Source organism: Stenotrophomonas pavanii (assembly GCF_900101175.1).
Taxonomy (GTDB): domain Bacteria; phylum Pseudomonadota; class Gammaproteobacteria; order Xanthomonadales; family Xanthomonadaceae; genus Stenotrophomonas; species Stenotrophomonas pavanii.
Map to the genome: position 1 here is coordinate 167,906 of NZ_FNFQ01000001.1, position 111,512 is coordinate 279,417.

A 111,512-nucleotide genomic window follows, 5' to 3' on the forward strand; every position below is an offset into this window, starting at 1 on the left:
CGGGCCGACCCGCGAGATCAGCATGTGCGCCACGGCGGTGCGCAGGGTGTCGACCAGGGCCTGGCCGGCCGCCGGCACCTGCAGCGAGACCACGCCCAGCTTCTGCCGCCACTGTTCGGCCACCTGCGCCTGGGCCTTGGCCACGTCCAGCGACTGCGGCGCCCAGCTCCCGGTCTGCGGCAGTACCACTGCCACTTCGCGGCTCTGGCCGGGTTCCAGCTTGATCGTATACAGCAGCGCACCGGACGCCATGCCGGTACTGTCCTTCACCGCCGTGCTGGCCGGGTATTTCCCGGAGGCCAGGTGCATCGCGTCGAGCTTGCCATCGAACGTGCTGGCGAAGCGGGCATCGGGCACCTGCAGTGGATAGATGCGCGGCTCGCCGTTGATGCGCACCAGCTGCTCGCCCACGTCCAGCGCATCGATGCGGCTGAAGCCGCCCACCGTGTTGAGGAACTGGGTCGGCGGGTTGACCTGCCAGGGGCGGATCGCCAGCGCGAGCGTGTATTCGTGGGCGACCTTGTCCGGATTGCTCAAGCGGTAGCGTCCGATCAACTGCGCGCGCTCCGGCGTGCCCTGCACGAAGCTGGTCACCGCCAGGCCGGCCTTCTCGTGCACCCAATCGACGTTGGCGATCGGAAGATAGTGGTCCTGCAGCGACTGGGTGATGGCAACCTTGGACCAGTCCAGCAGCTTGCCGTCGAGGCGGATGAACGGCTCGATGCTGAAGCTGCCCTTGGCCGGTTCCAGGGCACCGTCCTCGCTGATCAGGGCCTGTTCCTGTCCACCGTCCAGGCCCAGCAGGGTCCAGTACGGCTGTTCGCCCACGTAGGCGCGCGGCAACGAACCGCGTGGCAGGTCGGCCGCCACCGAGGACAGGAACGCGTTCGGCGTGGCGGCAAAGGCCAGCGGCTTGAGCGTGATGTCACGGATGCCGTAACGCCAGTTCGGGCCATCGAGCAGATCGAAGCGCACGTACCGCGCATCGGTGTCCGGCAATGCCAGCCAGTCGCGGCCACCGGCAGCGCCGGTCACCTCGCGCACGGTGCGCCAGTCGCGGCCATCCTCGGAGGTCCGCACGGTGTAGCGACTGGCTTCCAGATTCGGCAGCCAGTCGATCACTGCACCGCCGATCTCGCGGCTCTTGTGCAGGTCCAGGCTGATGGTCTGCTGCTTGACCCCGCCGCTGATCCAGAACGTATCGCTCTTGCCGTCGATCATGCGGTCCTGCAACGCGGTGGCGGTATCGGCGATCACCGACGGCGCCAGCGCCGAATCATCCTGCGCTGGCAGGCCCTGCAGGGTCAGCCTGTCGAAGCACACCGTGCCGCGCCCGCCGACCTTGCTGTAGATCGTGAACTCGACCGCAGCGCTGCGCGCCATCTCCTTTTCGGGCGAGGGCCCCCACGCCTTGTCGATCTGGCGACGGCGGTATTCGACTGGCGACCATGCCTTGGGGAAACGGTAGCCCGGGCGGTTGACCCACCAGACATTGTCGCCGCTGGCGTCGATCAGCTTGAACTGCAGGTCGTTGGTCGGCGAGTCACCGCGCAGCTGGAAGCCGAAGCGGTAGTTGACCGGGTACTCGATGTTCAGCGCACGGCGGATGCCGACGTAGCCGGACACGTTGTGGAAATCGTAGTCCAGGCACAGGGCACGGCCGCCACCGGCACCACTGACCGGCCGCAGCGATCCGCTGACCTGGTCGGACAGCACCAGTTTCCAGGCGCCGATGTCGTCGAAGTCGTCCAGCACCTTCGGTGCCGGCAGCACCGGAGGTGCGGCGATCGCCAGGGAGGTCCACAACAGGCCCAGTCCAACGGCGATCACGCGCTTCATCCCTTGACGCTCCCCAGCAACAGACCTTGGATGTAGTACCGCTGCAGCACCAGGAACAGCGCCAGCACCGGAACCACGGTAACCACCGCGCCCGCCATCATCATTTCCACGTCCATGATGTGCTCGCGCGAGAGGGTGGCCAGCGCCACCGGCAAAGTGTAGTGCTCCTGGTCGGTCAACACGATCAGCGGCCACATGAAATCGTTCCATGCGCCCATGAAGGTGAAGATGGCCAGCGTCACCAGCACCGGCTTGAGCATCGGCAGCACGATCTGGAAGAAGATGCGCAGCTCCCCTGCCCCGTCGATGCGCGCCGCTTCAAGCAGCTCGTCCGGAATCGAACGCGCGTACTGGCGCACCAGGAAAATGCCGAACACGCTGGCCAGCGCCGGCACGATCACGCCGCCGAAGCTGTTGACCAGGCCGAGCTGCTTCATCAGCAGGAACAGCGGCAGCATCGCCACCTGCGCCGGAATCACCAGCGCCGCCATCAGCACCTGGAACAGGCGCTCGCGACCGACGAAGTTGAGCTTGGCGAAGGCATAGCCCGCCATGGTGTTGAGCAGCAGCGAACCCACGGTGATGCCCAGCGACACCAGCAGGCTGTTGGCGAAGTTGCCCCCCATGCCGGTGCGCGCGAACAGCTCATGGTAGTTGTGCGTGGTGATGCTCGAAGGCAGCAGTGGCGGCGGGAAATGGCTGGCCTCGCCCTGCGGCATGAACGAGACCGAGACCATCCACAGCAGCGGTGCCAGGCTGACCAGGGCCAGCACCAGCAACGCACCATTGATCATCCACGGGTACCAGCGCGACTGGCCGATTTCACGACTCATACCAACTGCCTCTTGCGGCCGAAACGCAGCATCACGGTGGTCACCGCCAGGATGATCAGGAACAGCAGGAACGCCACCGCGGAGGCGCGTCCCAGGTTCCACCACTTGAAGCCTTCCTCGAACATGAAATACAGCACGCTGACGGTGCTCTGCAGCGGGTCGCCGCGGGTCATGACATACGGCTCGGCGAACAGCTGGAAGTAGCCCGACACGGTGATCACCCCGACCACCAGCAGCACCGGGCCGAGCATCGGCAGGGTGATGTGCAGGAACTGCTTCCAGCGCGAGGCGCCGTCGATGCGCGCGGCCTCGTACAGGTCATGCGGAATCGCCTGCAGGCCGGCCAGGAAGATCACCATGTTGTAGCCGAAGTTCTTCCACACCGCGAACAGCATGATGGTCGGCATGGCCCAGTTGGGATCACCCAGCCAGTCGATCGGACTGATGCCCAGGTGGCCCAGGCCATAGTTCACCAGGCCGTAGCTGGTGTGGAACAGGTAGCGCCAGATCACCGCCACCGCCACCAGCGTGGTCACCACCGGCGCGAACAGGGCCGTGCGGAACAGGGCCTTGAAGCGGGCGGCCGGCGCATTGAGCAGCATCGCCGCGCCCAGCGACACGCCGATCGACAATGGCACCCCGATCAGCACGAAGTAGGTGGTGTTCCACAGCGACTTCCAGAACATCGGCGTCTGCAGCAGGTCGATGTAGTTGCCCAGGCCGACGAAGCGCAGGTTGCTGCTGTCGGCCAGCGCGTACAGGTCGAAGTCGGTCACGCTCAGCGCGAGCGCCGAGGCGACCGGCAGGCCGAAGAACACGCCCAGCACGATCAGCGAGGGGCCAGCGAAGATCCAGCCGGCCAGCGAAGTACGTTTCATTGCGGGCTCCCGGCGGCCACGGCGCTGCTCGAGTGCGGCGGCGGCGCGCGCTCCTGCAGGCGTTGTTGTTCATGCATCCAGCGGCGCTTGGCCAGCACCTTGTCCACGCGCTGGTCCAGTTCTTCGACGGCCTTGTCCTGCGGCAGGCCACCGCGCACCACCTTCTCGGTGACGATGCGCATTTCCTGCACGATGCGCTCCCATTCGAGCACCTTCGGCGTCGGCTTGACCCGCTCCAGCTGATCACGGAACGCGGCAGCCAGCGGATCGCTGGCCAGCGACGGTGTGTTCCAGGCACTGCGACGCGGCGGCAGGTCGCCGATGATTGAATGGAAGCGCGCCTGGATCTGCGGGCGCGACAGGAATTCGATCAGCTTCCAGGACGCTTCCTTCTGCTGCGATTTGCGGAAGATCACCAGGCTGGTGCCGCCGGCGATGCCCGCGCCCGGACCGTCCGGCCCCGGCAGCGCGGCAGTGCCCCACTGGCCTTCCAGTTCCTTCGGCTGCAGCTTCTTGAACTCGCGGATGTTCCAGGGGCCGGAGATGTAGAACACGTTGAAGCCGCGGAAGAACTCATCCCAGACGTTGGAGATCTGCGTCTCGGACATCTTCGGCGCCCAGCCCTGCTCGAACATGTTGGCGTAGAAGGCCAGCGTGCGGCGGAATCCCGGGCTGGCGAAATTGCCGCGGGTATCGTCGTCGCGCAGCAGTGGATCCGGCTGCTGCAGGGCCAGCGACAGCTGCTGCTCGAACTCGTTGATCGGCATCAGCACCGCATAGCGGTTGGGCCCCTGCATGCGCTTGATCGCTGCCATCTGCTCCTCCCACTCCGCCCACGTGCGCGGCGGGTGGTCGTAGCCGGCCTTGGCCAGCAGGTCCTTGCGGTAGTAGATCAGGCGCGTGTCGACATACCACGGTACGCCCACCAGCTCGCCGTGGATCACGTTGGTGTCCCAGATGCCCTGGAAGTAGTCCTTCGGGTCGACCACGGCCGAGTGCTGCACGAACGGCTGCAGCGGGGTCAGTGCATCCAGCTCGGCGAACTCCGGCACCCAGGTGTTGCCGAGCTGGCACACATCCGGCAGGCCATCGGCCGCGAATGCGGTCAGCAGTTTCTCGTGCGCGGCCGTCCATGGGATGTTCTGCACATCCACCTTGATGCCGGGGTTTTCAGCCTCGAATTCGTGGATCAGCTCGCTGACCACCTCTGCTTCGCGACCCATCGCCCAGAAGCGTACGGTGGTGGTGCCCGTCTCGGGACGGGCGCAGCCGGCCACCGCCAGCGCGGCCAGGGCAGGCAGCGCCCAGCGGCGCAGGCGGTCGGTCCAGTTCGGCATCAGGTTACTTGCCCTGGCCTGTGGTGCGGTTGGCATTGTTCTTCTGTTCCTGCGCGGCAGCCGCGCGTGATTCGGCGATACCCACCGCGCGTGCTGCCGCGGCCTTCTCATCCTTCTGCAGTTCCAGGGGCTGGAACGACCCTTCCGGCGCCAGCCAGCCGCCACTGAACCCGGCCCGCTCCAGGCCCTTGCGGATGTACGGGTTCTTCTTCATCACTTCCCACACGAAATCATCGCGGTAGTTGGCGATCATGGTCAGGATCGGGCCCTGGTCGATGGCGATGTAATCGCTGGCGACCCAGCCACGATCCGGGATGACGCGGCCGGTCTTGATCGGGATGTCGTAGTTGAAACTGGGGTTGAACGAATCCAGGAAGCCGTAGCTGGAATAGATGTAGTCGCCGTAGCGCTTGTGCATCTCCAGCGTCGCCGGAATCACCTGCTCGGGTGCGAACACCACCGATGCGATCGCGGCGGTGGGGGCGATGGTGCCGTCATCGAAGTTCTCGCGCAGGCCGGCGCCGCGCGAGGAGTAATGGCGGAACTGGCGCTGCTCGCCGCGGTACTCCTGCGTGGTGTTCTGCGGGCCATCACTGGCGGTCAGGCCCCAGACGTTCTCGCCATAGTCCTTCCACTGCATCGGGTTGGCGATGGCGTATTCGCGCTGGGCCAGCGCGGCCGAGCGGCTATTGAGGAAATAGGTGCTGCCGCGCTCGCGCATGTACGCGTCCTGGATGTCGCGGAAGTCGATCCAGACGTGGCTGTACTGGTGGCCGAACAGCGGGCCGAAGGACAGGTATTCCTGGCCCTGGTAGACACCCCAGTCGTTGTCGTAGGTGCGCGTCCACACCGTCCACGCGTCCGGGCTGACCGGATGCGTGGGCGAACCCAGGGCGAGGATGTAGACCATCATCGCCTCGTTGTAGCCCATCCAGTCGTGGTCGATGAAACCGCTCTCCGGGAACCACCCCATCGAGATCAGCGGCGCACGCTGCTGCAGCCACGGCCAGTCGACCTTCTTGTACAAGGTATCGGCGATCTGGCGGATTTCCTTCTCGCGCGGATCGTCACCGTCGTAGTACGACTGCGCGAACAGCACGCCCATCATCAGCAGTGCGGTATCCACCGAGGACAGTTCGACCCAGCTGTCGTAGCGACGGCCTTCCTGCATGTCCAGGAAGTGGTAGTAGAAGCCCTTGTAGCCCGCCTTGCCGGTGCGCTGCGGGCCCATCGGCACGTCGCGGAAGAATTTCAGGGTGGTCAGCGTGCGGTCGATCGCCTGGTTGCGGCTGACCCAGCCGTTCTCGATGCCGATCGGATAGGCGGTCAGCGCGAAGCCGACCGAGGCGATGCTGGCGAACGGCCGCGATGGGTAGCGGTCCGGGGTCAGCCCGTTGACCTCGTTGGTGGTGTCCCAGAAGAACTGGAAGGTGCGGCGCTCGATGTCATCGAACAGCGGCGGCAGCTCCGGCTTCATCGGCCGCGGCGGTGCGTCGGCCTCGATCAGGATCACCGGCGGGCGGGGCTTGGCAGGTTCCTGCTGGGCCGGCTGGCAGGCGGCCACGGCCAGGCTCAGCGCTGCGGCGGACAACAGATGGCGTGCCTGCATGGCGCGGTTCCTCCGGTGGTCTGATCGATGGGAAAGCATACCGTCCAATGATCTGAAATCGTTTACAAGGTGTGTGCTTAAAAAACCACGAAAAACGTGGCCTGACACCGCGATCATTGCCCACGCCGCTGCCCCCTGGCCGGCAGCGGCGTGGGCAATGGACCGGCACAAGGCCGGCCATTGCCGTAGTCCATGCAGGTGATGCCGCCGCCGGAGCGGCGGCATCGGAGACCTGCATCAGGCGGCACCGCTTAGAAGCGGAAGCCCACCTCCGCCTTGACCTGGCGCGGCGTACCGACGATGTCGCCGGTCTCGTTGTAGCTGGCGGTCAGCTTGCCGTTCTTGTAGTAGTTGTAGTTCGAGAAGTTGTCGAAGTTGAACACGTTGATGATGTCGATGCGTGCGTACAACTCGGTATCGCCCGGCATCTTGAACGTCTTGGTGGCCTGCAGGTCAACCGAACGGTAGCCGAAGATCTTGCCACCGATCAGGAACTTGCCGTTGCCGCCCGGGAACGCGGCGGCCGGCGTCGGCAGGGCGTAGCCATTGGCCTGCGGCACGCCGTACCAGTCATTCACCGCCGTCGGGGTGGCCAGCGTCAGCTTGCCGCCGAAGGTGATGCCCCAGAAGCCGTCGTAGGAGCCGGTGACCACCAGGCGGTGGCGCGGCGCACCGTTGGACTTGATGAACGGATACTCGCCGATGGTGCCGCGATCGAACGAGTAATGCTCATCGATGTTGCGGTTATGGCGGGCGGTGGTCCAGGTGTAGGCGATCGAGGTGCCCCAGCCGCTTTCCTTGGTGTACGGCTTCTGCGCCGACAGCAGGACCTGGGTGGTGCGGGTCTTGATGCCCTGCTGGCCGATGATCAGGCTGCCGAAGCCCGGCACGTTGCAGCTCCACGCCTGGCCCAGGCCCGGCTCGGTGCCACCGCACAGGCGCGGGTCGTCGAAGAACTGGCCGGTCGGGTAACGGTTGCCCAGGGTGAAGGCGAAGCCGTCATAGGTCAGCGTGCGCGCGATGGTGGCGTCGGTCAGCCAGTCGCCGATCTGGTTGCTCATGCCCAGGCTGAACTGATCCGCGTAAGGCACCTTCAGGTTGTTGTTGAGCAGGTCGACTTCCAGGCCGGCATTGCTGGTCGCGCCGACCAGTGCCTGCAGGTTGCCGATGCCGTTGAGCAGGTTCGGGTTCCAGTCGTAGCAGGCGGCGTTGCCCTGGAAGCACTGGCCGGTGGCCGGGTTGCGGAAGTAGATGGTCGGCTGCGGCAGGGCCAGCTTGGTCACTTCCAACTGCAGGTAGTCGAACAGGTCGCGGTCGTAGGAACGGCCGGCGCCACCGTGGATCACGTGCTGCTCGTCGGCATTGATGTCATACGAGAAGCCCAGGCGCGGCTGCCAGGCGTCCTTGAACGCCTTGCGGTTGTGGCCGTTGCTGATGTAGTCGTTGATGTCCAGGCCGCTCAGTGCCAGCGTATCGGCATAGGACTGCCCGGCCGGTGCGCGCGGATCCTGCGCGAACAGCGCATTGACCACTTCCGGCGGCGTGACGAAGTCCAGGTAGGACGGGTTCTTCTCGTAATCCCAACGCAGGCCAAGGTTCAGCTGCAGGTGGTCGTTGACCTGCCAGTCGTCCTGGATGAACAGGCCGATCTGCTTGGCCTTGGAACGTACCTCGCCGGACACGCCGGACACGCCGGTCACCGGCTTCACGAACTGGGCCTTGTACGGAATGCTGTCCGGGAAGGCCGCATTGCCCACGGTGTAGTAGAACTGCGGATTGATCTGCGCCGCGTCCGAGGCGTACAGATCGATCTCCTTGTACTTGGCACCCATCTTGATGGTGTGGTCGCCCGCCCACTGGATACCGTCCAGGGTCAGGTTGTCCTCGATCGACCAGCCCTTCTGGCCCTTCACCTGCGAGGCGAATGCCGATGCGCCGCCGATGGAGACGATGGCACGCTCATCGGTGCCGTCCGGGCCGGTGTAGTTGATGCCGTTGCCCAGGCTCAGCGGCTTGGGATTGTTGAACGAATCCTCGTGGGTGAGCATCAGTTCGTTGTAGTAGCGCTCACCGCTATGGTTCCAGCGCAGCGCGTAGCGGCGATCGGTGTTCTTCGTTTCCTTGCCGTGCATCGGCGCGGTCTGGTCGGCGAACTCCTGCTGGGTCTCGTCACGGTCCTGGAAGGTCAGCTCCAGGCGATCGTTGTCGGTCGGCTCGACGTCGATCTTGGCAAAGATCAGGTCCTGCTGGAACGGCTGGCTGGCCGGGCCGAGTCCGGCGCGGGCCTCGGCCGGCAACAGCCCGGCCAGGCCGGTCACCGAGCCCTGCGGAGCAATGGTCACCGGCAGGTCGAAGCGCTTGGCCTCATAGGTCACGAAGAAGTGGGCCTTGTCCTGCACGATCGGGCCGCCCAGCGCGAAGCCGTATTCCTTTTCGGCCGAGGCTTCCTTGCTGGCACCGGCCTGGCGCTCGGACGGCGTGCGTGCGCGCATGTCTTCATCGGTGTAGCGGTAGAACGCCTCGCCCTTGAACTCATTGGTGCCGGACTTGGTCGCAGCCGTCACCGCGGCGCTCGACACCTGGCCGTACTCGGCCTTGTAGTTGCCGCTGATGACCTTGTATTCGCCGATGGCCAGCTGCGGGAACGGGTTGCCGGCGCTGCCGGACTGGCCGGCCACGCCGCCGCCCTTGACGTAGCTCTTCTGGCCCACGCCGTCGATGTACACGTTGGTGCCGTCGGCATTGGTGGCGCCGCCGCGCAGCGAGGTGTTGCCCTTGGCATCACGGGTGAAGATCATGCCCGGCACCGCGTCGGCGAACTCCAGAAAGTTGCGCGACACCTGCGGGGTGGTCTGGATCTGCTGCAGGCTGACGGTCTTGCCGACTTCGGAGGTGCGCACTTCCTGCAGCAGGGTCGGCGCAACAACGTTGACGGTGTCCAGGTTGGTGGCTGCGGTCGAACCCGGGGTGCTGCTGGCGGCACCGGCGAAGTTCAGCGTCGCGGTCGAGGCCACGGTGACGGTGACCTTCTGCGACTGGCCGTTGGCGACCACGTCATAGGTACCCGGGTCCAGGCCCATCAGCGAGTAGCTGCCGTCGGCGCGGATGGTGCCACGGCGGACGGTACCGGTGGCCACGTTGGTGGCGGTCACTTCGGTGCCTGCCTGGGCGCCGGCAACCTGGCCGCGCAGGCTGGCGTTGGCCGACTGCGCCATGACGTTGGGGGCGGCAGCCAGCATCAGGCAGCTGACCAGTGCGGTGCTCAGCAGCCGGCGCGCCGGCATGCGGAAGGTGGTATGCATCATCAACTCAATCTCCGGGTGGCGGTAACCGCTTGCGCGGTCCCTACGATCAGTCAAAAAAAAGAAGGAACGCCTCTGGCTTCAACGGCCGGATGGCGGAGTGGTGGAATCGCGAACTATCAAGCGGGGAACCAGGGTCTGCTTGTCCCCTGTCCCATCCGTGGAGGTGCCGTCCATCAACTGCATCAGACGCATCATGGCCCGGTCGCCGAGCTCGGCGATGCTGACCTGCATGGTGGTCAGCGACGGGTGGACGAAACGCGCCAGTGGAATGTCATCGAAACCTGCCAGGGCAACATCGGCCGGCACACGGACCCCTGCCTGCGTGAACGCATACAGGCAGCCCAGGGCCATCATGTCGTTGGCAGCGAACACGGCATCGGGCAGCGCTCCGGCTGCCAGCAACTCCTGACCGGCGCGATGGCCGGAAGCTTCGTCGAAATCACCGGGCAGCTCGATGCCCTCGGCGCCACTGCCGAATGCCACCAGCGCGTCACGGAAGCCGCGCAGGCGCTCGCGCGCGTCGAAGTTGAGGTCCGGACCAGAAATGAAGGCAATGCGGCGGTGGCCGGCATCCAGCAGGTGGCGGGTCATGGCCATGGCGCCGGCGTGGTCGTCGATGCTCAGCACCGGGTGGTCCTGCCCGGGCAGGTAGGTGTTGATCAACACCGTGGGCAACGACTGCGGCAGGTTGTCGGTCAGGAAGCCCGGGCTCTCGGCATAGGGCGAGAGCACCAGCAGGCCGTCCACGCGGCCGCGCATGGCGCGCAGGGCAGCGCCCTGCTGTTCCTGGTCGCCGTGGTAGCTGGACACCAGCAGGTGCTGGCGGCGGTTGCGGGCCACGCCGTCGATGCCGCGCATCAGCTCGGAGAAGAATTCGCCGTACAGGTCCGGCAGCACCACGCCCACCGTATTGGTGCGGCGGCTGCTCAGGCTGCGGGCGGCGGCGTGCGGGGTGTAACGCAGCCGTGCGGCGACCTCCAGCACAAGCTGGCGGACCGGTTCGGCGACATTTTCATGCCCGTTCAGCGCGCGGGAAACCGTGGCCACGGAGACCCGGGCTTCGCGTGCGACGTCTTTGATTGTGATAGCTGCCTTGTTCACGAAGCCGCCCTCCACGGCTTGGACCTACCAGCATTGGCGCGGAATGTAAGCGTTTCCATCTGGGCTTGTAAACAGTCCGTTAGGCGAATGTCCCGAAATGGACATGAAAATCTGTCCGTGGCGCGGCCCGCAGGGACCGGCCATGACAGTGCGGGACAAGGGCTCAGCCCTGTTCTGACGGGGTCTGTGCGCGGATGGACAGCGCGTGGATATCGGTGTCCATCATCGACCCCAGCGCGGCATAGACCGCGCGATGCCGGGCCAGCGGCCCCAGTCCGGCGAACCGCTCACTCACCACATGGACGTTGAAATGGCCGCGCCCGTCGCGGGCACCGGCATGGCCGGCGTGGCGATGGCTGTCGTCCTCGATCTCAAGGACGCTCGGGGCCAGTGCCTGTTGCAGCGCGTCACGGATCCGCTCGATCCGTTCCGTGCTCACGGCAGGACCTTGCGGAACGGCCGCACCTGCACGCGGGTGTAGACGCCTGCGGCGACGTACGGGTCGCCATCGGCCCAGGCCTGTGCCTGTGGCAGCGACTCGAACTGCGCAATCACCACCGAACCACTGAACCCGGCCGGGCCCGGGTCTTCACTGTCCACCGCCGGGCACGGCCCGGCCAGCAGCAGGCGTCCCTCGTCGCGCAGCGCGTGCAGCCGCGCCAGATGTTCCGGCCGCGCCTGCAGCCGCTGCGCCAGCACATCCTGGCCGTCATACCCTTCGATCACATACCACACCGGCATTTCCTCGCGTGCGTTGTCGGTGCGCCGATTCTAGCCAATGCCGGCCCGCTCCCGGCCCCGGCTGGACACTGGCGCGGCAAAGGCTTACCCTAGTGTCCATTGCACGTGGCTGGATGCAGCAGCCCGTCGGTTTTTGCGGCCAACGCAGCCCCCGACGATCGTCCCGCTGCTTCAAACCGGACCACCCGGCCGGGCCACGTAGACGACCTCCCCGTAGTTCCGTCGCTGCCGTCTCCTGCGGCGCGTCCTGCTGTTTGATATGTGTGGAATCGCGCCGATCCCGGCGTGTCTGGTGCCCTGGGGCTCCGTGGCGTTGGCCCGGCGAACCCGGTGCCGCGACTGGTCCGTTGCAATCCTGATGTCCATTAGATGACTTCCGAACTCGCGCTCGACGCGAACCCGCCAACCCGGCCGCCCGCCCCCCAGCAGCAGGAAATGCCGCTGGCCGTGGTGCATGGGCAACCGGTCCTGCAGATCCCGCAGGACCTGTACATCCCGCCGGACGCGCTGGAAGTCATCCTGGATGCCTTCGAAGGCCCGCTGGACCTGCTGCTGTACCTGATCCGCCGCCAGAACCTGGATGTGCTGGACATTCCCGTCGCCGAAATCACCCGGCAGTACGTGGAATACATCACCGTGATGCGCGAGCTGCGCTTCGAGCTGGCTGCCGAGTACCTGGTGATGGCCGCGATCCTGGCCGAGGTGAAGTCGCGCATGCTGCTGCCGCGCCCGGTCAGCGAGGAAGGCGATGAAGCCGACCCGCGCGCCGAGCTGGTGCGCCGGCTGCAGGAGTACGAACGCTTCAAGCAGGCCGCCGAGGACATCGACGCCCTGCCCCGCCAGGACCGCGACACCACGGTGGCGCACGCCTTCATGCCCGAGCGCGCCACGGTGAAGCTGCCGCCGCCGGTGGACCTGAAGGAAATGCTGCTGGCCCTGCACGACGTGCTCAAGCGCGCCGAGCTGTTCAGCGGCCACGCCATCAAGCGCGAGGCACTGAGCGTGCGGCAACGCATGGGCGAGGTACTCGGCCGCCTGGAAGACGGCAAGTTCTATCGCTTTGAAGGGCTGTTCACGGCCGAAGAAGGCAAGCTGGGCGTGCTGGTCACGTTCCTGGCGGTGCTGGAGCTGGCCAAGGAACAGCTGCTGGACATCGTCCAGGAAGAACCGCTGGCGCCGATCTACGTCAAGTCGCTGGCGGCCGGCAACACCAACGCCCCGCTGCAGTTCAGCAGCGAGTTCGACGACAACGACGCCGCCAATGCCAATGAGTGAGCGCTGACTGCCGATGGATCAATCGCTGATCGACCGCATTGTCGAGGGTGCCCTGCTGGCTTCCAGCCAGCCGCTCACCCTGGCCCAGCTGAAGGACCTGTTCCCGGAGGAGGAGCCGGCGCCGCCGGGTAGCATCGAACGTGCGCTGGAACGGCTGCGCGAGGCCTGCGAAGGACGCGGCGTGGAACTGGTCGAGGTCGCTTCGGGCTTCCGCTACCAGGTCACCAGCGAAGTGCATGGCTGGATCAGCCGGCGGTGGACCGAACGCAAGACCCGCTACACCCGTGCCACCCTGGAAACCCTGGCGCTGATCGCCTACCGGCAGCCGATCACCCGCGGCGAGATCGAACAGGTGCGCGGCGTGGCGGTCAGCAGCAACATCATCCAGGCACTGGAAGAACGCGAATGGATCCGCGTGGTCGGCCACCGCGACGTGCCCGGCAAGCCGGCACTGTTCGGCACCACCAAGGGCTTCCTGGACTACTTCGGGCTGAAGCGGCTGGACGAACTGCCGCCGCTGTCGGAACTGAAGGACCTGGGCGAGCTGGAACCGCAACTGGCGCTGGACCGCGATGCTCCGGCCGTTGCCGGCGCCGACGGTCCGGACGTCTCGGCCGACGGCGCTGCCGCCAACGACGACGCCGGCCTGGCCGGCAGTGACACCCCCGATTCCGCCGATGCAGCGCCTGCGTCGGCCACCGATGAGCAAGCACCTTCGCCCCTCGATGATGGGCACCCCGATTCCGCGCCGGGCGAGCGCGCGGTGCCCCTGAACGAACGCGAAGACAACGCCGTCGCGATGACGACCGTGGCTGTTGACCAAGCCGATTCCGAACCAGAGGCCGACCTCGAAATCGTCGGCCGGAGCAAAACTGATGAGTGACACCCCCCGTAACAAGCTCTCGCTGAAGCGCGAAGCCACCTCCGAACAGTTCAAGCTGGAAGAGCGCCTGCACAAGGTGCTGGCCCAGGCCGGCCTTGGCTCGCGCCGCGCGCTGGAACAGCGCATCGCCGAAGGCCTGGTCAAGGTCAACGGTGAAGTCGCGCAGACCGGCATGTCGGTCAAGAGCGGCGACAGGATCGAACTGGACGGTCGCGGCTTCGTCGCCACCGCGCTGGCCGAACCGTCGCGCGTACTGGTCTACAACAAGCCCGAAGGCGAAGTGACCACCCGCGAAGATCCCGAAGGCCGCCCGACCGTGTTCGAATCGCTGCCGCCGCTGAAGGGCGCGCGCTGGATCGCGATCGGCCGCCTGGACATCAACACCACCGGCCTGCTGCTGGCCACCACCGACGGTGAGCTGGCCAACGCCATGATGCACCCGTCGTTCGAGGTCGAGCGCGAGTACGTGGTGCGCGTGCGTGCACCGGAAGGCGAGGAAAAGGTCTCCGACGCGATCGTCGACCGCCTCAGCCGTGGCGTCGCGCTGGAGGACGGCCCGGCCAAGTTCGACGAGATCGAACGCATCGGCGGCACCGATTCGCACGACTGGTTCCGCGTCGTGGTGAAGGAAGGCCGCAACCGCGAAGTGCGCCGCCTGTGGGAATCGCAGGGCTGCCAGGTCAGCCGCCTGAAGCGCACCCGCTACGGCAAGGTCAGCCTGCCGCGCGAACTGGCCCGTGGCCATTCGGTGGAATTGAGCACCCCGCAGGTTGAAGCCCTGCGCGCGCAGCTGAAGCTGGAAGAAGGCGCACCGTCGGCGCTGACGCTGCAGCCGGTGATCGGCCAGCGCCGCGCCGCCAAGACCACCGTGCGCGTGCGCGAAGGGGGCCGCGGCAACGCCTACGTCAACGGCCACAACACCGCTGACGAAGGTCGCGAGCTGCGCCGTTTCGACAACGTCCGCGAAGATCGCGGCCGTGGCCGCGGTGGCAAGGGCGGTGGCTTCAAGGGTGGCCTGACGGTCAGCGGTGAAGCGGCGGCCAAGCAGTCGCAGAAGCCGTTCAAGCAGCGCGCCCCGAAGAACGATCGCTCGCTGCCGGAAGGCAACCCGGCCGCGTTCCGCACCTGGTACGTGCCGGATGGCGTGAGCACCGGCCCGAGCGGCCATCGCAACGCCGGTCCGGGCGCGCGTGGCCCGGGTGCCCGTGGTCCGGGTGCTGGCGGCCAGGGCCGTCCGTACGGCAAGCCGAAGGGCCCGGGTGCTGGCGCCGGTGGCGGCCAGGGCCGTGGCGGTTTCGGTGGCGAAGGCCGTGGTGGCGCAGGCGGCCAGGGCCGGCCGGCCGGTGCGGGCAACCGCTCGCAGGGCCAGGGCAACAAGCATCCGTATGGCCATCCGGGCAACGCTCCAAGCTTCCCGTCCGACCACGCCACGCCGGGCTTCAACCCGTACGGCAGCCCGAAGCCGGCGCAGGGCGCCCGTCCGGGCGGTCGTGGTCCGGGTGGTGGCAACCGTGGGCCGGGCGGCAATCGCGGCCCCGGCGGACCGGGTGGCAACCGTGGCCCGGGTGGCCCCGGTGGCAACCGCGGTCCCGGCGGCCCGCGCCGCAGCGGCCCGCGCGGCGGCTGATCGTTGGCCACGCTGACATGAAAAACCCCGGCTCCGGCCGGGGTTTTTCTTTACCTGGCAGGTCGCCCCCCGGGTGGACCCACGCCATGGGCGGACGCAAAGCGAGAACTAGGAATTCTTTGAAAACGAGCTGTTTGTGTCACGCGTCGCTGCATGACGCGCGAGGCCTAACTATCGTGCCTGTGTCATCCACACTACACACAGGAGCCGCAATGGCTTGGCACACCTCCGAATCCGTCCTGGGGCTGGGCACTGCCACCAACCGGTGGTGGAACACCATTTATGGGCCTGCCGACAAGGTTGAGGTTTCAGGCATCTATCGATGCCTGGGCTGCAAGCGCGAGGTCACCTGCAACAGGAACGATCCCTTCCCGCCCCAACCCAAGCACGTGCATACCCCGCAACAAGGCCCGATCCGTTGGAAGCTCAACGTACGCACCAACACCGAAGGCACCTGACAGCACCTTCGGCAAGAAAAAGGGGACGGAGGGGATTAAGTCGCTTTCGCCCCTTTGAGGCAAAAGCGACTTAATCCCCTCCGTCCCCTTTTTTGTTGTCAGCGCCGGCTGATGGTGAAGGCGGCGCCGTCCACGCCCAGGTCCCAGCCCTTGCCGGTGCCAGACAGGGCCAGCGAGATGTCGCCCTTGGTCATCACCTGCGCATTGCTGGATTTCACCGCGCCGGCATGCGCACCGACCGAGGCGTAGGTGCCCAGCAGCTCGTTGACGCTCACCGCGCCGGTGAAGCTGCCACGGCCATTGGTGATCTTCGACTTGCCCACGGTCAGGCCGCCGCCCTTCACTTCAATGCGCACCGGCAGGCTGGCGCCATTGCTGCAGCTGACGGTGCCGTTGCCCGACGCGGTCTTGTAGATCAACGACCAGCCGGACAGGTTGTAGCGCAGCTGGCAATCGAGGTTGCCGGCGGCGTGCGCGGCCGGGGCCAGCGTGGCAGCGGACAGGGCCAGCAGCAGGGCGAAGGGCTTGTTCATGGCGGGACTTCCAGTTCGATCGACTGCCGGCGAATCTAGCAGCGCGCACGTGCACGTTGGATGCAGGCGCGCGCGCTGCGTGGCAGGCATTCAGCCGCCGTCGTGCCGTGTCAGGCCTGCTCATCCAGGTGGAAGGCATCGGCATCGAGCATCGCCGGGAAACGCGCGCGGTGGGCGGCCAGCGCCTCAGCCGAGATGGTGGTGGTGACCACCTGTTCGCGCTCGCGGATCTCCACCTGCGGCTGGCCGAGGAAGTCGATCACCGCGCTGTCGCCGGCGTAGTGCAGCTGGTTGCCGTCCACGCCGACGCGGTTCACCGCCGCCACGAAGCACAGGTTCTCGATCGCGCGCGCGCGCAGCAGGGTCTTCCACGCATAGGCGCGCGCCGACGGCCAGTTTGCGACGAAGATCTGCAGGTCGAAATCCAGCTGCTGCGGGCGTTCGACGTTGTAGCGGTTGCGGCAGAACACCGGAAAGCGCAGGTCGTAGCAGACCTGCGGATTGATCCGCCACCCCTTCCACTCCACGCTCAGGCGTTCGCGGCCAGCAGCATAGCGCTCATGCTCGCCGCCGTAGCGGAACAGGTGGCGCTTGTCGTAGTACTGCAGCTCGCCCTCGGGCGTGGCAAACAGCAGGCGGTTGTACACGCCCTCGCCGTCGCGCAGCTGCACGCTGCCGATCACCGCCGCGTCCAGCGCCTTCGCTTGTTCGCGCACCCAGGCCACGGTTGGGCCATCCATGCCTTCGGCCTGGGCGATGGCGTCATTGGAGAAGCCACTGGTGAAGGTCTCCGGCAGGATCACCAGGTCGGTGGTGCCGGCCAGCGGTGCGAGCAGCGCGCCGTAGTAGGCGCGGTTGCCGGCCGGATCGTGCCAGCGGGTGTCACCCTGGACGAGGGAAATGCGCAGGTCATTCATGTCCACGCCTCCGCTCACAGCAGCCGCAGGCGTTCGATCGCCGCGTCCATGGTCGCTTCGTTCTTGGCAAAGCACAGGCGCACCAGGCGCTGGCCGGCCGGCGGAGTCTCGTAGAACGGCGACAGCGGAATGGCGGTGACGCCCTTCTCGATGGTCAACCACTTCACGAACTCATGGTCGGGCAGGTCGCTGATGGCCGAGTAGTCCACCAGTTGGAAGTAGCCACCCGGCACCGGCAGCGCCTTCAGGCGCGTACCGGCCAGCTGCTCGCGGAAACGGTCGCGCTTGGCCTGGTAGAACGCGCCCAGTTCCAGGTGGTGTTCGGGTTCGTCGCGGATCATCGCGGCGAAGCCGTACTGGGCCGGGCCGAAGCTGGTGAACGTGTTGTACTGGTGCACCTTGCGGAATTCAGCGGTCAGCAACGGCGGCGCCACGGCGTAGCCGATCTTCCAGCCAGTGCAGTGGTAGGTCTTGCCGAAGCTGGAGATGACGAAGGTGCGCTCGCGCAGTTCCGGATAGCGCAGCGCCGACTCATGGCGGCGACCGTCGTAGATGATGTGCTCGTACACCTCATCGGAGATCAGGTAGATCTGCGTGCCGCGCAGCAGCGCGGCCAGCGCCTGCATGTCAGCCTCGTCCAGCATCGCACCGGACGGGTTGTGCGGGGTATTGACCATCAGCATGCGGGTGCGCGGGGTGATCGCCGCGCGCACGCGGTCCCAGTCCACGGCGAAGGTCTGCGGGTCCAGCGGCACGTGCACGGCGGTGGCCCCGGCCAGCTCGATCGCCGGCTCGTAGCAGTCATAGGCCGGGTCGAGCACGATGACTTCCTCGCCGGCACGCACCACGGCGTGGATGGCGTTGAAGATGGCCTCGGTGGCGCCGCTGGTGACGGTGATTTCGGTGTCCGGGTCGATGGTGGCGCCGTACAGGTCCAGCGACTTCTGCGCGATGGCCTGGCGCAGCGGCGCGACGCCGGTCATCGGCGGATACTGGTTGAGGCCGGCCGCCATCGCCTTGGCGGTCTCGTCGATCAGGCGCTGCGGCGCGGAAAAGTCCGGGAACCCCTGGCCCAGGTTGACCGCGCCGTGTTCGGCGGCGAGCTGGGACATCACGGTGAAGATCGTGGTACCGACCTTGGGCAGCTTGGTGGTGGGTTGCATCGGCCTGGACTGTGGGGGAACAAGGGATCCGAGTTTACGCAATCCGCGCGCCGGTAGTGCCGGCCGCCGGCCGGCGCCTCGGCACACGCGGCTGGCACCCCGGGAAATTGCCGGCCAGCGGCCGGCACTACCATCGGCATTCACCGCTACAATTGCCGCCGCACTCCGGCATGAAGACCCCTGCCCCTTGAACACCCCTGCATTGCTGGCCGCCAGCGGCCTGAGCTTCTCCCGCAATGACGAGCCGGTGTTCGGCCCGCTGGAGTTCCATGTGGACGCCGGCGAGGCCCTGCTGGTGCAGGGCGGCAATGGCGCCGGCAAGACCACCCTGCTGCGCGTGCTGGCCGGCCTGGCCCGGCCCGGTGCCGGCCAGGTACGGATCGACGGCAAGCCGGCCAGCAATGCCGAGCGTGCGCGCTACGTGGCCTACCTCAGCCATCTGCCGGCGCTGAAGCCGGACCTCGGGACGCTGGAGAACCTGCACTTCCTGTGCGGCCTGCATGGCCGGCGTGCCCGGCAGATGCCCGGCAACGCACTGGCGATCGTCGGCCTGGCCGGCTACGAGGACACCCTGGTGCGGCACCTGTCGGCCGGGCAGAAGCGGCGGCTGGCACTGGCGCGCATCTGGCTGTCGCCAGCGCCGCTGTGGCTGCTCGACGAGCCCTATGCCAACCTCGACCTGGAGGGCATCACCCTGGTCAACCGGATGATTTCGGCGCACCTGCGCGCCGGTGGCGCTGCGCTGGTCACCACCCACGGCGCCTATGCCGCACCGCCGGTGCGCACCCGCCAGCTCGACCTCGGCGGTGCCGCATGATCGCGCCGGGCACCGAACCGGGCCTGTGGCAGACCGCAGGCGCCCTGCTCAAGCGCGACCTGCGCCTGCTCTGGCGCCGCCGCGGCGACGCGCTGCAACCGCTGCTGTTCGCGGTGCTGGTAGTGGTGCTGTTCGCCCTGGCCCAGGGCCGCGAACCACAGCTGCTGGCCGCCACCGCCGGTGCAGTGCTGTGGCTGGCCGTGTTGCTGGCCGGACAGCTGTCGCTGGATTCGCTGTTCCGTTCCGACGCCGAAGACGGCTCGCTGGAACAATGGCTGCTGGCGCCGGTGCCGCTGGCCTGGCTGGTGCTGGTGCGCGTGCTGCTGCACTGGGCCACCACCGCGCTGCCGCTGATCGTGGTCAGCCCGCTGCTGGCCGAAATGCTGCATCTGCCGCATGACCAGCTGCCGATGTTGCTGGCATCGTTGCTGCTGGGAACGCCGTTGCTGAGCCTGATCGGGGGCGTGGTCGCCGCGCTGACCGTCGGCATCCGACGCTCTGGTATTCTCGTGGCGCTGCTGTCGTTGCCGTTGTACGTGCCGGTGCTGGTGTTCGGCGCGGGCAGCCTGGCGGCAGCCGGGCGCGGGCAGGATCCGGTCGGTGCGCTGCTGATGCTGGGCGCTGGCCTGCTGGTCGCGCTGGTGCTGGCGCCGCTGGCCACTGCCGCTGCAATACGCATTTCTCTGAGTTGACCGAGCTGAGAGCCAATCCACCCCTGCTGGATAGCCGCCACGCATGAATCCGATTGTCCGCTGGTTCCACCAACTCGGTTCGCCTCCCACGTTCGATCGTTTCGCTGCCCGCTGGTCGCGGGTGTTCTACCTGGTTGCGGTACCGGTGCTGCTGGTCGGCATGTGGCAGGCGCTGCTGGTGGTGCCGCCGGAAGCCAAGCAGCTGGACAGCTTCCGCATCCTCTACATCCACGTGCCCAGCGCCTGGATGAGCCTGTTCGTGTTCGCGCTGATGGCGCTGTATGCGGCCATCGCGCTGATCTGGCGGATCAAGGTCTGCGAGATCCTGGCCATGGCCTGCGCGCCGATGGGCGCCGGCTTCACCCTGATCACCCTGTTGACCGGCAGCATCTGGGGCAAGGGCACCTGGGGCACCTGGTGGGACTGGGACCCGCGCATGACCAGCGAGCTGGTGCTGCTGTTCCTGTACCTGGGCGTGATCGGCCTGTACCACGCCATCGAGGACCGCCGCAGCGCCGCGCGCGCGGCCGGCCTGCTGGCCATCGTCGGTGTCAGCCTGCTGCCGGTGATCCGCTACTCGGTGGACTGGTGGGGCGGCCTGCACCAGCGCCAGTCGATCAGCGTGTTCGGTGAATCGGCCATCAGCAGCGCGATGATCGCGCCGCTGTGGTGGATGGTGATCGGCACCAAGTTCTGGTTCGCCGGTTCGGTGCTGGCCAAGGCCCGCGCCGACAATCTCGACCGCGAGGCCGGCAAGGCCTGGGTCGGTGGCCGCGTCGATGCCCAACGCCCGGCCGGGGAGGCACAGCCATGACCCACCTGCCCTATGTGATCGGCGCCTACGCCGTGTTCGTACTGGTGCTCGGCGCCGATGCCATCGGTTCGTGGCTGCGCCTGCGCGTTGCGCGCCGGCTGGCACTGGCCCGCCAGCAGCGCCACCAGACCCGCGCCGGGAGGCCGGACGCAGCGACGCCGCTGTCGACGGAGCTGGAACGATGACCCCGGTACAGCGTCGCCGCCTGGTGTGGGTGCTGCTGGCCCTGCTCGCCTCCGGCCTGGCCACCGCACTGGTGGCGATGGCACTGGAGCGCAACATCGCCTACCTGTACACGCCTTCGGAAGTGCTGCGCGGCGATGTCGATGCACAGTCGCGCTTCCGCCTCGGTGGCATGGTGGTGAAAGGTTCCTTCAACCGACCGGTCGGCTCGCTGGAGGCACGCTTCGAGGTGACCGACGGCGACGCGCAGCTGGCAGTGACCACGTCGCGGATCCTGCCGGACATGTTCGCCGAAGGCACGGCGGTGGTCGCCAGCGGCCGCCTGCAGGATGGCACCTTCGTCGCCGACGAAGTGCTGGCCAAGCACGATGAGAAGTACGTGCCGAAGGAAGTGGCCGACAAGATGGGCGACGCCCATCGCAAGCACGACGTGCCGGTGACGGCACCCGAGGTGCGCTGAGTGCTGCCCGAACTGGGTCAGATCCTGCTGTTGTGCGCATTGCTGGCCTCGCTGCTGCAGGCCGGCCTGCCGCTGGCCGGTGCGCATCGCAACAATGCGGCCTGGATGGCGGTGGCACGGCCGGCCGCCGTCGCGCAGCTGCTGCTGCTCGCCGGCGCGTTCGCGGTACTGACCGCCGCGTTCGTGCAGCAGGATTTCTCGGTGCGCTACGTGGCCGAGAACTCCAATTCGCTGCTGCCGATGATGTACCGCTATTCGGCGGTCTGGGGCGCGCACGAAGGCTCGCTGCTGATGTGGGCGCTGGTGCTGGCGCTGTGGACCGGCGCGGTGGCGCTGTTCTCGCGCCAGCTGCCCACGCCGGTGCTGGCGCGCGTGCTGGCGGTGATGGGCGTGGTCAGCGTCGGTTTCCTTGCCTTCCTGATCTTCACCTCCAATCCGTTCCTGCGCCTGAACCCGGCACCGCTGGAAGGCCGCGATCTCAACCCGCTGCTGCAGGACCCGGGGCTGATCATCCACCCGCCGATGCTGTACATCGGCTACGTGGGCTTCGCGGTGCCGTTTGCATTCGCGGTGGCGGCACTGCTGGAAGGCCGTGTCGACGCACGCTGGCTGCGCTGGACGCGGCCGTGGACGAACGTCGCGTGGGGCTTCCTGACCCTGGGCATCGCACTGGGCAGCTGGTGGGCCTACTACGAGCTGGGCTGGGGCGGCTGGTGGTTCTGGGATCCGGTGGAAAATGCCAGCTTCATGCCGTGGCTGGTCGGTGCGGCACTGATCCACTCACAGGCCGTCACCGAAAAGCGCGGCACTTTCGGCAGCTGGACCCTGCTGCTGGCGATCGCCGCCTTCGCGCTGTCACTGCTGGGCACCTTCCTGGTGCGCTCGGGCGTGCTGACCAGCGTGCATTCGTTCGCCGCCGATCCGTCGCGCGGCCTGTTCATCCTGGTGTTCCTGTCGGTGCTGGTCGGCGGCAGCCTGTTGCTGTACGCGCTGCGTGCCAGCCAGCTGAGCGTGGATGCCGATGACCCACGCCGCGGCTTCACCGCCGTCTCGCGCGAGACCCTGCTGCTGGCCAACAACCTGCTGCTGGCCACCGCCTGCGCGATGGTGCTGCTCGGCACGCTGTACCCGCTGCTGGCCGACGCGCTGTCGCTGGGCAAGATCTCGGTCGGCCCGCCCTACTTCGGCAGCCTGTTCCTGCTGCTGATGGCGCCGATGATCCTGCTGCTGCCGTTCGGCCCGCTGGTGAAATGGCAGCGTGACCAGCCCTCGCGCGCCTTTGCGCTGCTGGCACCGTGGCTGGGCCTGGCACTGCTGCTGGGCGCGCTGGCCTGGTGGCGGGCGCCACAGAACGGCTGGAAGGCCGGCATCGGCGTGGCCGCAGCGGCCTGGGTTGCACTCGGCACCGCACGTTTCGTCTGGCAACGACTGCGCGGCAATGGCCGCTTCACCGCCGAAATGCTCGGCATGATCGTCGCCCACGTCGGCATCGCCGTGTTCCTGGCTGGCGCGCTGCTGGTGGAGGCGCTGAACGTGCAGCGCGAAGTTGCATTGGCACCGGGCCAGCAGCTGGTGGTCGGCCGCCACGAAGTCCGCTTCGAAGGCGTGGACCATCGCGAAGGCCCGAACTTCATCGCCGACCGTGGCCATCTGCGCGTCTACCGCGACGGCCGCGAGCTGGCCCTGCTGCACCCGGAGAAGCGCCAGTACGCCAGCGGCGGCCAGGTGATGACCGAGGCCGGCATCGATGCACGCTTCGACGGCGATGTCTACGTGGCATTGGGCGAGCCGCTGGGCAACAATGCATGGGCGGTCCGGGTCCACATCAAGCCGTTCGTGCGCTGGATCTGGCTGGGCGCGCTGTTGATGGCCCTGGGCGGATTCATCACCGCCGCCGACCGCCGTTTCCGTCGTCCGTAGGAGTTTCCATGTCCGAGTCCCCCGCCCCTCGCCCCTCCCGCCCGCTGCCGCCGGTAGCCATCGTGATCGGCGTGCTGTTCTTCTTCGGCCTGCTCGGGCTGATGATCTATGGGGTGATGAAATCGGGCGACCCGCAGCGCGACATACTGCCGTCGCCGCTGATCGACAAGCCGGCACCGGCGTTCGCGCTGCCGGTGCTGCACGATCCGGAGATGATCGTGCACAGCGACGACCTGCGCGGTGCGCCGTACCTGCTGAATGTGTGGGGAAGCTGGTGCGCGGCCTGCCGCGAGGAACACCCGGTGCTGACCCGCTTTGCCGAGAGCAAGCGCGTGCGCGTGATCGGCTACAACTGGAAGGATGATCCGAAGGACGCGCTGCACTGGCTGGAACAGCTCGGCAACCCGTTCATGGTCGTGCTCAGCGACGTGGAAGGCCGCACCGCGATCGACTGGGGCGTGACCGCCGCGCCGGAAACCTTCCTGGTCGACGGCAGCGGCATCGTGCGCTGGAAATACAGTGGTGCGATGACCCAGCGCGTGGTCGACGAAAAACTGATCCCGGCACTGCAGAAGATCGAGAAAGCGCAGGGCAGTGCCGGCAACACCCTGCATACGGCGCCCTGAACCCATGCGCTGGCTGCTGGCGTTGCTGCTTCTGATGCTGCCGCTGGCCGCGCTGGCCCAGCAGCCACTGCACGACCCGCAGCCGCTGCAGTTCCGCGACGGCGCCGAAGAACGCCGCTTCCACGACCTGGCCGCGCAGCTGCGCTGCGTGCAGTGCCAGAACCAGTCACTGGCCGACTCCAACGCGCAGATCGCCCAGGACCTGCGCCGGGAGGTGCTGCAATTGATGCAGCAGGGCCACGACGACGCACAGATCAAGCAGTTCCTGGTCGCCCGCTATGGCGACTTCGTGCTCTATCAACCGCCCCTGCAGCCGGGTACCTGGCTGCTGTGGGGCGGCCCCTTGCTGGTGCTCGGCGCCGGCGCGCTGGTGGTGCTGCGCATCGTCCGCCGCCGTGGCCGGGACGTCACGGCCGCACCGGCCGGCAGCACCGATGAAGGAGACGGATGGTGAGTGCCTGGCTACCGCTCGTGGCCGGTCTGGTGGCAGCGCTGACGGCCGCGCTGGTGCTGTGGCCACTGCGCGGCCAGGGTCGCCGTGGTTTCGCGCTGGGCGTACTCGCACTGGGCGTGGCCGGCGCCTGCCTGTACCTGCTGGTCGGTGACCCGCGTGCCGCGCAGGTGCCGCCGACGGCCTCGGTGGCGACGCTGCGCGATGGCGTGCAGGCCCTGCAGGATGCGCTGAAGCATGACCCGCAGCGGGCCGATGGCTGGGCCCTGCTGGGCCGTTCGCAGGCCGAACTCGGCAACGTGGCCGCCGCAGCGGATGCCTTCGCACGCGCCGCCGCACTCGCCCCGGAAGATCCGGGCGTGCTGGTGGAAGCCGCACAGGCGCGCGCGCAGGCCGATGCCGGCAAGCAGTTCGATGACACCGCGATGGCCTGGCTGCAGCAGGCGCGTGCACAGGCACCCGATGCCGAACGTGCCAGCTGGCTGCTCGGCATCGCCCTGCGCCAGCGCGGAAAGAACGCCGAGGCCGCTGACGTGTGGAGCGACCTGCTGCCCCGGCTCGAACCGGGCGCCGCGCAGGCGCTGCAGGCGCAGATCGCCATCGCCCGCGAGGCCGCCGGCCAGGCGCCCGATACCGGCGCGGCGCCGCCGGCGCTGCTGCAGGTGCGCGTGCAGCTGCCTGCGCTGAAAAGCACTGAGTGGCCCGCCAGTACCCGGGTGTTCGTCATGGCCCGCGCCGTGGGTGGACCGCCGATGCCGGTGGCCGCACGCAAGCTGCCGCTGGCCGGTTTTCCGGACCCGGTCGGTCTGACTGATGCCGACAGTCCGATGCCGACCGCGCCGCTGTCGGCCCATCGCGAAGTGGAAGTGCTGGCGCGCATCTCGCGCTCCGGCAGCGCCAACCGCAGCGAGGGCGACCTGCAGAGCGTGCCGGTGAAGGTGAGCCTGCCCCACGACGGTGTTGTGGAGCTGCGCTTCCCGTAACGCGCCGCGGTAGTGCCGGCCGCTGGCCGGCAACCTCATGAATCGTGATGCGCCTGCGAGGTTGCCGGCCAGCGGCCGGCACTACCTGCATCGCCGATGGAAACCAGCGTGTCGCCAGCTCCACATGCCGCCCCGCTAGAATGCCTGCATGACCGAATTCATCCCGCCCGGCACCCGCTTCCACGCCCTGCCCTCACCCTTTCCGTTCAAGCGCGGCGGCGCCCTGCACGGCGCACGCGTGGCCTACGAAACCTGGGGCACCCTGGCGGCCGACGCCAGCAATGCGATCCTGATCGTGACCGGTCTGTCGCCGGACGCGCATGCGGCGGCCAACGAGGCCAACCCCGCACCCGGCTGGTGGGAAGCGATGGTAGGCCCCGGCAAACCGATCGACACCCATCGCTGGTTCGTGGTGTGCGTGAATTCGCTGGGCAGCTGCAAGGGCTCGACCGGCCCCGCCTCGCTGGATCCGGCCAGCGGTGAGCCCTATCGCCTGGACTTCCCCGAGCTGTCGATCGAAGACGGCGCGCGCGCCGCCATCGAGGTGGTGCGGGCACTGGGCATCACGCAACTGGCGTGCGTGATCGGCAATTCGATGGGCGGCATGACCGCGCTGGCCATCCTGATGCTGCATCCGGGCATCGCGCGCAGCCACATCAACATTTCCGGCAGTGCGCAGGCGCTGCCATTCTCGATCGCGATCCGTTCGCTGCAGCGCGAGGCGATCCGCCTGGATCCACGCTGGAACGGCGGCCACTACGACGATGCCGAGTACCCGGAGTCCGGCATGCGCATGGCGCGCAAGCTGGGCGTGATCACCTACCGCTCGGCGCTGGAGTGGGATGGCCGCTTCGGCCGCGTGCGGCTGGATTCGGACCAGACCGATGATGATCCGTTCGGCCTGGAGTTCCAGGTGGAAAGCTACCTGGAAGGCCATGCACGACGCTTCGTGCGTTTCTTCGACCCCAACTGCTACCTGTACCTGAGCCGCTCGATGGACTGGTTCGACCTGGCCGAGTATGCCGACGGCGACGTGCTGGCCGGGCTGGCGAAGATCCGCGTGGAGAAGGCGCTGGCGATCGGCGCCAACACCGACATCCTGTTCCCGGTACAGCAGCAGCAACAGGTTGCCGATGGCCTGCGGGCCGGCGGTGCCGATGCGCACTTCATCGGCCTGGAATCGCCGCAGGGCCACGACGCCTTCCTCGTCGACTTCGAACGTTTCGGCCCGGCCGTGCGCGGCTTCCTCGACGCGCTGTAAGTGGCCTGGCGGCGCAACCTCGCGCTGGCCGCGTTCGGCGCGCTGGCCGCATTGATGGTCAGCGGTGTGCTGCCGCTGTGGCTGGGTGGCTGGTGCCTGTTGGCCAGTGCGGTGTCGTTCGGCCTGTATGGCCACGACAAGCGCGCCGCGCAGCGCAAACAGTGGCGGATTCCCGAGCGCACCCTGCAGCTGCTGGCCTTTGCCGGCGGTTGGCCGGGGGCGCTGCTTGGCCAGGCGCTGTTCCGCCACAAGCACCGCAAGGCTGCGTTCCAGTGGGTGTTCTGGCTCTGCGTGCTGGCCAACGTGGCCTCGATCGCGGTGATGCTGCGCGAGCTGTCGCGGTAACCACCCGCTGAGGTAGTGCCGGCCGCTGGCCGGCAATTCCGTATCCGTATCAAGTGCCACGAGGTTGCCGGCCAGCGGCCGGCACGACCGTTCACGCTTCGCGCACCAGGACCCCATCACGCAACCGGTACTGCGCGTCGACCACGCCGTCGGGCAGATCGTCGTGGGTGATCATCACCAGGCTGCGCCCGTCCAGCAGGCCGGAAAGGTCCTGCAGCAGCGCGCGCGCCGTATCCACGTCGAGGCCCTCGGTCGGTTCGTCCAGCAGCAGGATCGGCGCAGCGCGCAGCAGCGCGCGCGCCAGCGCCAGCCGCCGTGCCTGGCCGGCCGACATCGTCGCGCCGTTCTCGCCCACCCACGCCTGCAGGCCACCGTTGCGCTCGGCCCATTCCCCCAGGCGCACGCGGCGCAGCACTGCCCACAATGCGGCGTCACTGGCCTCGGGATCACCCAGCCGCAGGTTCTCGGCCACGCTGCCGGCAAACACCGGCGCGTTCTGTGGCAGCCACGCAAGCTGTCGGTGCCACTCGGCCTGGGCCACGTCGCGCAGGTCGCGGCCACCATAGGTGATTCGCCCGTGCTGCGGGTCCCACAGCCGCAGCAGCAGGCTGGACAGCGTGGTCTTGCCGCTGCCGCTGTCGCCGCGGATGGCGATGCGTTCCCCCGGTGCCAGGGTCAACTGCAGGCCGGACAACACCGGCCGCGCGGCACCCGGCCACTGGAAATGCACGTCATCCCAGTGCACGCGCGCCGCCTGCGGCACCGGCTGCGGTACCTGGGGATCCTCCACCGCCGGGGGCTGCCCGACGATGGCCTGCAGGCGATCAGCGGCGATGCGCCCGGACTGCAGCGACTGCCAGGCCAGGCCCATGCCGGCCCACAATTCAATCAGCGCCACCGTCAGGAACACGAGGCCCGCAGCCATCTCCGCTGCAATGCGCTGCTGTTCGGCTGCGTGCAGGGCCAGCGCCAGCATCGCCACCAGGCCCAGTCCGGCAACCAGGCCGTGCAGGGTCGAGGCCGCGATCAGGCGCCAGCGGCGGCGGCGATCACGCGAGGCCAGCTGCTTGGCCGCCACGCGCACCTTCAATTGCCACGCTGCATTGGCGTGCAGCGCGGCCAGGTCGCCGGCGCCTTCCAGCCCTTCAAAGGCCGCGGTCCGCAATGCGGCGCGATGCGCGGCGCGGTCGGCCTCTTCATCGTCACGCCCCCGCACGCCCAGCCATGGCACGCCGAAGGCGATCAGCACCGCCAGCACCGCCAGCAGCAGCGCCGCCGACGGCAGGATCAGCGCCGCCGATGCCACCGCGACCAGCGACAGCGCCGCCAATGCCAGCAGTGGCCCGATCGCACGCACCAGCAGGCCGTCCACTTCGCCGATGTCGCCCAGCAGCCGGGCCAGCAGCTCGCCGGTGCGGGTAGCACCCAGCCGCGCCGGTGCCAGTGGCAGCGCGCGGCGGAAGAACCACACGCGCAGATCGCGGGCGATGCGCAGGGTGGCATCGTGGCCGATCAGCTTTTCGAAGTAGCGCGACACGATGCGCGCCATGGTCAGGCCGCGGATGCCCGCCGACGGCGAGAAGAAATTGAAGCCCTGGCCGAGGCCGGCCGCACCGGCCAGCGCGGCCGCAGTGAGGAACCCACCGGACAGGCCCAGCAGAGCGGTGCCGGCCAGCATCGTGGTCCACAGCAGCAGGACGGTCAGCAGCAGGCGCGGGCGATGGCGCAGGAACACCGCGCGAAGCGTATCGGGTGAACGGCTCATGCGCGCACCGCCTGTGCTGGTTCCAGCAGACGCCCTTCCGGCAACAGCAGGCAGCGGTCGGCCCAGGCGATCACGGCCGGGCTGTGGGTGGCAACCACCACGCTGCGGCCACGCGCATAGGCCGCCAGGCTGCGCAGCAACGCGGCTTCGGTGTCGGCATCCAGGAACGCGGTGGGCTCGTCCAGCAGCAGCACCTGCGGGTCCCGCAGCAACAGCCGGGCCAGGCCGATACGGCGCGCCTCGCCACCGGACAGGCCGAAGCCGCGCTCGCCGATCACCGTGTCCAGCCCCTGCGGCAGGCGCTGGGCAAACTGCACTACCTGCGCGGCCTCGGCGACCGCGCGCAGGCGCGCCTCGCTGGCACCGGGATCGGCCAGGCGCAGGTTGTCGGCGATGCTGCCGTGGAACAGGTACGGCCGCTGGCTGGCATAGGCCACCTGTACGCCCGGCCGCACCTGCAGCTTGCCGGCACGGGGTGGCAACCACCCGGCCAGCGCCTCCAGCAACGTGCTCTTGCCGGAACCGCTGGGACCGACCAGCGCCAGGCGCTGGCCCGGTTCCAACAGCACGTCCAGATCCCGCAGCACATCCTGCGGCGCCCCCAGCGGGCGCAGTACCAGCCCTTGCGCCTGCAGCGGCGGCAACGCGGCCTCGGCCGGCTCCACCGCGAGCGGCACAGCCTCGCTTTCGATCAGGCCCTGCTCGTCCGGCAGCGACTGCAGCAGGCGTTCCACTTCGGCGGCGGCGGCCAGTGCATTGGCGCGGTCGTGGTAGTGCGCGGCCAGCCGGCGCAGCGGCGCGTAGAACTCCGGCGCCAGCAACAGGCAGAACAGGCCCGCGCCCAGTGTCGGCACCGCTGTGTGCAGCGACATCATGCCCAAGTAGCTCAGGCCCAGGTACAGCGCCACCATCGCCACGCTCACCGAGGCGAAGAACTCCAGCACCGTAGACGACAGGAAGGCGATGCGCAGCACCTTCAGGGTGCGCACGCGCACGCCTTCGGCGGCGGCCTCCACGCCGGCCAGTTCGGCGTCACCGCGACCATACAGGCGCAGCAGGCCCAGGCCTTTGATGCGATCGGCGAAATGGCCACTCATCCGCGCCAGCTCCCCCAACTGGGCGCGGCCAGCGGCTTCGGCGCCCCACCCCACCAGCATCATGAAGAACGGCACCAGCGGCGCGGTGAACAGCAGGATCAGCGCCACCACCCAGTCAACCCAGGCGACTGCGGCCAGGATCAGCAGCGGCACCACCACCACTTCGGTGCGCACCGGCAGGAACCCGCTGTAATAGCTCTCGATCGCATCACCGTGATGCAGCATCAGTTCGCCCAGTTCGCCGGTGCGGCGCTGGCGCAGCCACAGTGGTCCATGGCCGAGCAGGCGCGCGAACACGCGCTCACGCAGGGCCAGCCGCGCGGCATCGGCCACATCGCCGGCGGCCGCCTGGGTGGCGCTGCCCAGCAGCGTGCGCAGCACCAGGATCACCGCCAGCCCTGCCAGCACCGGCAGCCCCGAGGCCAGCGGCGCGCGCTCCACCAGCACCTGCTGCACCAGCCAGGCGATGGCAGCCGCCTGGCCGATCAACAGGGCGCCGGACAGGCTGATGCACATCGCCGCCAGGCGCTGGCGGCCGCGCGCGGGCCGTGCCAGATCGGCCAGCCATGCACTGCGGGCGCGCCGCTGGCGGGTCGTTTCGGCGTCCTGGGACAGGCCGTCAGGGGTCGGTTCGGCGGCGCTCAAGGGGTCTTCACGGCAAACAGGGGAGACACGGCATTGTAGGCGCAGGCAACCGCCCACCCCTGCGGCCGGCGGTCGCAGTCTTCATCAGGTTGGCATACGATCAACCGGGGCACCTGTTCATACATTGATCTGGATCAAGGCTGTTTGAAGTAGTCGGTCACATCATTCACGTCGTAGACCACCCTTCCCGCCACCTGCAACGGCACTATCCAACGAGGTAGCCAGGCCATGATTGATCAGACAGTCGTAGAACTGTCGCGGCTGCAATTCGCGCTGACCGCGATGTACCACTTCCTATTCGTACCGCTCACCCTCGGCCTGTCCTTCATGGTGGCCATCATGGAGAGCGTGTACGTGATGACCGGCAAGGAGATCTGGCGCAGGATGACCCTGTTCTGGGGCGTCCTGTTCGGCATCAACTTCGCCATGGGCGTCGCCACCGGCATCGTCATGGAATTCCAGTTCGGCATGAACTGGTCGTACTACAGCCACTACGTGGGTGACATCTTCGGTGCGCCGCTGGCCATCGAAGGCCTGATGGCCTTCTTCCTGGAAGCCACCTTCGTCGGCCTGTTCTTCTTCGGCTGGAACCGCCTGACCAAGGTCAAGCACCTGATGGTGACCTGGCTGATGGCGCTGGGTACCAACCTGTCGGCGATCTGGATCCTGGTCGCCAACGGCTGGATGCAGAACCCGACCGGTGCGGTGTTCAACCCGGAAACCATGCGCATGGAAGTGGTCGACTTCATGGCGGTGGTGTTCAACCCGGTGGCGCAGGCCAAGTTCGTGCACACCGTCAGCGCCGGCTACGTGACCGGTGCGGTGTTCGTGATGGCGATCAGCGCCCTGTTCCTGCTGCGCAACAAGCACAAGGACCTGGCCCGTCGTTCGTTCGCGGTGGCCGCAGCGTTCGGCCTGCTGTCGTCGCTGTCTGTGGTGGTGCTGGGTGACGAGAGCGGCTACGCCGCCAGCGAACACCAGAAGATGAAGCTGGCCGCGATCGAAGCGATGTGGGAGACCGAGCGTGCGCCGGCCGACTTCACCGCCTTCGGCATTCCCAACCAGACCACCCACCAGAACGATTACGCGGTGAAGATCCCCTACCTGATGGGCCTGATCGCCACCCGTTCGTTGAACCAGCCGATCCCGGGCATCCTGGAGCTGGTCGAGCGCGCCGAACACCGCGTGCGTGGTGGCCAGCTGGCCTACGGTGCGCTGGAACGCCTGCGTTCCAACAAGAACGACCTCGAAGCGCGCGAGATGTTCGACCGCCACTGGCAGGACCTGGGCCACGGCCTGCTGCTCAAGCGCTACCGCGATGACATCCTCAACGCCACCCCGCAGGAGATCTCGCAGGCGGCGATGGACACCGTGCCGCGCGTGATGCCGCTGTTCTGGACCTTCCGCGTGATGGCCGGCCTGGGCTTCTACCTGATCGCCTTCTTCGCGCTGGCGTTCTACTACTCGTGCCGCAACAACTTCCAGGACAAGCGCTGGTTCCTCAAGCTGGCCCTGTGGACGCTGCCGGCACCGTGGATCGCGATCGAGTGCGGCTGGTTCGTCGCCGAATACGGCCGCCAGCCGTGGGCGGTCGATGGCGTGCTGCCGACCTTCTATGCGGCATCGGGCCTGGCCCTGCATGAAATCGTGCTGACCCTGGCCGGCTTCACCGCGATCTACACCGCACTGATCGTGGTCGAGATCAAGCTGATGCTCAAGGCGATCCGCAAGGGTCCGGACGAACTGCTGCCGTCGCTGCAGTCGCCCCAGCCGCATGCTTCCCACAATGCCTCGGCGCCCGCCGCCGGCCAGGCCTGAGGCAGGAGAACCAAGATGGACTTCATTCTTCTGGACTACACCACGCTGCGCGTGATCTGGTGGCTGCTGCTCGGCATCCTGCTGATCGGTTTTGCCGTGATGGACGGCTTCGACCTGGGCGTGGGCACCCTGCTGCCCTTCGTCGCCCGCAACGATGCCGAACGCCGCCGGGTGATCAACACCATCGGCCCGGTCTGGGAAGGCAACCAGGTGTGGCTGATCCTGGGCGGCGGTGCGATCTTCGCCGCCTGGCCGCCGCTGTATGCGGTCAGCTTCTCGGGCTTCTACCTGGCGATGTTCGTGATCCTGTTCGCGCTGATCCTGCGCCCGGTCGGCTTCAAGTTCCGCAGCAAGATGCCGAGCGAGCGCTGGCGCAACACCTGGGACTGGGCGCTGTTCATCGGCGGCTTCATCCCGGCGCTGATCATGGGCGTGGCGGTGGGCAACGTGGTGCTGGGCGTGCCGTTCCACTTCGATGACAGCATGCGCATCTTCTACACCGGCTCGTTCTTCGGCCTGTTGATGCCCTTCGCGCTGCTGGCCGGCCTGCTCAGCGTGTCGATGCTGGTCGCCCACGGTGCCGCCATGCTGGTGCTGAAGACCGATGGCCCGGTGGCCGAGCGTGCCGCCCGCTTCGGCAGCATCGCGGCGATCATCGCCTTCGTGCTGTTCGCGGTGGGCGGCGCCTGGGTGGCCTTCGGCCTGCCGGGTTACCAGATCACCTCGCAGGTGGTTACCGATGGCGCCACCAATCCGTTGCTGAAGACCGCCGAACTCGGCGCCGCCGGTGGCTGGATGCGCAACTACAGCGCGATGCCGGCCACGATCCTGGCCCCGCTGCTCGGCCTGGCCGGCCTGCTGGCCAGTGCGGCGCTGCTGCGGGCCCGTCGCGGCGGACTGGCGTTCATCGCTTCGGGTGCGGCCATCGCCGGCATCATCCTGACCGTCGGTTTCGCCATCTTCCCGTTCCTGCTGCCGTCCTCGAGCCAGCCCACCTCCAGCCTGACCGTGTGGGATGCCTCGTCCAGCCACCTGACCCTGTGGATCATGCTGCTGGCCACGGCGGTGTTCCTGCCGATCATCCTCGCCTACACCACCTGGGTGTACCGCGTGCTGAAGGGCAAGACCACCACCGAAGAGATGGGCAACAACCCGAACGCCTACTGATTGCCGGTGTGCCGGCCGACCGCCGGCACACCCTTGAACTAAGGAGATTGACCATGTGGTACTTCGCCTGGATTCTCGGTGCCGGTCTCGCCTCGACGGTGGCCATCCTCAACGGCATGTGGTTCGAAGCCCGCGAGCAGAACCGCATCGAGAAGGAAAATCGTCGCTGAGCTGTAAAAAAACCTTGCCGCCCTGGCCTTCACACGGTATCTTAGGCGGCTCCTTCGGGGTGTAGCTCAGTCTGGTAGAGCGCTACGTTCGGGACGTAGAGGTCGCAGGTTCGAATCCTGTCTCCCCGACCACTTCGGTGGTCGCATTGAAGCCTGGTGAAGTCATCCAGGCTTTTTTGTTCCCTGAAGTGACACCGCTTCGGCAGTGTGAAGGAACAGCATTTACCCCTTGCCGCCACCGGGGTGAATCGCTAGAATAGGCGGCTCCCTTCGGGGTGTAGCTCAGTCTGGTAGAGCGCTACGTTCGGGACGTAGAGGTCGCAGGTTCGAATCCTGTCTCCCCGACCACTTTGGTGGTCACCAAGAAGCCTGGAAGACGTCACTGTCCTCCGGGTTTTTTTTGTATCAGCCGCCAGGCCGCCCGCATGACGGGACCTTGCCGGAGCGCGCACGTACAATGGCCGCGCTGCCGGCTTGCCTGCAGCCACTCCCCCACCTGCCGCTTCGGCGTAGACCGATGCCGGCGCTGCATGCCATTGCCCGGGCATGCGACACCTGCAAGGACCACCGATGAGTTCCTCCCCTTCCGATTCGCCGTCGCTGCTGCACGGGCGCGTGCTGGCTTTCGCCGCCATCCTGCTGGCCGCGATCAACCTGCGCACGGCAGTCACCTCGATCACGCCACTGCTGGACGTGCTCGGCCAGCAGTTCGGCTTCGGCACCACCATGACCGGCGTGCTGGGCATGCTGCCGACCGCCTCGTTCGCGCTGTTCGGCGTGGCCACGCCGGCGCTGGCGCGGCGCCTGGGCCTGGAACGCACCACGCTGCTGGCGATGGTGATGGCGATGGCCGGCCTGCTGCTGCGCTCCAGCGCCGGCAACGTCGACACGCTGCTGCTCGGTTCGGTCGTGGCGCTGGCCGGCATGGGCATCGGCAACGTGGTGGTCCCGCCGCTGGTGAAGCGCTACTTCGCCAACAAGGTCGGCACCATGAGCACCCTGTACATCAGCGTGCTGCAGCTGGGCACGATGCTGCCGGCATTGCTGGCGGTGCCGGTGGCCAATGCGGCCGGCTGGCGGGTCTCGCTGGGCATGTGGGCGCTGCTGGCGCTCGCCGCTGCACTGCCATGGCTGCTGCTGGCCAGGCGCGCACCGGCGCCGCAGGCCGACGCCACCGATCCGGCCGCGCAGCCGCACGGCAGGGTCTGGCGCACGTCACTGGGCTGGAGCATGACGCTGATGTTCGGCATGACCTCGCTGATGACCTATTCGATGTTCACCTGGCTGCCGCGCATCGTGGTCGAAGCCGGCGGCACGCCCGCGTTCGGTGGCGTGATGGTGGCGGTGTTCTCCGCGTTGGGGCTGCTGCCGTCGCTGGTCATCCCGTCGATGGCGGTGCGCATGCAGAACCCGTTCCCGCTGGTGCTGATCGGCTATTCCTCGTTCGTGATCGCGTTCGCCGGCCTGCTGCTGGCACCGATGAAGGCACCGCTGCTGTGGGCCTGCCTGCTCGGCGTGGGTCCGTCCACCTTCCCCCTGGCACTGACCCTGATCAACCTGCGCACCCGCACCCCGACCGGTTCGGCCGCGCTGTCCGGCTTCATGCAGGGCGTGGGCTACAGCTTTAGCTGCCTGGGCCCGTTCCTGGTCGGCTGGCTGCACACCGTCAGCACGGGCTGGACCCTCCCGTTCAGCTTCCTGTTCGGCTGCGCCACGCTGATGCTGTGCGCCTCGTGGGTGGCCTGCAAGCCGCGCAAACTGGAAGATCTCTGGTAACCGGCCGGGGCCGCCAGACGGCCCCAGCTACCGCTCGTCAGCCACCCGGGGAATTTTGACGCCGGGCTGACAATTCCGGGCGGATAGTGCCCACGAATGCCCATCCTTGCCGCGTGCCGGCATCGGGCATGGGGGCGGCACCGCCGCCCAGGCCACCACTCGGTGTGCGGGGGACTCTCGTTTCAGACAAGACATTGCAGGTCGCTGTCCGGGTTGTATCCGTCTTCGCTGGGCGGGAATGCACGAAGGGAGTGACGCGGGCCACGGCCACGCCAAACGCTGGCATGTGATGTGCGTCACATTTTTCAGGTTGTCTGGTTTGGAAGCCAAGGGGGTCCCCAATGGTTGTCCACCGTCGGCTGGCGCTCTGCGTCGGCCTTGCCTGTACCGCGCTGGCCTGGGCCAGCAGCGCTGCTCCACCGAGCGGCCGCGAGGCGGCCCTGGCCGAGATCGGCCACTACCGCGACCAGGCCCGCTGGCTGGATGCCCTGGGCGCGATCGAGCGCGCCAGCCAGCAACAGCCCGATGACGACCTGCTGTTCAAGCTGCGCGTATTGACGCTGGGCGACATCGGCAACGCCTGGCGCGCGTGGGAGCTGTACCAGCAGCGCCCGCAACTGTTCGATGCCGCCCAGAAGCAGCGCCTGGAAGGTGACTACCTGGCCAAGCTGGTGGTCTGGAGCCTGGCCTACAGCAGCAGCGAGGACAGCCGCCTGCAAGAGGCCGAATCGACCCTGGCCCGCATGCAGCGCTACCTCGGCGGCGAAGGCACCCCACCCTCGCAGGCACCACTGCGCATCCGCATGGACCGGCTGATCCTGCTCAACCGGCTGGGCCGCCATGCGCAGGTGCGCGAGGAAGCACGGGCGCTGCAGGCCGAAGGCCACACCCTGCCCGACTACGTGCTGCCCGCCGTCGGCGATTCGCTGATGGGCACCCTGCACCCGGAGGAAGCCATTCCGGTACTGCAGGCGGCGGTGGCAGGCGACCCGACGCGCGATGCCTCGCATTCGGAGCTGGCCTATGCCTATCTGGAAAGCGAACAGCAGGAAAAGGCCATCGACCTGTTGCAGGCATGGCGCGACAAGGAACCGGCGTGGCGCTGGAGCAACGGCAAGGCACCGTACGCGAACTGGTCGCGCTACGAGGCCGATCTCAACCTGGCGATGGTGCGCGCCTACAGCGGTGACCTGCGCACCGCGCAGCACGACCTGGAATCGATGGTCGACATCGCACCGGGCAACGGCGGCCTGCAGAGTGCGCTGGGCAGCGTCTACATGATGCGCGGCTGGCCACGCCGGGCGCTGCAGCGGCAGCAGATGGCACACGCGCTCGACCCGCGAGACATCGAACCGCGGCTGGGCATGGAAGAGGCCTATGTCGCCCTGCAGCGCGACGACCTGGCGCGGCCGCTGCACGATGACCTGGTCGCGCGCTACCCCACCCAACCGGCGGTCGAACGCATGGACCAGGCCTGGCGCGCGCATCGCGGCTGGCAGCTGAAGGCCTGGACCGACATCGGCCGCAGCTCCGGGGGCGGTGGCACCTCGCCACTGGGCAACAACGACCGCCACTACGGCGTGGAAGTGGAGACACCGCTCCTTGATGACCGCTGGCGGTTGTTCGCCCTGGCCGACCGGCGCTCGACCGACTTCCAGGACCAGCGCATCGATCCGCTGTGGCTGGGTGCGGGCGTGCGTTACCGCTTCGGGCGACTGGATGCGGAAGCGGCGGTGCTGCGCGCCAACGACCACATCGGCGACACCGGCCTGCGGGTCGGCGTCGGCTGGCAGTTCAACGATTCCTGGCACGCCGGCCTGGTGGTCGCACGCAATGACCCGGAGGCCTCGATGCAGGCGCGCGCGGCCGGCATCACCGCCGACAGCGTGAGCGCACAGGTGGACTACCGGCGCAGCGAGCTCACCCACTGGACGTTCGGCGCGAGCCGCTTCCGCTATGACGACGGCAACCATCGCGAGCTGTTTGGCACCAGTGTCCAACAGCGCCTGCTGACCCGCCCGCGCTGGCTGATCGATGGCCTGGCCAGCGCCTACACCAGTCGCGGCAGCCGCGACGATGCGCCCTACTTCAACCCGAAGCGCGACCGCATGGTCGAGATCGGGCTGCGCATCGACCAGCAGCTGTGGCGGCACTACGAGCGCCACTTCCGGCATCGCCTGACCGTCTCGCTGGGCGACTACTGGCAGGACGGTTTCGGCAGTGCACTGGTACCGACGGTGTCCTACATGCACGAGTGGCAGCTGGGTCCCGGCCGCGTGTTCGAGTATGGCGTGCGCTGGTCACGGCCGGTCTACGACGGCCACCGCGAGCGCCACATCGGCTTCGAAGCCGCATTGCGCTGGGGAGACTGACATGGCCCGCATCCTGCGACTGATCGTGCTCCTGCTGCTGGCCATTGCGCCATCGGCCCCGGCGCAGCAGGCCCTGGATCTCGATGCGATCGACAACGGCCTGCTGATCCTCAGCTACCACGACATCCGCGACCAGGTCGCCGCCAAGGGCGATGCCGACAGCTACGCGGTGAGCACGCAGAACTTCGCCGCGCACCTGGACTGGCTGGGCGCACACGGCTACCACCCGGTTTCGCTGTCGCAGCTGATCGAGGCCTCGCAGGGCCGCGCCACGCTGCCTCCCAAGCCGGTGCTGCTGACCTTCGACGATGGCCTGCGCAGCGTCTACGACAAGGCCTTCCCGCTGCTGCAGGCCTACCGCTACCCGGCGCTGGTGGCGGTGATCACCGACTATGTGGACATGGCACCGGGCCGCACCATCGACTACGGCTACCGCCGGTTCGGCCACGATGACTTCGTGACCTGGGCGCAGCTGAAGCAGATGCACGACAGTGGCCTGATCGAAGTGGCCAGCCACACCGATGACCTGCACCACGGCGTGCTTGCCAATCCGCAGGGAAACTCCACGCCCGCCGTGGTCACCCGCGTCTACACCCCGGCCACGCGCAGCTACGAGAGCGAGACGCAGTATGAGCAGCGCCTGCGCACTGATCTTTCGCGCAGCGTGCAGCGCATCCAGCAGCACCTGGGCGTGCGCCCGCGCGCCATCGTCTGGCCATATGCCGCGTACAACCAGTTGAGCAACGACATTGCCGAGCAGCTGGGCATGCCGGTCTCGTTCGACCTGGAAGGCCGCAGCACGCCGGTGGCCAGCGACCTGCACGGGCTGGCACGGTTGCTGGTGAGCAACAACCCGACCGTGGAGGGCCTGGCCTACGAACTGCGCCGTGACGTCGCGCTCGACGGCATCCGCGCCCTGCAGGTCGACCTGGATGATGTCTACGACGCGGATCCGGCGCAGCAGGCACGCAACCTCGACGCGCTGGTCGAGCGGGTCAAGCGCATCGCGCCCACCCACGTCTACCTGCAGGCCTTCGCCGACCCGGACGGCAACAACACGGCCGACGCACTGTACTTTCCCAACCGGCACATGCCGATGCGCGCGGACCTGTTCAGCCGTGTTGCCTGGCAGCTCAAATCGCGCGCGGGCGTGAAGGTCTACGCATGGCTGCCGGTGCTCGGCTTCGAACTGCCCGACCCGGCGCAGCGCAAGGCGCTGGCGATCCGCAACGGCGATGCCGACGGCATGTACCGGCTGGACTTCACCAACCCGAAGGCACGCCAGATCATGCTCGACATCTACGAAGATCTGGCGGTCAATTCCTATTTCGAGGGGCTGCTGTTCCATGACGATGGCTACCTGCGCGACACCGAGCTGCCCGCGCTGGCCGCCGGTGCCGACGGCAGCGCGCGTACCCAAGCCCTGATCGACTTCACCCTGGCCCTGCGCAACAGCGCGCAGCGCTGGCGGCCGAAACTGGCAACGGTGCGCAACCTGTATGCCGAGCCGGTACTTCGCCCGCAGAGCGAAGCCTGGTTCGCGCAGCGCCTGGACCTGTTCAACCGGGCCTACGACCAGACCGCGCTGATGGCGATGCCCTGGATGGAAGGCAGCAAGCAGCCGGAACGCTGGCTCGACCAGCTGCTGGCTGCGGTACGCGCGCACGACCCGCAGCTGCAGCACACGCTGTTCGAACTGCAGACCGTCGATTGGCGCAGCGGGCAGCCGATTCCCGCCGAACGCCTGCGTGCGCAGATCCGCCAGCTGCAGGCGCAGGGCGTCCACCACTTCGCCTGGTACCCGGACGACTTCATCGGTGACCAGCCTTCCACCCACGATGCCCGCGCGGCGATGTCCGCCGGCAACTTCCCGTACCCGGAGAAGTGACGTGGACATGCATCCGCTGCTGCAGGTTCTGTTCCAGTTCGCCTTCTACTACCCGATGGTGATGGCGTTCTTCTGGATGTCCGGCGGCCTGTACTACTACTTCCGGCGTGAACGCCACTCGCGCCCGCGCAACGATCCCCCGTTGATGATCGCTCCCCCCTTCGCCACCCTGCTGGTGCCCTGCCACAACGAAGCGGAGAACCTGGACGACACGCTTGCCGCGGCGCTGGCGCAGCGCTACCCCGCCGACTATGAGGTGATCGCCATCGACGATGGCAGCAGCGATGACACCGGCGCGCGGCTGGACGCCCTGGCAGCGAAGCACCCGCGGCTGCGCGTGCTGCACCTGGACCGCAACCTGGGCAAGGCCAATGCGCTGCGCATGGGCGCGCTGGCCGCGCGCTCGGAATACCTGGTCTGCATCGATGGCGATGCCATGCTGGAGGAACATGCGCTGCACTGGATGGTCTGGCATCTGGTCAGCGGCAACCGGGTCGGTGCAGTCACCGGCAACCCGCGCATCCGCAACCGCTCCACCCTGCTTGGCCGCCTGCAGGTCGCCGAGTTCTCCTCCATCATCGGCATGATCAAGCGCGCACAGCGCGTCTATGGCCGCATCTTCACCCTCTCCGGGGTGATCGCCGGCTTCCGCCGTACCGCCCTGCACCAGGTGGGCTGGTGGTCGGATGACATGGTGACCGAGGACATCGACATCAGCTGGCGCCTGCAGCGCGCGCACTGGGACATCCGCTACGAGCCCAATGCGCTGTGCTTCATCCTGATGCCGGAAACACTCAAAGGCCTGTGGCGGCAGCGGCTGCGCTGGGCGCAGGGCGGCGTGGAGGTGATGCTGCGCCACGCCCGCTCGCTGCTGCACTGGAAAGAGCGGCGCATGTGGGGCGTGCTGCTGGAGTACGTGCTGAGCGTGATCTGGGCCTACACCATGCTGTTCATCGTGCTGCTGTGGGCGCTGGGCAAGTTCATCGAGCTGCCACCGCAGCTGCACATCGCCAGCCTGCTGCCGGAGTGGCATGGCGTGATCCTGGCGATGGTCTGCCTGCTGCAGTTCGCCAGCAGCCTGATCATCGACCGGCGCTACGAGACACAGATTGGACGCAACTACTTCTGGGTCATCTGGTACCCGATGGCGTACTGGCTGATCAGCCTTTCCACCACCCTGGTGGCGCTGCCGAAGACGCTGCTGCGCCGTCGCAGCAGGCGCGCCACCTGGACCAGCCCTGACCGGGGGATCCGATGAACGCGCACCACCCGTCCAACCGCTTCGACTCGCGGATGATCCGCAAGCCGCATCGCCAGCCACGCTTCCAGCGCACCGCCTGGGGATTTGTCACCCTGGCGTTCTGGGGCTTCTACTTCTACCTGTGGGCGCCACTGGTGACCCTGCTGTCGTGGTTGATCGGCGGCCAGCTGGCCTGGCGGCAGCTGTACGAACGACAGGGCCAGTTCGACCCGTACGTGCTGGTCGCGCTGCCATTGCTGCTGCTGTGCGCCAGCGTACTGCTGATCACCTGGGCCGAGTACAACCGCGCCCGCTTCCGTGGCCGCGAACGTCGCCAGCCAAGGCCACTGGCCAGCCTCAACGAAGTCGCGGCCGATCTGGGGGCCAGCGCAGGACTGGCCGAACGGCTGATGGGCTGCAAGGCCGCCACCCTGCACATGGATGACCACGCACGGCCGGTCGGCATCCGCCGCGAGGTGGTGTAGCCGACGACCTGGCAGCTGCCGACTTTGGTCGGCGCTTGGGCCTGGTGGGTGCCGGCCTTGGTCGGCACCGGGGTCTACCGCGAAGAGCATCCACGCAGGGCGTGGATCTACTTGCGCGTCTGCCCTTCACCGCGCACGACAAATCGTTCGACGGTGAGTGCTTCCAGGCCCATCGGGCCATACGCATGCAGGCGCGTGGTGGAGATGCCGATCTCGCTGCCCAGGCCCAGCTGGCCACCATCGGAGAAGCGCGACGAAGCGTTGACCATCACCACCGCCGAGCGCAGCGCGTTGACGAAGCGCTCGGCATGGCTGGCGTCTTCGGTCGCGATCACTTCGGTGTGGTCGGAGGTATAGGTGCGGATGTGCGCGATGGCCGCCTCGAGATCATCGACCACGCGCACCGCCAGCACCAGATCGAGGAATTCGGCGGCATAGTCCTCTTCGGTGGCCGCCGTGCTGCCCGGCAGCAGCGGCTGCGCGTTCGTGTCGGCGCGCAGCTCCACGCCACGCTCACCGAGCGCCTGCGCCACGCGCGGCAAGAACGCTTCGGCCACATCACGATGCACCAGCAGGGTCTCCAGCGAGTTGCAGGCCGACGGACGGCTGCACTTGCCGTCCACCAGAAGGTCGATGGCTTTGCCGAGGTCGGCGCTGGCATCCACGAACAGGTGGCAGACACCCTTGTAGTGCTTGATCACCGGCACCCGTGCATGTGCGGCAACGAAGCGGATCAGGCCTTCGCCGCCGCGCGGGATCGCCAGATCGATCAACTCGTGCAACTGCAGCAGTTCCAGCATCGCTTCGCGGCGCAGGTCGGTCAGCACGGTCACTGCCGCCGCCGGCACACCGTTGGCGTTCAGGGCACCGGCCAGCGCCTGGGCGATGGCGGTGTTGGAATGGATCGCCTCGGAGCCCCCGCGCAGGATCACGCCGTTGCCCGCCTTCAGGCACAACGCCGCGGCTTCGGCGGTGACGTTCGGACGGGCCTCGTAGATCATCGCGATCACGCCCAGCGGCACGCGCACCTTCTGCACGCGGATGCCGTTGGGACGTACGTCATCGCGGGTCACCTGGCCGACCGGGTCAGGCAGCGCGGCCACCTCGCGCACCGCCTCGGCCATCGCGAACAGCCGCGGCGGGTCCAGTGCGAGGCGGTCGAGCATGGCACTGCCAACGCCCTTGTCGCGCGCGGCGGCGAGGTCGCGTGCGTTGCCGGCCAGGATCAGTCCGGCATTCACTTCCAGGGCCTGCGCCATCGCCAGCAGCAGCGTGCGTCGCGCCGCACTGTCCAGGCCGGCAACGATCTGCGCTGCATCACGGCAGGCGCGCGCCTGGGCTTCGATTTCGCTCATCGGGGTGTCCTTCAAACCGGTCATGGCAGCACCAGGTCGTCACGATGGACGACGCTACCACCGTAGTTGTAGCCGAGCACGGCCTGGATGTCGCGCGAATGATGGCCGGCGATGCGGCGCACGTCGTCGGCCGCGTACTGGCTGACCCCGCGGGCCACGCAGACGCGGCCCTGCGGCGCGTTCCAGCACACCTGCACCATGTCGCCGCGCCGGAATGCCCCCTCGGCAGCGGTGATGCCACCGGGCAGCAGCGAGGCCCCCTTCTCGCGCATCGCCTGTGCCGCACCGGCATCGACGACGATCGCGCCATCAGCCAACGGCGCGTGCCGCAGCCAGTGCTTGCGGGCGGCCTCACGGCTGCGTGCGGCATGGATGCGGGTACCGAACAGGCGGTCCTGTGCCAGCGCGCGCACCACATCAGCGCTGCGGCCGTTGAACAGATAGGTCTCGATGCCGAGGCGGCCCGCCTTCGCCGCCGCCTCCAGCTTGGTGCGCATGCCGCCGGTGCCAGCCCGCGAACCGGCACCGCCGGCCATCGCCAGCACCGGGTCGCTCAGTTCCGGCACATCATGCAGCGGCCGCGCGTCGGGCACCGTGCGCGGATCGGCGCTGTACAGGCCATCGATGTCGGTGGCGATGAACAGCGCATCGGCATCGACCAGCGCCGCCACGGTGGCCGCCAGGTTGTCGTTGTCGCCGAGCTTGAGCTCGTCCACCGACACGGTGTCGTTCTCGTTGACCACCGGCAACGCCCCCAGCCGCAGCAGTTCGCTCAGCGTGGCGCGCGCATTGAGGTAGCGGCGGCGGTTGCGCAGGTCGTCGTGGGTCAGCAGCAGCTGCGCCACGGGGCGCTCGAAGAAGCGCTGCCAGAGCCCGATCAGCTGGGCCTGGCCGAGCGCGGCCAAGGCCTGACGCGCCGCCATCGCCGCACCCGGTTCATCGGCCCGTGGCAGGATCGCGCGCCCTGCGGCGACCGCACCGGACGACACGATCACCACCTCGCGCCCGGCCGCTACATTGGCCGAGACGAACTGCGCCAGGCCCAGCGCATGGCGCGGCGACAGGCCGCCACCATCGGCCGCCAGCAGGCTGCTGCCGACCTTCAGCACCGCGCGCCGCCACGGCGGCAGCGCCTGTTGCGGGAAGGGCGAAGCGACGTTGGCAGCGTGCAGGGTCATTGGTCAGGCTCTCAGCGGATGTTCCATTCGTGCACGGTCAGGTCGGAGGCCTGCATCGTCACCAGCGGGTCGGTGGCGACGATGGCCTGCGCCTGCGCCAGGCTGTCCACGTTGCACAGCACGTAGGCGCCACCGCTGCCATCGGCGAAGCCGCCGGTCAGCTGCAGCTTGCCCTGTGCCTGCAACGCATCGAGGAAATCGCGGTGCGGTTGCACCGCCGCGGCATTGAAGTCCGGACGGCGCATCGCCAGCACCAGGTAGACGGTGCCCGCCATCAGGCCAGCGCCTGCCAGCGTGCGTGCAGTTGCTCCAGGCGCAGGTCGGCCGCCGAGCCGGGCGACACGCGCGCAGCCAGGCTGCCTTCCGGCGTGCGCCCCTGCCCTGCCCTGTCGGCACCTGCCGCTGCCGCCTTGTAGGCCTCGCGGAACGGCACACCGGCCACGGCTGCTTCCACCGCCACGTCGGTGGCGTACATGCCCGAGTCGATCGCTGCGCGCAGCCTGTCGTCGCGCCATTCCAGGTTGGCCAGCAATGCCGGCAGCAGCTCCAGCGCGGCCAGGCCGCGGCCGAAGCCATGGAAGATGGCGCCCTTGGACGATTGCAGGTCGCGGTGATAACCCGAGGGCAGCGACAGCAGCTGCTCGATCTCGGTGCGCGCGGCAGCAACGCTGGCGTGGGTGGCGCGCATCAGCTCGATCACGTCCGGATTGCGCTTGTTGGGCATGATCGAACTGCCGGTGGTGTACTGCGCCGGCAGCGCGACGAAGCCGAACTCGGCGCTGGTGAACAGCGACAGGTCCCAGGCGATGCGGCGCAGGTCCAGCGTGGCGCCACCGAGGGCTTCCAGCGCTGCCAGCTCGAACTTGCCGCGCGACAGCTGCGCATAGATCGGCGAGATCTGCATGCGCGCGAAGCCGAGCGCCGCCGTGGTGTGCTCGCGGTCCAGCGGCAGGTTCACGCCGTAGCCGGCAGCGGTACCCAGCGGATTGGCGTCGACCAGCGCATGGGTGTCGCGGGCGCGGATGGCGTTGTCGATGAAGGCCTCGGCCCAGCCGGCCCACCACATGCCCGCCGAGGACACCACGGCGCGCTGGATGTGGGTGTAACCGGGAATCGGCAGGGCCTTCTCGGCCTGCGCACGGTCGAGCGCGACCTTGGCCACTTCCGCGCTGAGCTGCGCCACGCGCTGCAGCTTCTCCTTCAGCCACAGACGGGTGGCCACCAGGATCTGGTCGTTGCGGCTGCGACCGGTGTGGATCTTGCGGCCGGCATCGCCGAGACGCTCGGTCAGCCGTGCTTCGATCGCCGAGTGGCCATCTTCGTACTGCGTATCCAGCATGAAGCGGCCCTCACGGAAGTCCTGCGCCAGCACGTCCAGTTCGCGCAGCAGGCCGGCCAGCTCATCGGCGCTGAGGATGCCGATGTGCTGCAGGCCCTGCGCATGCGCGGCGCTGGCGGCAATGTCGTGCAGGAAGAACTCGCGGTCGAGGATCACGTCGTCGCCGGCGAGGAAGGTCTGAATCTGGGCGTCGACGGCGACGCCGGGCTTCTGCCAAAGAAGGTCTGCCATGGGGGCTCCGGAAGGCGTGTTCAGTGCGGGATCGACGTCAGTTCGTCGATGCCCAGCGCGAGGTTGAGGTTCTGCATGGCCTGGGTGGCCGCGCCCTTGAGCAGGTTGTCCAGGGTCGCCACCACCACCACCCGCTTGCCGCCCGGGGCCAGGGTGAAGCCACCGACCTGGGCACCGTGGCGGCCGGCGATGCGGCTGACCCACGGCGCTTCATCCACCACGTCGATCAGGGGTTCACCGGCATAGGCCTGCTGGAAGCGCTCGACGATCTGTTCGCGGGTCTGCACGCGGTTCAGCCACAGGTTGGCGGTCAGCGTGATGCCCCGGAAGTGCGGCGCGACGTGCGGCATGAATTCCACGGCCACGCCCAGCTGCACCGACACCTCGCGCTCGTGCACGTGGTTGGTCAGCGCATACGGCATCAGGTTGTCGGCCAGCAGTTCGACGTTGTTCTTGTCCGACGGCGTGGTGCCGGCGCCGGAGTAGCCGGACACACCGAAGCACTGCGGCGGGCCGGCCAGCAGGTCCAGCAGCGGATGCACCGCCAGCTGCATCGCCGTGGCATAGCAGCCCGGGTTGCTGATGTGCTTCTGGCCGGTGTAGCGGCCGCGGGTCAGCTCCGGCAGGCCGTAGTACCAGCCGTTGTCGAAACGGTAGTCGGCCGAGAGATCGACGATGACGGTATCCGGCTTCGCTGCGTCCAGCGCGGCCACGAACGGCGCGGCCAGGCCGTTGGGCAGGGCCAGGATCACCGCGTCCACACCCTTGGCCGCCACCGCGTCGGCGTCCAGGTTCTCGTACTGCAGGTGCCCCTGGAATTCCGGATGGTGGTCGGACAGGCGCTGTCCGGCGCGCTCGCGCGAAGAGACGAAGGCAAGTTGCAGCCGCGGGTGGGCGGCCACCAGCTTGATCAGCTCGGCGCCGGTATGGCCGCGGGCACCGACGATGCCAAGGGTAAAGGTCGAATCGTTCATGCGTGGCTGTCCAGGCGGTACTGCAGGTGGCGCTTCACGCCCTGCCATTCCGCGTCGATGATGGAGAAGATGACGGTGTCGCGCGGCGTGCCGTCGGCGTGCCGCTTGTGGTTGCGCAGCACGCCATCCTGCTTGGCGCCGAGGCGGGCGATGGCGGTGCGCGAGGTGAGATTGAACCAGCTGGTTTCCAGCACCACGCTGATGCAGCCCATCACCTCGAACGCATGCTGCAGCAGCAACAGCTTGGCTTCGGTGTTGGCACCGGTGCGCTGCACGCGCGGCGTGTACCACGTGTAGCCGAGGCTGAGCCTGGGCACGCTGGCGTCCATGTCGTAGAAGCGCGTGCTGCCGATGATGGCGCCGGCCGCATCGCGGATCACGAACGGCAGCACCTTGCCTTCGCTCTGTGCCCGCAGCGCCGCCTGCACATAGGGCTCGACCTGCTGCGGCGACGGCACCTGGGTGTACCAGAGCTGGTCAAGGCCACTGCCTTCGAGCGCATCGCGCAGGCCCGGTACGTGTGCAGGCTGCAGCGCCTGCAGCGTCACGTGCTGGCCGCGCAGGGTGGGAACCGCGTTCCAGGCGTCAGGAGGGCTCATCGCTCACCCCAGCAGGCTCGGCGCGCGCTGGGCGCAGTGGTCGACATAGGTCTTGATGCGGTCGATGCCATCGGCACCGAACCAGAACACCTTCCAGTGATCCTGCTTGTAGCAGCCATCGGATTCGGCGTAGTAGAAATGATTGATCGGATTGCCATGGCGCGAACGCCAGAACAGCTGCGGGGTTTCCTCCAGCATCACGTTCCAGACCGCACGGCCCAGGCCTTCGCCCTGCGCATCGTCGAGCACGGCGAACTTGTCCAGGTACACGCCCTCGGCCTCGTCAGTGAGGATCACGGCGGTGCGGTAGTTCTCGCTGACATAGGCACGGAGCAGCCGGGTCTTCTCGAAGTAGTCCGGCACCAGGGTGCGGCCGAAGCTGGACTCGATCAGGCCCTTCAGGCGCGGCAGGTCCAGTTCGTCCCAGGCGGTGGCGCGCAGCACCTTCTCGCCCTTGCGCACCAGCGTGCCCGAGCCCTTGTGGGTGAACAGTTCCTTGGCCAGGTCGGCCGGCCGGGTGATCGATACCGACGATTCCAGCGGCAGGCGATCAAGCAGATCCTTGATCTGCTCGATCTTCACCTTCATGCCGCCATGAATCCATGGCTGCGCAATCAGGTGGTCGTACTCGGTGGACAGGTTGATCGAGTCGATCACGTTGCCCTGCTCGTCCAGCAGGCCACCGGTGCCGGTCAGGAAGATGATCTTGTACGGCTGCAGTTCCTGCACCAGTTCATTGGCGGCGAAGTCGGCGTTGACGTTGAGGATCTGCCCGCCCGCGGTTTCGCCCAGGCTGGTGATGACCGGGATCGAGCCGGCGCGCAGGCTGGCCTCGATCGGGGCCAGGTTGACCTTCTTCACCTCGCCGACCAGGCCGTAGGTGTCCACGTCCAGGTACTCGGCCTCGAACACGCCACCGGTGATCGAGGTGGCACGCGCACCGTTCTGCTGCAGCGCTTCGACCAGGCGCAGGTTGGACTGCTGGAACACCCGGCGCACGATCGCCAGCGCTTCCGGCGAGGTCACGCGCAGGCCGTTGACCGTCTGCTTCTCGATGCCGGCGGCCGACAGCTCGGCGTCCAGCTGCGGGCCGGCGCCGTGCAGCACGATCGGGGTCAGCCCGACTTCCTGCAGGAACGACAGCGAGGAGGTCAGCGCGTCGAGGTCGTCGCGCAGCACTGCGCCGCCGACCTTGACCACGGCGAAGCGCTTGGCATCCAGCTGCGAGAAGCGCTTGAGGTACTGGCTGATCTCCTTCGCGCTGGCCATGCTGGAGAGCAGGCGCACGATGGTCTGGCGGGTCTGGCGGTGAGGCTGGAGGGCAGGAGACATTTCGGTTTCGTCACAGGCGGCGGTCGCCGCGTTGCAGGTCCACCCGGCCGGGGCCGGGCGGCGTTGTAGGGTCGATCAGGCGCCGGCGGCAATGATCCGGTGCACGGCGTGGGTATAGCGCTGCAGCTGGTCCAGCGTCACGAACTCGTCGGCGGTGTGGGCCTGGGCGATGTCGCCCGGGCCGAACACCAGCGTGGTGTAGCCAGCGGCCGAGAACAGCGACGCCTCGGTCCAGAAATCAACGGCATTGCCGATCGGCAGCTCCAGCGCATCGGCCACGTCACGCGCCAGCAGGCGGCGGTTCTCGGCTTCGGCGATGTCACCGGCCGGCAGGCTCGGGCCGCGGAAGGTCTCGGTGAACACGGCAGCGTCCGGTTCGGCGAATCCGGCGAAGGTCGCCAGCAGGCCATCGATGTCCATCGACGGCAGCGGGCGGAACCCGAACCGCACTTCGGCAGCCGGCGCGATCATATTGGCCTTGATCCCGCCTTCGACGCGGCCGATGTTGAAACGCAGGCCGGTCAGCCCACCGAAGCGCGCCGAGGCCAGCGATTCCACATGGTCCAGCGCGCGGTTGCCCCAGCGCATGGCCTGGTGCAGCGCGCTGGCGGCCGCATCCTGCTTGCCCGAGGCGTGCCCGGCACGGCCGGCGAACTGCATCAGCACCGAACTGATGCCACGGTGCGCGAGCACCGCTTCGCTCATCGTCGGTTCGGCCACCAGTACCGCTTCATACGGCAGGCCACGGGCCAGGAACGCGGCGATGCAGCGCGGATCGTTGGCTTCCTCGTCGCTGGAGAACAGGAACGCGGCATCACCGTCGCTGGCATTTGCCGCGGCCACCAGCGCCGCGGCCGCGCCCTTGATGTCGCACACGCCGAGGCCGACCACGCGGTCATCCAGCCGGCGCATCACGTGCGGGTCGGCACTCCAGTGCGGCGAATCGGGCACGGTATCCAGATGCACGTTGAACAGGTACTTCGGCGTACCACGCACGGCGTACAGGCTGACCGCACCGGCGCCATGGTCGATCACCTCGACATTGAAGCCGGGCAGGTTCGCGCGCAGGTAATCGAAGATGCCACCGGTGGTGATCGCACGCGGCGGGTTGCGGGTGTCGAAGGACACCAGGGCCTGCAGGTGATCGAGCGTCTGGTCAAGCATGTGTCTGAATATCCGTAGGGTTCGAAATCGGTAGTGCCGGCCGCTGGCCGGCTCCGCAATGATCCAGCCGTGCCACGAGCCGGCCAGCGGCCGGCACTACCTTCCATTGACGTTGCGAGGCGCCGGCCAGCGGCCGGCACTACCTTCCATTGACGTTGCGAGGCGCCGGCCAGCGGCCGGCCCCCCGTCACAGGTCAACCGCGATTGACCTGCGCATAGACAGTGGAACTCATGCCGAACAGCTTGATGAAACCTTCAGCCTCCTCCACGCCCCAGTCGGCCGACTGCGCGTAGGTGGCGCCCTTGGTGTTGAGCAGGTGCGGCGACTTCACGGCCACCGCATCGACGCGGCCACCACGGGTTTCCAGCACCACTTCACCGTTGACCTTGGCCTGCGAGGACTTCAAGAAGGCTTCGATATCGGTCTTCAGCGGGTCGTGGTAGAAGCCTTCGTACACCAGCTCCACCCACTTGCGCGCCACGTCCGGCTTGAAGCGGTTCTGCTGCTTGGTCAGCACCGCATCTTCCAGCGCGCGGTGTGCGGCCAGCAGCGAGACCAGGCCCGGGGCCTCAAACACGATGCGGCCCTTCAGGCCGATCACGGTGTCGCCGGTGTAGACGCCGCGACCCACGCCGTACGGGGCGAACAGCTTGTTGAGCTGGGCCAGGATCTGGTCGCCCGGCAGCGCCTTGCCATCCAGTTCGACGGCTTCGCCCTCAACGAACTTCAGGGTGACGGTCAGCGCCTGTTCCGGCCACTCGCTGCGCGGTGCGCACCAGCCGCGCGCGCCCTCGCCCGGGGCTTCCCACCGGTCGATCTCGCCGCCGGACATGGTCAGGCCCAGCAGGTTCTCGTTGATGGTGTAGGCCTGCTGCTTGGCGCGCACGCCGAAGCCACGCTCTTCCAGGTACTTCTGCTCGTAGGCGCGGGTCTGGGTGTGTTCCTTCTGGATCTCGCGGATCGGCGCGATGATCTGGTAATCGCCCAGTGCCTTCACGGCCAGGTCGAAGCGGACCTGGTCGTTGCCCATGCCGGTGCAGCCGTGGGCGATGATGTGGGTACCCAGTTCGGCGGCACGGTTCAGCGCGGCATCGACGATCAGGTAGCGGTCCGAGACCAGCAGCGGGTACTGGCCCTGGTAGCCTTCGCCGGCCCACACGAACGGCTTGACGAAGCCTTCCCAGATGGCCGGGCCACCGTTGACGGTGACGTGGCTGGCCACGCCCAGTTCGGCGGCGCGCTTTTCGATGAAGTCGCGCTCCTCATCATCCACGCCGCCGGTGTCGGCGAACACAGTGTGCACGTTGTAGCCACGCTCCTGCAGGTACGGCACGCAGAAGCTGGTATCCAGGCCGCCGGAGAAGGCGAGAACGACGTCTTTGTTGCTCATGGGGGTCAGGTCCACTTGGGGGATGAGAATTCGGTAGAGCCGACCATTGGTCGGCCGAAATGTTGGATGCGCCGCTGCGGGAGCAGCCGACCAGCGGTCGGCCCTAGCCCTTGTGCGATCTAGCGCCCGGCAACCGCCGCCATGATCGCCTTCTGCACGTGCAGGCGGTTCTCGGCTTCGTTGATGGCGATGCACTGCGGCGAATCCATCACCGCGTCGGTGGCCTTCACGTTGCGGCGCAGCGGCAGGCAGTGGCTGAACACACCGTTGTTGGTCAGCGCCATCTTCCGTTCGTCGACGATGAAGTGCTTGAACTGGTCACGGATCGGCTTCTCCGGTTCCCAGTTGCCGAAGAACGGCAGCGCGCCCCAGCTCTTGGCGTAGACCACGTCGGCGCCGGCGTAGGCGCTGTCGATGTCATGGCTGATCTTCAGCGAACCGCCGCTCTCGGCCACGTTCTGCTCGGCCCAGCCCATGTAGCGCTCGTCGAGGATGTAGTCGGCCGTCGGGCACAGCAGGGTCACGTCCATGCCCATGCGGGTGGCGATGGTCAGCGCCGAGTTGGCCACGGCGGTGTTGAGCGGCTTGGGGTGGTAGGTCCAGGTCAGCACGTACTTCTTGCCACGCAGGTCCTGGGTGCCGAAGTGCTCCTGCAGCGCCATGATGTGGGCCAGCTCCTGGCACGGGTGGGTGATGGTCTCCATGTTGATGACCGGCACCGGCGAATACCTGGCGAAGCTGTTGAGGACGATGTCCTGGCGGTCGTACGCCCAGTCCTGGAATTTCGGGAACGCACGCACGGCGATGATGTCGCAGTAACGGCCCAGCACCTTGGCCACTTCCGCAATGTGCTCCTCGGTATCGCCGTCCATCACCGTGCCGAGGTTGAACTCGATCGGCCACGCATCCTTGCCCGGCTGCAGCACCACCGCATGGGCGCCGAGCTGGAACGCGCCCAGTTCGAAACTGGTGCGGGTGCGCATGGACGGGTTGAAGAACACCAGCGCGATCGACTTGCCCTTGAGCTGGTCGCCGAGCTTGTTGCGCTTGAACAGCGCCGCCTGGGTCAACAGCGCATCAAGATCGCTGCGGCTCCAGTCCTGGGTGTTCAGGAAGTGCTTGGGGGACATCATCTTTCCTTGCGTGGCGGCGCCGGGTTCGACGCGGTGGAAGGGAAAACAGGAAGCAAAGGTGGAGCGAAAAGGTTGCAGTTGCAGCTTTCAGAACGCGGAAACGAAAAAACCCAGCCGGCGGGCTGGGTTTTTTTCGGACGAACAGCAAAAAGCTCCGGTTACCCAGCGAGAATGTGGGGTTCCGGTCGACGCGCACGCGAGGTCATGCCCGACGCCTGTCGGGCTGCGCTGCTGTCGTGCTGGAAGTCGGTGAGCTTCATGGCCGGCTATCTTTGCATGCGACCGGGGCCGGCGCAAGGGGCCCGGGTCGCAGAATCAGGGATTGCTGGCCGTGCCCTGCTCAGGGCCGACCCACGGGGTGATCGACACCCGGATCTTGAGCCGGTTGCCGGGGTCTTCCGGCAGCCGCGAGCGGTACTTGGTGCCCTTGTAGACGTAATCCACGTCATAGGCGATGGGGCGGCGGAACTCACGTCCCACCGGCACGATGCGGCAGTCGCGGGTCAGCATCGGCCCGTTGCTGGCCGGGGCCGGGGCGGGCGTCTCGGCAGCGGGGTCCTCGGAAACCTCGTCATCGCTGCGCTTGAACATCGAGCGCACCGAGTCCCAGAAGCGGCTGATCCGGCCCTTGTCCTCGACCGGTTCCTCGCCGGTCACGTTGACCGGGGCCAGAGTACGGGTCGACACCGGCTCGCAATGCTCCTCGGTGCGGGTCGCGCGCAGGGTCTGGAACACCGGCTCGACATTCAGCACCTGGGCGTAGTCGAACTTCACGTTCTCCACGATCACCACCCGGTTGCGGGGCTCGGCCTCCTGCGCCAGCACCACGGCGGGCAGCGCCGACAGGCAGGCCAGGGTCAGCAACGCGGTGGGTTTCATTGGCGACGGGAGCAAGGACACGGCAATAGTGTAGGCAGTGGCGAGCGCAAGGGGCTGAACATTACCCGTCCACGCCGCTCCTGCCCACCCCACCCTGGAACAACCGGCGTCCACCGGTGGCAACCGGTGCCCCCAAAGGGGCGCGACACGTTCTAAAATCACAGGCTTGTCCCCCAGTCACAGCCCCATGACCCTGCGCCTGCACAACAACCTGACTCGCCAGCTCGAACCGTTCACCCCGCTCGACCCGGCCTGTCCGACCCTGTATGTGTGCGGCCCGACGGTCTACAACTACGTGCACATCGGCAACGCCCGTGGCCCGGTGGTGTTCGGGGTGCTGGCCGACCTGCTGCGGCGCCGTTTCGGCGCACTGCGCTACGCCCGCAACATCACCGACGTGGACGACAAGATCAACACCGCCGCGCGCGAGCAGGGGGTGCCGATCAGCACCATCACCGACCGCTTCGCCGCCGCCTACCGTGAAGACATGGCCGCGCTGGGCGTGGTGCCGCCGGACATCGAGCCGGAAGTGACCGCGCACATGCCGCAGATCATCGCCATGATCGAGCAGCTGATCGCCAATGGGCATGCCTATGCCGCCGAGGGCCACGTGCTGTTCGCGGTGGCCAGCTTCGACGGCTACGGCAAGCTTTCGCGCCGCGACCCGGACGAAATGCTGGCCGGTGCCCGCGTCGACGTGGCACCGTACAAGCGTGACCCGGGCGATTTCGTGCTGTGGAAGCCGTCCAGCGACGACCTGCCCGGTTGGGAATCGCCGTGGGGCCGGGGCCGTCCGGGCTGGCATATCGAATGCTCGGCGATGGCCGCCGCCCACCTGGGCGAGACCATCGACATCCACGCCGGCGGCGTCGACCTGCAGTTCCCGCACCATGAGAACGAGATCGCGCAGAGCGAATGCGCCCACGGCGGCAGGATCTTCGCCCGCTTCTGGCTGCACAACGGCATGCTCAACTTCGGCGGCGCCAAGATGAGCAAGTCGCTGGGCAACATCGAGCGCGTGCACGACCTGGTGCGCCAGCATCCGCCGGAAGCGCTGCGCCTGGCCCTGCTGTCGGCCCACTACCGGCAGCCGCTGGACTGGTCCGATGCGCTGATCGAGCAGTCGGTGCGCACCCTGGACCGCCTGTACGGCACCCTGCGCGAGCTGGCCGCGGTCGAGGCCAGCGCCGTGATTCCGGCTACGGTCGAGGCCACCCTGGATGATGACCTCAACACGCCGCAGGCGCTGGCCGAAGTGGCGCGCATCGCCGCCGATGCGCGCCGGGCCACCGACCCGGCCGAGCAGGCACGCCTGAAGGGTGAGCTGCTCGGTGCCGGCCTGGCGCTGGGACTGCTGCAGGCCGATCCGGCACAGTGGTTCGGCACCACCGCCAGCGATGACGGCGACGATGCCCGCATCCAGGGCCTGATCGATGCGCGTGCCGCCGCCAAGAAGGCGCGCGACTTCGCCCGTTCCGACGCCATCCGCGACCAGCTGGCCGCCGAAGGCATCGTGCTGGAAGACACCCCGCAGGGCGTGCGCTGGTCGCGCAAGCGCGGCTGACGACCCGCCCTGCCCCGTGGCCGGTCCGCCGGCCACGCCCCACCGTAGAGACTGTTGTGACCGACTCCCCGTTCCCGCTTGAACCCACCGCCGCCGAGGCCCAGGCCGCCATCGCCGAGGAATTCGGCTTCTTCGGCGACTGGTCCGAGCGCTACCAGTACCTGATCGACCTCGGCCGCAAGCTGCCGCCCTTCCCCGAAGACTGGAAGACCGAACAGCATCGCCTGCTCGGCTGCCAGTCGATGGTCTGGATCGTGCCCGAAGGCAACGCGCAGTCGCTGCGCTTCCATGCCATCAGTGATTCGGCGATTGTCTCCGGCCTGATCTTCCTGGCCCTGCGCGTGTACTCCGGGCGCTCGGCGCAGGAGATCCTGGACACCGAGCCGAGCTACATCCAGGACATCGGCCTGGCCCGCCACCTCTCGCCCACCCGCAGCAACGGCGTGGCGGCGATGCTGGCCTTCATCCGCGAGACCGCGCAGGCCCAGCTGCAGCGCGACCCGTCGTGAGCGAACCTGCCACGGCCGAAGACACCGCGCTGGGCCTGCTGTCCCGGCCCGGCTTCGCCAGGCTGCTGGCGTACCGCATCTTTGCGATGCTGTCCTACCAGGTGGTCGCAGTCACCGTTGGCTGGCACATCTACGAAGTCACCCGCAATCCGTTCTCGCTGGGCCTGATCGGCCTGGCCGAGGTCGTGCCGTTCTTCTGCGTGGCGCCGTTCGCCGGTTACCTGGTGGACCACCTGCCGCGGCGCCGCCTGGGCATGGTCGCCTGCTGCGGATTGATCGCCACCGCCCTGGTGCTGACCAGCGTGGCCATGGGCTGGCTGCCGATTGCCGGCGTGTGGCCGATCTATGCGGCCATCGCACTGACCGGCATGGTCCGCGCCTTCCTGTCGCCGATCTACAACGCCCTGTTCGCGCGCGTTCTGGCCCGTGACCAGTTCGCCCGTGGCGCCGGCCTGGGCGCGGTGGTGTTCCAGGCCGGCATGATCGCCGGCCCGGCACTGGGCGGCGTGCTGGTCGGCTTCGGTGGCAAGGGCCTGTCCTACGCGGTGGCCACCGCCTTCGCGCTGGTGGCGATGGCCTGCCTGGCCACGCTGAAGGTGGAAGAACCGGTGCATGCCGGCCCGGCCGCCCCGATCTTCAAGAGCATCGCCGAAGGCGCGCGCTTCGTGGTCGGCAACCGGATCATGGTCGGCGCAATGGCGCTGGACATGTTCTCGGTGCTGCTGGGTGGCGTGGTGGCGATGCTGCCGGCGTTCCTGCACGAGATCCTGCACCACGGCCCGGAAGGCCTGGGCATCCTGCGCGCCATGCCGGCGCTGGGCTCGGTGTGCGTCGGCCTGTGGCTGGCGCGCCACCCGCTGCACCGCAATGCCGGCCGCGTGCTGTTGTTCGCGGTGGCCGGGTTCGGCCTGTGCGTGATCGGCTTCGGGCTGTCGCAGCACTTCTGGCTGTCGGCGCTGATCCTGCTTTTCTACGGCGCCTTCGATGGCGTTTCGGTGGTGATCCGCTCGACCATCCTGCAGCTGGCCACGCCGGAAGAGATGCGCGGTCGCGTATCGTCGATCAACGGCATCTTCATCAGTTCGTCCAACGAGCTGGGCGCGTTCTATGCCGGCACGATGGCAAAACTGCTCGGCCTGGTGCCGGCCGTGGTGCTGGGTGGGTTTGCGGTGCTGAGCGTGGCCGGGATCACCGCGTGGAAGAACCCGACGCTGCGGAAACTGAATCTTCGCGACCTGCAGTGACGCTGCGAACAGCGGATTCGGCGGCGCCGGGCGTCTGGCTGGGGCCGTTGCTCTCCGTCGATGATTCGGCTTGTCACCTTCTTTTCGCGAAAAGAAGGTAACCAAAGAAACGCTCCACCATCCGCGAGCCGGTGCTGCGTACCGGTGCCCTGTGCTCCTCGGTGAATCAGGGGACGGCGCGGAGAGCCAGCCGACCAGCAGTCGGCTCTACAGGATAGAGCGGCCTCTTCGCCCCTGATTCCCCTGCGGTGCTCGGCTCCCTACAAGGCCGACCCAACAAGGGTCACCACTGCCCGTGCCAGCCACGGTCGCGTACCAACGATCCGCCAACAAAAAACCCGGCCAAGGCCGGGTTTTCTGCATGACCAGACAACGATCAGGATTCAGTCGCCCTGCTGCTTCTGCAGGTGCTCCCAACGCTCCTGGGCGTCGATGGTGCGCTCGGCGGTCAGGCGCGCTTCCAGGCGCTCCAGGCCGATTTCTTCGCCGGTGTCGACGCAGTAACCGTAGTCGCCGGCTTCCAGGCGCTTCAGGGTGCTGTCGATCTTGCCGATCAGCTTGCGGTAGCGGTCGCGGGTACGCAGTTCCAGCGAGTTCTCGGTCTCGCGGGTCGCGCGCTCGGCTTCGTCACCGATGTCACGCACTTCCTCGCGCAGGTTCTCGATGGTCTGCTTGGACTCCTCCACCAGGTCCGCGCGCCAGTTCTGCAGGCGCTGGCGGAAGTATTCCTGCTGCAGCGGGCTCATGTATTCCTCTTCCGAGGACGGCTTGTAGCCAGCCGGGAGGATCGGGCGGCCGGTGGCCTCGTCGGTCTTGTATTCGACCACCTTGTACTTGCTGCGCGGGGCCGGTGCTGCCGAGCGGGCGGCGACGGCCACGGCAACCTTGCCGACAGGGCGCGACACGGTCTTCGGGGCGGAATCGGATTTCACGGCGGATTTGGCAGGCGATTTCGAAACGGGCACGGGATTCTTGGATTGCGGGGCCTTCGCAGCGGCAGGGGCGGCGGCCGGGGCCGGCTTGGAAGCCGGTTGGGCTGCTGCCACTGCCACGGTCTTGGCCGGGACAGGCTTGGCCGGAGCCGCCTTGGCGGCAGGCTTCGGTGCGGACTTCACTACAGGGGCCGGCGTCGGCTTTGCGGCCGGCGCGGCGACATTCTTGGCAACCTTCTTTGCAGCAGCGGGCGTGGCGACCGGCTTGGCCGCTGGCACCTTCTTCGCCGCCGGCTTGGCGACCGGCTTGGCTGCCGCCTTCTTCACCGTCGCCTTCGGCGCCGGCTTGGCGGCTGCTTTGCTGGCCACCGGCTTGGCGGCGGCCTTCTTTGCCGGCGCGGCCTTGCTGGTGGCCTTCTTCACCACCGGCGCCTTCTTGCCGGCAGCAGGCTTGGCCTTGGCGGGCGCGGCAGCGGCCTTCTTTGCCACCGGCTTGGTTGCCTTGGCCGGCGCTTTCTTTGCGGTGGCCTTCCTGGCCGCCGGTTGCGAGGACGCTGCCTTGCTGACCGGCTTGCTGGCCGGCTTCTTGGCAACGGGCTTTGCCGCCAACTTCTTCACAACAGGCTTGGCGGTTTTCTTGGCGGCCGTTGCGGCCTTCTTTGCAGTTTTTTTAGCAGCCACGAAACGCTCTTCCTTGGATTTCCCGGGGCCCGGGAAAGCGGGCCTTTATAGCCTACCCGACCCGCAGCAGCAACCTTGGCACCCTGCTCCATTCAGTCCTGGAGCCAAGGCGCCCTGGAGGGCAGTCCGACGAACACGGACCGCCTTGCGCGGTACGGAACCTGGCCAGCACCCGACGGTGCTGGTACCGGTCGCAGGCCATCGGCGACATGCGACCAACGGCCCATCCTGCACAAATGCGGCCTTCATGCCAACTGGCATAAGATGACTGGGTGATCTCGCGCCTGCTCATCGCCCTGCTGCGCTTCTACAAGCGCTTCATCAGCCCCATGCTGGGGCCGCGCTGCCGTTTCGTGCCGAGCTGTTCTGAATACGCGATGGACGCCATCTCGCGGCACGGGCCGCTGCGCGGCAGTTGGCTGGCTGCGCGCCGGCTGGGCCGCTGCCATCCGTTCCATCCCGGCGGCTTCGATCCCGTGCCCGAGTCCCCCAACGCCCCCTCTTGCCGTTGCACAGGAAAACACTGACATGTCCTCCACCCTCATCACCAACGCCCGCATGGTCAACGAAGGCCGCACCTTCGATGGTGACCTGCGCATCGAGAACGGCCGCATCGCGCAGATCGGCAGCGGGCTCGCGCCGCGCGACGGCGAGCAGGTGGTGGACGCGGCCGGACGCTGGCTGCTGCCCGGCATGATCGATGACCAGGTGCACTTCCGCGAACCGGGCCTGACCCACAAGGGCGACATCGCCAGCGAGTCGGCGGCGGCCGTGGCCGGTGGCCTGACCAGCTTCATGGACATGCCCAACACCAACCCGCCGACGCTGGATTCGACCATCCTGGAAGCCAAGTACGAACTCGCACGCGGCCGTGCCTGGGCCAACTATGGCTTCTACCACGGCGCCAGCAATGACAACCTGGAGGCGATCCGCGCGCTGGACCCGAAGAAGGCCCCGGGCGTCAAGGTGTTCATGGGCGCGTCCACCGGCAACATGCTGGTCGACAATCCGGAAACGCTGGACGCGATCTTCCGCGAATGCCCGACCCCGATCATCACGCACTGCGAAGACACGCCGATGATCGATGCCAACCTGAAGGCCTTCCAGGAGAAGTACGGCGACGCGCTGACCCCGGACATGCACCCGGACATCCGCTCGCGCGAGGCCTGCATCAAGTCGACCCGCCTGGCGATGTCGCTGGCACGCAAGCACGGCACCCGCCTGCACGTGCTGCACATTTCCACCGCCGACGAGCTGGCGCTGTTCGAGAAGGGCCCGCTGATCCGTGCCGACGGCAGCCGCAAGCAGATCACCGCCGAAACCTGCGTGCACTTCCTGCATTTCGCGCGCCCGGACTATGCGACCAAGGGCAACCTGATCAAGTGCAACCCGGCGATCAAGGAAGTGTCCGACCGCGAGGCGATCACCGCTGCGCTGGCCGACGACGTGCTGGACGTGCTGGCCACCGACCATGCGCCGCACACCTGGGAAGAGAAGCAGAAGCCCTACGCGCAGGCGCCCTCCGGCCTGCCGCTGGTGCAATATGCGCTGGTGGCCGCGCTGGAGCGCGTGCACGAAGGCAAGCTGACCCGCGAGCAGGTGGTGCAGAAGTTCGCGCATGCCCCGGCGCAGCTGTTCGATGTGGAGGAGCGCGGTTTCCTGCGCGAGGGCTACTTCGCCGACCTGGTGCTGGTCGAGGACGTGCCGTTCACGGTCAAGCGCGAGGACGTGCTGTCCAAGTGCGGCTGGTCGCCGTTTGAAGGCACCACCTTCCGTTCGCGCATCGCCTCCACCTGGGTCAACGGCCAGCTGGTGTGGGACGGCAGCAAACTGGTGGGCGAGCCGGCCGGCCAGCGCATGACCTACGACCGCTGATGCGTTCGGCACTTCTGATCGGGGCGCTGCTGGCGACGCCCCTGTTTTCCGTACCCACGCTGCACGCGCAGGATGGCATCGGCCGCCTGATCGACAGCCGCGTGGTGTTCCCGGCCAGTGCGTCGCAGGGCGCGCTGGTGATCGGCAAGGTTCCCGCCGGCAGCCGCGTGCAGTACGCCGGCCGACAGCTGCGGGTGAGCGGTTATGGCAGCGTGGTGTTCGGCATCGGCCGCGACGAGAAGGGTCCGCTGCGCGTGCAGGTGCAACGGCCCGACGGTGGCAGCGAGACCGCGACCATCGCGGTGACGCCGCGCGACTGGCCGACCGAGCGGGTCAACGGCGTGCCACCGAAGACGGTCAATCCGCCGCCGGCGATCGCCGAGCGGATCAAGCGCGAACAGGCGCAGGTGACCGCCGCACGTTCGCGCGACGACGACCGCACCGACTTCACCCAGACCTTCATCTGGCCGGTACAGGGCCGCATCAGCGGCCGCTTCGGCAATGCGCGGGTGTACAACGGCCAGCCCGGCGCCGGTCACTCCGGCATGGACATCGCGGTGCCGACCGGCACCCCGGTGAAGGCGCCGGCTGCCGGCATCGTCACCTTCGCCGGCCCGGACCTGTACCTGACCGGTGGCACGCTGCTGCTTGATCACGGCTTCGGGGTCAGTTCCAACTTCCTGCACCTGTCGCGCATCGACGTGAAGGTCGGCGACCGCGTGGAACAAGGCCAGGTGATCGCCGCGGTCGGCGCCACCGGACGCGCCACCGGGCCGCACCTGCACTGGGGCATGAACTGGTTCGATACCCGTATCGACCCCTTGCTGGTGCTGGAACGCAAATAACGGTAGTGCCGGCCGCTGGCCGGCAACCTCATCCTCTTCGGCGCCCTGCTGGATGCCGGCCAGCGGCCGGCACTACCCGGTACGTTGGATCAACCGCGCGCCGCCCACCACACGCGCAGCAGGGTGCGCACCGGGGTGGCTTCGATCGGCTTGCCCGCGGCCTGCGCCGCCAGGCGTGCACGCGCCAGGCTGGACCACACGCGGCGCGCGCGCGGGCCGGGCACGCGGGTGCCCCACCCCTTCAACAGGTGCTGCGCCCAGCGCTGCGCGGCCGTACTGGAATCTTCATCCAGCAGGCTGCGCGGCACACCGGCCACGCCGGCATCCTGCAGGCGCTGGGCCAGGGTCTGCAGCTGCACCGCACGACCGGCACCGGTGCGCGGCTTGTCCGCGAACAGCGCCACTTCCACCGCAGCCACGGCGTCAGCGTAATGGGCCAGCGCGCGCTCGGCACCGGCCACGTCCAATGCAACGGTGCGCGCCTCGACCAGATCCGGCAGCGCCTCGGCCAGCTGCGCCCACGGCGCACGCACCGGCTCCAGCAGGCGGCCCAGCGGGTGGCGCGAACGGTGTGCCGCCCAGCTGCGCAGTTCCTCGCCCCACCACGCCAGCTTGGCGTCGGCCGGCAGCGGATCGCCGCTGGTGTTGAGCATGTCGTCGAACTCCTGCAGCAGCGCAAACCACGCCACTGCCAGCTCGCGTTGTGATTCGGCCACGAACGGGGCGGCCACCGACCATTCCGGCCAGCGGCTGCGCCACTTGTCGAGGAAACTGTCCAGCGCGGTACTGCTCACTACGGGGTTCCTTACGGCTGGGCCGGGGCTGCCGGCCGGGTCGGCCAGAGACTGGCCAGTTGCAGAAGTTCGGCGTTCTCGACCAGCACGTCGGCCTGCCACGCCAGCGGGTCGTCACTGTGCAGGCGGTAGCCCCACAGCGCCGCCACCGACGGCATCGCGGCCGCGCGTGCGGCGATGATGTCACGCTCGTCGTCCCCCACGTAGACGCAGTCCTCGGCGGCAACGGCAATCGCCTGCGCGGCGTGCAGCAGCGGCAGCGGATGCGGCTTGCGCTCGGCCAGGCTGTCACCGCCCACCAGCACGGCGCAACGCTGCTGCCAGCCGTGCTGCGGCAGGACCAGGCGTGCCAGGTACTCGGGCTTGTTGGTGACGATGCCCCACACCGTGCCGGCGTCATCCAGCGCGGCGAGCATGCCGGCCACGCCATCGAACAGCACCGCGTGCTGGCCGATCAGCGCTTCGTAGCGCTGCAGGAATTCCGGGATCAGCGCATCGCGCGCGGCGGCATCCAGGTCCGGGAAGGCGGCCCCGACCATCGCACGCGAGCCCTTGGAGACCACCGGGCGCAGCACCGCCGGATCGACCGGTGCACGGCCGCGTTCGGCCAGCATCGCGTTGCAGGTGGCGACGAAATCCGGTGCGCTGTCCAGCAGGGTGCCGTCCAGGTCGAACAGCACCGCGCGCGGAAAGCCGGCGGCGGTCATGCCGGCTTGACCGCGTAGGCCAGGTAGTTGATGTCGGTGCGGCTGCTCAGGCGGGCATGGTTGCGCCACGGCTCGTAGGCCATGCCGCTGACGTCCACCAGCTGCAGGTCGGCTTCGCGCAGCCAGCGCGCCAGCTCGGCCGGCTTGATGAATTCCTGGTAGTGGTGGGTGCCCTTGGGCAGCAGCCGGGCCACGTACTCGGCGCCGACGATCGCCACCGCGAACGCGGCGGCGGTGCGGTTGATGGTCGACAGGAACAGATGCCCGCCCGGCTTCAGCAGGCGCTTGCAGGCCTCGATGATCGCGCCGGGATCGGGCACGTGCTCGAGCATTTCCATGCAGGTCACCACGTCGAAGCTGGCGGGCTGCTCGGCGGCCAGATCCTCGGCCGCCTGCACGCGGTAATCGACCTGGGCGCCGCTTTCCAGCGCATGCAGTCGCGCGACCTTGACCAGTTCCGGGGCCAGGTCGATGGCCGTGACGTCGGCACCGGCCTGGGCCAGCGCTTCACTCAGCAGGCCACCACCGCAGCCGATGTCGAGCACGCGCGCGCCACGCAGCGGCACGCGGTCGGCCACGTACTGCAGGCGCACCGGGTTCAACGCATGCAGCGGCTTCTGCGGGCCGTCGGCATCCCACCAGCGGTTGCCCAGTGCGGCGAACTTGTCCAGCTCGGCCTGATCGAAATTGGAGGAAGCGTGGGGGGCAGTCATGGGGGATGTCCTTGCGGCGCCAGGGATCAGGCGCGGATATGGCGGATGCGCTCGCGCCACTGGCGCGCGTTGGCGATGATGCCCGGCAGGTCCATGCCGACCAGTTCGCGCTGCACCAGCTTCGGCTTGCCGGCAATCCAGACGTCGCTGACCTGCTGGCGGCCGGTGGCGTACACCAGCTGCGACAGCACGTTGTGCAGCGGCTGGGTTTCCAGCGCAGACAGGTCGACGCAGACCAGGTCGGCCTGCTTGCCGACTTCGATCGAACCGATGCGGTCACCGAAGCCCAGCGCGCGGGCACCGCCCAGCGTGGACGCGCGCAGCGTGGTCGCCGCGTCCAGCGCGGTGGCGTCGTCGGCCACGGCCTTGGCCAGGATCGCCGCAGTGCGGTTCTCGCTGAACATGTCCAGGTCGTTGTTGCTGGCGCAGCCATCGGTGCCGATCGCCAGGTTCACGCCGGCGCGCTGCAGGGCACAGGCCGGGCAGAAACCGGACGCCAGCTTCAGGTTCGATTCCGGGCAATGCACCACGCTGACGCCACGCTCGGCGCACAGGTGGATTTCCGCATCGGTCAGCTGGGTCATGTGCACCGCGATCAGGCGGTCGTTGACCAGGCCGAGCCGATCCAGCCGCGCCAGCGGGCGCTGGCCGTGCAGCTTGATCGAATCGTTGATTTCCTGTGCGGTCTCGTGGGTGTGCAGGTGCACCTGCATGTCGAGCTGGTCGGACAGCATCCGCACCCGCTCGAAGTTGGCATCGTTGACCGTGTACGGCGCATGCGGCGCGAACGCGGTGCCGATCAGCGGATCGGTGCGCCACTGGTCGTGCAGTTCGCCGGCCTTGGCGAAGTACTCGTCGTCGGTCTTGGCCCAGGCGGTGGGGAAATCGATGATGACCGCACCGACCAGCGCGCGGAACCCGTGCTTCTTGTAGACCGCGGCCTGCACGTCGCCGAAGAAGTAGTTCTCGTTGGCGCAGGTGGTGCCACCGCGCAGCATCTCGGCGATGGCCAGGGTGGTGCCGTCGGCGACGAACTCAGGACCGATCACGGCCGCTTCCACCGGCCAGATGTGCTGCTGCAGCCAGGTCATCAGCGGCAGGTCGTCGGCGACGCCGCGCAGCAGGGTCATCGGGTTGTGCGTGTGTGCGTTGACCAGGCCCGGCATCAGCGCGGCCTCGGGGCGGCTGACCACCTGCGCAGCGCGGAAGCGTGCGCGTGCTTCCGCACGCGGCAGGATGGCGACGATCTCGCTGCCACGCACGGCAACGGCGTGGTCTTCCAGCACCACCGCATGCGGCTCGATCGGAACGACATAACCGGCTTCGATGAGCAGGTCGCAGGCTTCGGGGAGGTGCGGGCTATCGCTCATGCGGGCTCACTGGCTGGGGGGCGGCGAGGTACTTCTGGGGACACGCCCCTGAGTCAGGGGCTGCCGCGAAGCGGCGGGGTCTGGAGACTCGTGAAGCGGGGCCCATGATCTGCCGAAGCAGATCACGGGAGCGCCAGCGCGAATGCGATGGCGCGTACCCGGCCAGCGGCCGGCACTACCGTAAGGTCGGCCCGTGGCCGGAACCTTACTTGACGCGTGCGGAGTATTCGCCCGAACGGGTATCGACGCGGATCACTTCGTCCTGGTTGACGAACAGCGGCACGCGCACCACGGCGCCGGTTTCCAGGGTCGCCGGCTTGCCGCCGCCGCCCGAGGTGTCGCCACGGACGCCCGGATCGGTTTCGGTGATCTTCAGCTCGACGAAGTTCGGCGGCTGCACGAAGATCGGCTCGCCATTCCACAGGGTGACCACGCAGGACTCTTCGCCCTTCAGCCACTTCTCGGCCCCGCCCATGCCGGCCTTGGTGGCCTGGACCTGCTCGAAGGATTCCGGGTCCATGAAGTGCCAGTATTCGCCGTCGCTGTACATGAAGTTCATGTCGGTATCGACGACGTCGGCTGCATCCAGCGAGTCGGTCGACTTCATGGTGACTTCCTGGGTACGGCCGTCCTTGATCAGGCGGTACTTCACGCGGGTGAAGGCCTGGCCCTTGCCCGGCTTGACGTATTCGGTGTCGATGATGACGGCCGGTTGGTTGTTGACCAGGATCTTCATCCCGTTCTTGACGTCGTTCATGCCGTAGCTGGCCATGCGTAAACTCCTGTGTGGCAAAAACGCCGCGGGTGCGGCGAGCCGTTAGAATGGAAAGCCCACCGGATGCCGGTGGGCGACTGTTTTTCTGCCCCCATGATAACCGCAGGCCCCCTCTCCATGCAGCTTTCCGCCTTCCCCCGGCCCCAGTCGCCCGGTGCGCCCGCGCGCTGGCAGCAGCTCTGGCGCCAGGCGCTGCGCGACCCGCACGCCCTGCTGGCCCGGCTGCAGCTGGACCCGGCGGCACTGGGCGTCTCCGAAGCGGCCATGGCCCAGTTCGCGCTGCGCGTTCCGGAAGGCTTCGTGGCCCGCATGCGCCCCGGCGACGCGGCCGATCCGCTGCTGCGCCAGGTGCTGCCGATCGACGAGGAAATGCGTCCGGCGCCCGGATTCAGCTTCGATGCGGTGGGCGATGGTGCAGCCAGGAAGGCCACCGGCGTCATCCAGAAGTACCGCGGCCGTGCCCTGCTGGTCGCCACCGGCAGCTGCGCGATCAACTGCCGCTACTGCTTCCGCCGCCATTTCGACTATGCCGCGGAGAACGCCGCCAAGGGCGGTTGGCAGGAAGCGGTGGCCGCCATCGCAGGCGATCCGGACATCGACGAGGTGATCCTGTCTGGCGGCGACCCGCTGTCGCTGGCCACGCACAAGCTGGTCGAGCTGACCGACGCCCTGCGCGCCATCCCGCATATCCGCCGCCTGCGCATCCACACCCGGCTGCCGATCGTGCTGCCGGAACGCGTGGACGATGAACTGGCCTCCTGGCTGGGCAGCCTGCCGTGGCCGCTGGCGATCGTGGTGCATGCCAACCACGCCAATGAATTCGATGCCAGCGTGGACGCGGCGATGGCCCGCCTGCGCGGCCTGGGTGCCCAGCTGCTGAACCAGGCGGTGTTGCTGCGCGGGGTCAATGACAGCGTGCAGGCCCTGCAGGACCTGAGCGAGCGCAGCTTCGCCGCCGGCGTGCTGCCGTACTACCTGCACCAGCTGGACAGGGTCGAAGGCGTGGCCCACTTCGAAGTGGACGATGCCCGGGCCAAGGCGCTGATTGCCGGCCTGACCGCACGCCTGTCCGGTTACCTGATTCCCAAGCTGGTGCGCGAACTGCCCGGCGATCCGAGCAAGCGCCCGGTGTAATTCCGCAGGGGGTCAGATCCCTTTTCCTGCGGAAAAGGGATCTGACCCCGACACAACAACCGTCGGTCAGAGGCCCGATTCGATCATCCGCACCACTTCGGTGGCGGTCACCGGGTGGCTGAGCCAGTAGCCCTGGCCGAGGTCGCAACCGCGCTGCGCCAGCAGTTCGTACTGCGCCTGCTGCTCGATGCCCTCGGCCACCACGGTGATGCCCAGCGCGTGGGCCATGGCGATGATCGCCGTGGTCAGGGCCAGGTCGTCGGGATCGCGCTGCATGTCGGCCACGAAACTCTTGTCGATCTTCACGCCGTCAACGGGAACCTGGCGCAGGTGACTGAGCCCGGAGAAGCCGGTGCCGAAATCGTCCAGCCAGACCTTCACGCCGGTGCGGTGCAGCTTGTCCAGCAGCTGCGCTGCGACCATCTCGTCACCGATCACCGCGGTTTCGGTCAGCTCCAGATGCAGGCGCGACGCCGGCAGCCCGGACTCATGCAGGCATTGCGCGACCAGTGCCGGCAGTTCACCGCCGCGCAGCTGGCGTGGCGACACGTTCACCGAGACGAACAGGTCGTCGCCGGCCGCGCCACGCGGCCACTGCGCGGCCTCCATGCACGCCGCGCGCAGCACCTTCGGGCCGATGATCTCGATCAACCCGCTCTGCTCGGCCACTTCGATGAACACCGACGGCGGAATCGTGCCCAGGGTCGGATGCTGCCAGCGCAGCAGCACCTCCACACCGACCATCCGCCGGTCGCGCATGCGGAAGATCGGCTGGTAGGCCAGGCGCAGCTCGCCGCGCTCCCAGGCCCCGCGCAGCTCCTGCTCCATGTGCACGCGGCGCTCGACCGCATGGTCCATCGCCCGGCTGTAGTAGCGATAGCAGTTCTTGCCGGCCATCTTCGCCTGGTACATGGCGATGTCGCCGTTCTTCAGCAGCGTGGTGGCATCGGCCGCGTCGTCCGGGAACAGGGTCACGCCGATCGAGGTCCCCAGGAACAGCTCCCTGCCCTGCACCACCAGCGGTTTGCCCAGCTCGCGCACCAGCACCTCGGCCAGCAGGCGCGCGTTCGCGGCCACGTCGCCCTCGCCGACCAGGATCACGAACTCGTCGCCGCCGAAGCGCGCCAGCAGTGCCTCATCGCCGCCGGCTTCGGTCACCGCGCGACCGATGCGCTGCGCGAACTGCAGCAGGGCTTCGTCACCGGCCTCATGGCCGAGGGTGTCATTGACGCGCTTGAAATCATCGATATCGGCAAACAGCAGGCCCAGCCGATGATTGGACGCGCGCGCCGCCATCAGGCGATGGTCCAGCGCCTCGCGGAACGCCAACCGGTTGGTCAGCCCGGTCAGCGCGTCGGTATAGGCCATGCGCCGCACCTCGCGGTCATGCCGGGCGATGGCGTCGCGCATGCGGGCAAAACCACGCACCAGCTCGCCGACCTCGTCATTGCGGGTGTTCTCGGCCAGCGGCGCCTGGTAGTCGCCCGCCTCGATGCGGCGCGCCGCCGCGGCCAGGTCCCGGATCGGCGCGACCAGGGTACGCTGCACGTACACGATCACCGCCACCCCGATCACCACCAGCAGGCCCAGCATCAGCAGCAGCCAGCCCAGGTGGCGGCTGCCGACCTGCTGCAGGCGTTCGCCGAGGGTGGCATTGGCCGCCTGCTCGCGCTGCTGCACCTCGTCCAGCGCCATGCCGACCCGCACGCCACCGATGCGCTGGTTGCCGACCATGATCGGCATGGTGTTGTCCAGCACCTTGGGCGACTCCTGCACCACCAGCGCCTGCGCCCCTGCGGCCTTCGGGGCCAGCGGGTCGGTCATCGGCTGGCCGAAGCCGGAGACTTCGATCGAGCCGTCATGCACCAGCCGCCCACGCTCGTCAAACACCAGCACATAGCGCACGACCGGCTGCCGTGCCGTGCCGCGCACCAGCGCACCGACCTGGTCCAGGTCGCGGTAGTACAGCGGATTGGCCAGTGCATCGGACAGCTCGCGCGCCATGGCCTCGCCACGGCTGCGCACGCTGCGGTCGAACAGTTCATGGATGACGCCGCCGCTGAGGTTGCGCACCTCGCCCTGCATCGCCGCCTGCCGCCCCAGCAGCACCGCCAGGATCGCCACCACCACGACCATCGCCCCGCCCATCGCGAGCAGGAACCGGGCCTGCATTCCCGAGCCGAGCCACTTCATTCCACTTCCATCCGCACGCGCGTCAATCCTTGTTTCAATTCATCCAGCCGCTGCTGCGCATGCGCATCGACGCGGTGGAAACCCGAAGTGCCGAAAAACCGATGCAACGCCCCCTGCGCCTGCGGGTCGCTGGCCGCCTGCAGCAGGACATCCCGCAGCCGCTCACGCACCGCCGGATCGAGGTCGGCGCGGACCATCTCCACCGCCCGCGGGTAGGGTTCGGTGCGCAGCAGCTCGCGGAAGTCGCGCCGGAATGCCGCTGGCACCCGTCGCTCGTCGTTCCAGTCCACGCTGCTCACCGCCCCTGCCTCGACCATGCCCTTGTGCACGAACGTGGCGATGTTCAACTCGCTCCGCGCGAACACGTACCCCACACTGTCCCGGCCCGGCACGTCCCACACGCCGGCCAGGATCTGCGGCGCCAGCCCCTGCTGCAGCAGCGTCATCACCGGCACCAGGTAGGCGCTGGTCGACGCTGTGTTCTGCAGCGCCAGGCGATGCCCGCGCAGCCCCTGGAGCTGCTGGATCGGACTGTCGCGGCGCACGAAGAACACCGTCTGGTACTGGCGCACGCCATTGCGCTCGGTCAGCAGCAGCGGCCGTGCGCCACTGCGCTGGCCCAGCGCCACTGCCGTGCCCGACGTTTCCGTGACCCAGTCGACCCGGCCCCGCCGCAGATAGCTGGCCATCTGCTGTGGATCGCGTGCCATCAGGATCCGTCCTTCGGTGATGCCGACGTCATGCATGCGTGCCACCACATAGTCCAGCAAGGGCTGCAGCTGCTCGTAATGCGCCTGCGGATCATCACTGATCCGGCCCAGCACCAGCACCGGATCCGGTGCTGCATGCACCGTCCCGGCCAGCAGGATCATCACCAGGCTCAGCAGTCCCCTCTGCACTGCCCTTCGCAGACCCGACACAGGCTTCATCCCCCCTGGGTATCCGGACAGACTACCCGAAAAAATGAGAACGTCGTCAGCTGTCCTTGTTGCCCGCCTGCGCCAGTCGCGCCATGCGCTGGGTGTCGGCGAGGATGCCGCGCAACAGGCGCACTTCCTGCTCGCTCGGCTCGCTGCGCAGGAACAGCCGGCGCAGCTTGCGCATCGCCGATTCCGGGGCCCGGCCCTTGTGGAAATCGATCTCGTCCAGCGTGTCGCCAAGCTGGGCGAAGAAGCTCTCCATCTGCTCGTGGCTGGCCGCCTGTTCGCGGAAGCCCGGTTCGGCCCCGGCCGCCGGCTGCGCGCCCAGCAGCTGCATGCGCGTTTCGTAGGCCAGCACCTGCACCGCGGCCGCCAGATTGAGCGAGCTGAACGCCGGGTCGGAGGGGATATGCACCGCCGCGTGGCAGAGCTGCAGCTCTTCGTTGGTCAGCCCGGTGCGCTCTCGGCCGAACACCAGCGCCACCTCGGCCCCCTCGCCCGCCTTGGTTACCGCCCGGGCGGCGGCATCGGCCGGCAGGTACTCCTCCAGCTGCACGCGGCGGGCACGGGCGGTACAGCCCAGCACCAGGCGGCAATCGGCCACGGCCTCGGCCAGGGTGGCCACCACCGGGGCGTCGCCGAGCACGTCCTCGGCACCGGCCGAGCGGCGGAAGGCCTCCTCGTCCAGCGGTTTTTCGGGGGCAACCAGGACCAGGCGGGCCAGGCCCATGGTCTTCAGCGCACGGGCGGCGGCGCCCATGTTGCCGGGGTGCTGGGTACCGACCAGGACGAATCGGAGGCGGGTGGCGGCGGGAAACTGGGACATGAACAGGGAAAAGGTCGAGCTGGACGATGACCAATGGTAAACTGTGCGGCCGGCCACTGCGCCGGACCCGCTCTTTTCCCCCGCCAGTCCATCTCTTCTGCCTTTCCGGGAGCCCACGCCATGCAGAAACCCGCCGTCACCGTCATGGTCAAGGCCGCCCGCCTCGCCGGCAACGTCCTGTTGCGCAACATCAACAAGCTCGAGGCACTGAACGTGGTGCAGAAGGGCCGGATGGACTACGCCAGCGAAGTGGATGCGGACGCGGAAAAGGTGATCGTCAAGGAACTCAAGCGCGCCTACCCGGACTACGGCATCTTCGGTGAGGAAGGTGGCGTGCAGGGCGAGCGCCGCCAGATGTGGGTCATCGACCCGCTGGACGGCACCAGCAACTACCTGCGCGGCGTGCCGCACTACTGCGTGTCGATCGCGCTGGTCGAGAACGGCGAGCCGACCGACGCGGTCATCTTCGACCCGCTGCGCAATGAACTGTTCACTGCCAGCCGCGGCGCCGGTGCCGTGCTCAACGACCGCCGCATCCGCGTGGCCGAGCGCAAGGACCTGGAAGGCACCATGATCCACACCGGCTTCGCCCCGCGCGAGCGCAGCCGCGCCAGTGCCCAGCTGAAGGCGGTCGACGCCCTGCTGGTGCACGGCGAGGACATCCGCCGCACCGGCTCGGCGGCGCTGGACCTGGCCTACGTGGCCTGCGGCCGCGCCGACGCCTACTTCGAAGCCGGCGTGAAGGCCTGGGACATCGCTGCCGGCCTGCTGCTGGTCCGCGAGGCGGGCGGCAAGGTCTGCGACTTCAAGGGCGCGACCCTGGGCCGCATGGACAACCGTGGTCCGGAGACCCACCAGATCGTGGCCGGCAACCTGAAGGTGGCCGAGTCGCTGCAGAAGGTGCTGGTGAACACTGGCTACGCGGCGGAGTTCGACGCGAAGTTCTGAGATTCCGTGTAAAGCGGTTCATGGAGACGGCACCTGCGAGGGTGCCGTTTTCGTTTGCGCGGACGGAGAGTCGTTTCCGCGACCGCGGAGGGGTGTCACTTTCTTTGCGCGCAAAGAAAGTAACCAAAGAAACGCTCCGCCAGCCGCGAGCCGTCGCTACGCGACGGTTCCCTGTGCTTCTCGGAGAATCAGGGGACGGCGCCGAACTCGCTGCGCTCAAACACCGGCGCCTCTTCGCCCCTGATTCCCCTGCGATGCTCGGCTCGCTCAAGGCGGACTGGAAGGTCAAGATCAACAGCAAGCGCATCCACGCATGGCGCGGATCTACTGGGGGCAGCTTTTGCCTTTGACGTTGGGTCCGCCTTGAGCGAGCCGAGCACCGCAGGTCCGGCGAGGGCGAAGAGGTGCGGGTGTCTGAGCGCAGCGAGTTCCCGCACCGTCCCTCGACGGACCGAGGAGCGCAGGGTACCGGCGTGCGCAGCACGTCGGCTCGCGCCCCGGCGGCGTGTTTCTTTGGTTACTTTCTTTGCACGAGCAAAGAAAGTGACACCCCTCCGCGGTCGCGGAAATGACTCTCGCCGGGTCGTACCCGGCGCCACCCATGCGTGGGCGCGCAAACAAGAACGCCCGGCACGGAGCCGGGCGTCTCTCACTCCTCTGCAAGCCGAGGCTTATGCCACCGTCGACGCCCGCAGCGCGGCAATGCGCTCTTCCAGCGGCGGATGGCTCATGAACAGCTTCTTGGCCGTCGAACCGGAAATGCCGAAGGCGGCGATCTGGGTCGGCAGCGTGCTCTGGCCGTGGTTGAGCTGCAGGCGCTCCAGCGCGGCGATCATCTTCTGGCGGCCGGCCAGCGAGGCACCGCCAGCATCGGCGCGGAACTCGCGGTGGCGCGAGAACCACATCGAGATCATGGTGGCGAACAGGCCGAACACCATCTCCAGCACGAACACGATGATGTAGTAGGCGAAGCCACGGCCGCCGCCTTCGCGGTTGCCCGACAGCGCGCTGTCGATGATGCCGCCGACCACGCGGGCCAGCACGATCACGAAGGTGTTCAACACGCCCTGCAGCAGCGCCATGGTGATCATGTCGCCGTTGGCGACGTGGGCGATCTCGTGGCCCAGGACCGCTTCGGCCTCGTCCTCGCTCATGTTGTGCAGCAGGCCGGTGGACACCGCCACCAGCGCGTTGTTGCGGTTGGCGCCGGTGGCGAAGGCGTTGATCTCCGGGCCGTCATAGACCGCCACTTCCGGCATGCCGATGCCGGCCGCCTTGGCCTGGCGCTCGACGGTGGCCAGCAGCCAGCGTTCGGTCGGGTTGCGCGGTTCGGTGATCACCACCGCGCCGGTGGAGCGCTTGGCCATCCACTTGGACAGCAGCAGCGAGATGAAGGAGCCACCGAAGCCGAAGATCGCGGCCATCACCAACAGGCCGCTCATCTGGCTTGGATTGACCCCGAGCAACGACATCACGATGCTGGCGAGAATCAGGACCGCGAAGTTGGTCGCCAGGAACAGGGCAATGCGGGTAAACATGGGAAAATCCGGCTCGGAAGGGGTCGATACCGGTCAATTTGCGGCGTGGTCAGCTTGAATTCAAGCGCCAACCTGACCGACGATTCAGCCAGCATGACCTCCCCCATTCCCTGCGGTCGTTTCGCGCCCTCGCCGACCGGCCTGCTCCACCCCGGATCCCTGCTCGCCGCCTTCGGCAGCTGGCTGCTCGCGCGCCATCATGGCGGCCTGTGGCGGCTGCGCATCGAAGACGTCGATCCGCCGCGCACCGTGCCCGGGGCCGCCGCGTCACAACTGCAGGCGCTGGCCGCGTTCGGCCTCGCCCACGACGGCCCGGTCCTGTGGCAGAGCGCGCGTGGCGAGGCCTACCAGGCTGCGCTGGACGTACTGCTGGCCAGCGATCTGGCCTTCATCTGCCACTGCAGCCGCAGCGAGCTGGCCGCCAACGGCGGCATCCATCACCGCTGCGTTGCGCGGCAACCGCGACCGGACCCTGCCGTCCGCTTCCGCGTGCCCCCGGGCAGCGTCGTGCACTTCGATGATGGCCTGCGTGGCCCGCAGCGACAGGACGTGCATGCCGAAGTCGGCGATTTCGTGCTGCGCCGCGCCGACGGTTGCTGGGCCTACCAGTTGGCCGTGGTGGTCGATGACGCCGCGCAGGGCGTGAACGAAGTGGTGCGCGGCGCCGACCTGCTCGACTCCACCGCGCGGCAGATCCTGTTGCAGCAGGCATTGGGGCTGGCGGTGCCGCGCTACTGGCACCTGCCGCTGCTGCTCGATGCCACCGGCCACAAACTGTCCAAGTCGCTGGCATCGCTGCCGGTGGACAGCACACAGCCGGTGCCGGTACTGCGCGCGCTCTGGCAGCTGCTGGGCCAGGCACCGGACGCACTGCAGCATGCGCACGACCTGGACACGCTGCTGGCCACGGCCCAACGGCGTTTCGACCCGGCGCGGCTGCCGCGCACCGACATCCTGATGGGAACGGGCCTGCCGCCGGCCGGCGCACTTTCCGCGCCGATGTTGCAGAATCCCCCTTCCCCCACCTGATACCCGGACAGCACTCCATGACATCTCGCGTCGCACTGGTCACCGGCGGAACCGGCGGCATCGGTACCGCCATCTGCCAACGCCTGGCCGACCAGGGCCACCGGGTCGCCACCAACTACCGCGACGAGGCCAAGGCCCGCGCCTGGCAGCAGGCGATGACCGAGCGCGGCTACCACGTGGCGATCTTCCCGGGCGATGTCTCCGATCCGGACAGTGCCGAAGCGCTGGTGCGCGCGGTCGAGGCCGAGCTGGGCCCGGTCGAGATCCTGGTCAACAACGCTGGCATCACCCGCGATACCACGTTCCACCGCATGCGCGCGGATCAGTGGCACGATGTGATCAACACCAACCTCAACTCGGTGTTCAACGTCACCCGTCCGGTCATCGAGGGCATGCGCCGCCGCGGCTGGGGCCGGGTCATCCAGATCAGCTCGATCAACGGCCTGAAAGGCCAGTACGGCCAGGCCAACTACGCGGCGGCCAAGGCCGGCATGCACGGCTTCACCATCTCGCTTGCCCGCGAGAACGCCGGCTTCGGCATCACCGTCAACACCATTTCGCCCGGCTACGTGGCCACCGACATGGTGATGGCGGTTCCGGAGGACGTGCGCGCCAAGATCATCGCCGACATCCCGACCGGGCGCCTCGGCAAGCCCGAGGAAATCGCCTATGGCGTGTCCTTCCTGGTGGCCGACGAAGCCTCGTGGATCACCGGCAGCAACCTGGACATCAACGGCGGCCACCACATGGGCTGGTAAGCCGCGCAGGGGGCCTGGCGGCCACTGCTGCCGGCCCCTGCCACAGGCCATGCTGCGCAGCACGCAAACCCTTGCTGCGCAACATGATCGAGCCTGAAAGCCAAGCCTGGCGGGGGCTGGGGCGGTTGCAACGGCTGCTGCACTGCGCCATGCTGCGCACCTACTGTGACGAGTGACCGCTTCAATGGCTGCGACCCGCATCATCAAGAAGTATCCGAACCGCCGTCTCTACGACACCGAGATCTCCAGCTACATCACCATCGAGGACGTGCGCCAGCTGATCCTGGACGGCGAGGACTTCGAAGTCCGCGACGCCAAGAGCGGCGACGACCTCACCCGTTCGGTCCTGCTGCAGATCATCGCCGACCAGGAGCAGGACGGCGAACCGATGCTGTCCACCCAGCTGCTGAGCCAGCTGATCCGCTTCTATGGCGATTCCCTGCAGGGCTTCATGGGCAACTACCTGGAGCGCAGCATGCAGGTCTTCCTCGACCAGCAGCAGCAGTTCCGCCAGCAGATGGGCAACCTGCTGGGCCAGACCCCGTGGGCGATGATGAACCAGCTGACCGAGCGCAACCTGGAACTGTGGCAGGAATTCCAGCGCAGCATGGGCAGCGGCTTCGGCGGCCCGCGCCCGGGCGGCACCGGAACGGGAACCGGCAACAAGCCCGGCGAACCGGGCACCGGCACCGGCGGCAAGACCCGCCGCTGAGCTGCAGCACCGGCGGGAACGAAAACGGCGCGCCCCTGGCGCGCCGTTTTGCTTGGAACCATGCCAACGATGCGTCAGCGTTTCGCCCTGCATGCGGTACACACCCGCTCGACCTTGTAGCCCTTCGCCTTCAGCTCCTCGACCACGCCATCACTGCCCAGCAGGTGCAGCGTGCCGACCACCACCAGCGTACCGCCCTGCCCGGCCTGCAGGTACGGCTGCAGCTTGGGTATCCAGGCATCATTGCGCCCGGTGTTGATGCGCTGGTACAGCTGCGGATACTGCTGGCGCATTTCGGCGGCCATCTTGGTCCACAGCAGGCGCTCGTCGCCGCGGCGCCATGCATCATGCAGCAGCCGCGCCTGCTCATCGGCCTTGCCGGCCTGGTCCAGCGCTTCGGCCAGCATCTGCCGCTGCTCCTGCACGGTCATCCCGTCGAGCATGCCGATCTGGGTATCGATGTCCTCCAGGCCCGCCGTCTTGCGGCCCGTCTTCTGCGCACGCTCCATGAAGTGGCGGTCCAGGCCCAGCGCCGGGTCCAGGCCCAGCTTCTGCATCTGCCCGACCGAAATGCTCAGGCCGACGAACCAGGGCTTCATGCCCTGCATCTGCGCCAGCGGCAACTGGTTCTGCGCAGCGAAGGCCTGCAGCTTCTGCCAGGTCGCCGCATCCAGATCACGCTTGAGCTCGCTGCCATCGGTGCGGGTCGCGGCCTGCACCATGCGGCTGGCCAGCTGTGGCGACTGCATGTCTTCCGGCGACAGCTCGAACACCACCCGCTGCGAGGCCTCGAATGCCTGTTCGACATCGGGCGACAGCGGGTAGTCCTGCGGTTTAAGCAGGTGGAACGACCCCAGCAGGTACACGCGGGCATCGCCCGGGCCGGTGACTTTCCACAACAGCGGCACGGGCGGCTTGGCCGCCGTTGCGGTCGCGGCCGCCGCGGGGGCGGCCTGGGCATCGCGGGCGGCGGCCAGGGGTGCGACCGCGCAGGCCGCCAGCAGCAGCGCGGCACGGAACAGGTGGTTGATCGGCATCGTCAGCCTTCTCCTTCAGGCAGGTGGTACGCCTTTTCGCCCGCTTCCACGCGCAGGTCCAGCCGGTTCTCCGGCGGTGCCAGCGGACAGGTGGCGTAGGCGGTGAACGCGCACGGCGGGTTGTAGGCATGGTTGAAATCGATGCGCAGCGTGCCGTCGGCGGCAGGTGCATCGGTATCCAGGTAGCGACCGGCCGGATAACTGCCGTGGCCGCTGGTGCGGTCGGCGAAGATCAGGAACAGCGGCTGCCCGGGCGCACCGATGGCTTCCAGGCGCCAGCTGCGACCATCGCGCTCGAACTCGACCGCACCAGCGTTGGGCATCTCGGTGGTCAAGCCGGTGATGTCGACGATGGGGATCGTCTTGCCCGGCGGATGCGCGATGAAGCGCGCCTGCACCTGCCAGTCCGCCCCGCCCGGCCAATACTGCAGGCCGGCAAAATCACGGCGCGCCGCCGCATCGGCGTGCTTGACCCGCAGCGCATCACGCGGCCCGCGACGGATGATGCTGAGCTGGCCCTTGCCGCCATCGAACGCCAGCAGTGTCGGCTGCGCGTCCTTGTCGGTGTCGACGCGGATGCGGCCGCGCACCGGCTGGCCCTCATGGCTGACGTCGACGCCGGTCTCTGGCGTGAACCACCACTGCGTGCCCTCGCGGCGCAGCAGGCCCAGCTTGTCCGGTCCGACCGCCAGGCGGATGCCATTGGTCGCACCGCTGCCGACGAAGTGCGACGTGTTCTGCAGCCAGTGCAGGCCCACCAGCGCCGTCCAGCCATCGGGCCGGGTCAGGTCCTGGTAGCGCGCCACGCGCCATTGCTGCTGCGCGGCCGCGTAGGCCGGATCTTCAGTGACCGCTGGCGCCGCCGGCGGCGCCGGGCTGCAGGCGGCCAACATCCAGGCGGCCAGCAGGCCCGCCATTCCCCGATAACGCATCGATGCTCCCCTCAACGTCCGCGCAGGAACCAGCGGTCGATCTCCGCCAGCGAAAAACGGGCCCAGGTGGGCCGGCCGTGGTTGCACTGGCCGGACCGCTCGGTGATCTCCATGTCGCGCAGCAGCGCGTTCATTTCCGGCACGGTCAGGCGCCGGTTGGCGCGCACCGCGCCATGGCAGGCCATGGTCGACAGCAGTTCGTCGCGGGCACTGGCCACGCGGCGGCTCTGCCCATGCTCTCGCAGGTCGGTCAGCACGTCGCGCAGCAGCCCTTCCGGTTCGGCATGCGCCAGCAGCGCCGGAATGCTGCGCACATGCAGCGAACCGGGGCCGGCACGCGTCACCTCGAAGCCGAGCGCCGCCAGGGTTTCGGCTTCGCTTTCGGCGGTATCCGCCTCGCGCTCGCCCACCGCCAGGGTGATCGGCACCAGCAGCGGCTGCGACTGCAGGCCGATGCCATCGTGCGCGTTCTTCAGGCGCTCGTAGCCGATGCGTTCGTGGGCCGCATGCATGTCGACCACGATCAGGCCTTCGGCGTTCTCGGCCAGGATGTAGATGCCGTGCAGCTGCGCGATCGCATAGCCCAGCGGCGGCACGCCCGCGTCGGCGCTGGTCACCGGCAACCCGTTCTCGCTCGGCATCGGCGGCAGTGCCACTGCACGTTCGGCGCCTGCCGGCGTGGCATACAGCGCCGCATAGGAAGCCGGCGCGTCGGCCACCTGCAGGCCCAGCGGCTGCTGCGGTCGCCATCCGGAAAAGCCACCACCGCCTCCACCGGAGCCAGCCCCGGGTGCCGGGCCGCGCACCAGCCCGAAAGCGGAGGCGCCCGATGCGGTGGGCACGGCCGTGGCATCCACCGGCTGCGCAGCACCGGCACCGATCTCCTGCGCCGACATGCCCGCGCGGGTATCGGCCAGTGCATCCTTCAACGTGCGATAGACGAAGTCATGGACCAGCCGCGAATCGCGGAAGCGCACCTCGTGCTTGGCCGGATGCACGTTGACATCGACGCGGGTCGGGTCCAGCTCGAGGAACAGCACATACGCCGGCTGGCGGCCGTGGTACAGCACGTCGCCGTAGGCCATCTTCACCGCGTGGGCCACGCTACGGTCACGCACCGAACGGCCGTTGACATACAGGTACTGCTGGTCGGCGCTGGCGCGCGAATAGTGCGGCTGCGCGATCCAGCCGTGCAGGCGCAGGCCGGCGCCGCTGTGGTCCACGCGCACCGCCTGGTTGGCGAAATCCTCGCCCAGCGTTTCGGCAAGGCGCGCGTCGGAATACAGATCGCCCGGCTTGTAGCGGCGCGAGGCCTTGCCGTTGTGCGACACGCGCAGTTCGACATCCGGCCGCGCCAGCGCCAGCGACCGCAGCCATTCTTCGATATGGCCCAGTTCGGTGCGCTCGGCGCGCAGGAACTTGCGCCGCGCCGGCACGTTGTAGAACAGCTCGCGCACTTCCACGGTGGTGCCCGGCGCATGCGCGCGGGGCGTCACCTCGCCGATCTTGCCGCCTTCGATCTGCAGCGCCGAGCCGTGCTCGTCGTGCGCGCGGCGCGAGCACAGGGTGAAGCGGCTGACCGACGCGATCGACGGCAGCGCTTCACCCCGGAAGCCGAGCGTGGCCACCGATTCGAGATCGTCCAGGTCGGCGATCTTGCTGGTGGCGTGCCGCGACACCGCCAGCGGCAGTTGTTCTGGCGCGATGCCGCTGCCGTTGTCGCGGATGCGGATCAGGCGCACGCCGCCCTCTTCAAGATCGATATCAACGCGGCTGGCGCCCGCGTCGATCGCGTTCTCGACCAGCTCCTTGACCACCGACGCGGGCCGTTCGACCACTTCGCCAGCGGCGATCTGGTTGATCAGGATGTCCGGCAACGGCCGGATCGGACGCGGACCGGGCGCACTCATGGGTGGTGATGGGCAGCAGACTTCATGGGTCGATGATAGCGGAGGCTGCGCACGTAGAGTCGACTGCTCTTCGCCGGGCACCGCCCCCGCGCTGCGCGCGTAGTCGACTGACAGTCGACGCTACAGAAAGCGGTAACCCGCCTTCGGCGGGTTACTTGCTGCCGCCGGCCATGGTGCCGGCCGCGTCGATCTCGGCCTGGGCGCGGGCGGCATACAGCGTACCCGGCGGCGGCTGGCGGCTGAAGAAGGTGTGCACGCCATCCAGCACCGCGCCCGCGACCTTGCGCTGGTAGGCCGGGTCCATCAGGCGGCGCTCTTCATCCGGATTGGAGATGAACGCGGTTTCCACCAGCATCGCCGGCATGTCCGACGTGCGCAGCACGGCGAAGTTGGCGCGCTCGATGTTCGGCTTGTGGTTGTTGCCGATCCGCTTCAGGCCACCCAGCACATGACCGGCCGCGTCTTCCGACGCCTTCATGTAGCCGCTCTGCGCCAGATCCAGCAGCACGTTGGCCAGGGTGCCCTCGGTCTGCTGCAGGCGCACGCCGCCGACCAGGTCGGCCGCGTTTTCCTTGTCGGCCAGCCAGCGGGCGCGCTGCGAAGACGCACCCTTGGTCGACAGCACGTAGACCGACGAGCCGGTGGCGGATCGATTCTCGGCCGCATCGGCGTGGATCGAGATGAAGATGTCGGCCTTGTTGGCGCGCGCCTTCTGCGCACGCATCGGCAGCGGGATGAACACGTCGCTGTCGCGCGTCAGGTAAGCCTTCAGGCCCGGCGTGGCGTTGACCTGCCGGGCCAGTTCGCGCGCCACCGCCAGGGTGACGTCTTTCTCACGCTTGCCGGTCGGGCCGATCGCGCCCGGGTCCTGGCCACCGTGACCGGGATCGATCGCCACCACCAGGTGGCGCATGCCCGGCTGCATGCGGATGCGCGAGGCATCGCTGGGCATGGCCGGACGCGGCGGCTCGACCGGCGTCGGCGTCGGCGCCGGTGCCGGAACCGTGGACGGCGGCGTGGTTACCACCGCAGCGGTGCGCTGGCCAGCGAGGATCGCGGCCGGGGACGACGAAGGGCTGCTGCTGGCCGTGACCCCGGCCGCAGCGACCTGGGCCGGCGCGGTGGACGGCGCCGGCGTCGGCGCGGCCGGTGCGGCGGCCGTGGCGCTGGCCTGCTGCTGGACCTGCGCGGTCAGCAGGGCGGTGGCACGTGCAGCATCGGTACGCGACGAAGCGTTGGCAACCGGGCTGGACGCGGCCGGAGCGGGTGCGGGCGCAGCCCCCGCAGCAGGCGCCTGCGAGTGCACGGCCGGCGTTGCCGCCGGGCGGCTGGCGGCCACGGCCGGGCCATCACCCGGCCATTCGATCACCAGCTTGGATTCATTGCCCTCGCGCTGCATCTGCGGGCGGAACGGGGCCACCGATTCGGCGAGGTCGAAGACGACACGGAACGTCCCCGGAACCGGCTGCCCGGTACGCACCGCCGTGACCACGCCTTGCGCGGCCGGCATCTTCAGGTTGCGTATCGCGCTGGAGTCGGGGAAATCGACCACCAGGCGGTTCGGGCTGGCCAGCGACAGGGTCTTGTAGCCGCCACTGCCCACCAGCGAGATCTCCGCGCGGGTGCCGGTGGCGCCGGTATTCAGCAGCACCTGGCGGACTTCGCCCGCCCACGCACTGACGCTCGCCAGACCCAGTCCGACGGCGGCACAGATGGCGATGAGACGGTTCCCCGGGCGCATGGCTCAGGATTCAATCACCGCGCTGAACGGAATGCAACACCTTTTTCCTTAATAATCCGTAACCTGCCGATGTTTGTTCTCGTCAGCCGACAGAAATGGCCTGCAAGTCACCACCGCTGGGCAGCCGCGTGAGCCATTCACGACCCACGTCGCTGGCTCCAGTGAGACGGACGCGACGCCCCGTTCCTTCGATCTCCAGCGCCACCACCAGGTCGGTTGGCGGCAGCGCACCGGCGCCCCGCTCGGGCCATTCGACCAGCCACAGCACCGCGCTGCCTTCGTCCAGGCCGAGGAAATCCAGCTCACCGGCCTGGCCGATGCGGTACAGGTCCAGGTGCCAGGCCTCACCACCGGTGGCCAGCGGATAGCGCTCGACCAGGGTGTAGGTGGGGCTGCGGATGGCGCCCTGCACGCCCAGCGCGCGCAGCAGCGCGCGGGCCGTGGTGGACTTGCCGGCCCCCAGGTCGCCGCGCAGTTCGACCAGCGCCTGCGGCGGGCGGGTCGCCGCCAGCCACTGCCCGAGCAGTTCGGTGGCATCGCTGTCGGCAAGGAAGAAATCGGTCATGGCGAGAGTTCCGGGTTGGCCAGTCGCCGCAGCGGCGCCAGCAGGTCAGTAGGAAGCAGGCCACGCGCACCGTCAGCGGCAGCCCTGTCGCCGGCCAGTGCGTGCAGCAAGGCACCCGCAGCAGCCGCATCGAACGCTGCCAGGCCCTGGGCGCGCAGGCTGGCGATGATGCCGGTGAGCAGGTCGCCCATGCCACCGACGGCCATGCCGGGGTTGCCGGCGGCAATCAACCGTGGCCTCTGGCCAGGCGCCGCCACGATGCTGCCGGCCCCCTTCAGCACGACCACCGCGTGGAAGCGCTCGGCGAGCGCCTGCGCTGCGGTATAGCGGTCGGACTGGACGTCGGCGGTGCTGCAACCGAGCAGCCGCGCGGCCTCCCCCGGGTGCGGCGTGAGAATGGCAGCGGGCAAGGCGCGCGGGTCCTGTGCCAGCAGGTTCAGGGCGTCGGCATCGAGCACCAGGGGGCGGGGGCTGGCCAGCACGCGCGCAAACAGGGCGCGTGCCCATTCGTCCTGGCCCAGCCCGGGTCCGATCGCCACCACCTTCGCCTTGTCCAGCAAGGCCGGCAGTGCATCGCTGTCTTCCAGCGCATGGGTCATCGCTTCGGGCAGCCGCGCCAGCAGCGGCCCCACGTGGTCGCGGCGGGTCCCCAGGCTCAACAGCCCCGCACCTGCGCGCAACGCGGCTTCAGCCGCCATCGCGATGGCGCCGCCGCTGCCATGGTTGCCGCCCACGCACAGCACGTGCCCGGATTCGCCCTTGTGGGTATTGGCACGGCGCGGCGGCAACAGGGCCGGCAGGCGCGCCTGCGTCCAGTGCTCTGCAGCGGGTGCCACGCCCTGCCAGGCGGCGGCAGGCACCTGCAACGGCGCCAGGTGCTTCTGCCCGCAATGATCCAGCGCGTCACCGGTGTACAGCCCGCGATGCGCCACGATGAACTGCAGGGTCAACGCCGCACGTACCGCCACGCCCGGCACCGCCCCCCGGTCGGCGTCGACGCCGCTGGGGACATCCAGCGCCAGCACCGGCGCCGCCTGCGTAGTGAGCGCGACAATCAGCGCTTGCGCCGAACCCTCTGGCGCGCGATCGAAGCCCAGCCCGAACAGGGCATCGACCCAGATATCGGCCTGCGGCAGCGCACCGTCGAAATCGATGACCGAGCCGCCTGCGGCGCTGAAGTCCGATGCTGCACGTTGTGCCAGCGCAGTCGATGGCGGCCTGCCCGGCAGGGCGACCACCCTCACCTCGCGCCCGGCCTGCAGCGCGTGGCGGGCCAGCACAAGGCCGTCGCCGCCATTGTTGCCCGCACCGACCACCACGCCGATCCGCTGCGCCTGCGGCCAGTGCTGCAACAGGCACTGCCAAGCGGCCTGGCCGGCCTGTGACATCAGGTCCCAGCCGCCTTCGGCGGCCAGCGCCGAGGCCTGCGCATCGAGCGCACGCGCGGCAGCGGAATCGAACAGATCGGCAAGGTTGGCCATGCAGGGATTTTATACTGGTGCACATGTCCCCCGCCCCCGCCCCCGTCGATCCGGCCCAGGCCGTGCAGCGCATCCGCGCACTGGCCCGCGCGCATGGTTTCCAGCGCTGCGGCATCGCCGGCATCGAGTTGGGCGAGGATGAAGCGCACCTGGCCGACTGGCTGGGCCAGGGCCTGTACGGCACGATGGACTGGATGGCGCGCCACGGCACCCTGCGCGCACGCCCCGCCGAACTGTTGCCCGGCACCGTGCGGGTGATCTCGGTGGGCATGGACTACAGCCACAAGGACGACACCGAGGCCTGGGCGACGCTGGCCGACCCGGGCCGCGCCTACGTGGCGCGTTACGCGCTGGGCCGCGACTACCACAAGCTGATGCGCAACCGCCTGCAGAAGCTGGCGACGCAGATCAACGACGAAGTGGCGCCACTGGGCTACCGCGTGTTCGTCGATTCGGCCCCCGTGCTGGAGCGCGCACTGGCCCGCAACGCCGGTCTCGGCTGGATCGGCAAACACACCTGCCTGATCGACCGCCATGGCGGTTCCTGGTTCTTCATCGGCGAGATCTACATCGACATCCCGCTGCCGATCGACACGCCGGCCACCGCGCACTGCGGCACCTGCACGCGCTGCATCGATGTCTGCCCCACCCAGGCCATCACCGGCCCGCAGCGGCTGGACGCGCGGCGCTGCATTTCCTACCTGACCATCGAACACGACGGTGCCATTCCCGAAGACATGCGGCCGTTGATCGGCAACCGCATCTACGGCTGCGACGACTGCCAGCTGGTGTGCCCCTGGAACAAGTTCGCCAAGCGCACCGACGAAGCCGATTTCCGCGCGCGCAACAACCTCGATAGCGCGCGGCTGGACCAGCTGTTCGCCTGGGACGAAGGCGAATTCCTGCGCCGCACCGAAGGCAGCCCGATCCGGCGCAGCGGCCATGAGCGCTGGCTGCGCAACATCGCCGTGGCGCTGGGCAATGCACCGTCCTCGGCCGAAGCGCTGGCCGCATTGCACACCCGCGCCGATGATCCCTCGCCGCTGGTGCGCGAACACGTGCAATGGGCGCTGGACCAGCACACGGTGCGCTGACGTGCGATCCTGAAGCCCCGGTCCACCTGCAGCACGCCGTTCCCATGCAGCCACGCAACAACGACATCTTCACCCCCAGCCAGCTCAACACCCTGGCGCGCGACCTGCTGGAAGGCAGCTTCCCGGCGATCTGGGTCGAGGCCGAACTGGGCAGCGTGGCGCGTCCTGCCTCCGGGCATCTGTATTTCACCCTGAAGGACGCGCGTGCGCAGCTGCGCGCGGCAATGTTCCGGATGAAGGCGCAGTACCTGAAGTTCGTGCCGCGCGAAGGCATGCGCGTGCTGGTGCGCGGCAAGGTGACCCTGTACGACGCGCGTGGCGAGTACCAGATGGTGCTGGACCACATGGAGGAAGCCGGCGAAGGTGCGCTGCGCCGCGCGTTCGAAGAGCTGAAGGCACGCCTGGAAGCCGAAGGCCTGTTCGACCCGGCACGCAAGCGCCCGCTGCCGGCGCACGTGCAGCGCCTGGCCGTGATCACCTCGCCCACCGGCGCCGCCGTGCGCGACGTGCTGAGCGTGCTCGGCCGCCGTTTCCCGCTGTTGGAGGTCGACCTGCTGCCGACCCTGGTGCAGGGCAGCAGCGCCGCGGCGCAGATCACCCGGCTGTTGCAGACTGCCGACGCCAGTGGCCGCTATGACGTGATCCTGTTGACCCGCGGCGGCGGTTCGCTGGAAGACCTGTGGGCGTTCAATGACGAAGCCCTGGCCCGTGCGATCGCCGCCAGCCGCACGCCGGTGGTATCGGCGGTGGGCCACGAAACCGACTTCAGCCTCAGCGACTTCGCCGCCGACCTGCGCGCACCGACGCCATCGGTGGCGGCCGAGCTGCTGGTCCCGGACCAGCGCGAACTGGCGCTGCGCCTGCGCCGCACGGCCGCGCGCATGGTGCAGCTGCAACGGCATGCGATGCAGCAGGCCATGCAGCGCGCCGATCGCGCCCTGCTGCGCCTGAATGCCCAGAGCCCGCAGGCGCGGCTGGATCTGCTGCGCCGCCGCCAGCTGGATCTGGGACGGCGCCTGCATGCCGCGTTCAACCAGCAGCAGGAGCGCCGTGCCGCGCGCCTGCGTCACGCGTCTGCGGTACTGCGTGGGCATCATCCGCAGCGCCAGCTGGACGCGATGCAGCGTCGCCTGGCCGCCCTGCGTGGGCGGCCGCAGGCGGCCCTGCAGCGGCGGCTGGAACGTGACGCGCTGCGCCTGCGCGGGCTGGCCCGCTCGCTCGAAGCGGTCAGCCCGCTGGCCACCGTGGCCCGCGGCTACAGCATCCTGACCCGCAACGACGATGGCACGCTGGTACGCCAGGTCGATCAGGTGCGGCCCGGTGACGCACTGCAGGCCCGCGTCGGCGACGGCGTGATCGACGTGCAGGTCAAGTAGAGGGGGTTCGGCAGGGCTGCGCCCTGCACCCGCGGTGGTGCCGGCGCTGGCCGGCAGCCTCAACAGCAACAGCCAAAGCGGCTCTGGATTGCTGATGGCTTGGCGGGACGGTCGGTAGATCCACGCCATGCGTGGATGAAATCTGTCAGATCGCGAATCAATTCGGGGTCAGAGCCGCTTTCCCAGGGAAAACGGCTCTGACCCCAGGAGCATTTCCGACAGACCGCAGCACACTGTCGAAACCCGCTTCTGCTGTTGCTGTTGCCGGCCAGCGGCCGGCACTACCTAGCGCGGGGACAACACACCCTACTTTGCCTGCTCGCAGAACTTCTGCCGGTACTCGAGCGCCTTCGGCATCAGCGCCTGCAGGTTCTGGATGCGGGTGCCCGGATTGGGATGGGTGGAGGCGAACTCCGGCGGCGACTGGCCACCACTGGCCTGGCCCATGCGCTGCCACAGCGGCACCGCCTCGCGGGGATCGAAGCACGCCGCTGCGGCCAGCATCAGCCCCACTTCGTCGGCCTGCGTCTCGTGGCTGCGCGCATAGGGCAGCAGGTAGCCGTAGCCCATCGCCGACATCATCATCTGTTGCTGCTGCGCATCCATGCCGCTGGCGGCGCCGGCCACCTGGCCGATCTGGGTCAGCTTCTGCTGCGCCATGCGCTGCGCACCGTGACGCAGCAGCGCGTGGGCGATCTCGTGGCCCATCACCACCGCCATCGCGTCGCGCGTGCGCGCCACCGGCACCAGCCCGGTATAGACCGCCATCTTGCCGCCGGGCAGGCAGAACGCATTGGCCTGTTCGGATGGAATCACGTTGACCTCCCACTGGAAGTCACGTGCGAAATGCGCCGGCTCGACGCCGTGCTCCTGCGCCAGTGCGGTCTCCACCACATCGACCTTGGCGATCAGGCGCTGGGCGATGTCGCGCACATCGCGCGCGATCGGCGCGTTGGGGTCCATCGGCGGCTCCTCCGAGAGGATCTGCTGGTACGCCTGCAAGCCCAGCGCAGTCTCCTGGCGGGCGTCCAGGCTGCTGTCGATCATCACCTTCTCGCCGGTGTAGGGATCGACCGTGCGGTTGGAGAACCAGTAGAACACCGCATAGCCGGCCGCCAGCAGCAGCACCCACCAGCGGATGTTGCCGAACAGGCCGCGACGCTGCGGGCCTTGCGGCGAGCGGGAAAAGGGATCATTGCGCATCAGGGGTCGTCCAGCAGGCCCCGCCGGCCGGCGGGCACGGCGCAATCTTAGTGCGCGGGCGCCAGCAGCGGGTGAAGCCCGGTGCCGCTCAGATGCCCCGCACCAGGCGGAAACCGATGCGCGCGCTGGTGGTGTCCGAATCCTGGGACTGCCGCCACGCCGCACGGGTCTGCTCGGGCGCGTTGGCCCAGTTGCCGCCCCGGATCACCCGCGACCGGCAGCCCGGGTTGAACCAGGCGACACCATCGGACGGCGCACGCCGGTAGCTGGCATGCCAGCAGTCGGCCACCCACTCGCTGAGATTGCCGGCCATGTCGTGCAGGCCGAAGGCATTGGCCTGGAAACTGGCCACCGGCGCGGGCCCCCACCAGCCGTCGCCATAGCCGACGAAGGCGTTGTGCCAGTGCCGCCCCGAGGGCGAGACATCCTTGCTGCCGGTGAAGTTGCCAGCGCCGGGCGGCGGCGTGCCGGCGTCGCCCCATGGATAGCGGCCACTGCTGCCGGCGCGCAGCGCATACTCGAATTCGGCTTCGCTGGGCAGCCGGTAGCTGCGGCCGGTCTGCTCGGACAGCCACGCCGCGTAGTTTTCGGCATCACGTACGCTCACATGCATCACAGGCGAGTTTCCCAATGCGCGGCCACCGTCATAGTCCGAACGCCAGTCCACCCCGCTGCGACGGATGAAGTTGCCGCTGCGTTCGTCATAGACCACCGAATGGCCGCGCCGGGTCGCGCGCGGGCGCGCATTGGACGCCTTCACGTAGCGCTCGAAATCACTGACCGTGATCTCGGTGATCGCCATCGCAAAGCCACGATCGAAGCGCACGTAATGCGAGGGCCGCTCGGCATCGCTCGCGCCCGGCTCGGTATCGCCCGCGCCCATCTGGAAGCCACCGTGCGGCACCACCACCATCTGCGGCCCGCGCCCGCCATCGCGCATGGCGTCGCTGAACACCTGCCCGGGGCGGAAGCTGCCGTAATGGGTCGCCAGGTCGATGCGTTCGCGCAGCTGGGCCACCACCGCATCACCTGGCAGGGCGATGCGCAGGGCCTCGGCCAGCTTCTCGCGCGCCGGCTTCAGGCCCTGCGGCGTCGCCAGGTCGCGCAGGCCATCGTCGCGCAGCTGCAGCAGCGCCGCCGCGCGGATCTGTTCGATGCGCTCGAACGCGTCGGCGATGGTCGGTGACGAATCGCGGACCTTGCTGGCCTCGGCCAACCACGTCCCCGCGCTGGCGAAATCGCGCACGCGCGCCGCCTCCTCGGCACGGCGGATCAGGCCACTCTCGGCCGCCGCCAGGCCCTGCCGTGCCCGGCTGTTGTGTTCATCCAGCGCCAACGCCTCGCGGAAGTTGCCGATCGCACCGTCACCGTCCTCGCCGATGCGCCCCGAACGCAGGTCCTCCTCGCCGGCGCGGTTGTAGGCGACCACGCGCTGTGCGCGCTCAACCCGGGCCTGCAGCGCACGCACCTGCTCGTCCTTCGGCGCCAGGGTCAGCAGCACCAGCGCCTGGCGGCTGGCCTCGGCCAGCGCTTCACGCTGCTTCAGCGGCCGCACCAGCAGCGCATCGGCCTGCTTTTGCAGCCGCTGGCGGGCACGTTGCAGGCCCAGCCGGGCCTGGCGGTCGTCCGGATCTTCCTGCTGGACCGCCAGCCACAACGGAATGGCGGCATCGGCGTCCTCGTAAAGGTGGTCCTTGGCAAACGCCTGTTCGGCCGCACGCCGCAGCTGGGAAAGACTGCGGCCCTGCCGGTCCACCCGGGGAGGCGTCCAATGCTGCACATCCTCGGCGGCATCCTCACCGGCAATGGTGACGCTGCCCTGCCCGTTCCCCGGGGTCGCGTCCGCCTGCGGACCTTCCTGCTGCCGCGCGTCTTTGCCAGCCACCGGCCCCGGCTCCGGGGTCGCCGAGGGCGATGGCGTGCAGCCGGCCAGGACCACGGCCAGGGCGGTGCACAGCACGGACGACAGCGGAAAACGCAAGCAGGGTCTCCTTCGGCACGGATGCGCACCGACGTTAGGCTATTCTCCCCTGCCTGAGCAAACCCGAGTAGTAGGCCCTGACCCGTGGCAACCTGGATCACCACCCCCGCCGAGCTGGATGCGTATTTCCAGCAGCGCCCGGCCCGCATCGGCCTGGATACCGAATTCATCCGTGAACGCACCTTCTGGCCGCAGTTGGCACTGGTGCAGATGGCGGTCGGGCAGGACATCCTGCTGATCGACCCGCTGATTCCCGGCATGACCGAGGCGCTGGTGCCCTGGCTGGCCGATGAATCGATCATCAAGGTGATGCACAGCGCCAGCGAAGACCTGGTCGCCTTCAAGTGGGCGTGCGGCGTGTTGCCGCGACCGTTGTTCGACACCCAGATCGGCGCTGCGCTGGCCGGCATCGGGGGCGGCATGGGCTACCAGAAGCTGGTGGCGGAAATCACCGGCGTGGCGCTGGCCAAGGGCGAAACCCGCTCGGACTGGATGCGCCGTCCGCTCTCGGAATCGCAGTTGCAGTACGCCGCCGACGATGTCGAGCACCTGTTCGCGCTGCACGACGCCATCGACGCCAAGCTGCAGGCGCTGGGCCGCCAGCAGTGGCTGTACGACGACGGCGAGCGCCTGCTGGCCAGCGTCGCCAACGACGAGGACCGCTGGCCACACCTGGCGATGCGCTCAGCGCAGTTCCTCGATGCCGCTGCGCAGCGCCGCCTGCTGCGCCTGCTGCGCTGGCGTGACGTGCAGGCACGCAGCAGCGACCGACCGCGCAGCTGGATCCTGGACAACGAACTGGCCGCCACGCTGGCACGCACGCCACCGGCCGATGCCGCTGCGCTGGCCGCGCTGTTCGAACAGTTCCCGAAAGCGCCGCGCAAGCTGGCGGGCGCCGTGTGGCAGGCGCTGGACACGCCGCTGGCCGATGAGGCCGAGGCTCCGCTGGCGCTGCCGGCCAACGACAGCAACAAGCAGGCATTGAAGAAGCTGCAGGACGCCGTTGCCGAGCGCAGCCGCGAGCTGGGCCTGCCGGATGGCGTGCTGGCCTCGCGCAAGCATCTGGAAAGCTACCTGGAGCGCCGCCAATGGCCGGCCGCGTTGGCCGGCTGGCGCCAGCAGGAGCTGGAAGCGCAGCTGCATGCGCTGCTGCCGGCACGCTGAAGCAGCGGGCGCGGCGCCGGATTGCATTCCCGCCGCCGTCGAACGCAACAAAATGGGCGGCCCGGATCACCGGGCCGCCCTGCGCACTCCAGCAGTGCGAGGGTGGGACCGCCCACCCTCGCGGCAACGCCTTACCAGTTCATGTTCAACGAGACACCGACGGTGCGCGGTTCGTTGTAGACCGCGGCCATGTAGTTCTCGATCACACCCTTGAGGTTCTTCTCATTGGTGATGTTGCGCGCGAACAGCGCCACTTCGTAGGCACCATAGTTGCCCGAATAGCCGATCTTCAGGCCACCCTCGAAGTCACCCTTGGAGTTGAACTCCTTGCTGTCGTACAGCACGAAGCTGGTGTATCCCTGCTTGTTCCAGTCGGTGGACACGAACAGGGTGCCTGCGTCGCTGACCGGGACGTCATAGCGGGCGGCCAGGTTGACGTTGTACTTCGGCGCATTCGGCAGCGGGTTGCCGTCGATCTGCGCGAAGGTGTTGGCACCGACCTTGATGGTCGGGTCATTCACCGTGCACACCACCTGGCCGTTGAGGCCGCAGACCTGCGCGTAGACGCGCTTGTCCTTGATCTCGCTGTGCAGCAGGCTCAGGCCGGCGCTCAGGGTCAGGTTCGGGATCGGGCGCAGTTCCATGTCCGCTTCGAAGCCGTAGGCCTTGGCCTTGTCGGCGTTGAACAGCACGCCATTGCCGTCCGAATCGTTGCCGTTGAGCTGGATGTCATTGACGGTGTAGGTGAACGCGGTGGCGTTCAGGCGCAGGCGGTTGTCCCACAAGCTGCTCTTCACGCCCGCTTCCCAGGACAGGATGGTCTCGGAATCGGCGGTGGTGAAATCAGCATTGAACACCGCGGAACGGCCCTGGATGGTCGGGCCACGGAAGCCGCGCGCGACCTTGGCGTAGACGCTCACATCCGGGGTGATCTGATACATCGCGCTCAGATCCCAGCTCGGGGTGGTGTCGGACATCCTGACGTCGGTGCGGCCCTTGTAGGTGACCACGCCGGCGGCAGTGTCAGCCGTCTTCAGCAGGCGGGTGTGCTTCTCGTCCCTGGTCTGGCGCAGGCCGGCGGTAACGGTGAACTTGTCGGTGAAGGCGTAACTCAGCTGGCCGAAACCGGCCCAGGAGGTGTTCTTGTTGCGCAGGCGCACCCAGTTGTTCGGATTGCGCGCGGCACCCTTCAGGAACCAGGCGCGCTGGTAGAAGTCGGTGGTGTCGCTGCCGTTGAAGTAGAACGCACCGGCCTGCCACTGCAGCGCGCTGTCGTCATGGCTGGCCAGGCGGAATTCCTGGGTCCACTGGTCCAGGTCGCGGATGCGGCCCATCGACTGGCCGTAGCCGTTCGGCACGCCGTTGACCGGGAAGTTCACCGCAGCGCCGCCGTCGGTGTCGCCACGGCTGTAGCCGGAGGTGGTCTCATAGGCGGTGATCGAGGTGAAGTCGATCGCACCGAAGTCGTAGCGTGCCTTCACCGAACCGCCGTAGGTCTTGTAGGCCTGCGGGTTGTTGTCGGCTTCGTCGTAGGCGACCTGGTCGCGCGGCACGTCGGTCTTGTTCGAGCCCTTGGTCAGCGCGCCGCGCAGGAACAGGGTCGAGGTGCCTTCGTAGTCACGGGCATGGGCCGAGGCCAGGATCGAGAACTGGTCGCTCGGGGTCAGCAGCAGCTGCGCACGCACGTTGCGGTCATCGAAGCCGCCCATGGCGTTCTTCTTCGGGCTGACCGTGCCGTCGGCGCTCGGGCCCTTGTAGGTGTTGTCGACGTAGTCGTCGCGGTGCTGGTACAGCGCCGACACACGGAACGAGGCGATGTCGTTGATCGGGCCGCCGAAGCCGCCGTCGATCGACACGCTGTTGTAGGTCGCGTAGCTGGCGCTGACGCGGCCGGTGTAGTCCTGGGTCGGCTTCAGCGTGTCGAACTTGACGATGCCGGCGGTGGTGTTGCGGCCGAACAGCGAACCCTGCGGGCCGCGCAGCACTTCCACCTGGTCCACGTCATAGACCGGGTTGGACTTCAGCACCACGTGCTCCAGCACCACGTCGTCCTGGATGATCGACACCGGCTGCGAGGCACCCAGGTAGAAGTCGATGTTGCCCAGGCCACGGATGTAGAAGCGCGGGAAGATGCGGCCGGTGGTGGTTTCCGCATACAGGCTCGGCACGCGGCCGGACAGCGCCAGCAGGGTGTCGTCGCCGCCGGCGGTGAAGTCGCGCATGCGCTCGCCCTGCACCACGCCGACCGAAACCGGCACTTCCTGCAGGTTCTGCTCGCGGTGTTCGGCGGTCACGGTGATCGTGTCCAGGCCGGTCGGGGTCGGAGCGCTGTCCTGCGCGGCGGCACCGAAGCTGCCGACCAGGGCCAGGCCGGCACAGGCCAGGGCCAGCGGATGGCGGCGGAAGGAAACGAAGGAAGACGACAGACCCGACGGGCGGCGGGAATCGGAATGGGAGGGCATGGAATGCTCTGAGGAGGCGTCCGTGCGGCCTGCGCGAGCCGGGCGGCAAAGAGGAGGAAAACTGCGCAAGCGGCCATTATCCCCCAAATTGTTACGATTTCGTTGCGCGGCATCCGGGCCCGGCAAACCGGACGGTTTCGGCACAGTTGCGCGTGCTCACGCCACGTCGCCCGGCACATCCCGGGTCGGCTTGGCAAGGCGCAGCCAGTTGGCTACACTGAAGCCCTGCCGTGGGGCCATAGCTCAGCTGGGAGAGCGCGTCGTTCGCAATGACGAGGTCAGGAGTTCGATCCTCCTTGGCTCCACCACTCATAAGAAGACCCGCAGATCGTCGCGATCTGCGGGTTTTTTCTTTTCAGCGCTCCGGCTCAGGCCGGCTCCTGGTCTCCATCCTTGCGTTGCGGGCCACGCGAGTGCGCGTCGCGCACCTGTTGATCGCGCTGCCCCGGCCGCTGCTTGGCCACATCGTCCTGCTTCCTGTCCTGGCGGCTTTCCTGGATGCCCTGCTTCGGGTCCTGATCCTTGCGTTGCTCGTTCATCGAAAACTCCCTCGCCGGCAGCAGGCCAACGTTGCCACCACGCTAGAGGTTGCCGGGTGAGCCGCAGGTCAGTCCCGTGCCAACATCGTGTGGAGGAGCGGCTTGCCGCCACCGCCCCGCGCGGCCAGAATCCGGGGCACCACGCTCACCGGTGTGCCATGCCCTCCCCCGCCCAGCACGCAGCCCACGCGTTGCCGATGCGCCTTGATGCAACCGACGGCAGCATCCAGCTCGGCAATCTGCCGACGCTGATCGGCCCCACCCTGTCCCGGGAAGAAGCGAGCGTCGCCTTCGCCGCGCTGGTGCGAGGGGAACGCGATGTCGGCACCGGTTATCACTGGCTGAGCCTGCACCGGCTCAGCCTGGGCGGTGCATCCGCTGGCATCAGCCTGTGCTTCCACGGGCAACAGCTCGACATGGTGGCGATCGGCGTCGATCTGCCGGGTGCGACACGGGAAGACGGCTGGCCGACCCAGGCCTCGATCGATGCCGAAGTCGCTTTCATGCGTCGCACCTTGGCTACGGCACTGGGGCGCAAACTGGCAGGTGGCCGCGCCCGGTTCGACTGGGGCGAAGCCTGGGCCCGTTTCGATCCGAAGGGCTTCATGGCCAGCAGCGGAATCCGCTACGCGCCACGCTCGTGACGCCGCTCAGGTACGGGTGATCGACACCCCGCCCTCCACACGCATCGCCGTACCGGTAACGAAACTGCTTTCATCACTGGCCAGGAACAGCGCCGCGTTGGCGATCTCCTCCGGCTCGGCCATGCGCTTCAGTGCGTGCAGCGAGCGCACGAAGTCGCGGGCATCGCCGGTCGGTGCGGCCTGCCGGCCCATTTCGGTATCGGTACCACCGGGCAGCAGCACGTTGCTGCGCACGCCCCGCGCCCCGTATTCGGCGGCGATCACCTGGCTCAGGCCGATCAGCCCGGCCTTGCTCGACGCATAGGCCGCCATGCCCGGGAAGCCCACGGTATGGCCAACAAAGGTGCCAACAAACACCAGCGAGCCGCCGCCACGTGCCAGCAATGCCGGCAACTGCGCGCGTGCCGCGTGGAAAGCGGCATCGAGATTGGTCGCCATCACGTCGCGCCAGGCCTCTACCGGGAACTCCGCCGCCGGTGCGCCGGGACCGAGCATGCCGGCGTTGTTGAGCGCGATGTCCAGGCCTCCGAATGACTGCCGGGCCAGATCGACCAGCGCCTGTGCCGTGCCCGGCGCGGCCACGTCGGCGGCATGCACCACGACCTCGCCGCCGGCGGCACGGATCTGCTCGGCCAGTTCCTGCAGCGGTTGCAGCCGCCGCGCGTTGAGCACCAGTTTCGCGCCTTCGGCAGCGAAGCGCAGCGCACTGGCGCGGCCAATGCCGGCGCTGGCACCGGTGATGAGGGCGATCTTGTTGTTCAGGCGCATGGTCGTGGTACCGGGTGTGAGGTGGCCACCACGATGCCGCGCCTGTGGCCGGCCAACACTCCGTTTCAGGGCCAGGCAGAGGGGTGCAGGAAACGGAGTTTCCGCGGAACCGGCACGTGCCAGAATCCGCCCATGGACAGTACCGTCACCCCCGCCCTGGATGCCCGTGTCGAACGGGTCTGCCGCCACCTGCAGGCCAGCCTTGACGAGCCCTCGCTGCAGGAACTGGCCGACATCGCCGGCTGCAGCCCGACCCGGCTGCATCGCCTGTTCAAGCAGGCCACCGGGCTGACCCCGAAGCAGTACGCCGCCGCGTTGCGCGCCGATCGCCTGCGCAGCGGGCTTGAGCAGCATGAACGCATCACCGATGCCTTCCACGATGCCGGCTTCGGTTCCAGCGGGCGCTTCTACGAAAACGCGCCGCGGCTGCTGGGCATGACACCGAAGCAATGGCGTGCCGGTGGTCGCGGCGAAGTCATCCACTTCGCGCTTGCCGAGAGTTCGCTGGGCAGCGTGCTGGTGGCCAGCAGTGCCACCGGCGTAGTCGCGATCCTGCTCGGCGACGATCCGGAGACGCTGCTGCAGTCGCTGCAGCAACGCTTCCGCCAGGCCGAACTGGTCGGCGCCGACCGGGGCTATGAGCAGCTGGTGGCACAGGTGGTAGGCCTGGTCGAGGATCCCTCGCGAGGCGCCACACTGCCGCTGGATATCCGCGGCACCGCCTTCCAGCAGCGGGTATGGCAGGCGCTGCAGCAGATTCCGCGAGGACAGACCGCCTCGTATGCCGATATCGCAGCGCGCATCGGCGCGCCCCGCTCGAGCCGCGCCGTGGCCCGCGCATGCGCGAGCAATCCATTGGCGGTGGCGGTGCCCTGCCACCGCGTGGTCCGGCGCGACGGCGACCTGTCCGGCTACGCCTGGGGCGTGGCACGCAAGCGCGAACTGCTGCGCCGGGAAAACGCCTCGACTGCCTGACGTGGGTGCCGACCTTGGTCGGCACACCGCCAAGCCCTCAGTCCAGCTTCACCACCAGCTTCCCGAAGTTGCGCCCCTGCAGCAGCCCGAAGAACGCCTCCGGCGCATTCTCCAGCCCGTCCACCACGTCCTCGCGGTACTGGATGCGGCCTTCGCGCAGCCACTGCGGCATCTCGCGTTCGAACTCCGGCCACAGATGGTTGAAGTCGTGCACGATGAAGCCGCGCACGGTCAGGCGCTGGCGCAGGATCTGGCTGAACAGCGCCGGCAGGCGGTCGGGGCCGGGCTGCGCGACGCCGCGCTCGTTGTAGGTGGCGATGGTGCCGCACACGGGAATGCGGGCGAAGTTGTTGAGCAGCGGCAGCACCGCATCCAGCACATGGCCGCCGACATTCTCGAAGTACACATCGATGCCCGCTGGCACCGCGTCACGCAGCTGCTGGGCGAAATCAGCGGCGCGATGATCCAGCGCTACATCCACGCCCAGCGTCTGCAGGTAGCTGCGCTTGGCCTCGCCACCCGCGATCGCCACCACCCGCGCGCCCTGCAGCTTGGCCAGCTGGGCCACCGTGGCGCCCACCGGCCCGGTCGCGGCGGCCACCACCAGCGTCTCGCCCGGCTGCAGGCGGGCGATTTCATGCAGGCTGGAATACGCGGTGAAGCCCGGCATGCCGTACACGCCCAGCGCGGTACTCAGCGGCAGGCCGGCCGGATCCAGCCGGCGCCCCAGTGCCGTGGCCGGCAACACTGCATGGGTCTGCCAGCCACCGGGCGCCAGCACCCGCTCGCCCACTGCCACGCCCTCGGCACGGGATTGCAGCACCTCGGACACCGTCTGCCCCTCCATCACCGCGCCCACCGCCACCGGCGCGGCATACGAGGGGCCCTCGTCCATGCGTCCGCGCATGTACGGGTCGAGCGACAGGTAGCGGTTGCGCAGCAGCACTTCACCCTCGGCCAGTGGCGGCAACGCGGCCTGCTCCAGGCGGAAGTTGGCCGCACGCGGTGCGCCCTGCGGACGCGAGGCCAGCACGATACGGGAGGTGGTCGATGAGTCGGACATGGCGAACGTCTCTGCTGTGGGCAGCATCGGGAAAGGAAAGCCGACACTACGCCGCAGCGTCGCCCCATGGCGGCCACGAAAACAGCGTTCCATCGACCGGCGTGGCCATCGCCGCGTGCAGGCCTTGCCCGTGCAGCTTTGCCGATCAGCATGGCCCGCTGATTTCTGCCGCAGGTGACGATCACCACGCCCCGGCGCCGGGTGAATCGGCCTGCAGGGCCCTGCCCTCCGTGGCGCGACGGAGGATCAAGCACTTGCACCTGCGCAGACGGCAATGTGAAGGTTTTTTGCCAAAATGCTTGCCGTAGGCGGCCGACCTCCGTAATATGCGCGTCCTTGGCAGCGACCTCGCTGCAACGAAACACGTGGCCGAGTAGCTCAGTTGGTAGAGCAGGGGATTGAAAATCCCCGTGTCGGCGGTTCGATTCCGTCCTCGGCCACCATGTTTGAGGACCTGCAGAAATGCAGGTCTTTTTTTCCGGAAATCGCAATGGCGGTTGCCGCACAATTTGGCCGAGTAGCTCAGTTGGTAGAGCAGGGGATTGAAAATCCCCGTGTCGGCGGTTCGATTCCGTCTTCGGCCACCATCTTTCGAGACCTGCAGAAATGCGGGTCTTTTTTTTGCCCGTGGCGTGCGCCCGGTTGACGGAACATTTACACCGGCCTACGCCGCGACACCTACGCTCAGGGCTCCTGCCTGGAGTCCATCGATGCTGACGCGCCCTGCCCTGCTCGCATTCCTGCTGCTGGCCACCTGCCCGGCCCTCGCCGCCGAACCGGTGCGCGCGGTAGACCATCTGGACATCGACCGCTATGCCGGCCAGTGGCACGAGATTGCCCACCTGCCGGTCTCGTTCCAGAAGCAGTGCGTCGGTGACATCACCGCCAATTACGGGCTGCGCGGCGACGGCCACATCAGCGTCACCAATGCGTGCCGCAAGGGCGACGGCGAACGGGTGGTCGCCGAAGGGGTGGCTCGGCCGGTAGCCGGTCATCCCGGGCAACTGCAGGTCCGCTTCGTCCCGGACTGGCTGAGCTGGGTGCCGCTGGTCTGGGCGGACTACTGGGTGCTCGCGCTGGACCCGGACTATCAGTGGGCACTGGTCGGCGAACCCGGCCGCAAGTACCTGTGGATCCTCTCGCGCCTGCCGGAAATGGAGCGCGGCCGGTTTGAACAGCTCAAAGCCACGGCCGAATCGATGGGGTACGACCTCGCGCCGTTGCGCCTGATGGCCCCGCTGCGCGATTCCGCGGCTGACTGAACCGCCCTGCATCAGGCGCGTCGCACGCAGCCGATCCGGCATTTCGCACGCCCGGCCGCCATCTTCACGCGCTACCCTCTGCGACGGGTCGCCTTGGGCGATCCACAAAACCATACGCCGTAGTATGCTTACCCCAACGCACCCCCTGCAGAGGACTTGCGCCCATGCTCCACCGTGTCCGTACCGTCTTGATCGTCCTGTTCACCCTCGCCCTTGCTGCCTGCAGCAACGGCATCGTCAAGCGTGTCTCGGAACCGGCGGCCAGCCTGCAGCAGTTGACCGTGCGCGCCGACGGCAGCTGGACCGTGGCCCTGCGCCTGCAGAACTACAGTTCGATGCCGATGACCTTCGATGACGTCGCACTGGCACTGACCGTGGGCGACAGCGCAGCCGGCACCCTGCAGGTCAAGCCCGGCATTTCCATCGGCGGCACCTCCGCCGACGTCATCAATGTCGACCTCGTGCCCAGTTCGGCCGCGCGCCTGGTGGTGGCCGACGCGCTGGCCGGCAACCGCACCCTGGCCTATGGCCTGAAGGGAACGGTGGCAGCCACCCCGCAGGAAAAGAAGCAGCGCAGCTTCGACATCAGCAGCCGCAGCACCCTCAACCAGGCCCCGGGCCTGCCGGGCGTGCTGCGCTGACGTTCGCCTTCCGTTGCGGCGCCCCGGCGCCGCGCCCCCGCCCTGATCAAATCGAGACGTACCGATGAGCAGCTACACCGCCCCGCTTTCCGACCTTCGTTTCGCCCTGCACGACGTGCTCAAGGTCGAACCCCTGTTCGCCCGGCTGGGCTTCACCGACGCCACCGCCGACGTGGTCGATGCCGTGCTGGAAGAAGCCGGCCGCTTCAGCGCCACCGTGCTGGCCCCGCTCAACAGCGTGGGCGACGAGATTGGCTGCGTGCTCGACCAGGCCACCGGTGAAGTGACCACCCCGCCCGGCTTCAAGCAGGCCTACGACCAGTTCGTCGATGGCGGCTGGACCGGCCTGACTGCTTCGCCGGAGCTGGGTGGCCAGGGCCTGCCGCACACCCTGGGCGTGCCGCTGAACGAAATGATCAATGCTGCCAATCTGGCGTGGGGCAACTTCCCGCTGCTGTCGCACGGCGCCATCGAAGCGCTGAAGCAGCACGGCGAAGCCTGGCAGCACGACGCGTTCCTCAAGCCGCTGATCGAGGGCCGCTGGACCGGCACCATGTGCCTGACCGAGCCGCACTGCGGCACCGACCTGGGCCTGCTCAAGACCAAGGCCGAGCCGAACGCCGATGGCAGCTATGCGATCACCGGCACCAAGATCTTCATCACCGCCGGCGAGCACGACCTGACCGACAACATCGTGCACCTGGTGCTGGCCAAGCTGCCTGACGCCCCTCCGGGCGCCAAGGGCATCTCGCTGTTCGTCACCCCCAAGTTCAAGGTCGACCGCGAAGGCAACGTCGGCGAGCGCAACGCACTGCGCTGCGGTTCGATCGAACACAAGATGGGCATCAAGGGGTCGGTCACCTGCGTAATGAACTTCGATGGGGCACAGGGCTACCTGGTCGGCCAGCCGCACAAGGGCCTGCAGGCAATGTTCACCATGATGAACACCGCGCGCCTGGGCGTCGGCCTGCAGGGCATCGGCCTGTCCGAGCGCGCCTACCAGAACGCGCTGAAGTACAGCCGTGAGCGCCTGCAGTCGCGCGCCCTGAGCGGGGCGAAGTTCCCGGACAAGGCAGCCGACCCGATCCTGGTCCACCCGGACGTGCGCCGCATGCTGCTGACCGTGAAGTCGCTGGTCGAAGGCAGCCGCCTGCTGGCCCTGCACGCGGCCACCCTGATCGACGTCGCCCACCACGCCGAGGATGCCGCCGAGCGCGAGCGCGCCGACACCCTGGTGAGCTTCCTGACCCCGATCTCCAAGGCCTGCCAGACCGAATGGGGCATCGAGAACACCTACAACGCCCTGCAGTGCTTCGGTGGCCATGGCTACATCCGCGAACACGGCATGGAACAGCTGGCCCGCGATGCCCGCATCACCACGCTGTATGAGGGCACCACCGGCATCCAGGCGCTGGACCTGATCGGCCGCAAGACCGCGTCCAGCCAGGGCGCCGGCCTGAAGCTGATGCTGGCCGAGATCGAAGCGTTCGCCAAGGAACACGAGGGCAACGAAGCGCTGGCCGAGTTCATCGGCCCGCTGCGCGCCAAGGCCGCCGAATGGGGCACGCTGACCCGCGACGTGCTGCAGCGCGCGGCCGCCAACCCGGACGAACTGGGCGCCGCCAGCTACGACTACCTGTTCTATTCGGGCTACGTGGTGCTGGCCTACTGGTGGGCCCGCAGCGTGGCCGCCGCCGATGCCAGCGCACACGGCGCCGCGTTCGCCCAGGGCAAGCGCGAAACCGCCCGCTTCTACTTCGCCCGCGTGCTGCCGCGCACGCTCAGCCACGCCGCAGCGATCCAGGCTGGCGCCGCCCCGCTGATGGCGATGGACGACGAGCGCTTCGGCGCCTGAGCCGGGCTTCGCCCTGCACCGGTAGTGCCGGCCGCTGGCCGGCAACCGCAACAGCCGGCTTCCTGCGGGATGGCGAGGTGGGTCCGATTGCGGGGGACGGCGCACGCCACCGGACCCACCCCGCCTTCGACAGATTTCCGCTGCTGTAGATCCACGCCACGCGTGGATGAGAACCCCTGAAATCCTTCTGGAGAAGAGCCCCCTTTTGTTAAAGGGGGCGCGCCGACAGGCGCGGGGATTAGGAAGAATGCGTGGACCTGAATGTTGACGATTTGCGTATCGCCGACAGGCGATACACAAATCGTCAACATTCAGGTATAAGCTGTTCTCCCGATGGAGACAGACACTACACGCTTGGGTCTGATCGAAGCCGGAGCTCCGTTTTCTGCTCCGGGCGCCGAAGCATCGCCCAACGCCACGACGCTGCATCGCCCCGGCTCGGTCCGGCTGCTCTCGCTGGATGCCCACGGACGCGTACTGGACTGGATCACCTGGCAGGATGCGGCCTGCCTCTACGCCCGCGAAGCGGTGGCCTGGACGCTCGGCGATCCCTGCCTGCACATCCACGGCGGCACCAACCGCTTCAGCGGCCTGCAGAGCGGCATGGACCTGCACCCGATCATCGCCGCCCGCGGCCACGCCCGCTCGCGCGCGATTGACCCGACGCCGAACCTGACCAACCAGGCCCTGTTCGCCCGCGACGCCCATCTGTGCATGTACTGCGGCCAGCAGTTCAGCCGCCCCACGCTCACCCGCGACCATGTCATGCCGCTGTCCAAGGGCGGCCTGGACTGCTGGGAAAACGTGGTCACCGCCTGCTTCCACTGCAACTCGCGCAAGAGCGACCGCACCCCGCAGCAGGCCGGCATGCCCCTGCTGGCGGTGCCCTACCGGCCCAGCTGGATCGAGCACCTGATCCTGTCCAACCGCAACATCCTGGCCGACCAGATGGCCTTCCTGAAGGCACAATTGCCCAAGCGGTCGAAACTGAGCACCTGAACGCCTGAAAATGCAACCCTCACCGTCCTGTCACGGGCGGCGGCGTTTGCTTGCCCCACCCCCGTTTGAGGGCGAAAATGGGCATTCAGAAAAAGTGCGAACATGATGATCGACTCTGCCCGCTATCCCCGCCTCGCGCGCATCCAGACACCGGATGACCTGCGCACGTTCGACGAATCCGAATTGAGGGCGGTCGCCGACGAACTGCGCGCCTACCTCATCGAATCGGTGGGCAAGAGCGGCGGCCACTTCGCCGCCGGCCTGGGCGTGATCGAACTGACCGTGGCCCTGCACTACCTGTACCAGACCCCGGTCGATCAACTGGTCTGGGACGTCGGTCACCAGACGTACCCGCACAAGATCCTGACCGGTCGTCGCGACGAGATCCACACCGTCAAGCAGAAGGACGGCATCGCGCCGTTCCCGAAGCGCGAGGAAAGCGAGTACGACACGTTCGGTGTCGGCCACTCCTCGACCTCGATCTCGGCCGCACTGGGCATGGCCATCGCCCGCCAGTCCGAAGGCGACGACCGCAAGATCGTGGCGGTGATCGGTGACGGTGCGATGACCGCGGGCATGGCGTTCGAAGCGCTGATGCATGCCGGCGGCATGGAGCCGGAACCGAACCTGCTGGTGATCCTCAACGACAACAACATGTCGATCTCCGAGGCGGTCGGTGGCCTGACCAAGATGCTGGGCCGCGCCACCGGCAGCCGCACCCTCAACGCACTGCGCGAAGGCGGCAAGAAGATCCTCGGTGACAAGAAGAACAACCCGGCGCGCTTCGTGAAGCGCTGGGAAGAACACTGGAAGGGCATGTTCGTCCCCTCCACGATGTTCGAGGAAATGGGCTTCCACTACACCGGCCCAATCGACGGCCATGACATGCCGGCCCTGCTGTCCACGCTGAAAACGCTGCGTGCCTCCAAGGGCCCGAAGCTGCTGCATGTCATGACCACCAAGGGCAAGGGCTACGAGCCGGCCGAAGGCGATCAGATCGGTTACCACGCCGTCGGCCCGTTCGACCCGGACAAGGGCCTGGTGGCCAAGGCCGGTGCCAAGAAGCCGACCTACACCGATGTATTCAGCGACTGGCTGTGCGATGCCGCCGCCGCCGAGCCGCGCCTGTACGGCATCACCCCGGCGATGCGCGAGGGCTCCGGCCTGGTGCGTTTCAGCAAGGAGTACCCGCAGCGCTATTTCGACGTGGCGATCGCCGAGCAGCATGCGGTCACCCTGGCCGCCGGCATGGCCACCCAGGGGGGCAAGCCGGTGGTGGCGATCTACTCGACGTTCCTGCAGCGCGCGTACGACCAGTTGGTGCACGACGTGGCGATCCAGGACCTGGACGTACTGTTCGCGATCGACCGCGCCGGCGTGGTCGGCCCGGACGGTGCAACCCATGCCGGCAACCTCGACCTGAGCTTCCTGCGCTGCGTGCCGAACCTGGTGGTGATGGCACCGTCCAACGAAGCCGAGTGCCGGCAGATGCTCAGTACCGGCCTGCAGCATCCCGGCCCGGCCGCCGTGCGCTATCCGCGTGGCACCGGCACCGGCGTCGCCGCTGGCAACGACCTGTCCACCCTGCCGATCGGCAAGGGTGAGCTGCGCCTGCAGGGCAGCCGCATCGCCCTGCTCGCCTTCGGCAGCACCGTGGCCGCCGCTGAGCAGGTCGGCCGCGAACTGGGCCTGAGCGTGGTCAACATGCGCTTCATCAAGCCATTGGATCGGGAACTGGTGCTGTCCATCGCTGCCCAGCACGAGGGCCTGGTCACGATCGAGGACAACGTGGTGGCCGGCGGCGCCGGCTCCGGCGTAGGCGAACTGCTGAATGCCGAAGGCGTGCTGCGCCCCATCCTGCACCTGGGCCTGCCCGACAGTTACCAGCACCACGCCAGTCGCGAAGACCTGCTGGCCGAGGCCGGCATCGACGCGGCAGGCATTCGCGCCGCCGTGCTCAAGCGTTGGCCGCAGCTGGCCGTTGGCACGCCGCCACTCAGCGCGGCAGGCTGAGGCCGATCAGGAACCCACGCATGACGGTGAAGGTGCGGCCGAGGGCCTGCACCTTCTACGGTGGAAGCAGGTAGTTCCACGCCACGCGGGAGGGCGGCACTCCCCAGGCCTGCCTCGGCAGGCACCCCACGCTCAGCCGTAACTGACCGCTTCGACGAATGCGCCGCTGGCTTCCACGCGCACGGCCGCACGCTGCCCGGTGTCGACGAAGTGCAGGCGGGCCAGGGTCTCGGCGAAGTCATAGGCACGGGCGCCATCGCGGAACTCGATCGGCTCCGGCCTATCCGGATGCAGCACGCGCCACTGGCGCTGTTCGCATTGCAGGCGGATCAACATGCAGCTCACTCCTTGAGGCAGCGTATCGATGGCGGCGACGCCCCTGTCGGTAACGGCGCGAGGCACGCAGGGATCAGGGCATATGGGATGCCCTGATCGCGGACAATACGGCGTTCAAAATGTGAGCTGTATCAGATTATTCTGATTTTTACGGGCTGAATCCGTAAAGCTCAGTTCACCTGGATCAGTTCACTTGGAACTGTGCCCGGCAACCGTCACTGACCCAGATGCCGCGGCGGTCCCAGCCCCAGGTCTGGCCTTCGATGCAGGCGCTGCGCGAATCCTGGCGGATCAGGCGCACACCGCGGCGGATACGCGCATCGCAATATTCCTGGCGATGGCCGTTGGAATGGCAGGTGACCACATCACCGCCGCCCCATCCATTGCCATTGCCATTGCCCCAGCCGCCGCCATTGCCGCCCCAGCCGCCACCGCGGCGGTACTCACCTACGAATTCAGCCCGGCAGCCCTGCGTGACCCACACGCCATTGCGCGACTGGCCCCAGGTCTCGCCTTCCACGCACGGTGAGCCGGACAACTGCCGGATCAACCGCGCGCGACCGTCCAGGCGGCACTCGTTGCTGCGGTTCTTGACCGACTCGCAGCGCACGATGCCACTGCCGTCGCGGCCGCCGTAGCGGTCGTCGTCATAGCCGTAGCCGTAGCTCTGCGCCTGGGCGCCGCCGGCCGCCGCCAACATCGGCAACAGGGTGCAGGCCAGGGTGCGCCAGGTGAGTGCCTTGCCCATCGAAATCTCCAGATGAATACGATGGCGCAAGCATCGGGGATTCGCGGCCCGGCGCACAGTAGGGCCGGCGCCGGCAGTTTTTCCCCATTCAAACAACTCAACCGTGGCTGACTGCGCCACGGCCGCTGCTGTCACTCTCCGACGTGAAGCGCGTCCACCGTGTTGCCGAGCGCCTCGACCCGCACCGTGCTGCGCTGGCCGGTTCGGCGGTGATGTTCCAGGGCAAGCGCGGCGGCGGCGTCAAAGGCGTCGGCACCCCGGGCATAGGCGGTGGCATCGCGCAGCTGGGGATGCAGCACGGACCATCGCTGGGCCGAGCATTGGACGGTGATGACCATGGGGAAGCTCCTGTGGCTGGAAGGGGGCGTGGCCGGCCCATGGGGGGCCCGCCGGTACACCATCAGGCTAGCGATCGCCTCGGAGTCGGCCTATCAGATTTGTACGAAAATGCCGCGCCTTCGGGTCGTCCCTTCACACCCTCACATCCCTGAGCCCGTTTAGCCGGTTCATTCCGTGATCCTTGTCACGGAGTCAGCCTGGCTTCACACTACCGTCATCAACAGGGGCCCCTTCCACATGCGCACCTTCTTCTCGCACCAGCGTTCGACGTTGCTGAAGTTCTATTTCGTGGCCAGCTATCTCGTCCTGATCGAAGAGCTGATCCGCGCCGCCGTGCATTGAGCGCTTGCTGGCCCGGCAGCCGGAAAGCACACTGCGGCTTTAGGCACGGAGCCCGCCGGATGAAAGCGCTGTTTCTGATCCCCGCCCTGCTGGTCCTGGCCGCATGCGCCAGCCCGGACAAGGCACCCCCGCGTGCCGACGACGGTGCGGCATCGACCTCGATGCCGACCGTAGGCGGTGATCGCGACGCCCACGGCTGCATTGGTTCCGCGGGCTACCAGTGGTGCGAGCACACCCAGCGCTGCGAGCGCCCATGGGAGCTGGCACAGGCGCAAGGCCTGGCCAACACGGCCGAGGCGATCGACGCCTATTGCGCCACGCCGGCGACGCCGGCACGCAAGTGAGCACGAACAGTCATGGCTGAATTGAGTCCCCTGCCCGACCTCGCCCGCGGCCGCTACCGCCACTTCAAGGGCGGCGAATACGAGGTGATCGACATCGTACGCAGCAGCGAGACGCTGCAGCCCATGGTGCTGTATCGCGCCCTGTACGGCGACGGTGGCCTGTGGGTGCGCCCCTACCCGATGTTCATCGAGCAGGTAGCCGGCGAACACGGCACGCAGCCGCGCTTTGCCCGCATCGACGACTGATCCGGTGCAAGCCGCGGTGACCTGGAGTGCCCGATGAATCCCTACGTCTATCTTGCCGCTGCCATCGTGCTGGAAGTGATGGCCACGTCGCTGCTGAAAGCCTCCGACGGCATGAGCCGGCTGTGGCCAACCGTCGGCGCGCTGGCCGGCTATGGGCTGTGCTTCTACCTGCTGTCGGTCACCATGAAGTCGGTGCCGACCGGCGTTGCCTACGCGATCTGGTCCGGCGTCGGCATCGTGCTGATCTCACTGATCGGACTGGTGGTGTTCAAGCAGCGCCTGGATGCACCGGCGCTGGCCGGCATCGCGCTGATCTGCGCCGGCGTGCTGGTGATCAACCTGTTCTCGCGCAGCAGCGCGCACTGAATGCACGCTGCCGCGCAACAGGCACTAGCTGACCTTCCTGGCCACGCTCATGCCGATCAGGAACAGCACCACGGCGATGATGATGCCGGCCCAGAACAGGAACTTGGCGATGCCGACAGCGGCACCGGCAATGCCGCCGAAGCCGAGCACGCCGGCGATGATGCCGATGACGGCGAAGATGATGGCCCACTTGATCATGTCAGTCCTTTCCCCACAGGGAATGCAAACGGTGTGATCAGGCTAGGCCGCAGCCGATGCGGCAGTCGTGAACAGGCCGCGTGCGCGGCGTGAATCAACGCGGGCGGAAACGCAGCAATGCCACCGCAAAAGCCAGGAACACACTCCCCACCAGCCGCTCGAACCAGCGCCGCGCCAACGGCGTTGCGAGCCAGCGACGCAGGCCGTGCCCGCCGGCCGCGTACATCACGTACCAGAACAGTTCGCAGGCCGCGAAGGTCGCCACCAGCACGCTGTACTGCACGGCCTGGCCACGTGACGGGTCGACGAACTGCGGCAGGAACGCCGCGGCAAACAACAGCAGCTTGGGGTTGCTCAGGCCAACCCACAGGCCGCCACGGAACACCGTCCCCGCGCCATGCACCGGCGCCAGCGTGACCTCTGCATCGTCGGCCCCTGCGGGCGCCGGCCGGCCGCTGTCACGCCACGCCTTGATGCCAAGCCAGGCCAGGTAGGCCACGCCGAGATAGCGCAGCACCTCGAACAGCCTCGGTGAGGAGTGCAGCACTGCGCTCAGGCCTGCAGCGGAGGCGGCCAGCACCAGCAGCATCGCCAGCAGGCAGCCGGCCATGGCCGGCACGCTGCCTCGGAAGCCCAGCCCGACGCTGCGTCCCAGGATGTGCAGCATGTTCGGCCCGGGCGTCCCGCACAGCACGAAGACCGTGACCAGGAACCACCACCAGGTATGCAGGGCCATGCCGGTTTCCACTTCAGAAGACGGCGCCAGCATACGGCGCTCGCCCGCGATGCGGCACATACAGCATTCGGCGGATGTGGCGGTTACAGATACCGGCGCCCCTGCACGGCAACGCCACCGCCATCTGTGCTGCAATGGCCCCTTCCGGCATGGAGCAGTGCATGAAGACCCTCGGCCTGATCGGCGGCATGAGCTGGGAAAGCTCGGCACAGTACTACCGGCTCATCAACGAGGCGGTGCGTCATCGCGTCGGTGGCGCGCATTCGGCGCAACTGCTGCTGTGGTCGGTGGATTTCGCCGGCATCAAGCAGCTGCAGCACGACGGCCGCTGGGACGTGCTGGGCGACCACATGCTGGACGCCGCACGGCGGCTGCAGGCCGGTGGCGCCGAGCTGCTGGTGATCTGCACCAACACCATGCACACACTGGCGGAGCGGATCGAAGCGCAGTGCCCGTTGCCACTGCTGCACATCGCCGACCCCACCGCCGCTGCGATCCGCCAGGCAGGCCTCCGCAGGGTAGGCCTGCTGGGTACCGCGTTCACCATGGAGCAGGCCTTCTACCGCGACCGCCTGCAGGACCGCTTCGGCCTGCAGGTGCTGGTTCCGGAAGCCGATGACCGCCGCATCGTGCACGACATCATCTACCAGGAACTGATCGCCGGGGTGGTCAGCGCACACTCGCGGCAGGTCTACGCAGGCGTGATCGCGCGCCTGGTCGCACGCGGTGCCGAAGCGATCATCCTCGGCTGTACCGAAATCATGTTGCTGGTCCGCGCCGAGGACAGCCCGGTGCCGCTGTTCGACACCACCACCCTGCACGCCCGGGCAGCGGTGGATGCGGCACTGGCCTGAGCCGCGCGCTCAGCCTTCGCCCTGCACTTCCAGCGCGGTGATGAGCCAGTCGACCACCGCCTGTGAATCACACAGGAAGAAAATGGCATCGCCCGACCGCGCTTCGGTCAGCAGCCGATAGACCGTGATCGCCACCGCCGACTGGTTGGCGATGAACACCTCCGGGCTGCGCGGCCCTTCGCTGTGCCCCGCGACGGCATGCAGTGCCTTGCGCGCAGCCACGGTTGCGGCCGGGTCTGCGCTGCGGGCCAGTTCCGGCCCGCGCAGGCCCCACGCAATGAACACGTGCTTGCCCTTGAACGTGGTGTCCAGGACACGCACCTGCCCGGCCTCTGCGCCAGCCGAGCGATGAATGACGGTACTGCTGATCAACGCAACCCCCTGTGGTCGTCGTGGTCCGCGCATCCTCCTCCACACGCCGGCCGCACGCCAGTGACGGCAGCCACAGGCTGTGCCGACACACGTGGGAAACATGTAAGAAGGTGTAAGCCGATGCGATCGGATGTGCAGCGATGATAAGGGATGTAAGGCCCTGAATGGGTTCGTGCGCACTACTAAATCCCTACTGAGCCGACGTCGGAACGATCCGTTCCGGAGGCCTCGGGCTGGTCCATCCTTGCGGCCCGTTCCCCCGCCGAGGTTCCCATGACCCATCGCCTGCTGCTCCCGATCACCACCGTCACGATGGCCCTGCTGCTGGCCGCCACCACAGTGGCCGCCCAGGATGACGACAGCGATCACATCCCGCCGCTGCGCTGCGAGTCGCAGTTCAACAAGACCGAACAGTGCCCGATCGAGGGCCGCATGCGCCTGGCCAGGCAGCTGTCGGTCACCCGCTGCGTGGAGGACCAGAACTGGGGACAGAGCCGTCGCATGCTCTGGGTCACCGCTGGCTGCCGTGCCGAGTTCGTCGCCGATGGGCAGGGACGCGGGCGCTGGCCGGAGCGCGGCCGGGGCCGTGACCGGGATGACGATGGCGAGCGCCTGGTCTGCGAGTCCTACGAGCAGAAGGACAGGGAATGCCGCATCCGTGTGCGCCGCGAGGTGCGCCTGGTCAAGCAGAAGTCGGTGACACCGTGCGTCGAGGATCGCAACTGGGGCTGGGACCGCCGCGGCGTGTGGGTCAGCGACGGCTGCCGTGCCGAGTTCCGTGTGTATTGACGGCCGACCACGCGCTGGCTGTGGCGGATACGCAGATACGGCCGAAGTGATCGATAGACTGGGCGCGCCCAGCCCAGGAGCCTTCGATGGCACCACCCGATCCTTCCTTGACGACGCTGCATATCCGCGAAGCAATGCCCGCCGACGTTCCCGCGTTGATCGCGCTCGACAGCGTTGCGGCCCACGATCGGCGGCGCGCACGGCAGATCAGCGACTGGCAGGCCAGCGGTGGCGTGCACGTGGCCGGACGGGCCGGCCAGCTGGCCGGTTACCTGGTCATCCACCATCACTTCTTCGGCGAAGCCTTCGTCGAGATGCTGATGGTGGCGCGCGAACAACGCAACCAGGGCGTCGGCGCCGCCCTGCTGCGCCATGCCATCGCGCTGCAGGGGCAAGGCAAGCTGTTTACTTCGACGAATGCTTCCAATACCGGCATGCAACGCCTGCTCGCCGCCTCGGGTTTCATCGACAGCGGCATCGTGCATGGATTGGACGAAGGCGATCCGGAGCTGGTCTATCGCTTCGCTGAGGACTGATCATCGGCATCGGCCGCACGCACAAAAAAGCCCACGCATCGCTGCGCGGGCTTCTTGACTCATCACAGTGGTCGGGACGGCCGGATTCGAACCGACGACCCTCTGCCCCCCAGGCAGATGCGCTACCAGGCTGCGCTACGCCCCGACTGATGCTGCGATGTGCCCGCCAGTGCGGCGGGCCGTGAAGTATAGCGGATTACGAGGGAAATGGGGTCAGCGGCGCAGCAACTGCAGCACTTCTTCCAGCTCCATGCGCACCTGCTTGATGATCTGGTTGCTCAGCGCCGATTCCTCGCGGGCATCGGGGCCGTCCAGGCGCAGGCGGGCACCACCGATGGTGTAGCCCTGTTCGTACAGCAGGCTGCGGATCTGCCGCACCATCAGCACGTCATGGCGCTGGTAGTAGCGGCGGTTGCCTCGGCGCTTGGCCGGCTCAAGGCTGGGAAACTCGGTCTCCCAGTAGCGCAGGACGTGCGGCTTGACGTCGCACAGCTCGCTGACCTCACCAATGGTGAAGTAGCGCTTGGCCGGGATCGGCGGTAGTTCGCGGTTACTGCCCGGATCCAGCATAAGCTTCCACCCTCTCCTTGAGCTTCTGGCCCGGACGGAAGGTGACCACCGTACGGGCGGAAATCGGAATTTCCTCGCCGGTCTTGGGGTTGCGACCCGGGCGCTGGTTCTTGCGCCGCAGATCGAAATTACCGAAGCCCGACAGCTTCACCTGACGTCCCTGTTCCAATGCTTCACGCAGCACATCGAAAAACGCGTCGACGAATTCCTTGGCTTCCCGCTTGTTCAGACCGACTTCGTCGAACAGCTTTTCCGCCATCTCCGCCTTGGTCAATGCCATTGCCTGCTACCCCCGAGTGCTGCCCGCTCAGCCGCGGATCCGGGCGTGGTGTTCACGCTCGATGGCAGTGACCGCCTCGGCCACCACCGCATCCACGTCGCGGTCCGTCAGAGTGCGCGACTTGTCCTGCAAAATCAAGCCCATAGCGAGACTCTTGAATCCCGGCTCGACGCCCTGGCCGACGTAACGGTCGAACAGGTTGAGGTCGCGCAGCAGCGGGCCGGCGGCCTGGCGGACGGTGGCCGCCAGGTCCGTCCACGCCACCTGTTCAGGCACCAGGAACGCCAGGTCGCGGCGCACCGCCGGGAAGCGCGACAGCTCGCCGGCACGCGGCAGGCGACGCGCAGCCAGCGGCTCCAGGTCGAGCTCGAAGGCATAGACATCGGCCTCGATGTCCATCGCCTTGGCCAGACGCGGGTGGATCTGGCCGATCCAGCCGATCGCCACGCCCTCGCGGAACACCTCGGCCGAACGCGCCGGATGGCCGTAGGCACGGTCCGACGGACGGAACTCCAGCTGCGCGCCACTGGCGGCCGCCAGCGATTCCAGGTCACCCTTCAGGTCATGGAAATCGACCTTGCGGGTCGGCAAGCCCCACTGCACCGCCTGCGCCTCGCCGCAGACCGCAGCGGCCACGCGCAGGGTTTCCAGCGGTGCCGGCCGGCTTTCGCCAGTCGACGCCCCGCCAGCCTGCTGGGCGAACACCCGGCCGATCTCGAACAGGCGCACGCGACCGAGCTGCCGCGCTGCATTGCGGCCCAGCGTGGCGACCAGGCCCGGCAGCAGCGACGGGCGCATCACCGCCAGTTCGGCCGACAGCGGGTTGGCCAACGGCACCAAGCCGTCGCGCAGCTGCCACTGGGCCAGCAAGGCGTCGTCGACGAAGGCGAAATTGACGGTTTCCTGCTGGTCACGGGCGATCAGCTGGCGACGCACGCTCAGCGCGTCCAGCTGGGTTTCACTGGGCATCGCCACGCGCGAGGCACCGCCCGGCAGCGTGGTCGGGATCTGCTCGTAACCGTGGATGCGGGCCAGTTCCTCGATCAGGTCCTCTTCGATGGCGATATCGAAGCGACGGCTCGGCGCGGTGACCTGCCAGCCGTCGGCGCTGGCGACCACGTCCATGCCCAGCGCGCGCAGGATGCGTTCGACTTCGGCATCCTCGATGGTGATGCCGAGCACGCGGGTGATCCGCGCGCGGCGCAGCAGGATCGTCGCCGGCTGCGGCAGATCGCCCTCGCGCACCGCCTCGGTGACCGGTGCCGGAATGCCCCCGGCCAGGTCCAGCACCAGGCGGGTGGCGTACTCGATCGCGGTGCGCGGCAGTGCCGGATCGACGCCACGCTCGAAACGGTGACCCGCGTCGGTGTGCAGGCCGAGCTTGCGTCCACGGCCCATGATCGCGGCCGGGGCGAAGTGCGCGGCTTCCAGGAACACGGCCGTGGTGGCGTCGGTGACGCGCGTGTCGAAGCCGCCCATCAGGCCGGCCAGGCCAACCGCACGATCGGCGTCGGTGACCACCAGGAAGCTGTCGTCCAGCGCGGCATCGCGGCCATCGAGCAGCTTCAGGCTCTCGCCCGCGCGCGAACGGCGCACGGCGATGCTGCCCTGCAGGGTGCCCAGGTCGTAGGCATG

The 111,512-nt window shown here is 67.9% G+C and carries 106 protein-coding genes and 6 tRNA genes (2 of these 112 running past the window's edge); 55 read left to right on the forward strand and 57 right to left on the reverse strand.

All coding sequences use genetic code 11. From position 1 onward, the window contains the following. The 9 genes from BLS66_RS00830 to BLS66_RS00870 all read right to left on the reverse strand — a co-directional run. Positions 1 to 1,839 carry the 5' portion of a discoidin domain-containing protein gene (locus BLS66_RS00830; RefSeq protein ID WP_074724883.1) on the reverse strand. 1,329 nt of this gene lie to the left of the window's left edge, so 1,839 of the gene's 3,168 nt are visible here — the first part of the coding sequence; its start codon is at positions 1,837 to 1,839; its stop codon lies off the left edge, out of view. Then, the gene (locus BLS66_RS00835) at positions 1,836 to 2,672 is read right to left on the reverse strand and encodes a carbohydrate ABC transporter permease (protein WP_057493560.1); all 837 of its coding nucleotides are present in this window, start codon (positions 2,670 to 2,672) and stop codon (positions 1,836 to 1,838) included. The genes BLS66_RS00830 and BLS66_RS00835 overlap by 4 nt, the downstream gene beginning before the upstream one ends. After that, on the reverse strand, positions 2,669 to 3,550 hold the full coding sequence (locus BLS66_RS00840; protein ID WP_005410323.1) for a carbohydrate ABC transporter permease: 882 nt from the start codon (positions 3,548 to 3,550) through the stop codon (positions 2,669 to 2,671). The genes BLS66_RS00835 and BLS66_RS00840 overlap by 4 nt, the downstream gene beginning before the upstream one ends. Next, the gene (locus BLS66_RS00845) at positions 3,547 to 4,887 is read right to left on the reverse strand and encodes a sugar ABC transporter substrate-binding protein (RefSeq protein ID WP_074724884.1); all 1,341 of its coding nucleotides are present in this window, start codon (positions 4,885 to 4,887) and stop codon (positions 3,547 to 3,549) included. Before BLS66_RS00845 ends, BLS66_RS00840 begins: the two co-directional genes overlap by 4 nt. 4 nt (positions 4,888 to 4,891) lie before the next feature. Then, complete coding sequence (locus BLS66_RS00850) at positions 4,892 to 6,496, reverse strand: glucoamylase family protein (RefSeq protein WP_049465028.1); 1,605 nt, start codon at positions 6,494 to 6,496, stop codon at positions 4,892 to 4,894. Positions 6,497 to 6,747: 251 nt separating this feature from the next. After that, positions 6,748 to 9,801: a TonB-dependent receptor gene (locus tag BLS66_RS00855; protein ID WP_074724885.1), complete on the reverse strand. Its 3,054-nt coding sequence runs from the start codon at positions 9,799 to 9,801 to the stop codon at positions 6,748 to 6,750. A 78-nt stretch (positions 9,802 to 9,879) separates the two neighbouring features. Then, on the reverse strand, positions 9,880 to 10,902 hold the full coding sequence (locus BLS66_RS00860; protein ID WP_074725073.1) for a LacI family DNA-binding transcriptional regulator: 1,023 nt from the start codon (positions 10,900 to 10,902) through the stop codon (positions 9,880 to 9,882). Between the two features lie 163 nt (positions 10,903 to 11,065). After that, positions 11,066 to 11,341, reverse strand: coding sequence for a BolA family protein (locus tag BLS66_RS00865; RefSeq protein ID WP_049465022.1), 276 nt, complete (start codon positions 11,339 to 11,341; stop codon positions 11,066 to 11,068). Then, entirely contained in the window at positions 11,338 to 11,637 is a 300-nt protein-coding gene (locus BLS66_RS00870; RefSeq protein WP_074725074.1) for a YciI family protein, read from the reverse strand. The genes BLS66_RS00865 and BLS66_RS00870 overlap by 4 nt, the downstream gene beginning before the upstream one ends. Positions 11,638 to 12,012: 375 nt before the next feature. Between BLS66_RS00870 and BLS66_RS00875 the strand changes: the two genes are divergently transcribed. The 4 genes from BLS66_RS00875 to BLS66_RS00890 all read left to right on the forward strand — a co-directional run bounded on the left by BLS66_RS00875 (position 12,013) and on the right by BLS66_RS00890 (position 15,886). Next, positions 12,013 to 12,918: a segregation and condensation protein A gene (locus BLS66_RS00875; protein ID WP_005417635.1), complete on the forward strand. Its 906-nt coding sequence runs from the start codon at positions 12,013 to 12,015 to the stop codon at positions 12,916 to 12,918. Positions 12,919 to 12,931: 13 nt separating this feature from the next. Beyond that, complete coding sequence (gene scpB / locus BLS66_RS00880; protein ID WP_074724886.1) at positions 12,932 to 13,801, forward strand: SMC-Scp complex subunit ScpB; 870 nt, start codon at positions 12,932 to 12,934, stop codon at positions 13,799 to 13,801. Then, positions 13,794 to 15,428, forward strand: a complete 1,635-nt coding sequence (locus BLS66_RS00885; RefSeq protein ID WP_053460875.1) for a pseudouridine synthase — start codon at positions 13,794 to 13,796, stop codon at positions 15,426 to 15,428. The genes scpB and BLS66_RS00885 overlap by 8 nt, the downstream gene beginning before the upstream one ends. A gap of 212 nt (positions 15,429 to 15,640) precedes the next feature. Continuing rightward, the gene (locus BLS66_RS00890; protein ID WP_053091662.1) at positions 15,641 to 15,886 is read left to right on the forward strand and encodes a hypothetical protein; all 246 of its coding nucleotides are present in this window, start codon (positions 15,641 to 15,643) and stop codon (positions 15,884 to 15,886) included. 98 nt (positions 15,887 to 15,984) lie between these two features. On the opposite strand, the gene BLS66_RS00895 is transcribed toward BLS66_RS00890, so the two are convergent. The 3 genes from BLS66_RS00895 to BLS66_RS00905 form a co-directional block, all read right to left on the reverse strand. Then, a complete protein-coding gene (locus BLS66_RS00895; RefSeq protein WP_005417639.1) occupies positions 15,985 to 16,419 on the reverse strand; it encodes a hypothetical protein in 435 nt (144 codons plus the stop codon). 110 nt (positions 16,420 to 16,529) lie between these two features. After that, a complete protein-coding gene (locus tag BLS66_RS00900) occupies positions 16,530 to 17,336 on the reverse strand; it encodes an amidohydrolase (RefSeq protein ID WP_074724887.1) in 807 nt (268 codons plus the stop codon). A 14-nt stretch (positions 17,337 to 17,350) separates the two neighbouring features. After that, positions 17,351 to 18,499 (reverse strand): pyridoxal phosphate-dependent aminotransferase, encoded by a 1,149-nt coding sequence (locus tag BLS66_RS00905; RefSeq protein WP_049465014.1) that lies wholly within the window; start codon positions 18,497 to 18,499, stop codon positions 17,351 to 17,353. Between the two features lie 247 nt (positions 18,500 to 18,746). On the opposite strand from BLS66_RS00905, the gene ccmA reads away from it, so the two are divergent. From ccmA to BLS66_RS00960, 11 genes are all read left to right on the forward strand, one after another. Further along, entirely contained in the window at positions 18,747 to 19,316 is a 570-nt protein-coding gene (ccmA, locus tag BLS66_RS00910) for a heme ABC exporter ATP-binding protein CcmA (protein ID WP_425513135.1), read from the forward strand. Continuing rightward, on the forward strand, positions 19,313 to 20,008 hold the full coding sequence (gene ccmB / locus BLS66_RS00915) for a heme exporter protein CcmB (RefSeq protein WP_006456616.1): 696 nt from the start codon (positions 19,313 to 19,315) through the stop codon (positions 20,006 to 20,008). Before ccmA ends, ccmB begins: the two co-directional genes overlap by 4 nt. A gap of 43 nt (positions 20,009 to 20,051) precedes the next feature. After that, entirely contained in the window at positions 20,052 to 20,822 is a 771-nt protein-coding gene (ccmC, locus tag BLS66_RS00920; protein WP_049465009.1) for a heme ABC transporter permease CcmC, read from the forward strand. Then, positions 20,819 to 21,007, forward strand: a complete 189-nt coding sequence (locus BLS66_RS00925) for a heme exporter protein CcmD (protein ID WP_074724888.1) — start codon at positions 20,819 to 20,821, stop codon at positions 21,005 to 21,007. The genes ccmC and BLS66_RS00925 overlap by 4 nt, the downstream gene beginning before the upstream one ends. Then, entirely contained in the window at positions 21,004 to 21,465 is a 462-nt protein-coding gene (ccmE, locus tag BLS66_RS00930) for a cytochrome c maturation protein CcmE (RefSeq protein ID WP_014647764.1), read from the forward strand. The genes BLS66_RS00925 and ccmE overlap by 4 nt, the downstream gene beginning before the upstream one ends. Further along, complete coding sequence (locus BLS66_RS00935) at positions 21,466 to 23,385, forward strand: heme lyase CcmF/NrfE family subunit (RefSeq protein WP_074724889.1); 1,920 nt, start codon at positions 21,466 to 21,468, stop codon at positions 23,383 to 23,385. Between the two features lie 8 nt (positions 23,386 to 23,393). Further along, positions 23,394 to 24,011 carry a DsbE family thiol:disulfide interchange protein gene (locus tag BLS66_RS00940; protein ID WP_049465004.1) on the forward strand — a complete coding sequence of 206 codons (618 nt, stop codon included), beginning with the start codon at positions 23,394 to 23,396 and terminating at the stop codon, positions 24,009 to 24,011. 4 nt (positions 24,012 to 24,015) lie between these two features. Continuing rightward, positions 24,016 to 24,465, forward strand: a complete 450-nt coding sequence (locus tag BLS66_RS00945; protein WP_074724890.1) for a cytochrome c-type biogenesis protein — start codon at positions 24,016 to 24,018, stop codon at positions 24,463 to 24,465. Beyond that, on the forward strand, positions 24,459 to 25,445 hold the full coding sequence (locus BLS66_RS00950) for a tetratricopeptide repeat protein (protein WP_074724891.1): 987 nt from the start codon (positions 24,459 to 24,461) through the stop codon (positions 25,443 to 25,445). Before BLS66_RS00945 ends, BLS66_RS00950 begins: the two co-directional genes overlap by 7 nt. A gap of 148 nt (positions 25,446 to 25,593) precedes the next feature. After that, complete coding sequence (gene metX, locus BLS66_RS00955; protein WP_049464998.1) at positions 25,594 to 26,706, forward strand: homoserine O-acetyltransferase MetX; 1,113 nt, start codon at positions 25,594 to 25,596, stop codon at positions 26,704 to 26,706. Further along, positions 26,707 to 27,051 (forward strand): DUF1294 domain-containing protein, encoded by a 345-nt coding sequence (locus BLS66_RS00960; RefSeq protein ID WP_049464997.1) that lies wholly within the window; start codon positions 26,707 to 26,709, stop codon positions 27,049 to 27,051. Between the two features lie 91 nt (positions 27,052 to 27,142). Here BLS66_RS00960 and cydC read toward each other — a convergent pair whose 3' ends face one another. Together cydC and cydD are read right to left on the reverse strand one after the other, a co-directional pair. Beyond that, entirely contained in the window at positions 27,143 to 28,816 is a 1,674-nt protein-coding gene (gene cydC, locus BLS66_RS00965) for a thiol reductant ABC exporter subunit CydC (RefSeq protein WP_074724892.1), read from the reverse strand. Continuing rightward, complete coding sequence (gene cydD / locus BLS66_RS00970; RefSeq protein ID WP_074724893.1) at positions 28,813 to 30,558, reverse strand: thiol reductant ABC exporter subunit CydD; 1,746 nt, start codon at positions 30,556 to 30,558, stop codon at positions 28,813 to 28,815. The genes cydC and cydD overlap by 4 nt, the downstream gene beginning before the upstream one ends. Before the next feature lie 228 nt (positions 30,559 to 30,786). On the opposite strand from cydD, the gene BLS66_RS00975 reads away from it, so the two are divergent. The 10 genes from BLS66_RS00975 (at position 30,787) to pgaD (ending at position 41,474) form a co-directional block, all read left to right on the forward strand. Then, positions 30,787 to 32,376, forward strand: coding sequence for a cytochrome ubiquinol oxidase subunit I (locus BLS66_RS00975; RefSeq protein WP_074724894.1), 1,590 nt, complete (start codon positions 30,787 to 30,789; stop codon positions 32,374 to 32,376). A gap of 15 nt (positions 32,377 to 32,391) precedes the next feature. Beyond that, positions 32,392 to 33,543, forward strand: coding sequence for a cytochrome d ubiquinol oxidase subunit II (gene cydB, locus BLS66_RS00980; RefSeq protein WP_049464989.1), 1,152 nt, complete (start codon positions 32,392 to 32,394; stop codon positions 33,541 to 33,543). Positions 33,544 to 33,596: 53 nt separating this feature from the next. Further along, a complete protein-coding gene (gene cydX, locus BLS66_RS00985; RefSeq protein WP_005410354.1) occupies positions 33,597 to 33,713 on the forward strand; it encodes a cytochrome bd-I oxidase subunit CydX in 117 nt (38 codons plus the stop codon). 55 nt (positions 33,714 to 33,768) lie between these two features. After that, a tRNA-Pro gene (locus tag BLS66_RS00990) sits at positions 33,769 to 33,845 on the forward strand. A gap of 139 nt (positions 33,846 to 33,984) precedes the next feature. After that, positions 33,985 to 34,061: transfer RNA gene (locus tag BLS66_RS00995), tRNA-Pro, on the forward strand. Positions 34,062 to 34,283: 222 nt separating this feature from the next. Then, complete coding sequence (locus tag BLS66_RS01000) at positions 34,284 to 35,489, forward strand: CynX/NimT family MFS transporter (protein WP_074724895.1); 1,206 nt, start codon at positions 34,284 to 34,286, stop codon at positions 35,487 to 35,489. 341 nt (positions 35,490 to 35,830) lie between these two features. Then, positions 35,831 to 37,861: a poly-beta-1,6 N-acetyl-D-glucosamine export porin PgaA gene (pgaA, locus tag BLS66_RS01005; protein ID WP_074724896.1), complete on the forward strand. Its 2,031-nt coding sequence runs from the start codon at positions 35,831 to 35,833 to the stop codon at positions 37,859 to 37,861. A 1-nt stretch (position 37,862) separates the two neighbouring features. Continuing rightward, positions 37,863 to 39,749, forward strand: a complete 1,887-nt coding sequence (gene pgaB, locus BLS66_RS01010) for a poly-beta-1,6-N-acetyl-D-glucosamine N-deacetylase PgaB (protein WP_074724897.1) — start codon at positions 37,863 to 37,865, stop codon at positions 39,747 to 39,749. A 7-nt stretch (positions 39,750 to 39,756) separates the two neighbouring features. Then, on the forward strand, positions 39,757 to 41,007 hold the full coding sequence (gene pgaC, locus BLS66_RS01015; RefSeq protein ID WP_180995869.1) for a poly-beta-1,6-N-acetyl-D-glucosamine synthase: 1,251 nt from the start codon (positions 39,757 to 39,759) through the stop codon (positions 41,005 to 41,007). Continuing rightward, on the forward strand, positions 41,004 to 41,474 hold the full coding sequence (gene pgaD, locus BLS66_RS01020; protein WP_049468144.1) for a poly-beta-1,6-N-acetyl-D-glucosamine biosynthesis protein PgaD: 471 nt from the start codon (positions 41,004 to 41,006) through the stop codon (positions 41,472 to 41,474). Before pgaC ends, pgaD begins: the two co-directional genes overlap by 4 nt. A 107-nt stretch (positions 41,475 to 41,581) precedes the next feature. On the opposite strand, the gene BLS66_RS01025 is transcribed toward pgaD, so the two are convergent. The 11 genes from BLS66_RS01025 to BLS66_RS01075 all read right to left on the reverse strand — a co-directional run bounded on the left by BLS66_RS01025 (position 41,582) and on the right by BLS66_RS01075 (position 53,049). Further along, complete coding sequence (locus BLS66_RS01025) at positions 41,582 to 42,853, reverse strand: glutamate-5-semialdehyde dehydrogenase (RefSeq protein ID WP_074724899.1); 1,272 nt, start codon at positions 42,851 to 42,853, stop codon at positions 41,582 to 41,584. Continuing rightward, positions 42,850 to 44,007 carry a glutamate 5-kinase gene (gene proB / locus BLS66_RS01030; RefSeq protein ID WP_074724900.1) on the reverse strand — a complete coding sequence of 386 codons (1,158 nt, stop codon included), beginning with the start codon at positions 44,005 to 44,007 and terminating at the stop codon, positions 42,850 to 42,852. The genes BLS66_RS01025 and proB overlap by 4 nt, the downstream gene beginning before the upstream one ends. An 11-nt stretch (positions 44,008 to 44,018) precedes the next feature. Further along, entirely contained in the window at positions 44,019 to 44,282 is a 264-nt protein-coding gene (locus BLS66_RS01035) for a YciI family protein (RefSeq protein ID WP_053505935.1), read from the reverse strand. Then, the gene (gene argH, locus BLS66_RS01040; RefSeq protein ID WP_074724901.1) at positions 44,282 to 45,577 is read right to left on the reverse strand and encodes an argininosuccinate lyase; all 1,296 of its coding nucleotides are present in this window, start codon (positions 45,575 to 45,577) and stop codon (positions 44,282 to 44,284) included. Before argH ends, BLS66_RS01035 begins: the two co-directional genes overlap by 1 nt. A gap of 20 nt (positions 45,578 to 45,597) precedes the next feature. Next, complete coding sequence (argC, locus tag BLS66_RS01045) at positions 45,598 to 46,551, reverse strand: N-acetyl-gamma-glutamyl-phosphate reductase (protein WP_074724902.1); 954 nt, start codon at positions 46,549 to 46,551, stop codon at positions 45,598 to 45,600. Then, entirely contained in the window at positions 46,548 to 47,150 is a 603-nt protein-coding gene (locus BLS66_RS01050; RefSeq protein ID WP_074724903.1) for a GNAT family N-acetyltransferase, read from the reverse strand. The genes argC and BLS66_RS01050 overlap by 4 nt, the downstream gene beginning before the upstream one ends. 3 nt (positions 47,151 to 47,153) lie before the next feature. Further along, positions 47,154 to 48,482, reverse strand: coding sequence for an acetylglutamate kinase (locus BLS66_RS01055; protein WP_064238899.1), 1,329 nt, complete (start codon positions 48,480 to 48,482; stop codon positions 47,154 to 47,156). A gap of 75 nt (positions 48,483 to 48,557) precedes the next feature. Beyond that, on the reverse strand, positions 48,558 to 49,646 hold the full coding sequence (locus tag BLS66_RS01060; protein ID WP_053460902.1) for an acetylornithine deacetylase: 1,089 nt from the start codon (positions 49,644 to 49,646) through the stop codon (positions 48,558 to 48,560). Between the two features lie 194 nt (positions 49,647 to 49,840). Continuing rightward, complete coding sequence (locus BLS66_RS01065; protein ID WP_074724904.1) at positions 49,841 to 51,037, reverse strand: argininosuccinate synthase; 1,197 nt, start codon at positions 51,035 to 51,037, stop codon at positions 49,841 to 49,843. Positions 51,038 to 51,156: 119 nt separating this feature from the next. Beyond that, positions 51,157 to 52,167, reverse strand: coding sequence for an N-acetylornithine carbamoyltransferase (locus BLS66_RS01070; RefSeq protein WP_057493584.1), 1,011 nt, complete (start codon positions 52,165 to 52,167; stop codon positions 51,157 to 51,159). Positions 52,168 to 52,485: 318 nt separating this feature from the next. Next, on the reverse strand, positions 52,486 to 53,049 hold the full coding sequence (locus BLS66_RS01075) for a glycine zipper 2TM domain-containing protein (RefSeq protein ID WP_053460905.1): 564 nt from the start codon (positions 53,047 to 53,049) through the stop codon (positions 52,486 to 52,488). Positions 53,050 to 53,236: 187 nt separating this feature from the next. On the opposite strand from BLS66_RS01075, the gene cysS reads away from it, so the two are divergent. From cysS to BLS66_RS01090, 3 genes are read left to right on the forward strand one after another with little or no spacing between them, the layout of a single operon-like run. Continuing rightward, on the forward strand, positions 53,237 to 54,613 hold the full coding sequence (gene cysS / locus BLS66_RS01080; protein ID WP_074724905.1) for a cysteine--tRNA ligase: 1,377 nt from the start codon (positions 53,237 to 53,239) through the stop codon (positions 54,611 to 54,613). Between the two features lie 56 nt (positions 54,614 to 54,669). Then, positions 54,670 to 55,122, forward strand: a complete 453-nt coding sequence (locus BLS66_RS01085) for a SufE family protein (RefSeq protein WP_053460907.1) — start codon at positions 54,670 to 54,672, stop codon at positions 55,120 to 55,122. Beyond that, complete coding sequence (locus BLS66_RS01090) at positions 55,119 to 56,366, forward strand: MFS transporter (RefSeq protein ID WP_057493586.1); 1,248 nt, start codon at positions 55,119 to 55,121, stop codon at positions 56,364 to 56,366. Before BLS66_RS01085 ends, BLS66_RS01090 begins: the two co-directional genes overlap by 4 nt. A gap of 383 nt (positions 56,367 to 56,749) precedes the next feature. Here BLS66_RS01090 and dksA read toward each other — a convergent pair whose 3' ends face one another. Next, entirely contained in the window at positions 56,750 to 57,979 is a 1,230-nt protein-coding gene (gene dksA / locus BLS66_RS01095) for an RNA polymerase-binding protein DksA (protein ID WP_074724906.1), read from the reverse strand. Positions 57,980 to 58,308: 329 nt separating this feature from the next. Here dksA and yidD point away from each other — a divergent pair, with 329 nt between their 5' ends. From yidD to BLS66_RS01110, 3 genes are read left to right on the forward strand one after another with little or no spacing between them, the layout of a single operon-like run. Beyond that, the gene (gene yidD, locus BLS66_RS01100) at positions 58,309 to 58,506 is read left to right on the forward strand and encodes a membrane protein insertion efficiency factor YidD (RefSeq protein ID WP_229302008.1); all 198 of its coding nucleotides are present in this window, start codon (positions 58,309 to 58,311) and stop codon (positions 58,504 to 58,506) included. A 1-nt stretch (position 58,507) separates the two neighbouring features. Then, a complete protein-coding gene (locus tag BLS66_RS01105; protein WP_046988151.1) occupies positions 58,508 to 59,854 on the forward strand; it encodes a dihydroorotase in 1,347 nt (448 codons plus the stop codon). Further along, positions 59,854 to 60,699: a M23 family metallopeptidase gene (locus BLS66_RS01110; protein ID WP_053460910.1), complete on the forward strand. Its 846-nt coding sequence runs from the start codon at positions 59,854 to 59,856 to the stop codon at positions 60,697 to 60,699. Before BLS66_RS01105 ends, BLS66_RS01110 begins: the two co-directional genes overlap by 1 nt. Before the next feature lie 89 nt (positions 60,700 to 60,788). Here the strand turns inward: BLS66_RS01110 and BLS66_RS01115 are convergent, their stop codons facing one another. From BLS66_RS01115 to efp, 5 genes are all read right to left on the reverse strand, one after another. Beyond that, positions 60,789 to 61,493: an isoprenoid biosynthesis enzyme family protein gene (locus BLS66_RS01115; protein WP_049468111.1), complete on the reverse strand. Its 705-nt coding sequence runs from the start codon at positions 61,491 to 61,493 to the stop codon at positions 60,789 to 60,791. An 11-nt stretch (positions 61,494 to 61,504) separates the two neighbouring features. Beyond that, entirely contained in the window at positions 61,505 to 62,200 is a 696-nt protein-coding gene (locus BLS66_RS01120) for a phosphoglycolate phosphatase (RefSeq protein WP_074724907.1), read from the reverse strand. Beyond that, complete coding sequence (ubiG, locus tag BLS66_RS01125) at positions 62,197 to 62,913, reverse strand: bifunctional 2-polyprenyl-6-hydroxyphenol methylase/3-demethylubiquinol 3-O-methyltransferase UbiG (RefSeq protein WP_074724908.1); 717 nt, start codon at positions 62,911 to 62,913, stop codon at positions 62,197 to 62,199. Before ubiG ends, BLS66_RS01120 begins: the two co-directional genes overlap by 4 nt. Before the next feature lie 26 nt (positions 62,914 to 62,939). Further along, entirely contained in the window at positions 62,940 to 64,283 is a 1,344-nt protein-coding gene (locus tag BLS66_RS01130) for a TRZ/ATZ family hydrolase (protein ID WP_053460913.1), read from the reverse strand. Positions 64,284 to 64,488: 205 nt separating this feature from the next. Next, positions 64,489 to 65,055 (reverse strand): elongation factor P, encoded by a 567-nt coding sequence (gene efp, locus BLS66_RS01135; RefSeq protein WP_005410381.1) that lies wholly within the window; start codon positions 65,053 to 65,055, stop codon positions 64,489 to 64,491. Positions 65,056 to 65,175: 120 nt separating this feature from the next. Here efp and epmB point away from each other — a divergent pair, with 120 nt between their 5' ends. After that, positions 65,176 to 66,192 carry an EF-P beta-lysylation protein EpmB gene (gene epmB / locus BLS66_RS01140; RefSeq protein WP_074724909.1) on the forward strand — a complete coding sequence of 339 codons (1,017 nt, stop codon included), beginning with the start codon at positions 65,176 to 65,178 and terminating at the stop codon, positions 66,190 to 66,192. 66 nt (positions 66,193 to 66,258) lie between these two features. Here epmB and BLS66_RS01145 read toward each other — a convergent pair whose 3' ends face one another. The 3 genes from BLS66_RS01145 to BLS66_RS01155 form a co-directional block, all read right to left on the reverse strand. Continuing rightward, positions 66,259 to 68,385: a putative bifunctional diguanylate cyclase/phosphodiesterase gene (locus BLS66_RS01145; RefSeq protein ID WP_049468098.1), complete on the reverse strand. Its 2,127-nt coding sequence runs from the start codon at positions 68,383 to 68,385 to the stop codon at positions 66,259 to 66,261. Next, complete coding sequence (locus BLS66_RS01150) at positions 68,382 to 69,257, reverse strand: phosphate/phosphite/phosphonate ABC transporter substrate-binding protein (RefSeq protein WP_049468096.1); 876 nt, start codon at positions 69,255 to 69,257, stop codon at positions 68,382 to 68,384. The genes BLS66_RS01145 and BLS66_RS01150 overlap by 4 nt, the downstream gene beginning before the upstream one ends. A gap of 103 nt (positions 69,258 to 69,360) precedes the next feature. Then, on the reverse strand, positions 69,361 to 70,131 hold the full coding sequence (locus BLS66_RS01155) for an RNA methyltransferase (protein ID WP_049468094.1): 771 nt from the start codon (positions 70,129 to 70,131) through the stop codon (positions 69,361 to 69,363). Positions 70,132 to 70,251: 120 nt separating this feature from the next. On the opposite strand from BLS66_RS01155, the gene BLS66_RS01160 reads away from it, so the two are divergent. Next, complete coding sequence (locus BLS66_RS01160; RefSeq protein ID WP_049468091.1) at positions 70,252 to 71,079, forward strand: inositol monophosphatase family protein; 828 nt, start codon at positions 70,252 to 70,254, stop codon at positions 71,077 to 71,079. 671 nt (positions 71,080 to 71,750) lie between these two features. On the opposite strand, the gene htpX is transcribed toward BLS66_RS01160, so the two are convergent. Next, the gene (gene htpX, locus BLS66_RS01165; RefSeq protein ID WP_049466767.1) at positions 71,751 to 72,617 is read right to left on the reverse strand and encodes a protease HtpX; all 867 of its coding nucleotides are present in this window, start codon (positions 72,615 to 72,617) and stop codon (positions 71,751 to 71,753) included. A 93-nt stretch (positions 72,618 to 72,710) separates the two neighbouring features. Between htpX and gluQRS the strand changes: the two genes are divergently transcribed. The 3 genes from gluQRS (at position 72,711) to phaR (ending at position 75,116) form a co-directional block, all read left to right on the forward strand. Continuing rightward, positions 72,711 to 73,646, forward strand: a complete 936-nt coding sequence (gluQRS, locus tag BLS66_RS01170; protein ID WP_074724910.1) for a tRNA glutamyl-Q(34) synthetase GluQRS — start codon at positions 72,711 to 72,713, stop codon at positions 73,644 to 73,646. 17 nt (positions 73,647 to 73,663) lie between these two features. Next, entirely contained in the window at positions 73,664 to 74,404 is a 741-nt protein-coding gene (gene phbB / locus BLS66_RS01175) for a beta-ketoacyl-ACP reductase (RefSeq protein WP_049466763.1), read from the forward strand. Positions 74,405 to 74,588: 184 nt separating this feature from the next. Continuing rightward, positions 74,589 to 75,116, forward strand: coding sequence for a polyhydroxyalkanoate synthesis repressor PhaR (gene phaR / locus BLS66_RS01180; RefSeq protein ID WP_049466761.1), 528 nt, complete (start codon positions 74,589 to 74,591; stop codon positions 75,114 to 75,116). 74 nt (positions 75,117 to 75,190) lie between these two features. On the opposite strand, the gene BLS66_RS01185 is transcribed toward phaR, so the two are convergent. From BLS66_RS01185 to BLS66_RS01210, 6 genes are all read right to left on the reverse strand, one after another. Then, positions 75,191 to 76,153, reverse strand: a complete 963-nt coding sequence (locus BLS66_RS01185; RefSeq protein ID WP_074724911.1) for a TraB/GumN family protein — start codon at positions 76,151 to 76,153, stop codon at positions 75,191 to 75,193. A gap of 2 nt (positions 76,154 to 76,155) precedes the next feature. Continuing rightward, positions 76,156 to 77,085, reverse strand: a complete 930-nt coding sequence (locus tag BLS66_RS01190; RefSeq protein ID WP_057493595.1) for a DUF1684 domain-containing protein — start codon at positions 77,083 to 77,085, stop codon at positions 76,156 to 76,158. Between the two features lie 11 nt (positions 77,086 to 77,096). Then, positions 77,097 to 78,995 (reverse strand): DNA mismatch repair endonuclease MutL, encoded by a 1,899-nt coding sequence (gene mutL / locus BLS66_RS01195; protein WP_074724912.1) that lies wholly within the window; start codon positions 78,993 to 78,995, stop codon positions 77,097 to 77,099. A gap of 151 nt (positions 78,996 to 79,146) precedes the next feature. Further along, positions 79,147 to 80,736, reverse strand: a complete 1,590-nt coding sequence (locus BLS66_RS01200; protein ID WP_074724913.1) for an N-acetylmuramoyl-L-alanine amidase — start codon at positions 80,734 to 80,736, stop codon at positions 79,147 to 79,149. A gap of 82 nt (positions 80,737 to 80,818) precedes the next feature. Next, positions 80,819 to 81,301 (reverse strand): tRNA (adenosine(37)-N6)-threonylcarbamoyltransferase complex ATPase subunit type 1 TsaE, encoded by a 483-nt coding sequence (gene tsaE / locus BLS66_RS01205; protein ID WP_053460923.1) that lies wholly within the window; start codon positions 81,299 to 81,301, stop codon positions 80,819 to 80,821. Beyond that, complete coding sequence (locus tag BLS66_RS01210) at positions 81,298 to 82,782, reverse strand: bifunctional ADP-dependent NAD(P)H-hydrate dehydratase/NAD(P)H-hydrate epimerase (RefSeq protein WP_074724914.1); 1,485 nt, start codon at positions 82,780 to 82,782, stop codon at positions 81,298 to 81,300. The genes tsaE and BLS66_RS01210 overlap by 4 nt, the downstream gene beginning before the upstream one ends. Positions 82,783 to 82,805: 23 nt before the next feature. Between BLS66_RS01210 and queG the strand changes: the two genes are divergently transcribed. After that, positions 82,806 to 83,876, forward strand: coding sequence for a tRNA epoxyqueuosine(34) reductase QueG (queG, locus tag BLS66_RS01215; RefSeq protein WP_053505956.1), 1,071 nt, complete (start codon positions 82,806 to 82,808; stop codon positions 83,874 to 83,876). Positions 83,877 to 83,920: 44 nt separating this feature from the next. Further along, the gene (gene xseA, locus BLS66_RS01220) at positions 83,921 to 85,252 is read left to right on the forward strand and encodes an exodeoxyribonuclease VII large subunit (protein WP_074724915.1); all 1,332 of its coding nucleotides are present in this window, start codon (positions 83,921 to 83,923) and stop codon (positions 85,250 to 85,252) included. Positions 85,253 to 85,558: 306 nt separating this feature from the next. Here the strand turns inward: xseA and BLS66_RS01225 are convergent, their stop codons facing one another. Both BLS66_RS01225 and BLS66_RS01230 read right to left on the reverse strand, forming a co-directional pair. Beyond that, positions 85,559 to 86,455 (reverse strand): M48 family metallopeptidase, encoded by an 897-nt coding sequence (locus BLS66_RS01225; protein ID WP_049466747.1) that lies wholly within the window; start codon positions 86,453 to 86,455, stop codon positions 85,559 to 85,561. A gap of 88 nt (positions 86,456 to 86,543) precedes the next feature. Then, on the reverse strand, positions 86,544 to 88,436 hold the full coding sequence (locus BLS66_RS01230) for a formylglycine-generating enzyme family protein (protein ID WP_074724916.1): 1,893 nt from the start codon (positions 88,434 to 88,436) through the stop codon (positions 86,544 to 86,546). Between the two features lie 84 nt (positions 88,437 to 88,520). On the opposite strand from BLS66_RS01230, the gene rnd reads away from it, so the two are divergent. Continuing rightward, positions 88,521 to 89,600 carry a ribonuclease D gene (gene rnd, locus BLS66_RS01235; RefSeq protein WP_074724917.1) on the forward strand — a complete coding sequence of 360 codons (1,080 nt, stop codon included), beginning with the start codon at positions 88,521 to 88,523 and terminating at the stop codon, positions 89,598 to 89,600. A gap of 131 nt (positions 89,601 to 89,731) precedes the next feature. Here the strand turns inward: rnd and BLS66_RS01240 are convergent, their stop codons facing one another. Further along, positions 89,732 to 92,062, reverse strand: coding sequence for a TonB-dependent receptor (locus BLS66_RS01240; protein ID WP_049466742.1), 2,331 nt, complete (start codon positions 92,060 to 92,062; stop codon positions 89,732 to 89,734). A 232-nt stretch (positions 92,063 to 92,294) separates the two neighbouring features. On the opposite strand from BLS66_RS01240, the gene BLS66_RS01245 reads away from it, so the two are divergent. Further along, positions 92,295 to 92,370, forward strand: a tRNA-Ala gene (locus BLS66_RS01245). A gap of 60 nt (positions 92,371 to 92,430) precedes the next feature. On the opposite strand, the gene BLS66_RS20700 is transcribed toward BLS66_RS01245, so the two are convergent. Next, entirely contained in the window at positions 92,431 to 92,601 is a 171-nt protein-coding gene (locus BLS66_RS20700; protein WP_164687808.1) for a hypothetical protein, read from the reverse strand. Between the two features lie 158 nt (positions 92,602 to 92,759). On the opposite strand from BLS66_RS20700, the gene BLS66_RS01250 reads away from it, so the two are divergent. Continuing rightward, complete coding sequence (locus tag BLS66_RS01250) at positions 92,760 to 93,245, forward strand: hypothetical protein (RefSeq protein ID WP_074724918.1); 486 nt, start codon at positions 92,760 to 92,762, stop codon at positions 93,243 to 93,245. A gap of 6 nt (positions 93,246 to 93,251) precedes the next feature. On the opposite strand, the gene BLS66_RS01255 is transcribed toward BLS66_RS01250, so the two are convergent. After that, complete coding sequence (locus BLS66_RS01255) at positions 93,252 to 94,013, reverse strand: SDR family oxidoreductase (RefSeq protein ID WP_074724919.1); 762 nt, start codon at positions 94,011 to 94,013, stop codon at positions 93,252 to 93,254. A gap of 132 nt (positions 94,014 to 94,145) precedes the next feature. On the opposite strand from BLS66_RS01255, the gene BLS66_RS01260 reads away from it, so the two are divergent. Next, a complete protein-coding gene (locus tag BLS66_RS01260; protein ID WP_074724920.1) occupies positions 94,146 to 94,988 on the forward strand; it encodes a bifunctional transcriptional activator/DNA repair enzyme AdaA in 843 nt (280 codons plus the stop codon). A 37-nt stretch (positions 94,989 to 95,025) separates the two neighbouring features. Here BLS66_RS01260 and BLS66_RS01265 read toward each other — a convergent pair whose 3' ends face one another. Next, positions 95,026 to 96,051 carry an NADP-dependent oxidoreductase gene (locus BLS66_RS01265; RefSeq protein ID WP_074724921.1) on the reverse strand — a complete coding sequence of 342 codons (1,026 nt, stop codon included), beginning with the start codon at positions 96,049 to 96,051 and terminating at the stop codon, positions 95,026 to 95,028. 367 nt (positions 96,052 to 96,418) lie between these two features. Between BLS66_RS01265 and BLS66_RS01270 the strand changes: the two genes are divergently transcribed. From BLS66_RS01270 to dxs, 7 genes are all read left to right on the forward strand, one after another. Further along, positions 96,419 to 96,494 (forward strand) — tRNA-Phe (locus BLS66_RS01270). A 68-nt stretch (positions 96,495 to 96,562) separates the two neighbouring features. Further along, a tRNA-Phe gene (locus BLS66_RS01275) sits at positions 96,563 to 96,638 on the forward strand. Positions 96,639 to 96,761: 123 nt separating this feature from the next. Then, positions 96,762 to 97,313: a lipocalin family protein gene (locus BLS66_RS01280; protein WP_074724922.1), complete on the forward strand. Its 552-nt coding sequence runs from the start codon at positions 96,762 to 96,764 to the stop codon at positions 97,311 to 97,313. A gap of 164 nt (positions 97,314 to 97,477) precedes the next feature. Beyond that, a complete protein-coding gene (locus BLS66_RS01285) occupies positions 97,478 to 97,954 on the forward strand; it encodes an LEA/WHy family protein (protein ID WP_049466943.1) in 477 nt (158 codons plus the stop codon). Between the two features lie 64 nt (positions 97,955 to 98,018). After that, positions 98,019 to 99,809: an acyl-CoA dehydrogenase C-terminal domain-containing protein gene (locus BLS66_RS01290; RefSeq protein ID WP_074724923.1), complete on the forward strand. Its 1,791-nt coding sequence runs from the start codon at positions 98,019 to 98,021 to the stop codon at positions 99,807 to 99,809. A gap of 333 nt (positions 99,810 to 100,142) precedes the next feature. Further along, positions 100,143 to 100,808, forward strand: a complete 666-nt coding sequence (locus BLS66_RS01295) for an HNH endonuclease (protein WP_032956174.1) — start codon at positions 100,143 to 100,145, stop codon at positions 100,806 to 100,808. A gap of 105 nt (positions 100,809 to 100,913) precedes the next feature. Further along, positions 100,914 to 102,821 carry a 1-deoxy-D-xylulose-5-phosphate synthase gene (gene dxs / locus BLS66_RS01300; protein ID WP_049466971.1) on the forward strand — a complete coding sequence of 636 codons (1,908 nt, stop codon included), beginning with the start codon at positions 100,914 to 100,916 and terminating at the stop codon, positions 102,819 to 102,821. Between the two features lie 132 nt (positions 102,822 to 102,953). Here the strand turns inward: dxs and BLS66_RS01305 are convergent, their stop codons facing one another. From BLS66_RS01305 to BLS66_RS01315, 3 genes are all read right to left on the reverse strand, one after another. Next, complete coding sequence (locus BLS66_RS01305) at positions 102,954 to 103,157, reverse strand: hypothetical protein (RefSeq protein WP_005417823.1); 204 nt, start codon at positions 103,155 to 103,157, stop codon at positions 102,954 to 102,956. Positions 103,158 to 103,341: 184 nt separating this feature from the next. Beyond that, entirely contained in the window at positions 103,342 to 103,905 is a 564-nt protein-coding gene (locus tag BLS66_RS01310) for a DUF3011 domain-containing protein (RefSeq protein ID WP_049466947.1), read from the reverse strand. Between the two features lie 131 nt (positions 103,906 to 104,036). Then, entirely contained in the window at positions 104,037 to 104,243 is a 207-nt protein-coding gene (locus BLS66_RS01315; protein ID WP_049466948.1) for a hypothetical protein, read from the reverse strand. A 402-nt stretch (positions 104,244 to 104,645) separates the two neighbouring features. Here BLS66_RS01315 and BLS66_RS01320 point away from each other — a divergent pair, with 402 nt between their 5' ends. The 3 genes from BLS66_RS01320 to BLS66_RS01330 are packed head-to-tail and all read left to right on the forward strand — an operon-like array spanning position 104,646 to position 105,542. After that, positions 104,646 to 104,930, forward strand: a complete 285-nt coding sequence (locus BLS66_RS01320) for a hypothetical protein (RefSeq protein ID WP_049466949.1) — start codon at positions 104,646 to 104,648, stop codon at positions 104,928 to 104,930. Positions 104,931 to 104,942: 12 nt separating this feature from the next. Continuing rightward, entirely contained in the window at positions 104,943 to 105,176 is a 234-nt protein-coding gene (locus tag BLS66_RS01325; RefSeq protein WP_053460935.1) for a DUF1653 domain-containing protein, read from the forward strand. A gap of 33 nt (positions 105,177 to 105,209) precedes the next feature. Beyond that, complete coding sequence (locus BLS66_RS01330; protein WP_057493607.1) at positions 105,210 to 105,542, forward strand: SMR family transporter; 333 nt, start codon at positions 105,210 to 105,212, stop codon at positions 105,540 to 105,542. 24 nt (positions 105,543 to 105,566) lie between these two features. On the opposite strand, the gene BLS66_RS01335 is transcribed toward BLS66_RS01330, so the two are convergent. Further along, positions 105,567 to 105,740, reverse strand: coding sequence for a DUF1328 domain-containing protein (locus tag BLS66_RS01335; RefSeq protein ID WP_049466953.1), 174 nt, complete (start codon positions 105,738 to 105,740; stop codon positions 105,567 to 105,569). 94 nt (positions 105,741 to 105,834) lie between these two features. Continuing rightward, a complete protein-coding gene (locus BLS66_RS01340; protein WP_074725075.1) occupies positions 105,835 to 106,476 on the reverse strand; it encodes a LysE family translocator in 642 nt (213 codons plus the stop codon). Positions 106,477 to 106,637: 161 nt separating this feature from the next. Here BLS66_RS01340 and BLS66_RS01345 point away from each other — a divergent pair, with 161 nt between their 5' ends. After that, positions 106,638 to 107,330 (forward strand): aspartate/glutamate racemase family protein, encoded by a 693-nt coding sequence (locus tag BLS66_RS01345; RefSeq protein WP_074724924.1) that lies wholly within the window; start codon positions 106,638 to 106,640, stop codon positions 107,328 to 107,330. Positions 107,331 to 107,339: 9 nt separating this feature from the next. Here BLS66_RS01345 and BLS66_RS01350 read toward each other — a convergent pair whose 3' ends face one another. After that, positions 107,340 to 107,735, reverse strand: coding sequence for a hypothetical protein (locus tag BLS66_RS01350; protein ID WP_053460937.1), 396 nt, complete (start codon positions 107,733 to 107,735; stop codon positions 107,340 to 107,342). Between the two features lie 240 nt (positions 107,736 to 107,975). Here BLS66_RS01350 and BLS66_RS01355 point away from each other — a divergent pair, with 240 nt between their 5' ends. Together BLS66_RS01355 and BLS66_RS01360 are read left to right on the forward strand one after the other, a co-directional pair. Beyond that, on the forward strand, positions 107,976 to 108,491 hold the full coding sequence (locus BLS66_RS01355) for a DUF3011 domain-containing protein (protein ID WP_057493609.1): 516 nt from the start codon (positions 107,976 to 107,978) through the stop codon (positions 108,489 to 108,491). Positions 108,492 to 108,577: 86 nt separating this feature from the next. Further along, positions 108,578 to 109,027 (forward strand): GNAT family N-acetyltransferase, encoded by a 450-nt coding sequence (locus tag BLS66_RS01360; protein WP_074724925.1) that lies wholly within the window; start codon positions 108,578 to 108,580, stop codon positions 109,025 to 109,027. Positions 109,028 to 109,095: 68 nt separating this feature from the next. On the opposite strand, the gene BLS66_RS01365 is transcribed toward BLS66_RS01360, so the two are convergent. The 4 genes from BLS66_RS01365 to pheT all read right to left on the reverse strand — a co-directional run. Continuing rightward, positions 109,096 to 109,172, reverse strand: a tRNA-Pro gene (locus BLS66_RS01365). 68 nt (positions 109,173 to 109,240) lie between these two features. Next, the gene (locus BLS66_RS01370; protein ID WP_005410431.1) at positions 109,241 to 109,597 is read right to left on the reverse strand and encodes a MerR family transcriptional regulator; all 357 of its coding nucleotides are present in this window, start codon (positions 109,595 to 109,597) and stop codon (positions 109,241 to 109,243) included. Beyond that, positions 109,578 to 109,877, reverse strand: a complete 300-nt coding sequence (locus tag BLS66_RS01375; RefSeq protein WP_005410432.1) for an integration host factor subunit alpha — start codon at positions 109,875 to 109,877, stop codon at positions 109,578 to 109,580. Before BLS66_RS01375 ends, BLS66_RS01370 begins: the two co-directional genes overlap by 20 nt. A gap of 27 nt (positions 109,878 to 109,904) precedes the next feature. Further along, positions 109,905 to 111,512: the 3' portion of a phenylalanine--tRNA ligase subunit beta gene (gene pheT / locus BLS66_RS01380; RefSeq protein WP_064239672.1), read on the reverse strand. The gene runs 789 nt beyond the window's last position; 1,608 of the gene's 2,397 nt are visible here — the last part of the coding sequence; its start codon lies off the right edge, out of view; it ends in the stop codon at positions 109,905 to 109,907.

Excerpts from the sequence above, each read along its gene's own strand:
- BLS66_RS00835 (WP_057493560.1), bottom strand. The coding sequence starts at position 2,672 with ATGAGTCGTGAAATCGGCCAGTCGCGCTGGTACCCGTGGATGATCAAT.
- BLS66_RS00840 (WP_005410323.1), bottom strand. The coding sequence starts at position 3,550 with ATGAAACGTACTTCGCTGGCCGGCTGGATCTTCGCTGGCCCCTCGCTG.
- BLS66_RS00845 (WP_074724884.1), bottom strand. The coding sequence starts at position 4,887 with ATGCCGAACTGGACCGACCGCCTGCGCCGCTGGGCGCTGCCTGCCCTG.
- BLS66_RS00850 (WP_049465028.1), bottom strand. The coding sequence starts at position 6,496 with ATGCAGGCACGCCATCTGTTGTCCGCCGCAGCGCTGAGCCTGGCCGTG.
- BLS66_RS00855 (WP_074724885.1), bottom strand. The coding sequence starts at position 9,801 with ATGATGCATACCACCTTCCGCATGCCGGCGCGCCGGCTGCTGAGCACC.
- BLS66_RS00875 (WP_005417635.1), top strand. The coding sequence starts at position 12,013 with ATGACTTCCGAACTCGCGCTCGACGCGAACCCGCCAACCCGGCCGCCC.
- scpB (WP_074724886.1), top strand. The coding sequence starts at position 12,932 with ATGGATCAATCGCTGATCGACCGCATTGTCGAGGGTGCCCTGCTGGCT.
- BLS66_RS00885 (WP_053460875.1), top strand. The coding sequence starts at position 13,794 with ATGAGTGACACCCCCCGTAACAAGCTCTCGCTGAAGCGCGAAGCCACC.
- BLS66_RS00890 (WP_053091662.1), top strand. The coding sequence starts at position 15,641 with ATGGCTTGGCACACCTCCGAATCCGTCCTGGGGCTGGGCACTGCCACC.
- BLS66_RS00895 (WP_005417639.1), bottom strand. The coding sequence starts at position 16,419 with ATGAACAAGCCCTTCGCCCTGCTGCTGGCCCTGTCCGCTGCCACGCTG.
- BLS66_RS00900 (WP_074724887.1), bottom strand. The coding sequence starts at position 17,336 with ATGAATGACCTGCGCATTTCCCTCGTCCAGGGTGACACCCGCTGGCAC.
- BLS66_RS00905 (WP_049465014.1), bottom strand. The coding sequence starts at position 18,499 with ATGCAACCCACCACCAAGCTGCCCAAGGTCGGTACCACGATCTTCACC.
- ccmB (WP_006456616.1), top strand. The coding sequence starts at position 19,313 with ATGATCGCGCCGGGCACCGAACCGGGCCTGTGGCAGACCGCAGGCGCC.
- ccmC (WP_049465009.1), top strand. The coding sequence starts at position 20,052 with ATGAATCCGATTGTCCGCTGGTTCCACCAACTCGGTTCGCCTCCCACG.
- BLS66_RS00925 (WP_074724888.1), top strand. The coding sequence starts at position 20,819 with ATGACCCACCTGCCCTATGTGATCGGCGCCTACGCCGTGTTCGTACTG.
- ccmE (WP_014647764.1), top strand. The coding sequence starts at position 21,004 with ATGACCCCGGTACAGCGTCGCCGCCTGGTGTGGGTGCTGCTGGCCCTG.
- BLS66_RS00940 (WP_049465004.1), top strand. The coding sequence starts at position 23,394 with ATGTCCGAGTCCCCCGCCCCTCGCCCCTCCCGCCCGCTGCCGCCGGTA.
- BLS66_RS00945 (WP_074724890.1), top strand. The coding sequence starts at position 24,016 with ATGCGCTGGCTGCTGGCGTTGCTGCTTCTGATGCTGCCGCTGGCCGCG.
- BLS66_RS00950 (WP_074724891.1), top strand. The coding sequence starts at position 24,459 with ATGGTGAGTGCCTGGCTACCGCTCGTGGCCGGTCTGGTGGCAGCGCTG.
- metX (WP_049464998.1), top strand. The coding sequence starts at position 25,594 with ATGACCGAATTCATCCCGCCCGGCACCCGCTTCCACGCCCTGCCCTCA.
- cydC (WP_074724892.1), bottom strand. The coding sequence starts at position 28,816 with ATGAGCCGTTCACCCGATACGCTTCGCGCGGTGTTCCTGCGCCATCGC.
- BLS66_RS00975 (WP_074724894.1), top strand. The coding sequence starts at position 30,787 with ATGATTGATCAGACAGTCGTAGAACTGTCGCGGCTGCAATTCGCGCTG.
- cydB (WP_049464989.1), top strand. The coding sequence starts at position 32,392 with ATGGACTTCATTCTTCTGGACTACACCACGCTGCGCGTGATCTGGTGG.
- cydX (WP_005410354.1), top strand. The coding sequence starts at position 33,597 with ATGTGGTACTTCGCCTGGATTCTCGGTGCCGGTCTCGCCTCGACGGTG.
- BLS66_RS01000 (WP_074724895.1), top strand. The coding sequence starts at position 34,284 with ATGAGTTCCTCCCCTTCCGATTCGCCGTCGCTGCTGCACGGGCGCGTG.
- pgaA (WP_074724896.1), top strand. The coding sequence starts at position 35,831 with ATGGTTGTCCACCGTCGGCTGGCGCTCTGCGTCGGCCTTGCCTGTACC.
- pgaB (WP_074724897.1), top strand. The coding sequence starts at position 37,863 with ATGGCCCGCATCCTGCGACTGATCGTGCTCCTGCTGCTGGCCATTGCG.
- pgaC (WP_180995869.1), top strand. The coding sequence starts at position 39,757 with ATGCATCCGCTGCTGCAGGTTCTGTTCCAGTTCGCCTTCTACTACCCG.
- pgaD (WP_049468144.1), top strand. The coding sequence starts at position 41,004 with ATGAACGCGCACCACCCGTCCAACCGCTTCGACTCGCGGATGATCCGC.
- BLS66_RS01025 (WP_074724899.1), bottom strand. The coding sequence starts at position 42,853 with ATGACCGGTTTGAAGGACACCCCGATGAGCGAAATCGAAGCCCAGGCG.
- proB (WP_074724900.1), bottom strand. The coding sequence starts at position 44,007 with ATGACCCTGCACGCTGCCAACGTCGCTTCGCCCTTCCCGCAACAGGCG.
- BLS66_RS01035 (WP_053505935.1), bottom strand. The coding sequence starts at position 44,282 with ATGGCGGGCACCGTCTACCTGGTGCTGGCGATGCGCCGTCCGGACTTC.
- argH (WP_074724901.1), bottom strand. The coding sequence starts at position 45,577 with ATGGCAGACCTTCTTTGGCAGAAGCCCGGCGTCGCCGTCGACGCCCAG.
- argC (WP_074724902.1), bottom strand. The coding sequence starts at position 46,551 with ATGAACGATTCGACCTTTACCCTTGGCATCGTCGGTGCCCGCGGCCAT.
- BLS66_RS01050 (WP_074724903.1), bottom strand. The coding sequence starts at position 47,150 with ATGAGCCCTCCTGACGCCTGGAACGCGGTTCCCACCCTGCGCGGCCAG.
- BLS66_RS01055 (WP_064238899.1), bottom strand. The coding sequence starts at position 48,482 with ATGTCTCCTGCCCTCCAGCCTCACCGCCAGACCCGCCAGACCATCGTG.
- BLS66_RS01060 (WP_053460902.1), bottom strand. The coding sequence starts at position 49,646 with ATGCTTGACCAGACGCTCGATCACCTGCAGGCCCTGGTGTCCTTCGAC.
- BLS66_RS01065 (WP_074724904.1), bottom strand. The coding sequence starts at position 51,037 with ATGAGCAACAAAGACGTCGTTCTCGCCTTCTCCGGCGGCCTGGATACC.
- BLS66_RS01070 (WP_057493584.1), bottom strand. The coding sequence starts at position 52,167 with ATGTCCCCCAAGCACTTCCTGAACACCCAGGACTGGAGCCGCAGCGAT.
- BLS66_RS01075 (WP_053460905.1), bottom strand. The coding sequence starts at position 53,049 with ATGAAACCCACCGCGTTGCTGACCCTGGCCTGCCTGTCGGCGCTGCCC.
- cysS (WP_074724905.1), top strand. The coding sequence starts at position 53,237 with ATGACCCTGCGCCTGCACAACAACCTGACTCGCCAGCTCGAACCGTTC.
- yidD (WP_229302008.1), top strand. The coding sequence starts at position 58,309 with ATGCTGGGGCCGCGCTGCCGTTTCGTGCCGAGCTGTTCTGAATACGCG.
- BLS66_RS01105 (WP_046988151.1), top strand. The coding sequence starts at position 58,508 with ATGTCCTCCACCCTCATCACCAACGCCCGCATGGTCAACGAAGGCCGC.
- BLS66_RS01110 (WP_053460910.1), top strand. The coding sequence starts at position 59,854 with ATGCGTTCGGCACTTCTGATCGGGGCGCTGCTGGCGACGCCCCTGTTT.
- BLS66_RS01120 (WP_074724907.1), bottom strand. The coding sequence starts at position 62,200 with ATGACCGCCGCCGGCTTTCCGCGCGCGGTGCTGTTCGACCTGGACGGC.
- ubiG (WP_074724908.1), bottom strand. The coding sequence starts at position 62,913 with ATGACTGCCCCCCACGCTTCCTCCAATTTCGATCAGGCCGAGCTGGAC.
- BLS66_RS01130 (WP_053460913.1), bottom strand. The coding sequence starts at position 64,283 with ATGAGCGATAGCCCGCACCTCCCCGAAGCCTGCGACCTGCTCATCGAA.
- efp (WP_005410381.1), bottom strand. The coding sequence starts at position 65,055 with ATGGCCAGCTACGGCATGAACGACGTCAAGAACGGGATGAAGATCCTG.
- epmB (WP_074724909.1), top strand. The coding sequence starts at position 65,176 with ATGCAGCTTTCCGCCTTCCCCCGGCCCCAGTCGCCCGGTGCGCCCGCG.
- BLS66_RS01145 (WP_049468098.1), bottom strand. The coding sequence starts at position 68,385 with ATGAAGTGGCTCGGCTCGGGAATGCAGGCCCGGTTCCTGCTCGCGATG.
- BLS66_RS01150 (WP_049468096.1), bottom strand. The coding sequence starts at position 69,257 with ATGATCCTGCTGGCCGGGACGGTGCATGCAGCACCGGATCCGGTGCTG.
- BLS66_RS01155 (WP_049468094.1), bottom strand. The coding sequence starts at position 70,131 with ATGTCCCAGTTTCCCGCCGCCACCCGCCTCCGATTCGTCCTGGTCGGT.
- BLS66_RS01160 (WP_049468091.1), top strand. The coding sequence starts at position 70,252 with ATGCAGAAACCCGCCGTCACCGTCATGGTCAAGGCCGCCCGCCTCGCC.
- htpX (WP_049466767.1), bottom strand. The coding sequence starts at position 72,617 with ATGTTTACCCGCATTGCCCTGTTCCTGGCGACCAACTTCGCGGTCCTG.
- gluQRS (WP_074724910.1), top strand. The coding sequence starts at position 72,711 with ATGACCTCCCCCATTCCCTGCGGTCGTTTCGCGCCCTCGCCGACCGGC.
- phbB (WP_049466763.1), top strand. The coding sequence starts at position 73,664 with ATGACATCTCGCGTCGCACTGGTCACCGGCGGAACCGGCGGCATCGGT.
- phaR (WP_049466761.1), top strand. The coding sequence starts at position 74,589 with ATGGCTGCGACCCGCATCATCAAGAAGTATCCGAACCGCCGTCTCTAC.
- BLS66_RS01185 (WP_074724911.1), bottom strand. The coding sequence starts at position 76,153 with ATGCCGATCAACCACCTGTTCCGTGCCGCGCTGCTGCTGGCGGCCTGC.
- BLS66_RS01190 (WP_057493595.1), bottom strand. The coding sequence starts at position 77,085 with ATGCGTTATCGGGGAATGGCGGGCCTGCTGGCCGCCTGGATGTTGGCC.
- mutL (WP_074724912.1), bottom strand. The coding sequence starts at position 78,995 with ATGAGTGCGCCCGGTCCGCGTCCGATCCGGCCGTTGCCGGACATCCTG.
- BLS66_RS01200 (WP_074724913.1), bottom strand. The coding sequence starts at position 80,736 with ATGCGCCCGGGGAACCGTCTCATCGCCATCTGTGCCGCCGTCGGACTG.
- tsaE (WP_053460923.1), bottom strand. The coding sequence starts at position 81,301 with ATGACCGATTTCTTCCTTGCCGACAGCGATGCCACCGAACTGCTCGGG.
- BLS66_RS01210 (WP_074724914.1), bottom strand. The coding sequence starts at position 82,782 with ATGGCCAACCTTGCCGATCTGTTCGATTCCGCTGCCGCGCGTGCGCTC.
- queG (WP_053505956.1), top strand. The coding sequence starts at position 82,806 with ATGTCCCCCGCCCCCGCCCCCGTCGATCCGGCCCAGGCCGTGCAGCGC.
- xseA (WP_074724915.1), top strand. The coding sequence starts at position 83,921 with ATGCAGCCACGCAACAACGACATCTTCACCCCCAGCCAGCTCAACACC.
- BLS66_RS01225 (WP_049466747.1), bottom strand. The coding sequence starts at position 86,455 with ATGCGCAATGATCCCTTTTCCCGCTCGCCGCAAGGCCCGCAGCGTCGC.
- BLS66_RS01240 (WP_049466742.1), bottom strand. The coding sequence starts at position 92,062 with ATGCCCTCCCATTCCGATTCCCGCCGCCCGTCGGGTCTGTCGTCTTCC.
- BLS66_RS20700 (WP_164687808.1), bottom strand. The coding sequence starts at position 92,601 with ATGAACGAGCAACGCAAGGATCAGGACCCGAAGCAGGGCATCCAGGAA.
- BLS66_RS01250 (WP_074724918.1), top strand. The coding sequence starts at position 92,760 with ATGCCCTCCCCCGCCCAGCACGCAGCCCACGCGTTGCCGATGCGCCTT.
- BLS66_RS01255 (WP_074724919.1), bottom strand. The coding sequence starts at position 94,013 with ATGCGCCTGAACAACAAGATCGCCCTCATCACCGGTGCCAGCGCCGGC.
- BLS66_RS01260 (WP_074724920.1), top strand. The coding sequence starts at position 94,146 with ATGGACAGTACCGTCACCCCCGCCCTGGATGCCCGTGTCGAACGGGTC.
- BLS66_RS01265 (WP_074724921.1), bottom strand. The coding sequence starts at position 96,051 with ATGTCCGACTCATCGACCACCTCCCGTATCGTGCTGGCCTCGCGTCCG.
- BLS66_RS01280 (WP_074724922.1), top strand. The coding sequence starts at position 96,762 with ATGCTGACGCGCCCTGCCCTGCTCGCATTCCTGCTGCTGGCCACCTGC.
- BLS66_RS01285 (WP_049466943.1), top strand. The coding sequence starts at position 97,478 with ATGCTCCACCGTGTCCGTACCGTCTTGATCGTCCTGTTCACCCTCGCC.
- BLS66_RS01290 (WP_074724923.1), top strand. The coding sequence starts at position 98,019 with ATGAGCAGCTACACCGCCCCGCTTTCCGACCTTCGTTTCGCCCTGCAC.
- BLS66_RS01295 (WP_032956174.1), top strand. The coding sequence starts at position 100,143 with ATGGAGACAGACACTACACGCTTGGGTCTGATCGAAGCCGGAGCTCCG.
- dxs (WP_049466971.1), top strand. The coding sequence starts at position 100,914 with ATGATCGACTCTGCCCGCTATCCCCGCCTCGCGCGCATCCAGACACCG.
- BLS66_RS01305 (WP_005417823.1), bottom strand. The coding sequence starts at position 103,157 with ATGTTGATCCGCCTGCAATGCGAACAGCGCCAGTGGCGCGTGCTGCAT.
- BLS66_RS01310 (WP_049466947.1), bottom strand. The coding sequence starts at position 103,905 with ATGGGCAAGGCACTCACCTGGCGCACCCTGGCCTGCACCCTGTTGCCG.
- BLS66_RS01315 (WP_049466948.1), bottom strand. The coding sequence starts at position 104,243 with ATGGTCATCACCGTCCAATGCTCGGCCCAGCGATGGTCCGTGCTGCAT.
- BLS66_RS01320 (WP_049466949.1), top strand. The coding sequence starts at position 104,646 with ATGAAAGCGCTGTTTCTGATCCCCGCCCTGCTGGTCCTGGCCGCATGC.
- BLS66_RS01325 (WP_053460935.1), top strand. The coding sequence starts at position 104,943 with ATGGCTGAATTGAGTCCCCTGCCCGACCTCGCCCGCGGCCGCTACCGC.
- BLS66_RS01330 (WP_057493607.1), top strand. The coding sequence starts at position 105,210 with ATGAATCCCTACGTCTATCTTGCCGCTGCCATCGTGCTGGAAGTGATG.
- BLS66_RS01335 (WP_049466953.1), bottom strand. The coding sequence starts at position 105,740 with ATGATCAAGTGGGCCATCATCTTCGCCGTCATCGGCATCATCGCCGGC.
- BLS66_RS01340 (WP_074725075.1), bottom strand. The coding sequence starts at position 106,476 with ATGGCCCTGCATACCTGGTGGTGGTTCCTGGTCACGGTCTTCGTGCTG.
- BLS66_RS01345 (WP_074724924.1), top strand. The coding sequence starts at position 106,638 with ATGAAGACCCTCGGCCTGATCGGCGGCATGAGCTGGGAAAGCTCGGCA.
- BLS66_RS01350 (WP_053460937.1), bottom strand. The coding sequence starts at position 107,735 with ATGCGCGGACCACGACGACCACAGGGGGTTGCGTTGATCAGCAGTACC.
- BLS66_RS01355 (WP_057493609.1), top strand. The coding sequence starts at position 107,976 with ATGACCCATCGCCTGCTGCTCCCGATCACCACCGTCACGATGGCCCTG.
- BLS66_RS01360 (WP_074724925.1), top strand. The coding sequence starts at position 108,578 with ATGGCACCACCCGATCCTTCCTTGACGACGCTGCATATCCGCGAAGCA.
- BLS66_RS01370 (WP_005410431.1), bottom strand. The coding sequence starts at position 109,597 with ATGCTGGATCCGGGCAGTAACCGCGAACTACCGCCGATCCCGGCCAAG.
- BLS66_RS01375 (WP_005410432.1), bottom strand. The coding sequence starts at position 109,877 with ATGGCATTGACCAAGGCGGAGATGGCGGAAAAGCTGTTCGACGAAGTC.